At 58.5% G+C, this 113,724-nt stretch carries 108 protein-coding genes, 1 tRNA gene and 4 pseudogenes (2 of these 113 running past the window's edge); 43 read left to right on the forward strand and 70 right to left on the reverse strand.

The features are described from left to right. Window positions 1-807: the 3' portion of a glycerophosphodiester phosphodiesterase gene (locus tag AC1MDT_RS15645; RefSeq protein ID WP_480418005.1), read on the forward strand. Its footprint begins 321 nt before the window's first position; the window shows 807 of its 1,128 coding nt (coding positions 322-1,128); its start codon lies off the left edge, out of view; it ends in the stop codon at window positions 805-807. A gap of 113 nt (window positions 808-920) precedes the next feature. On the opposite strand, the gene AC1MDT_RS15650 is transcribed toward AC1MDT_RS15645, so the two are convergent. Together AC1MDT_RS15650 and AC1MDT_RS15655 are read right to left on the reverse strand one after the other, a co-directional pair. Next, complete coding sequence (locus AC1MDT_RS15650) at window positions 921-1,355, reverse strand: hypothetical protein (RefSeq protein WP_480418006.1); 435 nt, start codon at window positions 1,353-1,355, stop codon at window positions 921-923. Window positions 1,356-1,467: 112 nt separating this feature from the next. Beyond that, a complete protein-coding gene (locus tag AC1MDT_RS15655) occupies window positions 1,468-3,090 on the reverse strand; it encodes a methyl-accepting chemotaxis protein (protein ID WP_480418007.1) in 1,623 nt (540 codons plus the stop codon). Window positions 3,091-3,478: 388 nt separating this feature from the next. Between AC1MDT_RS15655 and AC1MDT_RS15660 the strand changes: the two genes are divergently transcribed. The 4 genes from AC1MDT_RS15660 (at window position 3,479) to AC1MDT_RS15675 (ending at window position 8,207) form a co-directional block, all read left to right on the forward strand. Beyond that, the gene (locus tag AC1MDT_RS15660) at window positions 3,479-4,501 is read left to right on the forward strand and encodes a transporter (protein ID WP_480418008.1); all 1,023 of its coding nucleotides are present in this window, start codon (window positions 3,479-3,481) and stop codon (window positions 4,499-4,501) included. A gap of 239 nt (window positions 4,502-4,740) precedes the next feature. Continuing rightward, the gene (locus AC1MDT_RS15665) at window positions 4,741-6,357 is read left to right on the forward strand and encodes an inorganic phosphate transporter (RefSeq protein WP_480418009.1); all 1,617 of its coding nucleotides are present in this window, start codon (window positions 4,741-4,743) and stop codon (window positions 6,355-6,357) included. A gap of 264 nt (window positions 6,358-6,621) precedes the next feature. Then, the gene (locus AC1MDT_RS15670) at window positions 6,622-7,488 is read left to right on the forward strand and encodes a 2OG-Fe(II) oxygenase family protein (RefSeq protein WP_480418010.1); all 867 of its coding nucleotides are present in this window, start codon (window positions 6,622-6,624) and stop codon (window positions 7,486-7,488) included. After that, window positions 7,485-8,207: a TylF/MycF/NovP-related O-methyltransferase gene (locus AC1MDT_RS15675; RefSeq protein ID WP_046049529.1), complete on the forward strand. Its 723-nt coding sequence runs from the start codon at window positions 7,485-7,487 to the stop codon at window positions 8,205-8,207. Before AC1MDT_RS15670 ends, AC1MDT_RS15675 begins: the two co-directional genes overlap by 4 nt. A 186-nt stretch (window positions 8,208-8,393) precedes the next feature. Here AC1MDT_RS15675 and AC1MDT_RS15680 read toward each other — a convergent pair whose 3' ends face one another. Further along, a complete protein-coding gene (locus tag AC1MDT_RS15680; RefSeq protein WP_201120133.1) occupies window positions 8,394-8,831 on the reverse strand; it encodes a multidrug/biocide efflux PACE transporter in 438 nt (145 codons plus the stop codon). Window positions 8,832-8,921: 90 nt separating this feature from the next. Here AC1MDT_RS15680 and AC1MDT_RS15685 point away from each other — a divergent pair, with 90 nt between their 5' ends. Further along, window positions 8,922-9,776, forward strand: coding sequence for a LysR family transcriptional regulator (locus AC1MDT_RS15685; protein WP_201120134.1), 855 nt, complete (start codon window positions 8,922-8,924; stop codon window positions 9,774-9,776). 104 nt (window positions 9,777-9,880) lie between these two features. Here the strand turns inward: AC1MDT_RS15685 and AC1MDT_RS15690 are convergent, their stop codons facing one another. From AC1MDT_RS15690 to AC1MDT_RS15705, 4 genes are all read right to left on the reverse strand, one after another. Then, window positions 9,881-11,116, reverse strand: a complete 1,236-nt coding sequence (locus AC1MDT_RS15690; protein ID WP_480418011.1) for an RNA polymerase sigma factor — start codon at window positions 11,114-11,116, stop codon at window positions 9,881-9,883. Continuing rightward, window positions 11,116-11,607: an SRPBCC family protein gene (locus AC1MDT_RS15695; protein WP_201120136.1), complete on the reverse strand. Its 492-nt coding sequence runs from the start codon at window positions 11,605-11,607 to the stop codon at window positions 11,116-11,118. Before AC1MDT_RS15695 ends, AC1MDT_RS15690 begins: the two co-directional genes overlap by 1 nt. 27 nt (window positions 11,608-11,634) lie before the next feature. Next, a complete protein-coding gene (locus AC1MDT_RS15700; protein WP_201120137.1) occupies window positions 11,635-11,979 on the reverse strand; it encodes a YciI family protein in 345 nt (114 codons plus the stop codon). An 80-nt stretch (window positions 11,980-12,059) separates the two neighbouring features. Then, window positions 12,060-12,494: a YybH family protein gene (locus tag AC1MDT_RS15705; RefSeq protein WP_480418012.1), complete on the reverse strand. Its 435-nt coding sequence runs from the start codon at window positions 12,492-12,494 to the stop codon at window positions 12,060-12,062. A gap of 139 nt (window positions 12,495-12,633) precedes the next feature. Between AC1MDT_RS15705 and AC1MDT_RS15710 the strand changes: the two genes are divergently transcribed. After that, window positions 12,634-13,119 carry a GNAT family N-acetyltransferase gene (locus AC1MDT_RS15710; RefSeq protein ID WP_480418013.1) on the forward strand — a complete coding sequence of 162 codons (486 nt, stop codon included), beginning with the start codon at window positions 12,634-12,636 and terminating at the stop codon, window positions 13,117-13,119. A 138-nt stretch (window positions 13,120-13,257) separates the two neighbouring features. On the opposite strand, the gene AC1MDT_RS15715 is transcribed toward AC1MDT_RS15710, so the two are convergent. The 3 genes from AC1MDT_RS15715 to AC1MDT_RS15725 form a co-directional block, all read right to left on the reverse strand. Next, the gene (locus AC1MDT_RS15715) at window positions 13,258-13,746 is read right to left on the reverse strand and encodes a GNAT family N-acetyltransferase (protein ID WP_201120140.1); all 489 of its coding nucleotides are present in this window, start codon (window positions 13,744-13,746) and stop codon (window positions 13,258-13,260) included. Window positions 13,747-13,787: 41 nt separating this feature from the next. Next, window positions 13,788-14,276 (reverse strand): GyrI-like domain-containing protein, encoded by a 489-nt coding sequence (locus tag AC1MDT_RS15720; RefSeq protein WP_201120141.1) that lies wholly within the window; start codon window positions 14,274-14,276, stop codon window positions 13,788-13,790. A 66-nt stretch (window positions 14,277-14,342) separates the two neighbouring features. Continuing rightward, a complete protein-coding gene (locus AC1MDT_RS15725; RefSeq protein ID WP_201120142.1) occupies window positions 14,343-15,005 on the reverse strand; it encodes a LysE family translocator in 663 nt (220 codons plus the stop codon). A 139-nt stretch (window positions 15,006-15,144) separates the two neighbouring features. Here AC1MDT_RS15725 and alaC point away from each other — a divergent pair, with 139 nt between their 5' ends. Next, entirely contained in the window at window positions 15,145-16,362 is a 1,218-nt protein-coding gene (gene alaC / locus AC1MDT_RS15730) for an alanine transaminase (protein ID WP_201120143.1), read from the forward strand. Window positions 16,363-16,654: 292 nt separating this feature from the next. Here alaC and AC1MDT_RS15735 read toward each other — a convergent pair whose 3' ends face one another. Then, complete coding sequence (locus AC1MDT_RS15735) at window positions 16,655-18,007, reverse strand: GntP family permease (RefSeq protein WP_480418014.1); 1,353 nt, start codon at window positions 18,005-18,007, stop codon at window positions 16,655-16,657. An 82-nt stretch (window positions 18,008-18,089) separates the two neighbouring features. Further along, window positions 18,090-18,623: a gluconokinase gene (locus tag AC1MDT_RS15740; RefSeq protein WP_480418015.1), complete on the reverse strand. Its 534-nt coding sequence runs from the start codon at window positions 18,621-18,623 to the stop codon at window positions 18,090-18,092. A gap of 215 nt (window positions 18,624-18,838) precedes the next feature. Between AC1MDT_RS15740 and gntR the strand changes: the two genes are divergently transcribed. Further along, complete coding sequence (gene gntR, locus AC1MDT_RS15745; protein ID WP_480418016.1) at window positions 18,839-19,870, forward strand: HTH-type transcriptional regulator GntR; 1,032 nt, start codon at window positions 18,839-18,841, stop codon at window positions 19,868-19,870. Window positions 19,871-20,094: 224 nt separating this feature from the next. Here gntR and AC1MDT_RS15750 read toward each other — a convergent pair. Continuing rightward, window positions 20,095-20,342 (reverse strand): annotated as a pseudogene (locus AC1MDT_RS15750) (DUF6124 family protein). 133 nt (window positions 20,343-20,475) lie between these two features. Between AC1MDT_RS15750 and AC1MDT_RS15755 the strand changes: the two are divergent. From AC1MDT_RS15755 to AC1MDT_RS15770, 4 genes and pseudogenes are all read left to right on the forward strand, one after another. Further along, window positions 20,476-20,574, forward strand: a pseudogene (locus AC1MDT_RS15755) (PACE efflux transporter); the annotation flags it as partial. A gap of 49 nt (window positions 20,575-20,623) precedes the next feature. Beyond that, window positions 20,624-21,256 carry a glutathione S-transferase family protein gene (locus AC1MDT_RS15760; protein ID WP_480418017.1) on the forward strand — a complete coding sequence of 211 codons (633 nt, stop codon included), beginning with the start codon at window positions 20,624-20,626 and terminating at the stop codon, window positions 21,254-21,256. A 142-nt stretch (window positions 21,257-21,398) separates the two neighbouring features. Next, window positions 21,399-22,823 carry an MFS transporter gene (locus AC1MDT_RS15765; protein ID WP_480418018.1) on the forward strand — a complete coding sequence of 475 codons (1,425 nt, stop codon included), beginning with the start codon at window positions 21,399-21,401 and terminating at the stop codon, window positions 22,821-22,823. A 153-nt stretch (window positions 22,824-22,976) separates the two neighbouring features. After that, window positions 22,977-23,528, forward strand: a complete 552-nt coding sequence (locus AC1MDT_RS15770; RefSeq protein ID WP_480418019.1) for a hypothetical protein — start codon at window positions 22,977-22,979, stop codon at window positions 23,526-23,528. Between the two features lie 176 nt (window positions 23,529-23,704). Here the strand turns inward: AC1MDT_RS15770 and AC1MDT_RS15775 are convergent, their stop codons facing one another. From AC1MDT_RS15775 to AC1MDT_RS15790, 4 genes are all read right to left on the reverse strand, one after another. Next, on the reverse strand, window positions 23,705-24,718 hold the full coding sequence (locus AC1MDT_RS15775; protein WP_480418020.1) for an ABC transporter substrate-binding protein: 1,014 nt from the start codon (window positions 24,716-24,718) through the stop codon (window positions 23,705-23,707). After that, window positions 24,715-25,257 carry a sigma-70 family RNA polymerase sigma factor gene (locus AC1MDT_RS15780; RefSeq protein WP_480418021.1) on the reverse strand — a complete coding sequence of 181 codons (543 nt, stop codon included), beginning with the start codon at window positions 25,255-25,257 and terminating at the stop codon, window positions 24,715-24,717. The genes AC1MDT_RS15775 and AC1MDT_RS15780 overlap by 4 nt, the downstream gene beginning before the upstream one ends. Before the next feature lie 226 nt (window positions 25,258-25,483). Further along, complete coding sequence (locus AC1MDT_RS15785; RefSeq protein ID WP_480418022.1) at window positions 25,484-26,275, reverse strand: phosphate/phosphite/phosphonate ABC transporter substrate-binding protein; 792 nt, start codon at window positions 26,273-26,275, stop codon at window positions 25,484-25,486. Between the two features lie 139 nt (window positions 26,276-26,414). Continuing rightward, window positions 26,415-27,356, reverse strand: coding sequence for a fatty acid desaturase (locus tag AC1MDT_RS15790; RefSeq protein ID WP_480418023.1), 942 nt, complete (start codon window positions 27,354-27,356; stop codon window positions 26,415-26,417). Window positions 27,357-27,776: 420 nt separating this feature from the next. Between AC1MDT_RS15790 and AC1MDT_RS15795 the strand changes: the two genes are divergently transcribed. After that, window positions 27,777-28,199 carry a GNAT family N-acetyltransferase gene (locus tag AC1MDT_RS15795; protein WP_480418024.1) on the forward strand — a complete coding sequence of 141 codons (423 nt, stop codon included), beginning with the start codon at window positions 27,777-27,779 and terminating at the stop codon, window positions 28,197-28,199. A gap of 135 nt (window positions 28,200-28,334) precedes the next feature. Here AC1MDT_RS15795 and def read toward each other — a convergent pair whose 3' ends face one another. From def to AC1MDT_RS15810, 3 genes are all read right to left on the reverse strand, one after another. Further along, on the reverse strand, window positions 28,335-28,874 hold the full coding sequence (def, locus tag AC1MDT_RS15800) for a peptide deformylase (protein ID WP_480418025.1): 540 nt from the start codon (window positions 28,872-28,874) through the stop codon (window positions 28,335-28,337). 2 nt (window positions 28,875-28,876) lie between these two features. Beyond that, window positions 28,877-29,827: a YihY/virulence factor BrkB family protein gene (locus tag AC1MDT_RS15805; RefSeq protein ID WP_480418026.1), complete on the reverse strand. Its 951-nt coding sequence runs from the start codon at window positions 29,825-29,827 to the stop codon at window positions 28,877-28,879. Between the two features lie 169 nt (window positions 29,828-29,996). Continuing rightward, the gene (locus AC1MDT_RS15810; protein WP_201120159.1) at window positions 29,997-30,188 is read right to left on the reverse strand and encodes a CsbD family protein; all 192 of its coding nucleotides are present in this window, start codon (window positions 30,186-30,188) and stop codon (window positions 29,997-29,999) included. A 200-nt stretch (window positions 30,189-30,388) separates the two neighbouring features. On the opposite strand from AC1MDT_RS15810, the gene AC1MDT_RS15815 reads away from it, so the two are divergent. After that, window positions 30,389-30,766 (forward strand): hypothetical protein, encoded by a 378-nt coding sequence (locus AC1MDT_RS15815; protein ID WP_033056806.1) that lies wholly within the window; start codon window positions 30,389-30,391, stop codon window positions 30,764-30,766. A 169-nt stretch (window positions 30,767-30,935) separates the two neighbouring features. Here AC1MDT_RS15815 and fadD1 read toward each other — a convergent pair whose 3' ends face one another. Together fadD1 and fadD2 are read right to left on the reverse strand one after the other, a co-directional pair. Further along, window positions 30,936-32,636, reverse strand: coding sequence for a long-chain-fatty-acid--CoA ligase FadD1 (gene fadD1 / locus AC1MDT_RS15820; protein ID WP_480418027.1), 1,701 nt, complete (start codon window positions 32,634-32,636; stop codon window positions 30,936-30,938). A 383-nt stretch (window positions 32,637-33,019) separates the two neighbouring features. Continuing rightward, on the reverse strand, window positions 33,020-34,708 hold the full coding sequence (gene fadD2 / locus AC1MDT_RS15825) for a long-chain-fatty-acid--CoA ligase FadD2 (RefSeq protein WP_480418028.1): 1,689 nt from the start codon (window positions 34,706-34,708) through the stop codon (window positions 33,020-33,022). Window positions 34,709-34,967: 259 nt separating this feature from the next. Here fadD2 and AC1MDT_RS15830 point away from each other — a divergent pair, with 259 nt between their 5' ends. Together AC1MDT_RS15830 and AC1MDT_RS15835 are read left to right on the forward strand one after the other, a co-directional pair. Beyond that, complete coding sequence (locus AC1MDT_RS15830) at window positions 34,968-35,912, forward strand: alpha/beta hydrolase (RefSeq protein ID WP_480418029.1); 945 nt, start codon at window positions 34,968-34,970, stop codon at window positions 35,910-35,912. A 42-nt stretch (window positions 35,913-35,954) separates the two neighbouring features. Then, the gene (locus AC1MDT_RS15835) at window positions 35,955-36,425 is read left to right on the forward strand and encodes a MaoC family dehydratase (protein ID WP_480418030.1); all 471 of its coding nucleotides are present in this window, start codon (window positions 35,955-35,957) and stop codon (window positions 36,423-36,425) included. Window positions 36,426-36,566: 141 nt separating this feature from the next. Here AC1MDT_RS15835 and AC1MDT_RS15840 read toward each other — a convergent pair whose 3' ends face one another. Continuing rightward, on the reverse strand, window positions 36,567-37,034 hold the full coding sequence (locus tag AC1MDT_RS15840; protein ID WP_480418031.1) for a ferritin-like domain-containing protein: 468 nt from the start codon (window positions 37,032-37,034) through the stop codon (window positions 36,567-36,569). Window positions 37,035-37,238: 204 nt separating this feature from the next. Between AC1MDT_RS15840 and AC1MDT_RS15845 the strand changes: the two genes are divergently transcribed. After that, window positions 37,239-37,475: a DUF3820 family protein gene (locus AC1MDT_RS15845; RefSeq protein ID WP_003213031.1), complete on the forward strand. Its 237-nt coding sequence runs from the start codon at window positions 37,239-37,241 to the stop codon at window positions 37,473-37,475. An 18-nt stretch (window positions 37,476-37,493) separates the two neighbouring features. Next, a complete protein-coding gene (locus AC1MDT_RS15850) occupies window positions 37,494-38,675 on the forward strand; it encodes an aminotransferase class V-fold PLP-dependent enzyme (protein ID WP_480418032.1) in 1,182 nt (393 codons plus the stop codon). Between the two features lie 2 nt (window positions 38,676-38,677). Here AC1MDT_RS15850 and AC1MDT_RS15855 read toward each other — a convergent pair whose 3' ends face one another. The 4 genes from AC1MDT_RS15855 to zwf form a co-directional block, all read right to left on the reverse strand. After that, window positions 38,678-39,403, reverse strand: a complete 726-nt coding sequence (locus AC1MDT_RS15855) for an intradiol ring-cleavage dioxygenase (RefSeq protein ID WP_480418033.1) — start codon at window positions 39,401-39,403, stop codon at window positions 38,678-38,680. Window positions 39,404-39,673: 270 nt separating this feature from the next. After that, window positions 39,674-40,339 (reverse strand): bifunctional 4-hydroxy-2-oxoglutarate aldolase/2-dehydro-3-deoxy-phosphogluconate aldolase, encoded by a 666-nt coding sequence (locus AC1MDT_RS15860; RefSeq protein ID WP_480418034.1) that lies wholly within the window; start codon window positions 40,337-40,339, stop codon window positions 39,674-39,676. 17 nt (window positions 40,340-40,356) lie between these two features. After that, complete coding sequence (gene pgl / locus AC1MDT_RS15865) at window positions 40,357-41,070, reverse strand: 6-phosphogluconolactonase (protein ID WP_480418035.1); 714 nt, start codon at window positions 41,068-41,070, stop codon at window positions 40,357-40,359. After that, window positions 41,057-42,526 carry a glucose-6-phosphate dehydrogenase gene (gene zwf, locus AC1MDT_RS15870; protein ID WP_480418036.1) on the reverse strand — a complete coding sequence of 490 codons (1,470 nt, stop codon included), beginning with the start codon at window positions 42,524-42,526 and terminating at the stop codon, window positions 41,057-41,059. Before zwf ends, pgl begins: the two co-directional genes overlap by 14 nt. A gap of 226 nt (window positions 42,527-42,752) precedes the next feature. Between zwf and AC1MDT_RS15875 the strand changes: the two genes are divergently transcribed. Continuing rightward, complete coding sequence (locus AC1MDT_RS15875; protein ID WP_173667542.1) at window positions 42,753-43,613, forward strand: MurR/RpiR family transcriptional regulator; 861 nt, start codon at window positions 42,753-42,755, stop codon at window positions 43,611-43,613. A gap of 158 nt (window positions 43,614-43,771) precedes the next feature. Here AC1MDT_RS15875 and AC1MDT_RS15880 read toward each other — a convergent pair whose 3' ends face one another. From AC1MDT_RS15880 to edd, 11 genes are all read right to left on the reverse strand, one after another. Continuing rightward, window positions 43,772-44,626 (reverse strand): D-hexose-6-phosphate mutarotase, encoded by an 855-nt coding sequence (locus AC1MDT_RS15880; RefSeq protein WP_414907929.1) that lies wholly within the window; start codon window positions 44,624-44,626, stop codon window positions 43,772-43,774. Between the two features lie 116 nt (window positions 44,627-44,742). Next, the gene (locus AC1MDT_RS15885) at window positions 44,743-46,089 is read right to left on the reverse strand and encodes a carbohydrate porin (protein WP_480418037.1); all 1,347 of its coding nucleotides are present in this window, start codon (window positions 46,087-46,089) and stop codon (window positions 44,743-44,745) included. 161 nt (window positions 46,090-46,250) lie between these two features. Continuing rightward, a complete protein-coding gene (locus AC1MDT_RS15890; RefSeq protein WP_480418038.1) occupies window positions 46,251-47,411 on the reverse strand; it encodes an ABC transporter ATP-binding protein in 1,161 nt (386 codons plus the stop codon). Between the two features lie 4 nt (window positions 47,412-47,415). After that, complete coding sequence (locus AC1MDT_RS15895) at window positions 47,416-48,261, reverse strand: carbohydrate ABC transporter permease (protein WP_414907932.1); 846 nt, start codon at window positions 48,259-48,261, stop codon at window positions 47,416-47,418. Beyond that, on the reverse strand, window positions 48,254-49,162 hold the full coding sequence (locus AC1MDT_RS15900; protein ID WP_007902369.1) for a carbohydrate ABC transporter permease: 909 nt from the start codon (window positions 49,160-49,162) through the stop codon (window positions 48,254-48,256). The genes AC1MDT_RS15895 and AC1MDT_RS15900 overlap by 8 nt, the downstream gene beginning before the upstream one ends. Before the next feature lie 133 nt (window positions 49,163-49,295). Next, a complete protein-coding gene (locus AC1MDT_RS15905) occupies window positions 49,296-50,603 on the reverse strand; it encodes an ABC transporter substrate-binding protein (protein ID WP_480418039.1) in 1,308 nt (435 codons plus the stop codon). Between the two features lie 117 nt (window positions 50,604-50,720). After that, a complete protein-coding gene (locus AC1MDT_RS15910) occupies window positions 50,721-51,980 on the reverse strand; it encodes a D-mannose isomerase (protein ID WP_480418040.1) in 1,260 nt (419 codons plus the stop codon). Window positions 51,981-52,207: 227 nt separating this feature from the next. Further along, complete coding sequence (locus AC1MDT_RS15915) at window positions 52,208-53,677, reverse strand: ATP-binding protein (RefSeq protein WP_480418041.1); 1,470 nt, start codon at window positions 53,675-53,677, stop codon at window positions 52,208-52,210. Then, window positions 53,667-54,398: a response regulator gene (locus AC1MDT_RS15920; protein ID WP_480418042.1), complete on the reverse strand. Its 732-nt coding sequence runs from the start codon at window positions 54,396-54,398 to the stop codon at window positions 53,667-53,669. Before AC1MDT_RS15920 ends, AC1MDT_RS15915 begins: the two co-directional genes overlap by 11 nt. 194 nt (window positions 54,399-54,592) lie before the next feature. Further along, window positions 54,593-55,552: a glucokinase gene (locus tag AC1MDT_RS15925; protein ID WP_480418043.1), complete on the reverse strand. Its 960-nt coding sequence runs from the start codon at window positions 55,550-55,552 to the stop codon at window positions 54,593-54,595. Continuing rightward, window positions 55,549-57,375, reverse strand: a complete 1,827-nt coding sequence (gene edd / locus AC1MDT_RS15930; protein ID WP_480418044.1) for a phosphogluconate dehydratase — start codon at window positions 57,373-57,375, stop codon at window positions 55,549-55,551. Before edd ends, AC1MDT_RS15925 begins: the two co-directional genes overlap by 4 nt. A gap of 220 nt (window positions 57,376-57,595) precedes the next feature. Here edd and gap point away from each other — a divergent pair, with 220 nt between their 5' ends. Next, window positions 57,596-58,597: a type I glyceraldehyde-3-phosphate dehydrogenase gene (gene gap, locus AC1MDT_RS15935; protein ID WP_480418045.1), complete on the forward strand. Its 1,002-nt coding sequence runs from the start codon at window positions 57,596-57,598 to the stop codon at window positions 58,595-58,597. A 149-nt stretch (window positions 58,598-58,746) separates the two neighbouring features. Next, window positions 58,747-59,211 (forward strand): methylglyoxal synthase, encoded by a 465-nt coding sequence (locus AC1MDT_RS15940; protein ID WP_480418046.1) that lies wholly within the window; start codon window positions 58,747-58,749, stop codon window positions 59,209-59,211. A gap of 14 nt (window positions 59,212-59,225) precedes the next feature. Here the strand turns inward: AC1MDT_RS15940 and AC1MDT_RS15945 are convergent, their stop codons facing one another. From AC1MDT_RS15945 to AC1MDT_RS15970, 6 genes are all read right to left on the reverse strand, one after another. Beyond that, on the reverse strand, window positions 59,226-60,074 hold the full coding sequence (locus tag AC1MDT_RS15945) for a DUF4123 domain-containing protein (protein ID WP_480418047.1): 849 nt from the start codon (window positions 60,072-60,074) through the stop codon (window positions 59,226-59,228). Next, the gene (tssI, locus tag AC1MDT_RS15950; protein ID WP_480418048.1) at window positions 60,071-62,128 is read right to left on the reverse strand and encodes a type VI secretion system tip protein TssI/VgrG; all 2,058 of its coding nucleotides are present in this window, start codon (window positions 62,126-62,128) and stop codon (window positions 60,071-60,073) included. Before tssI ends, AC1MDT_RS15945 begins: the two co-directional genes overlap by 4 nt. 33 nt (window positions 62,129-62,161) lie before the next feature. Continuing rightward, on the reverse strand, window positions 62,162-64,321 hold the full coding sequence (locus AC1MDT_RS15955; protein ID WP_480418049.1) for a lipase family protein: 2,160 nt from the start codon (window positions 64,319-64,321) through the stop codon (window positions 62,162-62,164). Window positions 64,322-64,333: 12 nt separating this feature from the next. Next, window positions 64,334-65,185, reverse strand: coding sequence for a hypothetical protein (locus AC1MDT_RS15960; protein ID WP_480418050.1), 852 nt, complete (start codon window positions 65,183-65,185; stop codon window positions 64,334-64,336). A gap of 167 nt (window positions 65,186-65,352) precedes the next feature. Continuing rightward, window positions 65,353-65,514, reverse strand: a complete 162-nt coding sequence (locus tag AC1MDT_RS15965; protein ID WP_480418051.1) for a hypothetical protein — start codon at window positions 65,512-65,514, stop codon at window positions 65,353-65,355. A gap of 13 nt (window positions 65,515-65,527) precedes the next feature. Further along, window positions 65,528-66,376, reverse strand: a complete 849-nt coding sequence (locus AC1MDT_RS15970; RefSeq protein WP_480418052.1) for a hypothetical protein — start codon at window positions 66,374-66,376, stop codon at window positions 65,528-65,530. Between the two features lie 191 nt (window positions 66,377-66,567). Between AC1MDT_RS15970 and AC1MDT_RS15975 the strand changes: the two are divergent. The 4 genes and pseudogenes from AC1MDT_RS15975 to AC1MDT_RS15990 all read left to right on the forward strand — a co-directional run. Further along, window positions 66,568-66,648, forward strand: a pseudogene (locus AC1MDT_RS15975) (DUF454 domain-containing protein); the annotation flags it as partial. 504 nt (window positions 66,649-67,152) lie between these two features. Next, window positions 67,153-68,160: pseudogene (locus AC1MDT_RS15980) on the forward strand (methyl-accepting chemotaxis protein); the annotation flags it as partial. 102 nt (window positions 68,161-68,262) lie between these two features. Then, window positions 68,263-69,018 carry a methyl-accepting chemotaxis protein gene (locus AC1MDT_RS15985; protein WP_480422802.1) on the forward strand — a complete coding sequence of 252 codons (756 nt, stop codon included), beginning with the start codon at window positions 68,263-68,265 and terminating at the stop codon, window positions 69,016-69,018. 166 nt (window positions 69,019-69,184) lie between these two features. Then, on the forward strand, window positions 69,185-70,516 hold the full coding sequence (locus AC1MDT_RS15990) for a CoA transferase (protein WP_480418053.1): 1,332 nt from the start codon (window positions 69,185-69,187) through the stop codon (window positions 70,514-70,516). A 104-nt stretch (window positions 70,517-70,620) separates the two neighbouring features. Here AC1MDT_RS15990 and AC1MDT_RS15995 read toward each other — a convergent pair whose 3' ends face one another. After that, window positions 70,621-71,484, reverse strand: a complete 864-nt coding sequence (locus tag AC1MDT_RS15995) for a DNA-3-methyladenine glycosylase family protein (RefSeq protein ID WP_480418054.1) — start codon at window positions 71,482-71,484, stop codon at window positions 70,621-70,623. Window positions 71,485-72,100: 616 nt separating this feature from the next. On the opposite strand from AC1MDT_RS15995, the gene arcD reads away from it, so the two are divergent. From arcD to AC1MDT_RS16055, 12 genes are all read left to right on the forward strand, one after another. Next, complete coding sequence (gene arcD / locus AC1MDT_RS16000; RefSeq protein ID WP_480418055.1) at window positions 72,101-73,528, forward strand: arginine-ornithine antiporter; 1,428 nt, start codon at window positions 72,101-72,103, stop codon at window positions 73,526-73,528. Window positions 73,529-73,563: 35 nt separating this feature from the next. Further along, complete coding sequence (arcA, locus tag AC1MDT_RS16005; RefSeq protein WP_480418056.1) at window positions 73,564-74,820, forward strand: arginine deiminase; 1,257 nt, start codon at window positions 73,564-73,566, stop codon at window positions 74,818-74,820. 81 nt (window positions 74,821-74,901) lie between these two features. Next, a complete protein-coding gene (locus tag AC1MDT_RS16010) occupies window positions 74,902-75,912 on the forward strand; it encodes an ornithine carbamoyltransferase (RefSeq protein WP_414907944.1) in 1,011 nt (336 codons plus the stop codon). 186 nt (window positions 75,913-76,098) lie between these two features. Further along, window positions 76,099-77,028: a carbamate kinase gene (arcC, locus tag AC1MDT_RS16015; RefSeq protein ID WP_480418057.1), complete on the forward strand. Its 930-nt coding sequence runs from the start codon at window positions 76,099-76,101 to the stop codon at window positions 77,026-77,028. A gap of 12 nt (window positions 77,029-77,040) precedes the next feature. Next, entirely contained in the window at window positions 77,041-77,403 is a 363-nt protein-coding gene (locus AC1MDT_RS16020) for a DUF5064 family protein (RefSeq protein ID WP_480418058.1), read from the forward strand. 211 nt (window positions 77,404-77,614) lie between these two features. Further along, complete coding sequence (locus AC1MDT_RS16025; protein WP_480418059.1) at window positions 77,615-79,123, forward strand: sigma-54-dependent transcriptional regulator; 1,509 nt, start codon at window positions 77,615-77,617, stop codon at window positions 79,121-79,123. A gap of 403 nt (window positions 79,124-79,526) precedes the next feature. Then, entirely contained in the window at window positions 79,527-79,910 is a 384-nt protein-coding gene (gene gcvH, locus AC1MDT_RS16030; protein WP_480418060.1) for a glycine cleavage system protein GcvH, read from the forward strand. Window positions 79,911-79,921: 11 nt separating this feature from the next. Beyond that, the gene (gcvP, locus tag AC1MDT_RS16035) at window positions 79,922-82,789 is read left to right on the forward strand and encodes an aminomethyl-transferring glycine dehydrogenase (protein ID WP_480418061.1); all 2,868 of its coding nucleotides are present in this window, start codon (window positions 79,922-79,924) and stop codon (window positions 82,787-82,789) included. Window positions 82,790-82,980: 191 nt separating this feature from the next. Next, window positions 82,981-84,357, forward strand: a complete 1,377-nt coding sequence (locus AC1MDT_RS16040) for an L-serine ammonia-lyase (protein WP_480418062.1) — start codon at window positions 82,981-82,983, stop codon at window positions 84,355-84,357. Between the two features lie 39 nt (window positions 84,358-84,396). After that, a complete protein-coding gene (gene gcvT / locus AC1MDT_RS16045; RefSeq protein WP_480418063.1) occupies window positions 84,397-85,521 on the forward strand; it encodes a glycine cleavage system aminomethyltransferase GcvT in 1,125 nt (374 codons plus the stop codon). A gap of 389 nt (window positions 85,522-85,910) precedes the next feature. Beyond that, entirely contained in the window at window positions 85,911-86,123 is a 213-nt protein-coding gene (locus AC1MDT_RS16050) for a cold-shock protein (protein ID WP_007977299.1), read from the forward strand. A gap of 94 nt (window positions 86,124-86,217) precedes the next feature. After that, window positions 86,218-86,706, forward strand: a complete 489-nt coding sequence (locus tag AC1MDT_RS16055) for an RDD family protein (protein ID WP_480418064.1) — start codon at window positions 86,218-86,220, stop codon at window positions 86,704-86,706. A gap of 134 nt (window positions 86,707-86,840) precedes the next feature. Here the strand turns inward: AC1MDT_RS16055 and nadA are convergent, their stop codons facing one another. From nadA to AC1MDT_RS16145, 18 genes are all read right to left on the reverse strand, one after another. After that, window positions 86,841-87,899 carry a quinolinate synthase NadA gene (nadA, locus tag AC1MDT_RS16060; protein ID WP_480418065.1) on the reverse strand — a complete coding sequence of 353 codons (1,059 nt, stop codon included), beginning with the start codon at window positions 87,897-87,899 and terminating at the stop codon, window positions 86,841-86,843. Window positions 87,900-88,172: 273 nt separating this feature from the next. Next, window positions 88,173-88,248: transfer RNA gene (locus AC1MDT_RS16065), tRNA-Lys, on the reverse strand. A gap of 63 nt (window positions 88,249-88,311) precedes the next feature. Beyond that, the gene (gene queC, locus AC1MDT_RS16070) at window positions 88,312-89,004 is read right to left on the reverse strand and encodes a 7-cyano-7-deazaguanine synthase QueC (RefSeq protein WP_480418066.1); all 693 of its coding nucleotides are present in this window, start codon (window positions 89,002-89,004) and stop codon (window positions 88,312-88,314) included. Window position 89,005: 1 nt separating this feature from the next. Next, window positions 89,006-89,653: a 7-carboxy-7-deazaguanine synthase QueE gene (queE, locus tag AC1MDT_RS16075; RefSeq protein ID WP_201120239.1), complete on the reverse strand. Its 648-nt coding sequence runs from the start codon at window positions 89,651-89,653 to the stop codon at window positions 89,006-89,008. Between the two features lie 166 nt (window positions 89,654-89,819). Continuing rightward, window positions 89,820-90,686 (reverse strand): tol-pal system protein YbgF, encoded by an 867-nt coding sequence (gene ybgF, locus AC1MDT_RS16080; protein ID WP_480418067.1) that lies wholly within the window; start codon window positions 90,684-90,686, stop codon window positions 89,820-89,822. A 6-nt stretch (window positions 90,687-90,692) separates the two neighbouring features. Beyond that, entirely contained in the window at window positions 90,693-91,190 is a 498-nt protein-coding gene (gene pal, locus AC1MDT_RS16085) for a peptidoglycan-associated lipoprotein Pal (RefSeq protein WP_090187413.1), read from the reverse strand. 52 nt (window positions 91,191-91,242) lie between these two features. Beyond that, window positions 91,243-92,544 (reverse strand): Tol-Pal system beta propeller repeat protein TolB, encoded by a 1,302-nt coding sequence (gene tolB / locus AC1MDT_RS16090; RefSeq protein WP_480418068.1) that lies wholly within the window; start codon window positions 92,542-92,544, stop codon window positions 91,243-91,245. Continuing rightward, window positions 92,541-93,620, reverse strand: a complete 1,080-nt coding sequence (tolA, locus tag AC1MDT_RS16095; protein WP_480418069.1) for a cell envelope integrity protein TolA — start codon at window positions 93,618-93,620, stop codon at window positions 92,541-92,543. The genes tolB and tolA overlap by 4 nt, the downstream gene beginning before the upstream one ends. Continuing rightward, window positions 93,620-94,072 carry a protein TolR gene (gene tolR / locus AC1MDT_RS16100; RefSeq protein WP_414907972.1) on the reverse strand — a complete coding sequence of 151 codons (453 nt, stop codon included), beginning with the start codon at window positions 94,070-94,072 and terminating at the stop codon, window positions 93,620-93,622. The genes tolA and tolR overlap by 1 nt, the downstream gene beginning before the upstream one ends. Before the next feature lie 23 nt (window positions 94,073-94,095). Beyond that, window positions 94,096-94,791, reverse strand: a complete 696-nt coding sequence (tolQ, locus tag AC1MDT_RS16105) for a protein TolQ (RefSeq protein WP_480418070.1) — start codon at window positions 94,789-94,791, stop codon at window positions 94,096-94,098. Continuing rightward, the gene (gene ybgC / locus AC1MDT_RS16110; protein WP_131059803.1) at window positions 94,781-95,248 is read right to left on the reverse strand and encodes a tol-pal system-associated acyl-CoA thioesterase; all 468 of its coding nucleotides are present in this window, start codon (window positions 95,246-95,248) and stop codon (window positions 94,781-94,783) included. Before ybgC ends, tolQ begins: the two co-directional genes overlap by 11 nt. A gap of 127 nt (window positions 95,249-95,375) precedes the next feature. After that, window positions 95,376-96,437, reverse strand: a complete 1,062-nt coding sequence (gene ruvB, locus AC1MDT_RS16115) for a Holliday junction branch migration DNA helicase RuvB (protein ID WP_414907958.1) — start codon at window positions 96,435-96,437, stop codon at window positions 95,376-95,378. After that, complete coding sequence (ruvA, locus tag AC1MDT_RS16120; protein WP_007897033.1) at window positions 96,438-97,055, reverse strand: Holliday junction branch migration protein RuvA; 618 nt, start codon at window positions 97,053-97,055, stop codon at window positions 96,438-96,440. It lies immediately after the preceding gene. 116 nt (window positions 97,056-97,171) lie between these two features. Next, window positions 97,172-97,696, reverse strand: a complete 525-nt coding sequence (ruvC, locus tag AC1MDT_RS16125) for a crossover junction endodeoxyribonuclease RuvC (protein ID WP_017340471.1) — start codon at window positions 97,694-97,696, stop codon at window positions 97,172-97,174. A gap of 127 nt (window positions 97,697-97,823) precedes the next feature. Further along, window positions 97,824-98,570, reverse strand: a complete 747-nt coding sequence (locus AC1MDT_RS16130; RefSeq protein WP_480418071.1) for a YebC/PmpR family DNA-binding transcriptional regulator — start codon at window positions 98,568-98,570, stop codon at window positions 97,824-97,826. Between the two features lie 119 nt (window positions 98,571-98,689). Further along, on the reverse strand, window positions 98,690-100,465 hold the full coding sequence (aspS, locus tag AC1MDT_RS16135) for an aspartate--tRNA ligase (protein ID WP_480418072.1): 1,776 nt from the start codon (window positions 100,463-100,465) through the stop codon (window positions 98,690-98,692). A 119-nt stretch (window positions 100,466-100,584) separates the two neighbouring features. Next, a complete protein-coding gene (locus AC1MDT_RS16140) occupies window positions 100,585-100,806 on the reverse strand; it encodes an FmdB family zinc ribbon protein (RefSeq protein WP_010457489.1) in 222 nt (73 codons plus the stop codon). A 136-nt stretch (window positions 100,807-100,942) separates the two neighbouring features. Continuing rightward, window positions 100,943-101,281, reverse strand: a complete 339-nt coding sequence (locus AC1MDT_RS16145) for a ribbon-helix-helix domain-containing protein (RefSeq protein ID WP_480418073.1) — start codon at window positions 101,279-101,281, stop codon at window positions 100,943-100,945. A 434-nt stretch (window positions 101,282-101,715) separates the two neighbouring features. On the opposite strand from AC1MDT_RS16145, the gene AC1MDT_RS16150 reads away from it, so the two are divergent. Then, window positions 101,716-102,318, forward strand: coding sequence for a cold shock domain-containing protein membrane protein (locus tag AC1MDT_RS16150; protein ID WP_414907962.1), 603 nt, complete (start codon window positions 101,716-101,718; stop codon window positions 102,316-102,318). 62 nt (window positions 102,319-102,380) lie between these two features. Here the strand turns inward: AC1MDT_RS16150 and AC1MDT_RS16155 are convergent, their stop codons facing one another. Beyond that, complete coding sequence (locus AC1MDT_RS16155) at window positions 102,381-102,587, reverse strand: SlyX family protein (protein WP_480418074.1); 207 nt, start codon at window positions 102,585-102,587, stop codon at window positions 102,381-102,383. Between the two features lie 3 nt (window positions 102,588-102,590). After that, window positions 102,591-103,016 (reverse strand): HIT domain-containing protein, encoded by a 426-nt coding sequence (locus AC1MDT_RS16160; protein ID WP_480422804.1) that lies wholly within the window; start codon window positions 103,014-103,016, stop codon window positions 102,591-102,593. Window positions 103,017-103,932: 916 nt separating this feature from the next. Here AC1MDT_RS16160 and AC1MDT_RS16165 point away from each other — a divergent pair. Continuing rightward, on the forward strand, window positions 103,933-105,261 hold the full coding sequence (locus AC1MDT_RS16165; protein ID WP_480418075.1) for an OprD family porin: 1,329 nt from the start codon (window positions 103,933-103,935) through the stop codon (window positions 105,259-105,261). A 63-nt stretch (window positions 105,262-105,324) separates the two neighbouring features. Here AC1MDT_RS16165 and AC1MDT_RS16170 read toward each other — a convergent pair whose 3' ends face one another. Both AC1MDT_RS16170 and AC1MDT_RS16175 read right to left on the reverse strand, forming a co-directional pair. Next, window positions 105,325-106,167, reverse strand: coding sequence for a mechanosensitive ion channel family protein (locus tag AC1MDT_RS16170; RefSeq protein WP_480418076.1), 843 nt, complete (start codon window positions 106,165-106,167; stop codon window positions 105,325-105,327). A 285-nt stretch (window positions 106,168-106,452) separates the two neighbouring features. Further along, window positions 106,453-106,938, reverse strand: a complete 486-nt coding sequence (locus AC1MDT_RS16175) for a YajQ family cyclic di-GMP-binding protein (protein ID WP_060539637.1) — start codon at window positions 106,936-106,938, stop codon at window positions 106,453-106,455. Between the two features lie 141 nt (window positions 106,939-107,079). Here AC1MDT_RS16175 and AC1MDT_RS16180 point away from each other — a divergent pair, with 141 nt between their 5' ends. The 3 genes from AC1MDT_RS16180 to AC1MDT_RS16190 are packed head-to-tail and all read left to right on the forward strand — an operon-like array spanning window position 107,080 to window position 110,663. After that, window positions 107,080-107,997: a putative 2-dehydropantoate 2-reductase gene (locus AC1MDT_RS16180; RefSeq protein ID WP_480418077.1), complete on the forward strand. Its 918-nt coding sequence runs from the start codon at window positions 107,080-107,082 to the stop codon at window positions 107,995-107,997. A gap of 45 nt (window positions 107,998-108,042) precedes the next feature. Further along, window positions 108,043-110,079 (forward strand): sensor histidine kinase, encoded by a 2,037-nt coding sequence (locus AC1MDT_RS16185; RefSeq protein ID WP_480418078.1) that lies wholly within the window; start codon window positions 108,043-108,045, stop codon window positions 110,077-110,079. A 2-nt stretch (window positions 110,080-110,081) separates the two neighbouring features. Then, window positions 110,082-110,663 (forward strand): cob(I)yrinic acid a,c-diamide adenosyltransferase, encoded by a 582-nt coding sequence (locus AC1MDT_RS16190; protein ID WP_480418079.1) that lies wholly within the window; start codon window positions 110,082-110,084, stop codon window positions 110,661-110,663. Between the two features lie 103 nt (window positions 110,664-110,766). On the opposite strand, the gene AC1MDT_RS16195 is transcribed toward AC1MDT_RS16190, so the two are convergent. From AC1MDT_RS16195 to argJ, 3 genes are all read right to left on the reverse strand, one after another. Beyond that, window positions 110,767-111,717, reverse strand: coding sequence for a Nudix family hydrolase (locus AC1MDT_RS16195; protein WP_480418080.1), 951 nt, complete (start codon window positions 111,715-111,717; stop codon window positions 110,767-110,769). Then, the gene (locus AC1MDT_RS16200; protein ID WP_480418081.1) at window positions 111,714-112,346 is read right to left on the reverse strand and encodes a glutathione S-transferase family protein; all 633 of its coding nucleotides are present in this window, start codon (window positions 112,344-112,346) and stop codon (window positions 111,714-111,716) included. Before AC1MDT_RS16200 ends, AC1MDT_RS16195 begins: the two co-directional genes overlap by 4 nt. 175 nt (window positions 112,347-112,521) lie before the next feature. Further along, window positions 112,522-113,724 carry the 3' portion of a bifunctional glutamate N-acetyltransferase/amino-acid acetyltransferase ArgJ gene (gene argJ / locus AC1MDT_RS16205; protein WP_480418082.1) on the reverse strand. It continues 15 nt past the right edge of the window, so the window shows 1,203 of its 1,218 coding nt (coding positions 16-1,218); the start codon falls outside the window, past its right edge; the stop codon is at window positions 112,522-112,524.

Raw genomic sequence — 113,724 nt, forward strand, 5'->3', positions numbered from 1 at the left:
AGCCCCGCCAACGAATTCACCCTTGCCGAACTCAAAACCCTGGATGCCGGCAGCTGGTTCAATACCGCTCACCCGGATCGCGCACGTCCTTCCTACGCCGGTCTGAAAATTCTGACGCTGGATGAAATCATCGACATCGCTCAAGGCAATCCATTGCACAAGCCGGGCTTGTACATCGAGACCAAGGAGCCAAAGCAATTCCCCGGCATCGAGCGTGACCTCAAGGACAAATTGCAGGATCGAGGCTGGCTGAGCCCGGCCGGTTCGAAACTGGCGAAAAGCGAACTGGCTGTCGGCCAGGGCAAAGGCAAAGTAGTGTTGCAAACGTTCGACAAGAGCAGCCTCGAACTGCTGGAAAAGGAAATGCCTCGCGTGCCGAAAGTCCTGCTGTTGTGGGTCGGTGAAGGCAGCATCGAGCCTAAATCCAAGGTGACGTTTGCCGAGTCAGGTGACAAGGACAAAGCCACCTACTACGCCAGACAAGAACCGAAAGACATCGCCGAATTCCAGCGCTGGGTCGACTACGCCAAGGCCCAGGGCGCAATCGGCACCGGCCCTTCTGCCGCGCTGACCCAGGGTGGAGATCAGAGCTACTCAGACCTGGTAAAACCGTGGATGAACCAGTACACCCACGACCAGGGCTTGCTGGTGCACGTCTACACCCTCGACGATGCGGTGGATTACCAGAAAGCCATGGACGCTGGGGTCGATGGCATCTTCACCAACCGCGCCAGCGAACTGTTGAAATTCTACAAGCGCCCGGCTGCCGCCAGTGTTGCGCAGTTGCTGCAGAACAACGGGTATTGAACGCCACCACCGGCGAAGTCCTGAAAAGCAAACAAGACGACTGATGCCTGCACAACAAAGCCGCACAATGTTCAAATCGTGCGGCTTTGTTGCGTCCTGCGCAGTCCGTTTGATCAGGCCGACGTACTGACCAGCGAACCCGAGGTGCTGGAATCGGAAACCTGCAACGCCTGCAACAACGTTGCGGTGGCCGTCTGCAACTCCCCGGACGTGGTCGACACCTGCGACTGGGCCGCCGCCACATCGGCGGCTTTCGCATCGGCGCTTTCCTGTTTAGTCAGGGCCGCTTGCAGTTGCTGCTGTTGTTCCTGCAGTTGCTTTTGCAGCTCGGCGATCTGCTTGCGCAGCGCCGTCACCGAATCGGATTCACCGCTGCTCGAGCTGCTGTCGCCCGATGCCGGAGCGCCACCGGCAGACACTTTGGTGCTATCGCTGGAGGTGCCAGCCGTGGCCGATACGGAGGTGTTCTCGGCGCTGTCGCTGGCAGCGGCTTTGCTCGAAGCGGTCGAGAGGGGTTGGGCGATTGAAACCGACGTGATACTGACCATGCCTGTTTTCCATTGAGGTGATGGGAATACGCTCATCATCGACGTTACGTGCACTGACTTGAGATCGACTGTGTACCGACCCGGTAAGCAAACCGGTACACAGTAAGTCGCGTTACGCGCTCAGGCGCGCCGTCACTTCATTCAATTGCCCCGACAACCCATGCAGGTTGTGGCTCGCCGCTTCGGTGCGTTGCACGTTGTCCAGGTTGGTACTGGCGATGCTGGTGATTTCGGTGAGGTTGCGCGAGATGTCTTCCGCTACCGAAGTCTGCTCTTCAGCGGCGGTAGCGATCTGGCGGTTCATGTCGCGAATCGCTTCCACGGCATGGGTAATCCGTTCCAGCATGGCGCCAGCCTCGGTCACTTGCTGGACGCTTTCCTCACTGCGCGACTGACCGCTTTCAATCGCCTGGGCCGCATCCACCGCTCCGGTTTGCACGGTTTGAATGATTTGGTTGATCTCGATGATCGACGCCGCCGTGCGTTGGGCCAGGCTACGGACTTCATCGGCCACCACCGCGAAACCGCGCCCGGCTTCACCGGCACGCGCCGCTTCGATGGCCGCGTTGAGCGCCAGCAAATTGGTCTGCTCGGCAATGCCGCGAATCACTTCCAGTACCTTGCCGATGCGCCCGCTGTCAGTTTCCAGTCGACGGATAACCGTGGCGGTATTGGCGATCTCGCCGCGCATTTGAGTGATGGTGTGAATGGTGCCCTGCATGACTTTTTCGCCCTGCTGGGCGGACTGGTCGGCATCGTCGGCCGCACGGGCTGCGTCGGCGGCGTGACGCGCGACTTCCTGAGCGGTGGCGGACATTTCGTTCATCGCCGTGGCCACCTGATCGGTGCGGTTGAACTGTTCGTTGGTGCCACAGGCCATGAGGCTGGCGATCGAATTCAGCTCGCCGCTGGCGCTGTCCAGATCCTTGGCGCTGCGCTGCAAACGGCTGAAGGTTTCGGCAAGAAAATCGCGCAGGGTGTTGGCCGCTATCGCCAGCTTGCCCAACTCGTCCTGACGGCTGCTGGCCACGCGCTCGGCAAACTTGCCCTGGCTCAGTTGCGCCACGTACTCGATCAGTTTGCGAATCGGCTCCACCAGATTGCGGTTGACCAGCCACAGGCTCAACAGGCCGATCAACAGACCCGAAGCCAGCATCACGATAATTCCCAGCAACACCGTGCGATCGGCGCTGGCGCTGATCAGCGTCGACTGCTCTGCACCCTGCTTGCGTAACTCGCTGACCAGCTCGCTCATTTGATCGCTGGTCGCGCGGTCTACGCCTTTGACGGCGGTGTCGCCAGCCGTGGGGTCGGCGCCGGCTGCCACATAGGCATCGCGGCCCTTCAGGTAAGCCGCACCCAACTGTCGGTGTTCGTCGCGCAGGCGTTCTATGCGGGTTTTGAGCTGCGGCTCGATGCCTTTCTGCGTGGCCAGTTCGCCGAGGATGCGCTGCACGTCGCGCTGACGGTCTTCGAACTGTTTCCAGTATTTGTCCAGATCAGCCGGTTGCTTGCCGCGCAGCAGGACGTTTTTCCATTCCTGAACCTGCACTTTGAATTGCAGGTTGGCTTCGTCGACCAGTTGCGAGGTGTGCAGTGGGCCTTCGATCAGATTCGCGTAGCTCTGTACGCCGCTGGACAGGAAATGAAAGCAGGCCAGGGCAATCAGCAACATGGCCAACAGACTTCCACTTAACAAGGCGAGGATTTGTGCTCTCAGGGATTTTTGCAGCATCGAGTGATACTCATGACAGGGATGAGGCACGCCACAACGCGGCGTGAAAAGTGTCCGGACATCCCTGTCTGCGACCTTGGGTCGAGGCCAAAGCCGTGCAAGTTAACGTCTGCGTAATCGGCATCCCAGAGCGATTCTTGAATACATTCCGACCACCGGCGTGGCCACTATTAAGCCTTCATTCAACAGTCACAAAACTGTCAAAATACCTTGCGATGATGCGGCTGTAGCAGCTGGCGAAGCCTGCGTTCGGCTGCGTAGCAGTCGTAAATCCGGTTCACGCGGTTTGCCTGATGTACCGCGTGTTCTGATTTTACGACTGCTTCGCAGCCGAACGCAGGCTTCGCCAGCTGCTACATAGAGCGATTGCGCCCCCATGCGAGCACTAATGAACCACAGCATCGATCAAAGCCATCGCGACCCGGACCTGTTCGGCCTGCTTTACGGTTTCAGTTTTCGTCCAGGCGAACGCGCACGGGAGATTGATTCGGCCAAGGCGTTGCACTGCCTGCAACAACCGGACGACAGCGACGAGTTTCTCTGGCTGCACCTGAACCTGGCGCATGCCGCGTGCGAGCGCTGGATGAAAAGTAATCTGGATTTGCCGGACGAATTTTTCGAAGCCTTGCACGAAGGCTCGCGTTCGACCCGCATCGAGCATGTGGATTCGGCGCTGCTGGCGGTGGTCAACGACGTGGTGTTCAACCTCAGCAGCATGATTTCGTCCGATGTCTCAACGCTGTGGGTCTGCGCCCGCAGTCGGCTGATCATCAGCGCACGCCTGCAACCGCTGCATTCGGTGGACAAGCTGCGTTCGTCGGTGAAGGGTGGTGAATGCTTTCGCTCACCACTGGAATTGCTCGTGCATTTGCTGCGCGACCAGGGCGAAGTGCTGACCCAGATCGTGCGCAAGACCAGCCAGAGTGTCGATCAGATCGAAGACGAGTTGCTGTCCTCGCGACTGTCGACCAACCGTGCGGAACTGGGCGCCAATCGCCGGGTGTTGGTGCGTTTGCAACGGCTGCTGGCGCTGGAGCCAGGCTCGTTGCTGCGCCTGTTGAATCGCCCGCCACAGTGGCTGCAAAAAGACGACGTGAAGGAACTGCGCAAGTCCACCGAGGAGTTTGCGCTGATCATCAACGACCTCACCGCACTGGGTGAGCGGATCAAGCTGTTGCAGGAAGAAATTGCTGCCAACCTCAACGAACAGAGCAACCGCACGCTGTTCACCCTGACCGTGGTCACGGTGCTGGCATTGCCGATCAACATCATCGCCGGTTTCTTTGGCATGAACGTGGGGGGTGTACCGCTTTCAGGGGACCCCGAAGGGTTCTGGATTCTGGTGGCGCTGGTCGTGACGTTTACCGCGATTGCCGGGCGCTGGGCGTTTCGCAAGCGTCAGGATTATTGAGCGAACACACTCCTCTGTAGGAGCGAGCTTGCTCGCGAAAAACCCAAGGGCGTCACTGGGTATCTGGTTTTATGCCTTATCGTTCACGACTTTCGCGAGCAAGCTCGCTCCTACAGAGATGGCGTTGGATTCAGATCAACGGCCCGGCAAAAAACCCTAAACCCTGATCTGACGCAGCCTCTCTGTAACATTCAGCAACGATCATGACCGGCACTCCTCCCCGCTCAGGATTGTCCGTTATGGCTACTCCTACCTTTACCGCCGATCCACAGGCTCCCGCCAGCGGCACCCAACCGCAACTCGACAAAAAACCCGGCCTGCTCACCATCGTGGTGTTTTTTGCGGTGCTGGGTTGCGGGCTGTTGTTCACGGCCTACAGCTTGATGCACGACATGAACGAACTCGGCGCCGTGGTGACCACGTGGACGCCGTTTCTGCTGTTGGGCGTGGCGCTACTGATTGCGTTGGGCTTTGAGTTCGTCAACGGTTTCCATGACACCGCCAACGCGGTGGCCACGGTGATTTACACCAATTCACTGCCGCCGCATTTCGCGGTGGTCTGGTCGGGGTTCTTCAACTTCCTCGGCGTGCTGCTGTCCAGCGGCGCGGTGGCGTTCGGCATCATCGCCCTGTTGCCGGTGGAGCTGATTCTGCAAGTCGGTTCTTCCGCCGGTTTCGCGATGATCTTCGCCCTGCTGATCGCGGCGATCCTGTGGAACCTCGGCACCTGGTGGCTGGGCTTGCCGGCATCGTCGTCGCACACGCTGATTGGTTCGATCATCGGTGTCGGCGTGGCCAACGCCTTGATGCATGGCCGCGACGGCACCAGCGGCGTGGACTGGGCGCAAGCCATCAAGATCGGTTATGCGCTACTGCTGTCGCCGCTGATCGGTTTTGTCTTTGCGGCGCTGTTGCTGCTGGCCCTGCGTGCTTTCGTCAAGAATCGCTCGCTGTACAAGGCACCCAAGGGCGACGCCCCGCCACCGTGGTGGATTCGCGGCCTGTTGATCCTGACCTGCACGGGCGTGTCTTTCGCCCACGGCTCCAACGACGGTCAGAAAGGCATGGGCCTGATCATGCTGATTCTGGTGGGCACCCTGCCCATGGCGTATGCGCTGAACCGCACGATGCCGGCGGATCAAGCCCTGCAGTTCGCGGCGGTGGCCGAAGTCACTCAGCAAGCCCTGGTCAAAAGTGCACCGCTGCCGGCACCGGCCGACCCGCGCCCGGTGCTGTCCGATTACGTGCGCAGCAAGGAAGTGACGCCGCAACTGATCCCTGCCCTCGCCGCGCTGGCCGGCAACATCGGTAACGAAGTGAAAGGCTATGGCTCACTGTCGAAAGTCCCGGCCGAGGCCATGGGTAACGTGCGCAATGACATGTACCTGACCAGCGAAACCATTCGCCTGATGGACAAGAACAAAGTCGGCAACTTCGATGCGGACACCACCGGCAAACTGCAACTGTTCAAACAGCAAATCGACAACGCCACGCGGTTCATTCCCCTGTGGGTAAAAATCGCCGTGGCCATCGCCCTGGGGCTCGGCACCATGGTCGGCTGGAAGCGCATCGTGGTGACGGTCGGCGAAAAAATCGGCAAGACCCACCTGACCTATGCCCAGGGTGCGTCGGCGGAAACCGTGGCCATGCTGACCATCGGCGCCGCTGACATGTTCGGTCTGCCGGTGTCGACCACCCATGTACTGTCTTCGGGGGTGGCCGGGACCATGGTCGCCAACGGTGGCGGGTTACAGATGAAGACCATCCGTAATTTACTGATGGCCTGGGTGCTGACCTTGCCGGCAGCAATTTTGTTGTCGGGCAGTTTGTATTGGTTGTTCACCCAAATATTCTAGCCAGCCTCAACATGTAACCCCTGTAGGAGCGAGCTTGCTCGCGAAGGACTTGAGGGCAACGCGTTTGGTCAGGAAGAACGCGTTATCGTTAACGTCCTTCGCGAGCAAGCTCGCTCCTACAGGGATTTTTTTGGCCTGGAGAAAGCATTTCGTCGCAAATTCAGGGGATTACGTTTTTATTGATCCATCACCCGCCGGATCGCACTTCAGTTTGTTAACGTGTTGCCGATTCTTAAGAGACTCGATGCATTCAGGAGAGGAATCGTGAATCTGTACATCAATCAGCTTCAGCACAAAGCTGACTTCAAAGAAGCCATCTACGCCGGCGACATTTTCCTGAACACTCAGCTACGCGCCGCCAAAGAGCTGTGTGCGTTCGCCCAGGAAAGCATCACCGCCGCTTTCGACGGCGAGACCCGTCACCAGGCGCTGCACACGCTGATGCCGGTGGAAGAATTCGTGGTGCTGGTGACTCGCCTGAAGGGCCAGTTCACCAACAGCCAACGCGCCAAGGACCTGATCCTGTCGTTCATCGACGAGATCGGTGCCGACCCTCGCGAGTACATTTTCGACGTGCCGCGCATTCGCGTGGTGCCGAACTACGAGTACCTGCACGCCGGCGTCAGCTACGCCTACAAACCTCATCGCGACACCTGGTACGGCAGCGTCGATTGCCAGATCAACACCTGGATGCCGGTGCACACCATCAGCCCCGACCAGACCATGATGATCAACGGCGGCTACTTCGACGTACCGGTGAAGAACACCTCCAGCGAATGGAGCCTCAACGACTGGATCAGCAACCAGCGGCATAAAGCCAAGGACAACCTCAAAGAGGAAGTCCGCGTGCACCCGGTGCCGCTGGAAGAGATCAATACCTCATCCGAAGTGCGCATTGCCGGCAATACCGGTGAGATGCTGATTTTCTCCGGTTCGCACCTGCACGGCACGGTGGCCAACCACACCCATCAAACCCGCTTCAGTGTGGACTTCCGCCTGATGCACCTCGACGACCTCAAGCACAAACGCGGCGCCATCAACGTCGACAGCGCGTGCCCGGATGTCGGCGCAGGCTTCAAAGACTATTTCCACGCCCACGACTTTTCTAATTTCCAAGGAATCGAAGCATGACCAAGCGTCGCATTACGCCTGCAGAGGCCCAGTACAACGAAACCCGTGCCAATGTCCTGAAACGGGTCGATGCCGAGTATGTAGCCGACGCACCATTTGTCTTCGCCAACCGCATCGGCGTGACCGCTGCGCTGTCGCGCATGGAGCTGTTCAAGAAAGTCGCCGAAGTACCGGGCGCGATCATCGAGTGCGGCGTGTACAAGGGCAACTCGCTGATGCTCTACATGCACTTGTCGATGATTCTTGAACCGTATGCGATCAACCGTTCGATCGTTGGCTTCGACACCTTCGAAGGTTTCCAGAGCATCGACAAGAACGAAGACCCGGCCGACGTCAACGAGACCATGTTCTCCGACACCGACCAGTCGTTGATCCAGGACATGATCGACGCCAACGACCTGCTGCGCCCGGTCAACCGCATCCCGCGTTGCGAGCTGGTCAAAGGCGACATCGTCAAAACCGTGCCTGAGTGGGTGAAGACCCGTCCGGACCTGGTCGTGGCCATGCTGATCCTCGACACCGACCTGTACGAATCGACCAAGGTCGCGCTGGAAACGTTCCTGCCGTACATGCCAAAAGGCGCGATCGTGGTATTGGACGAAGTCGCCTACCGCAACTTCCCGGGCGAAACCAAAGCCCTGCGCGAAGTGCTCGACCTGAACAAGATCGAGCTGAAGCGCTTGCCGTTCGACTCCTGTGTAGGTTATTTCCACGTTTAACGCATAACCCCTGTGGGAGCGAGCCTGCTCGCGAAGGCGACCGATCAGTCAACATCAATGTTGAATGTGAAATCCTCTTCGCGAGCAAGCCCGCTCCCACAAGATCAAAAGATCGCAGCCTTCGGCAGCTCCTACAGAGGATCGCATTCCAATGTAGGAGCTGCCGCAGGCTGCGATCTTTTTGCTTTACCCTTCGCAAGACTCGCGCATCACAAGCCGCTCACGTACCACGTCATAGACCCAGTGGTAAACGTAGGTATATGGCAGGAAAAACAGCAGCACGCCGATGTCCAGCAGGAACGCTTGCCACAGGCTGATGTTCAGCCACCAGGCAATCAACGGCACACCGACCGCGACCAGGCCGCCCTCAAACAGCAACGCATGGACGACTCGAAGCCAGGCGTTGTGCACGATGTTGAAACGCTCAAGCACGCGGTCGAACAGGCCGTTGAAGACCACGTTCCAGGCCAGCGCCAGGGCCGCGATCACGACGGTGACAACGCCCATCTCGAGCATCGGCTTGTCCATGATCCAGGCGAGCAGCGGCGTACAGATCAGGATGGCCAGCAATTCGAACCCCATGGCCTGGAAAATACGTTCGGTGATGGTTTTGTTGGCGTTCATGAGCAGAACTCCCTGAGTGACTGTGGTTGCCATGATCCGTCCTCACACCGATACTTCCTAACCAATAACCATCGATCAAGGCGATAGTTCATGGCCTCTCAGGAAGTGTTGCAAGCTTTTGTGCAAGCGGCGACTCAAGGCTCGTTCTCCGCAGCGGCACGTAAGCTTGGCCGCAGTCAGTCGACCATCAGCGCAGCGGTCGCCAGCCTGGAGATTGACCTGAACCTGACGCTGTTCGACCGCAGCAGCCGAAAACCCACACTCACCCCGGCCGGGCATGTGATGTTGCAACGGGCCGAAGAGATTCTGGCCGCTACCAGTCGTCTGGAGATGAGCGCCAGCCAACTGTCCCAAGGGGTTGAGGCGAAGCTGACGGTGGCGATTTCCGACACCTATCAGTCCGACCGGTTCGAAGCGGCACTGAGTACCTTCGAACAGCGTTATCCGGATCTGGAACTCGAATGTTTGATCGCGGAATGCGATGACCTGGTGGCGCTGGTGCAACGGGGTCGGGCGCACGTTGCTTTCGCAGAAATGCAGGACAGTTATCCGCCGGACCTGGTCAGTTCGACCGTCGAGGAACGCACGGAAATCGCCTTGTTTGTGTCCCGCGCGCATCCGCTGGCGGCGCTGAGCGGTATCGATCAGGAGGTGCTGCAACACCATCGGGAGCTGCGTCTGGCGACCATCGTCAACCCGTATGAAAACCGCGCGAAGGGGCGCGTCTGGTCGGCGCCGAGTTACTTGATGCTGCTGGAAATGGCCCAGGGCGGGTTTGGCTGGGCGCCGTTGCCGCGCTGGCTGGTGGGACGGTTTGATAGCGGGACGCTGGTGGAACTGGAGGTGCGCGGCTGGCCCAAATCGGTGTTTGTCGATGCGCTGTGGTCGCGCCTGCACCCGCCGGGGCCGGCGGGGAGTTGGTTGTTGAGCAAGATGCTGGAATAGCGGTGTGGCCTTCGCGAGCAAGCCCGCTCCCACATTGGATCTTCATGGCGTCACAGATCCAATGTGGGAGCGGGCTTGCTCGCGAAGGGGCCGGCGAATTCACCTCACTCCAACGCCCTGATCCGCGCCTCGATAAACCGCCGCTGGGGCACCTGCCGGGTCAATTCCAGCGCCCGTTCATACGCTGCCCTCGCCTCCTCGACCCGCCCCAATTGCCGGCAAAACTCCGCCCGCGCCGAATGCGCCAAGTGGTAATCCAGCAACTCCCCGCGCGCCAGAATGCCTTCAACCAGCGTCAACGCCGCTAACGGTCCATCCCGTTTGGAGATCGCCGCCGCGCGGTTCAACTCGATCACGGGCGAAGGCACGGCGGTCAACAACACGTCATACAGGCCCACAATCTGCGGCCAGTCCGTCTCCCCCGCCGAAGGCGCTTCCGCATGCACCGCCGCAATGGCCGCCTGCAGGCAATAAGGCCCGAAACGCCTCGTCGTCAGCGCCTGTTCGACCAGCGCGCAGCCTTCGGTCATCATCCCGGCATCCCACAGCGAACGGTCCTGCTCATCCAGCACAATCAGTTCCCCGCTGGACGAGGTCCGCGCCGGGCGCCGCGACTCGTGCAGCAGCATCAGCGCCAGTAGCCCCATCACCTCCGATTCAGGCAACAATTCCATCAACAATCGGCCGAGCCGAATCGCCTCGCGGGTCAGGTCTTCGCGGGTCAATTGCGCGCCGACGGACGCCGAGTAACCTTCGTTGAACACCAGATAGATCACCCGCAGCACACTGTCGAGGCGTTCTGGTAATTCAGCCAGGGTTGGCACTTGATAAGGGATTTTCGCGTCACGAATCTTGGCTTTGGCCCGCACGATACGCTGAGCGATGGTGGTCGGCGCCGAGAGAAACGCCCGGGCGATTTCTTCTGTGGTCAGGTCGCAGACTTCTCGCAACGTCAATGGCACTTGGGCGTCCGCCGCGAGTGCCGGGTGGCAACAGGTGAAGATCAGTCGCAGGCGATCGTCTTCCACGTCTTCGTCACTCCAGTCAGCCTGCTCGAGCGCCTCCAGTTGAGCGATCAACATCGGCCGGGACGCGGCGAAGCGTGCGCGCCGACGCAACACATCAATGGCCTTGAAGCGTCCGGTGGACACCAGCCAGGCGCGCGGGTTGTCCGGCATGCCGTCACGCTGCCAGCGCTCGATCGCGACGAAAAATGCCTCGTGCAAGGCCTCTTCGGCGAGGTCGAAATCCCCCAGCAAACGGATCAGGGTCGCCAGAACCCGCCGCGAGTCTTCGCGGTAAACCTGCTCGACCCGCGCCCGTACCGACTCGCCAGGCATCAGTCCGGCATGCCTTCGGTCACCAGCGTCACCAGCCGATCGAGGCTCTGCCCCCAGCCCTCGTGAAAGCCCATGGCCTCATGAGCCTTGCGATCCTCTTCGGACCAGTGCATGGCGCGGGCGGTGTAGAGGGTTTTGCCGTTCCGGTCCTCGAGCGTCACTTCGGCGCTCATGAACGGTTTACCCGACGGAATCCAGCCCGGGATGAAGGCATCGGTGAACACCAGCCGCTCAGGCGCGACGATCTCGAGGAACACGCCCATGGTCGGGTATTCAGCGCCGTCCGGGGCGCGCATCAGGGTTCGAAACTGGCCACCGACCCAAAGATCCATTTCGCACTCGGGGGTGGTCATCCCGTGAGGCCCCCACCACTGCACCAGCAAGGCCGGCTCGGTCCAGGCACGGAAGACTTTGCTGCGGGGTGCGTCGATCAGACGGCTGATGGACAACCCGAATTCGCCAGGCGGTTGTTTAGACGACTGTGGGCTCATGGGTCTCTCCTGTGTTGTGATTTTAATTCAGGGATTCAACTGACGAACGGGACGCACCTCGACACAGCCAACCCGGGCCGCCGGAATATTGCCGGCGACCTGGAGGGCTTCGTTGAGGTCTTTGGCATCGATCAGGTAGAAGCCGGCCAACTGCTCCTTGGTTTCGGCGAACGGTCCGTCGGTGATCGACATTTTGCCGTTGCGCATGCGCACGGTGGTCGCGGTTTGCACCGATTCCAGCGCCTCGGCCGCAACCATCCGGCCGCTGCCCTGGATTGACTCGGCATAGGCCATGCACTCGGCGTCCTTGGGACTTTCAGGCGAGGCGTGCAATTCGCGCTCGTTGCTGTAGACCAGGCATAAATATTTCATAGGGCTCTCCCTAATCGAACTGATCAACTATGGCTGCAGATAGGTGCTTTCGCGACATTCCCGACGAATCAACCCGACAGTCAGGGTTTCAGGTCGAACAAGGCCGTGCCGCTCACCATGTCGAACGGAGCCGACCAGTGTTCGTGGACGATGCGCCATTGCCCGGCAACGTTCCGATAGCAGGCCGTCACACGCATCCAGCAGGCCTGGGTTTCACCTTTGTCGTTGGTGCCGCCGCAATGGGCCAGCCAGTGAGCGAAGGCGATGTCCTGCGACGGCACGATGCTCATTTCGTGGAACTCGAAAATATGCGGGCCCGGGCACATCGTCATGCATTCTTCCCAGTGCGCGCGATAGGCCGTCTTGCCCTTGAATTGCAGAGCCTTGACGGCGTCGAAGGAGACGATGTCGGACGCGTACAGCGCCATGACTTTTTCCACATCCTTGGCGATGACAGCTTGGCGATAGGTTTCAATCAGGGTCTGGATTTCGGTTTGAGCGGTGAGCGCATTCATGACGATTCTCCGAGAGGTTTATCGTGAAGACACCCTTAGTCGTCTGGCGAAAAGCCAAATCGACAGCCGAAATAAAAAAACCATGAACACAAACTCGTTAGAATCCGTGGCTCATCTCTGTTGGAAAAAGGACACTCCAGTGACAGCCCGACTCGTGCCTTACGAAAGCCTGAACGCGCTCCAGCGCCAGCAGGTCGAGGCCATTGAAGTTCACAAAGAACAAATCAAATTCTCCGGCGACATCCACGGGGCGTTGCACACCTTGCTGTCCAAGCCGGGCCCCGGCGTCAAAGGATTTGCCCTGCTGGCCGAAGAAGTCCCCGTCGCCTTCCTGCTGCTCAAACGCCCACCGGTATTACCGGCCTGGGCCGATGAACACAGCGCCACCTTGCATGCGCTGCAAGTCGATCACCGGGCCCAGGGCAAAGGGTATGGCAAGGCCTGCCTGCAAGCCTTGCCCGAGGTGGCGCGTCAGGCGTTTCCGGAAATAAAAGCGCTGGAGTTGTCGGTGGATGCGGACAATGCAGCCGCCATCGCGCTCTACGTAAAATTCGGCTGGGCAGACAGCGGCGAGGCCTACAAGGGCCGGATAGGCTATGAACGGCGGATGGGGCTGGTTTTCTGAAGATCAACTGAAACAACCATAAACCCCTGTAGGAGCGAGCTTGCTCGCGATGGACTTGAGAACAACGCGTTTATTCAGGAAGAACGCGTTATCGTTAACGTCCATCGCGAGCAAGCTCGCTCCTACAGGGGGTTGTGTTTACAGGTTCAAAATCATCTCATGCCACGCCATGCCGCCATGGTCAGACGCTGAAGGCTTGATGTAGGCAAACCCAAAACCGGCATAGAGCGGAATATGCCGTTCCTTGCACATCAGGTTGATGCTGGTTTTGTTCAACGCGCGCATCCGCTCGATGAATTCGCCCATCAAGCGTTTCGCCAAACCCTGCCCCTGATAGTCCGGATGCACCACCACCGACATGATCACCACATGCGGGCCCTTCGGGTCGTGGCCAATCAGCTCCTTGAACGCCTCGTCCGACATTTCCACCTGAAACGCCGCACCCGAGTTGATGAAACCGGCTACCACGCCGTCGACTTCGGCGACGATAAAGCCCTCGGGCCAGGTGGCAATGCGCGTGGCGATTTTCTCGCGGGTGGCGGCTTCGTCGCCTTCGTAGGCGACGGTTTCGATGGCGTAGCAACGGTCCAGATCAGCAGGCGTGACGTGACGGATGACGGTGTTCATGGCAGCTCGGAATCAGCGATAAAAAGGCTGGCGATCATAAATTATTGCGCCTTGATCGGCAGCCAGATTTCCAGCACACCGGTGTTGAGCTTCGGGTTGAAGTCCTCGCTGTAGCGTTCGAACTCCGGTGCGTCTGCCGCTTGGCGTCCGGACTGCGGCAGCCAGGTTTTCCAGATGTATTGAAAGGTTTGGGGCAAGGTGTCCAGCGCGCCCTGGTGTTCGAACACCGCGTACTGCTGAGGCTGAACCTCGACCCAGCGGTATTTGTCGGGCAGGTCGTCGAGCTTGCTGATTTCGACGCCGGCGATGTATTCGAAGCCGCCCTTGCCATCCGGATTGCAGCAGATGCCGTAGGTGACTTCGCTTTTTTGACCGGGAATTTTGCCAATCTCGGGAATGAATTTATCCCAGAGCTTGGGGATACCTTCCGTTGTAGCCGTGGTAAATCGTCCGCCAAACCCTGCAATGAGCAGGAAGTGCCCGTGTTCGAAGCGTGGCCCAGTCGGTTCGACGCCTGTTTGCTCATCCATGACTGACTCCTGGATCAAAAAAGTGGGTTCGGCTGGGAGTATAGAAGCCAAACCCGATTCGCCCAGTTACAGTGCGTGCAATTGCTCGACGGCGCCCGCACCGACAAACTCGTTGTAACCCGATAGGATCACGTAGACCGCGAAATAGCAGAAGATCGCCGCCGATGTCATGTACGAGTAACGCAACAGTTTATCGCCCAACAACTTGCCGCCGTGGCTCGCCGCCAAGCACAACCCCACACACCAAAGCAGTCCGGCGCAGAAGAACCCGCTCAAGAACAACGCCGAGCTGAGCGCCCCTGCCCCGCCTGAACGCGCGATCAGTGTGCCGCCCACCGCCGCGAACCAGAGAATGGCGCTCGGTGAAGACATGGCCAGGAAGATCCCGCGAAAAAATTCCTTGCGGTGCGAGTTCTGCCCCACTTCCTCGGCCTGCGCCAGCACCGCTTCGTGGTGAATCGCGGAATAGATCATCTTCGCCGCGAAATACACCAGCAGCGCCGAACCACCGATCCACAGCACCCAGCGGACGGTTTCGTACTGCAGCAAAACGGTCATGCCGGCCAGCGCCAGCACCGCGTAAATCAGGTCGCCGACACACGTCCCCAAACCCAGCGCAAAGCCTTGAAAATAGCCGCGCTGCATCGCCAGCGTTATCATCGCGATATTGGCCACGCCGATGTCCAGGCACAGCGAAAGGCTCAGCAAGAAGCCACTGGTGAATTCCATCAACCCGTTTCCTTCGGACAAATTTGTTTACATAGTCACTGGACAGTGTGCCATACCAGCCCTTATCTTCCGCAACAGGCCACCGCAGTGGCCAGCGTCGCTCGGACGGTTCCGGGCGCTCACGTTACCCGAGGCAACAATGGCTAACCCAGGTTCGCCGCGCCGCTTTGCGCGCATAGATCGACTCCCCCCTTACGTTTTCAACATCACTGCCGAGCTGAAGATGGCCGCCCGTCGTCGTGGCGAAGACATCATCGACTTCAGCATGGGCAACCCCGACGGCCCGACACCGCCACACATCGTTGAAAAACTGGTCACCGTTGCACAACGCGAAGACACCCACGGCTACTCGACGTCCAAGGGTATTCCGCGTCTGCGTCGGGCGATTTCCAACTGGTACAAGGATCGCTACGAGGTCGACATCGACCCGGAAACCGAAGCCATTGTCACCATCGGCTCCAAGGAGGGCCTGGCGCATTTGATGCTGGCCACCCTCGATCAGGGCGACACGGTCCTGGTGCCGAACCCAAGCTACCCGATTCACATCTACGGTGCCGTAATTGCAGGCGCCCAGGTGCGTTCGGTGCCGCTGATTCCGGGCGTGGACTTCTTCGCCGAGCTGGAAAGCGCCATTCGCGGTTCGATCCCGAAACCGAAAATGATGATCCTCGGTTTCCCCTCCAATCCCACCGCGCAGTGCGTGGAGCTGGACTTCTTCGAGCGCGTGATCGCCCTCGCCAAGCAGTACGACGTGTTGGTAGTGCACGATCTGGCCTACGCCGACATCGTCTATGACGGCTGGAAAGCCCCGTCGATCATGCAAGTACCCGGCGCCAAGGACATCGCGGTGGAGTTTTTCACTCTATCCAAGAGCTACAACATGGCGGGCTGGCGCATCGGCTTCATGGTCGGCAACGCCGAACTGGTCAATGCCCTGGCGCGGATCAAGAGCTACCACGACTACGGCACGTTCACCCCGCTGCAGGTCGCGGCCATTGCGGCGCTGGAAGGCGATCAACAGTGCGTCAAAGACATCGCCGAACAGTATCGCCAGCGTCGCAACGTGCTGGTCAAAGGCCTGCATGAACTGGGCTGGATGGTCGAAAACCCGAAAGCGTCGATGTACGTCTGGGCCAAGATTCCCGAGGCGTATGCGCATCTGGGCTCGCTGGAGTTCGCCAAGAAACTGCTGGCAGAGGCCAAGGTCTGCGTCTCGCCGGGCGTGGGTTTCGGGGAATATGGGGATGATCACGTGCGCTTCGCGCTGATCGAAAACCAGGACCGGATTCGTCAGGCCGTGCGCGGGATACGCGCGATGTTCCGGGCGGATGGGCTGGTCAGCAAAACCAACGCCTGACATCTAACACCTAACACCTAACACCTAACACCTAACACCTAACACCTAACACCTAACACCTAACACCTAACACCTAACACCTAACACCTAACACCTAACACTGTAGGAGCTGTCGAGTGAAACGAGGCTGCGATCTTTTGATCTTGATCTTGATCTGAAAAAACAAGATCAAAAGATCGCAGCCTCGTTTCACTCGACAGCTCCTACAGGGACAGGGACAGGGGCAGGGATTTCGATTCTTCACCCACAAAAAAACCGCATCGCTGCGGTTTTTTTGTGTTTGGCGTTTGTGTCAGACGAACATCGACAACAGCATGATAAAGCCCAGCGCCACGATGGACAGGATGGTTTCCATCGCCGTCCAGGTCTTGAAGGTTTCCGCAACGGTCATGTTGAAGTACTGCTTCACCAGCCAGAAACCCGCGTCGTTGACGTGAGACAGGATCAACGAACCGGCACCGGTCGCCAGTACCAGCAGCTCACGGTTCACACCCGGAATCATTCCCACTACCGGCACCACAATGCCCGCGCCCGTAATGGTCGCCACGGTCGCCGAACCGGTGGCCACGCGAATCACTGCTGCCACCAGCCAGGCCAGCAGGATCGGCGAGATCTGTGCGTTCACCGCCATATGCCCGATCACATCACCCACACCGCTGGTCACCAGCATCTGCTTGAAACCACCACCGGCACCGATGATCAGAATGATCGCGGCGGTCGGCGCAAGGCTCGCATCGAGCAATTTCAGAATGCGTTTGGAGTCGATGCCCTGACGGTGGCCGAAGGTGTACAGCGACAGCAGCAAGGCCAGCAACAGCGCCGAGATCGGGTGACCGACCAGGTCCATGAAGGTGCGCAAGAAATTGCCATCCGGCAACGCCACGTCAGCAAAGGTCTTGAGCAACATCAGGAACACCGGCAGCAACACGGTGACCAAGGTGATGCCGAAGCTCGGCAGCTCTGCCGCCTCAGGCTCGCGAGCCAGTTGATCCACCAGTTCCTGATTAGGATGGCCAGGGATGTATTTGGAAATGAATGTGCCGTAGATCGGGCCGGCGATGATGGCGGTTGGCAGCGCAACGATCAGGCCGTAGAGAATGGTTTTACCGATGTCGGCGCCGAACACGCCAATGGCCAGCAACGGCCCCGGGTGCGGCGGCACCAGACCGTGCACGGCGGACAGACCGGCCAGTAATGGGATGCCGATTTTGATGATCGACACGCCGGTACGACGGGCGACGATGAACACCAGCGGAATCAGCAGCACGAAACCGATTTCGAAGAACAGCGGAATGCCGACCAGGAAGGCGGCAAACATCATGGCCCACTGCACCTTGTCCTTGCCGAATGCACGAATCAGGGTCTGGGCAATTTGATCCGCCCCGCCGGACTCGGCCATCATTTTGCCGAGCATCGTCCCCAGCGCCAGGATGATCCCGACGAAACCAAGCACGCCACCGAAACCGTCCTGGAACGCTTTGATGATGGTGCCGATCGGCATGCCGGACGTCAGCCCGAGAAACGCGGCGGCAATAATCAGAGCAATGAATGGATGCAGCTTGAATTGGGTGATCAGGACGATAAGCCCGATCACCGTGACCACTGCATCGAGCAGCAGGAACGTCTCGTGGGACATGCCAAACATTAGGGGTGTCTCCTGGTTGTTGTTGTTATTAAAGCGGGTAATTCGCGCGCCAACAGGACAGCGCTATCTCTGCGAGCAAAACTCATACGGCGCGCTTCAAGCCATGTTCCAGCCACCAGTGGTGCGCCTGAACGGCCAATTCGTCGACGCTGTGGTTCGACGCATCGAGGGCCAGGGTCAGGGGCTCGCCCACAGGGGATTCGAGGGTCGCGAACTGGCTGGCGATCAAGGTCGATGGCATGAAGTGGCCAGGACGATGGGACACTCGGTCGGCGGCGACTTCAGGGGTCAGCTCAAGGAAAACGAAGCCCAGGCCCGGCAAGGCGCTGCGCAGCACTTCGCGGTAACTGTGTTTGAGGGCCGAGCAGGTCAGTACCGGACGCTGGCCTTGGGCATCGATACGGCGCAGTTCATCGCACAGGCTGAGGAGCCAGCCGGCACGGTCGTCGTCGTTCAGGGGGATACCCGCGCTCATTTTTTCGATATTGGCGGCAGGGTGGAAAGTGTCGCCTTCAATGGCCGTTGCGCCGCTGAGTTGGCACAAGGCCTCGCTGACGCACGTCTTGCCGCAACCGGCAACGCCCATGATGACCAGGGCGGTGATGGGATGATTCATGTAACACCTCAGCGCGCAGACAGCGCTACCTTTGCCAGTTATGACACTAGACCAAAAGTAGAAGTTGCCGACGCCTTCTTGTCATTTTTGTGGGTTGCAGCATGTTCGTTCCCAACGCCAAAAAGCGAGGTTCAGGCAAACCCCGCTCACGCATTTGCAGCTGCATCGAGACAGCGCTACCTTAGTGCCTCGAATTTTGTTTGGCAAGCCGTCCGATGATCTCCCCTAAAAACGATAAAAATACGCGCACCACTGGCCGCCCTACCCTCAACGAAGTAGCACGCCTGGCCGGTGTCAGCCCGATCACCGCCTCCCGCGCCTTGCGCGGCGTCAGCACCGTGGCCACCGAACTGGTGGAAAAAGTCCAGAAAGCCGCCCTCGAACTCAACTATGTGGTCAACCCCGCCGCCCGTGCGCTAGCCTCGGCGCAGAGCCATTCGGTGGTGGTGCTGGTGCCTTCGCTATCCAACCTGTTGTTCATCGACACGCTGGAAGCCATTCACCAGGTGTTGCGCCCCAAGGGTTTCGAAGTGCTGATCGGCAACTTCCACTACTCGCGCGATGAAGAAGAAAACCTGCTGCGCAACTACATGGCCTATCAGCCCCGTGGCTTGCTACTGACCGGGTTTGATCGCACCGAAAGTTCGCGACGGATGATCGAGGCAAGCAACATTCCTTGCGTGTACATGATGGAACTGGACAGTGCGGCAGGCCTCAATTGTGTGGGTTTCTCACAGCTCGCGGCCGGTGAAACAGCGGCGGAGCATTTACTGTCGCGCGGTCGCAAGCGTCTGGCCTATATCGGCGCGCAACTGGATCAACGCACGTTGCTGCGGGGCGAAGGTTTTCGCAAAGCCCTGCAAAAGGCCGGTTTGTATGACCCGGATCTGGAAGTGCTGACACCGCGCGCTTCCTCCGTCGGTTTGGGCGGCGAATTATTTCTGCAGCTGATCGCCAGTCATCCGGATGTCGATGCGATCTTCTTCGGTAACGACGACCTGGCGCAGGGCGCGCTGCTTGAGGCGATGCGCTGCGGGATCAAGATCCCGGAACAAGTGGCGATCCTTGGCTTCAACGACCTGCCGGCCTCCGCCCACATGGTCCCGCGCCTGAGCAGCATCAGCACCCCACGCGAGGCAATTGGCCGCCGTGCGGCCGAGCAAATGCTGACCTTGATGGCGGGCAACACCGTGGCGAAACCGGTGCAGGACATGGGGTTTGAGTTGAAGGTGCGCGAGAGCACCTGATGTGGCGAGAGGGGGGGGCGAAACACGCTCTTTGTAGCAGCTGGCGAAGCCTGCGTCCGGCTGTGTGTCGGAGCGAGCTTGCTCGCGATGGTCGTTCAGCCACAGAAAATGTGTCGGATGTTCCAACTTCGCGAGCAAGCTCGCTCCTACACACAGTCGAACGCAGGCTTCGCCAGCTGCTACAGGTCACGTTACGGTTTGCACTCTCACCACAGACTCAGCGTTTAGTCCTGCGGATCCAGGTTATCCAGCACCCGGTTTACCGCCAGCTCGGCCAGCATGATGATTTGTGAAATCGCCAGTGCCGTATTGCGATGAGGACCTTCCAGAAAGGTTGCAAGTCATTGGTCATGACACTCGCCGAGGCTAACGATTCGCAGGCGTGCGCCAGCAGCGTTTCGTTATTGATATCAGGTGAGATGAAGAACATTGGGCTGGGTGTGCGCGGGGGGTTGGGCGTGGGTTTGAACATGGTGATGCTCCTAGAGTGATGGAGCTGCCACAGTTCGCTGCTAGACGAAAACAAGGTGGCAGCGGTGCGCGGGAAACCTGCTGAAACTGCTTTCCTTCAGACCCTTCCTACACAGCAGTACGACTCCAAACGCCACGTCGTGGGTTTTCAACTAATCTTGATGGTGTTCCTCATCCCGCAGATGAACACCAGCCTGGTGCAAGCCTTCCTGCTGGACTTGGCACCCCTCCTGAAATCACTGTTAGAGTCCTGAAGCGTCGAATCGCTGAAGGAGTAGCCAAATGGAACACGCACTAAAAATTCTGGGTAAAGCTTCGTCCATCAACGTCCGAAAAGTCCTGTGGACTTGCGAGGAATTGGGCGCTTCCTATGAGCGCGAGGATTGGGGCAGCGGTTTCACCTCGACTCACATTCCGGAGTTTCTGAGGCTCAACCCCAACGCGCAGGTACCGGTGATCATCGACGAAGCCGGTGTGCTGTGGGAATCCAACACCATCTGCCGCTACCTGGCCGGCAAACACCAAAACACCGAATTGTTGCCGCACGAACCGGCGGCGCGTGCGCGGGTGGAACAGTGGATGGATTGGCAAGCCACCGAACTCAACCCTTCCTGGAGCTATGCATTTACGGCGCTGGTGCGCAAAGACCCGGAATTCCAGGATGCGCATCGCATTGCGGTCGGCATCCGCGGCTGGAACCAGAAAATGGCCATCCTCGAGCATCAACTCGCAGCCACCAAAGCCTATGTCACCGGGCCACACTTCACGCTGGCCGACATTGTCATCGGGCTCTCCGTCAACCGTTGGCTGATGACTCCCATGGAACGACCCGACTACTCGGCCATCGATGAATATTTCCAACGGTTGGCCCAACGCCCGGGTTTCCTGAAACACGGCTGTAACGGCCTGCCTTGAGCGGCACCGCGCTACAAAACAACAAAATTTGAACGCTCATTGCAATAACCTGGCGAATCTCGAGGCAAACGCGCCGAGATTCGCACGCATTGATTTCCGATAGCAGGCTAAGCTTCCTCTTCAACAAGAATTGGATCCGCTCATGCCTGCCCTGTCCCCCATCACCGCTCAAACCGATGGCATCGACCCTGTTCGTGCCGCGCAGATCTCCGCCCGCATTGACCGACTTCCCGCTGTTTCAACTATTTGGCGGTTGGTGGCACTGCTGTCGATCGGTGGTTTTTTCGAGCTCTATGACCTGTTCCAGACCGCCTACATCAGCCCGGGCCTGATCCGCGACGGCATCTTCGCCACCGGTAGCCAAGGCGTGTTCGGCTTCTCCGACCAGGCTGCCTTCGCCTCGGCAACGTTTCTTGGGTTGTTCCTCGGCGCGAGTGTCTTGAGCCCGCTGGCTGATCGTTTCGGCCGGCGCGCGATCTTCACGTTTGCGCTGGTGTGGTACACGATCGCGACCGTGGCGATGGGCGTTCAGAGTTCAGCGCTGGGCATCATCTGCATGCGTTTTCTGGTGGGCATCGGGTTGGGCATCGAACTGGTGACCATCGACGCCTACCTCTCGGAACTGGTGCCCAAACGCATGCGCAGTTCGGCGTTTGCCTTTGCGTTTTTTGTGCAGTTTTTGTCCGTGCCGGCGGTGGCGCTGATGTCGTGGTGGCTGGTGCCGCAAGCGCCGTTCGGGGTGTCCGGTTGGCGCTGGGTGGTGTTGGCTAGCGCGGTGTTTGCGTTGTTCATTTGGTGGTTGCGCAAGCGATTGCCGGAGTCACCGCGCTGGCTGGCCCAGCATGGACGGTTTGAGGAGGCCAGCAAGATTCTCGATGGCATTGAAGCCCGCTGCGTGAAGGATCAGGGCAAGCCGCTGGATCAACCGGAACTGGCAGCGGTGGATATTCAGGGCACGGGCCGTTTCGCCGATATCTGGCAGCCGCCCTATCGTCGTCGGGCCTTGATGCTGATTGTGTTTCACGTGTTCCAGGCCATCGGTTTCTTTGGTTTCGGCAACTGGCTGCCGGCGCTGCTCTCTGGCCAGGGCGTGAGCGTGACTCATAGCCTGATGTACGCGTTCATCATCACCCTCGCCTACCCGCTCGGGCCGCTGCTGTTCGTGAAGTTCGCCAACCGCTTCGAGAACAAATGGCAAATTGTCGGCTCGGCATTGGGCGCCATGACTTTCGGCACACTGTTCGCGTTACAGACCAGCGCGTTCGGCCTGATCTTCTGCGGGGTGATGATCACCTTCTGCAATGCCTGGCTGAGCTTCAGCTATCACTCCTACCAAAGTGAATTGTTCCCCACCAACATCCGTGCACGGGCGGTGGGGTTCTGCTATTCCTTCAGCCGATTATCGACGGTGTTCAGCAGTTTGCTGATCGGGATTTTTCTCGAACACTTTGGTACGCCGGGAGTGTTGGCGTTTATTGTCAGCAGCATGCTGATCGTGATGTTGACCATCGGTGGGTTCGGTCCACGCACCCGCAACCTGGCGCTGGAAAATATTGCGCACCGTTGACGACAGTGCGGTCGACCACTGCCGCCAAGCGGCAAGCGTTGACCGCCTGCATCGTCACTCCCCGTTTGCGCCCTTTGAAAACATTGGGCGATAGCGACGGCACGGTAATTGCTCTTGCAGTGCGGACAGCAATTACCTACAGGTCTATTCATCATGTTGGTCAATGCAAAACAAACACCCGTCGTTCAGCCACCGCAAACTACAGCCACGGACCCAACCACGGCTGCGGCTGCGGCCAATGCGTTTTACAGCAGCTTGATCCAGAGCGCGCAAAACAATGCGGTTGTGCAAACGGTGCAGGACAGCGCCAACGTCCAGGCCTCCGACCTGACGTCCGCCACCCAGCAAGCCACCGCGGCCAACACCATCAGCGACAACGTCAATGAGGCATTCGCAAAAACCCGCGTGGCGCTGCAAGCGGCAGGGACCTCTAATGTGCCAACGTCCGGCGATAGCACGGCCATGACCGACTTCAAGGACTACATGAGCCAATCGCCCGAGCAGAGCTTGCACGACAGCATTCTCAACGAATTGGGGCTGACGGAAGCCGATGTGAAAGCGATGCCGGCGGCACAACAGCAGGCCATCGGCAAAGAGATGGCCCAGCGCATGGAAGACAAGTTGAAGCTGGCGAACACCGGGAACGCTGACAGCAGCAGCGGCAGCAGCGGCCAGGTTGTGGACAAGTTCCTCGCCTCGCTTTAACCACGCCCTGTAGGAGCGAGCTCGCTCGCGATGAACGTTAACGATAACGCGTTCTTCCTGAATAAACGCGTTGCTGTCACGTCCTTCGCGAGCGAGCTCGCTCCTACAGTGAATGCGTCCAGCATGAATCAGTTCTAAACATTCAAGCGAGGACGGTAGAACAGGCGCTGAAGAACTTACAAACTCGTTGTCACTTTGCTGGCCACCTCACCCGGCACCCAGCCCTTCCATACCTGCGGCTGATCACGCAAAAACGCTTCGGCCACCTGACGCGGCGGCTGGCGCTTTTCGCTCATTTGCGCAAGGGTCTGGTTCAGCAGATCGATCGGCAAATCAACTTTTTCGAAGAACGCCACCAGGTCCGGATACCGGGTTTTGAACGGCGCCGAAACACCGATGGCCAGGCTGGCCGGCATCGAGCGGGTGCCTTTGGGATGGGGGTTGCTGGCGTCGGCCAGGGTTTTCCAGGCGTCGGCGTCGAAAGCCGGCTCTTCGAGCTTGACCAGTTTGAAGCGACCTAACAGCGGGGTCGGCGACCAGTAGTAAAACAGCACCGGTTTGCCACGACGGATCGATGAAGCGACTTCTGCATCCAGCGCCGCGCCGGAGCCCGTGCGGAAGTTGACGTAGCTGGCGGTCAGGTCATAAGCCTTGAGTTTCTGGCTGTTGACGATCTCCGAGGTCCAGCCGGTCGGGCTGTTGAGGAAGCGTCCGCGGCTCGGGTCTTCCGGGTCGCGGAACACGTCCTTGTAGCGCGCCAGGTCGGCGACGGATTTGAGGTCCGGGGCCAAGGGTTTGATGCCACGTTCCGGGTCGCCCTTGATCACGTATTCCGGCACCCACCAGCCTTCGGTTGCCCCTTTGACGGTATCGCCCAAGCCAAACACCTTGCCTTCCGAGGCGGCTTTGACCCAGGCCGGGCTGCGACCGGCCCACTCTTCTCCGATCACTTGAATGTCGTTCTTGGCCAGCGCCGCTTCGAGGCTGACGGTGCTGCCTGGCAGCGTATCGGTCGGGTAGCCGTAACCTTTCTCGACGATCAATCGCAGAATCTCAGTGATGAGGCTACCGCTTTCCCAAGTGATGTCGCCGAAGTGGATGGGGGCGGTTTTTTCCGCTGCTGGGACGTGGGCAGCCACAAGGCTCAGGGCCAGCAGCGAACTGCCGAGCAGGGTTTTGATCGATCTCATGCAGACCTCCGGGTCAGGCGATTCAAGGATTCATTGGCACTGTGCTGGGCGCACAACGTCTGGGAACGGGTCATGTAGACGCTCACCGAGCGTTGGGAAATGCCCAGTTCGGCGGCAATCTGCGGGTAGGTCAGGCCATCGATTCGCGACAGCAGGAAAGTAGCCCTGACTTTTCCAGGCAAGCGTTCAAGCGTGCGGTGGAGGCCATGCAGGGCCTGGCTCACTTGCGCCAGTTCCTCGGGCGACTTCGCTTGCTGCGTGTCGACGTGTTGCAACTGATCGAGGTGTCGGCGCTCCAGATCGCGGCGGCGCCAGAGCTGATAAATCAACCGCTGGGCGATGGTGGTGAGCAAGGCGCGCGGATCGCGGATAGGCGTCAGTCCCGGCGATTCGAGCAGTTGCATGAAGGCTTCGGCGGCGATGTCTTCAACGCTGCTACTGGCCCCCAGATAGCGGTGCAACCGAGCGCACAGCCAGGGGTAATGGGCGCGGAACAATCCACCCACGTCGTTGCGATGGGATAGGTCGGTGCCGGACATAGAGGCTCCAAGGGTGAGGGGTCGCTGAATGTCCGGTCGTCCGGTGATGCGATCCTAGCAAGGAGCCTTATTCTTTAATAATACTTAAAACGAATTTTTATATTCCACTAAGCTATTTAAGTTGCGCCTGATCGATTGCTTTCGCGAGCAGGCTCGCTCCCACAGGGTTCACAGATGTCCTGTGGGAGCGAGCCTGCTCGCGAAGAAGATCTGTCGAGAAAAAACCTCACCGCAACCGCCCGTACCCCAATGCCTCAGCTTCCTGCTGATAGTCGAGAACGATTTGATAGTCACTCTCGCTGGCCGGCAAAACCTCGTGCAAACCGAGGATTTCAGCGACATCGGGCAATTCCCGCAAAGTCTCGTTCATCACTTGCCGTAGCGCCCCAACGTGTTCATCTGTAACCGTCGCGGCGGTGATGTAGGGCAAGGTCGGACTGAACGCGCTTCGAGCAACGATGCGCAGGCCCGCCACCTCTTCTTTGGCGTGCTGTGCCAGGTAAGCGAAGGTCACGCTGTCGATGGCCGCCAGGTCCGCAAGCGCTTCGCGTAACCAGCGCAGGCTTTCGCGGTGGCTGCCGCTGATACCGACGCTGGAAAAGAACTGTCCGTGGTGATGCAGCGGCGCCAGACGATGACGCAGCAGGTTCATGCCGCTGTTGGAATCTTCGCCATTGATCACACAGCGACTGTCGCGAAACGCCGCCAAGGCCCGTCGTGGATCATCGGCGCGGCTCAGCAGCAGGCTGCAATGACTGCCGCCGTTGCTGTCAGGGAGCTCGTAGCGCGGACGGCCGACAACCCGGACCTGGCCGCGCAACGTTGTCATCAGCGGATAGCCGCAGGTTTGGGTCAGCAGCAAGTGCGGGGACAGCCACAGGTCCATCAATGAGAGGTCTTCGGCGTTACGACGGGGCGCACCCAGTCGCTGCAGAATCCGCGCCAGCCAACGCTCGTTCGCCTGACGGATGGGTTCTGGCGCGACATACATCAGTAATTCAGCAAAGTGTTGTGTCATCAAAAAATACCCCAAACAACGAAACTCCCTTTGTAGGAGCGAGCTTGCTCGCGATGGTGTGTCAGTCGACACCAATGTATCTGGTACACCATCGCGAGCAAGCTCGCTCCCACAGGGGTTAGGCGTTGATCATAAAAATTCAGTGAAACGGATGTTGTGGACTGTCGATGGCCTTCACACCATGCTGACGCCACAACTGGCCATATCCCTGCACCAGGAACCCGCCACTGCGCGCCAGCCATTGCTCGCGACGGGCGCGGTAGGCCCGGGGCAGGTCGTACCAGGGCAACCCCGGCAAATCATGATGCACCAGATGAAAATTGAGGTTCAGGAACAACCAGCGCCACGGCCAGGCCGCTTCGTTGATGACCGTCCGTTGCTCGGGCTGCACATGGGGACGGTGTTCATAGTAAGAGCGAATCATGGCAATCGAGAGTGCCGGCACACTGATCAGCAACAGGTAATGCCAGACCGGCAGCACGCTGTAGCGCGCGATGAACAGCAGCATCACCAGCGTCAGCGCGCCGTGGCTCAGCCACATCAGCCAGGCTTGGCGCGACCCCGCTTTCAGTCGGTTAAGCTCTTCCCGAGCCAACCCCAGCAGCGCCAGTGGCGCACCAAGAATGAAGCGACCGAGCACAGTTTTGTTCAGCCAGTACAGGCCTTGTTCGAACAGTGAACTGCCCTGCCATTGCGCGGCGCTCAGGTAACGGCTTTCCGGATCGATACCGGGGAGAGTCAGGTTTTCATCGCGGTGATGCAGCAAATGGCTGTCGCGATACAGGGTATAGGGATACCACACAGCGAACGGCGCGTAGCCGAGGATTTTGTTCAGTGTTTGCCAGCGAGTCGGATGGCCATGCAGCAATTCGTGCTGCACCGACAACCAAAGCGCTACCACTGGAATCAACAGCAAAGTGCTCCACCACTGGCCCAACCGGTCGCTGGCCAGCACGAGGCTGAACCAGCTGACGTATACGCCAATCAACAGCAACCAGGTCGGCCACTCGGTGCGGGCGGTCAGGCGTTGGCGCAGGATTTCGATTTCTTCTTGGTGGGCATTATCGAAGTAATGGGGCATGGCGTTGCTCAGATCGGGGACCAATCCCCTTCTGTGCAATGGCGCAGGGAAATCTTGCAGATTATTTGATGACGTCAACGTCCCCCGTAGGAGCGAGCTTGCTCGCGAAGAACTTGAAAGCAACGCGTTTATTCAGGAAGAACGCGTTATCGTTGACGTCCTTCGCGAGCAAGCTCGCTCCTACAGAGGCCGGTGTGGTTTATCTCTTAGTGACCGAACACATCCACCTTCTTGGCTTTCTTGTCCGCGCGCTTTTCATCGGCGGTTTTCGCCGGTTTTTTCTTCGCTGCTTTCTTTGAATCCATGCCTTTGGCCATGATACTTACTCCACTCATACGGGATGTGAGATCAGGTATACACCTATCCCCGCGCGCGTGTTCTTTTATAATCGCCCACTTTGCACACCGACAGCCCACCACCATGCCCAACACCCAGTACACCTTGCTCGACGAGCCTTTGTGGCCCTTGATGAACAAGTTTTATCGCGCCCACCAGTCATCGATGAAAGCGGTCCGTGACGCGCAATTGTGGGTCGCGCGACGCGATGAAATCATTGGTGCGCTGTGTTTGCGACCGGTCTCAGGCGGCCACTGGCTGACCGGTTTGTTCGTCGACCCGGCCTGTCGTGAACAAGGGATCGCGGCGGCGTTGGTTGCGCAAGCGGTGAAAGGTCTCGAACACCCGGTCTGGCTGTTCTGTCATCCGGACTTGCGTGGCTTTTACGAACGCCGCGGGTTTTCCTTCGATCCGCAAATGCCTTACGCCATGGTCGAACGGCTGACCCGTTATGCACGCAGCAAACCGATGATCGCCATGGGCCTGGAACCGGCCCTGGCCCATTGAAATACGGATATCACCTTTGGGAGCGAGCCGGCTCCGGGCGGCGTTCCGACGAAGGCGGAGTGTCAGTCACTGAAAATAGTGAATGTAGAGGCCCCTTCGCGAGCAGGCTCGCTCCCACATTGGATTTGTGTGGTTTCAATCGTCTGCGTTGGGATCCAGATCCGGAAACATGACGTCGGTAAACCCGAATTTGCTGAAGTCGATAATCCGCGACGGATACAACCGTCCGATCAGGTGATCGCATTCATGCTGCACCACACGCGCATGAAACCCCGAGGCGACGCGCACGATCGGCAAGCCTTTCGGATCAAAACCTTCGTAGCGAATCTGCTGATAACGCTCCACCGCGCCCCGCAGGCCGGGCACCGACAAACACCCTTCAAACCCCTCTTCCAGCACTGGACTCAACGGTGTGATCAACGGGTTGATCAGTATCGTCTGCGGCACCGCTTCAGCGTCCGGATAGCGCTCGCTGTGCTCGAAACCGAAGATCACCAGTTGCAGATCGACGCCGATCTGCGGCGCGGCCAGGCCCACCCCACCGACGCTTTCCATGGTCTGGAACATGTCATCGATCAGCTGCCACAACTCAGGGCTGTCGAACATCTCGGCAGGAACTGGCGGAGCAATACGCAGCAGGCGCTCATCGCCCATTTTCAAAATTTCACGGATCATGGTCAGGCTTCGTCAGTGTTCGGTTTGAGCGAATGATCCCGGCCCAACCCCGAAACATGGTTTTTGTCTTCGTGATGGTGCTTGCCGGGGACTTTTTCGCCAGGGTCCTTGCCTTCGGTCGACATGTGCTCGATCACCGCATTCATCTCCGCACCGAGCAACAGCACCGCCGCGGAAATATAGAAGTACAGCAACAGCACGATGATCGCACCGATACTGCCATACATGGCGTTGTAGTTGGCGAAGGTCTTGACGTAAAACGCGAAGCCCAGGGACGCAATGATCCATACCACCACGGCCAGCACAGAGCCGGGGGTGATGAAGCGAAACTCTTGTTTGACGTCAGGCATGACGTAATAAATCAGTGCCACCGCGACCATCATCAGGATCACGATCACCGGCCAGCGCGCAATGGTCCAGACCGTGACAATGAAATCCTCCAGACCGACCTGAGAGGCGATCCAGCCCATTACTTGCGGCCCGAGCACCATCAGCGCCGCGGCGATGAGCAACATGCCGGCGATGCCCACGGTATAGAAAACCGACAGCGGAAAACGCTTCCATAACGGACGGCCTTCGACCACGTCATACGCCGCGTTCATCGCGTTCATCATCAGCCGCACACCGGCGGAAGCCGTGTACAGCGCGATGACAATACCGACCGACAGCAAGCCACCCTTGGATTGCTGGAGCTGGTCGATCACCGGGTTTACCTGTTCCAGTGCCTGTGGCGGCAGGACCAGTTCCGATTGCAGGCGCAACCAGGAGAAGAAGTCCGGCAGGTGCAGGAAACCAACCAGGGCGATGAGGAACAGAATGAAAGGAAACAGCGAGAACAGCATCTGATAGGCCAGCGCCGAGGCATAGGTCGACATCTCGTCGGCAATGAACTCGGTCACCGTGCGCACCATCACACGGTGGATGGGCAGACCTTTCATGTCCGGGAAAATCATTAGCGTCTCCTTTCGCCGCAAAGGGTTGAAGTCGTAGCGACTCAGGGGCCGTTTTCTACATCAAAGTAGCCTACTTGGCGAATATGAAACAATTTCCTTGTTCAAGTTCAGGCTGACACAAAAACGGCCATCCGCGGATGGCCGTTTCTGATCCGCGTCAAAGGCGGAATCACGCCTTGTCGACACCTTTTTTGATCGCGTCTTTGGCCTTGCCAATGGCCTCTTGTACTTCACCTTTTTTTTCCTGCACTTTACCTTCGGCCTGCAGCCGGGTGTTGTCAGTTGCCTTGCCGACGCCCTGCTTGACGTTGCCGACGGCTTCGTTAGCCATGCCTTTTACTTTATCGCCAGTGCTGCTCATGGTGTTTCTCCTGTGAACAATTCAACGGGGAAAGTAGTTACACAACGATTGACCGGAGGCGTTTGCAGGGAGTTTCATTTATTTTTGGCCGCACATTTCATCGATCGAAGCAGGTTAGGCTTTATGTTTGCAGGCTAACCCCCGAGAATGCGCAACGTATTCAGGCCTTGGCGCTGAAGATCCAATCCCGTAGGAATGTTATGAAACTCGATAAAAAGCAGGCCATTGCCCGCAGAAACCAGGAACTCGGCGGTGCTGTGCTTGGCGTCAACAACTGCCATTTCACCGAATTGAACCGCAACCGTAACATCTGGTGGTTCGATATTCCGGTGGCTCGCCTGGCCATTGGTCAGTACGAATGGGTTCACCTGCTGATGCACACGCCGGATACCGACGAACTGCTGCACCTGAAAGTGCCGACGGTGTTCCTGCGCGAGAAGCTCGAAGGCCTGGTGGTGCGCAATGAAGGCAAGCGCAAAGCCGCCTTGAGCCTGGAGTTGAGCGCGGATAAAGATTCGTACTTGCAGGACATGCGTCCGGCGGGCACCAACGTCAATTTCGCGCAGTTCCGGTTGTAAGCCAAAAGCCAAAGCTTCGCGAGCAGGCTCGCTCCCACAAGTGACCGCATTTTCCCTGAAGAAACGCGGTCAAAAATGTGGGAGCGAGCCTGCTCGCGATAGCGGCCTGGCGGACAATGAAAATCTCTCAGATCAAAAAAAGCCCCGCATCTGCGGGGCTTTTTGTGGGTTACGCGCCGACCTTCTTGGCGGCGATTTTCTTCAACTCTTCGTCACGCAATTCACGACGCAGGATCTTGCCGACGTTAGTGGTCGGCAACGCATCGCGGAACTCCACGGCGCGTGGAACCTTGTAGCCGGTGACGTTGGCACGCATGTGCTCCATCACCTGTTCCTTGGTCAATGTCACGCCCGGTTTGGCGACGATGAAGATCTTGATCGCCTCGCCCGACTTCTCGTCCGGTATGCCGATAGCGGCGCATTGCAGCACGCCCGGCAGGGTCGCCAGTACATCTTCCAGTTCGTTCGGGTACACGTTGAAACCGGAGACCAGAATCATGTCTTTCTTGCGATCGACGATGCGCATGTAGCCGTCCGGCTGGATCAGCGCGATGTCACCGGTCTTCAACCAGCCTTCGCTGTCGAGGATTTCATCGGTGGCTTCCTGGCGCTGCCAGTAGCCCTTCATCACTTGCGGACCTTTCACACACAGCTCGCCAATTTCGCCCATCGGCTGTTCAACACCGGCATCGTCGATGACTTTGCACTGGGTCGATGGCACCGGGATACCGATAGTACCGATTTGAATATTCTGGATCGGGTTCACGGTAGCCACCGGGCTGGTTTCGGTCATGCCGTAACCTTCGCAAATCGCGCAACCGGTGACCGCTTTCCAGCGCTCCGCCGCCGCCAGTTGCAGGGCCATGCCGCCGGACAGGGTGATTTTCAGCGCCGAGAAATCCAGCTTGCGGAAACCTTCGTTGTTGCACAGGGCCACGAACAAGGTATTGAGACCGACGAAACCGCTGAACTTCCACTTCGACAGTTCCTTGACCATGGCCGGCAGGTCGCGCGGGTTGCTGATCAGGATGTTGTGGTTGCCGATCAGCATCATCGCCATGCAATGAAAGGTGAAGGCATAGATGTGGTAAAGCGGCAGCGGTGTGATCAGGATCTCGCAACCTTCATTGAGGTTGGAACCCATCAGTGCCTTGCACTGCAACATGTTCGCCACGAGGTTGCGGTGGGTCAGCATCGCGCCTTTGGCCACGCCGGTGGTGCCACCGGTGTATTGCAGCACCGCGACATCGCTGCTGGTCGGGTTGGCTTCAGCGACGGGCTGGCCGTGACCTTTGCTCAACACCTCGTTGAACTTGATGGCTTTAGGCAAGTGATACGCGGGGACCATCTTCTTCACGTACTTGATGACGCTATTAACCAGCAGTCGCTTGAGCGGCGACAGCAGGTCGGCCACTTCGGTGACAATGACGTGCTTGACCCCGGTTTTCGGCACGACAATCTCGGCCAGGTGCGCCATGTTGGCCAGGCAGACCAGGGCTTTGGCACCGGAGTCGTTGAATTGGTGTTCCATTTCCCGCGCGGTGTACAGCGGGTTGGTGTTGACCACGATCAGACCGGCGCGGATGGCACCGAAAACGGCGACCGGGTACTGCAAGACGTTAGGCAATTGCACGGCGATTCGATCGCCCGGCTGCAAGTCGGTATGCTGTTGCAAGTAAGCGGCAAAAGCGCCGGACAATTCGTACAGCTCACCGTAGGTAAGCGTCTTGCCCAGGTTGCTGAATGCCGGCTTGTCGGCGAAGCGTTGGCATGACTGCTTCAACACTGCCTGAATATTCGGATACTCGTCCGGATTGATGTCGGCAGCAATCCCGGCAGGGTACTTATCCTTCCAAAAGTCTTCGATCATGGAAGCCCACTCCTCAGCAACGCGAATTCAATACCGCATTTGATGCGATTATTATTGGTGTTTGATTATTGGTGAGTCTGGCTTTTATATAAGGCCGAGAAGTCACAAGCGGGCCGAGAGTAGCAGCTTTGCCTAGGGTCGACTAGAGCCAAAATCGGCCTCAATGGTCACATTTTCGACCAACAAATACTTAATAGTCAGTTTTAGAGCAAAAATTCTATAAACCCTTGGAAGCCTCTGAAATCGGGGCTTCCATCCTCTGAAAAGCATCGCGGGCAAGCCCGCTCCCACAGGTTCCGCGTCGTTCACTACTTTGAGAACAACACTGGACCTGTGGGAGCGTGGCTTGCCCGCGATCCGCGCGAAGCGCGGCCATTCAACGATCAAGCGATATCACGCAACTCCCGACGCAGAATCTTGCCCACCGGCGTCATTGGCAACGACTCACGCAACACGATGTGCTTGGGCACTTTGTACGCCGTGAAGTTTTCCTTGCAGTAGGCCTTCAGCTCTTCAAGGCTGACACCCGATTCGCGGGCCACCACGAACAACTTCACCGCTTCCCCCGAGCGCTCGTCCGGCACGCCGATCACCGCGCAGTTGGCGACTTTCGGGTGAGCCATCACTACGTCTTCGATCTCGTTCGGGTACACGTTGAAACCCGAGACGATGATCATGTCCTTCTTGCGGTCGACGATGCGTACAAAACCGTCCGGGTCGATCACTGCAATGTCGCCGGACTTGAACCAGCCCTCGGCATCCAGCACTTCGGCGGTCGCCTCGGGTTTCTGCCAGTAGCCTTTCATCACCTGCGGGCCCTTGATGCACAGTTCGCCGCGCTCGCCCAACGGTTGCTCGACGCCCTCATCGTTGATGACTTTGAGTGTAGTGCCCGGCACCGGCAAGCCAACCGTGCCGATCCGCGATTGATCGCCATAAGGGTTGGTGCAGGCCACCGGTGAGGTTTCGGTCAGGCCGTAACCTTCGGTGATGCGGCAACCCGTGAGTTCTTCCCAACGCTCGGCAGTGGCCTTGACCAGTGCGGTGCCGCCAGAATTGGTGAGTTTGAGACTGGAGAAGTCCAGGGTCTTGAAATCCGGATGGTCCATCAGCGCGACGAACAGCGTGTTGAGCCCCAGCAACGCCGAGAACCGCCAGTTTTTCAGTTCCTTGATGAAGCCCCCAATGTCCCGCGGATTGGTGATCAGCACATTGTGGTTGCCGGTCACCATCATGCACATGCAGTTCGCCGTGAAGGCATAGATGTGGTACAGCGGCAGCGGCGCGATCATCACCTCCTGCCCTTCGCGCAGCAGCGGCTGCCCGTCGCGGCCGAACTGGCCGAGACAAGCCCGAGCCTGCTGCATGTTCGCCACCAGATTGCCGTGGGTCAGCATCGCGCCCTTGGCCAGGCCGGTGGTGCCCCCGGTGTATTGCAACACGGCGATGTCGTCGAGGCTGATTTTCAGCGGCTTGATGCCCAGACCCCGGCCCAAACGCAGCGCGCTCTTGAAAGAGATGGCCTGCGGCAAGGAATACGCCGGAACCATTTTCTTGACCTTGCTCACCATGGTATTGACCAGCCAGCCCTTGGCGCTGGGCATCAGATCGCCCATTTTCGCTTCGATCAGGTACTGGATGTCGGTGTCGGCCAGCACTTCCTGGACCTTCTGGCCGAACATATTCAGGTAAACCAATGCCCGGGCGCCGGAATCCTTGAACTGATGACGCATCTCCCGCGCGGTGTACAGCGGGTTGGTGTTGACCACGATCAATCCGGCGCGCAAGGCACCGAACACGGCAATCGGATAATGCAGGACATTGGGCATCTGCACCGCAATGCGATCCCCCGGCACCAGGTCGGTGTGGGCTTGCAGGTAACCGGCAAATGCCGCGCTGTAGCGTTCCAGCTCGGCGTAGGTCAGGGTGACGCCCATGTTGCTGAAGGCCGGACGGTCAGCAAATTTCTTGCAGGAACGCTCGAACACTTCAATGACCGACTTATAGGCCTCTTGGTCAATGTCCAGGGGCACGCCGGCCGGGCGTTTGTCATTCCAGAAATCAGGTTGCATTGTTCTTGTCCTCGTTACCTGAACCTATCCGGGGGCCGCTTTTCTGTCGCTTCTCTCTCATTCCTCAAAAGCAGAAAGCGAATAGCGGGGCTTCACGGACACTAACAGCTATGACGAATCAGGCAAATATGCCAATAGGCGTCATTGATCGTGTGAATCTTCCTGCCGTGGCGTGGCCTGATCAGACGGCACGCGTGGGATGCGCTATACAATGCAACGACGCCCATGCCACCTGTAGCCCTATGCAAAAGGAATCGCCATGATCCACGACACCTTCTGGCTGACCGCGAGTGACCGCAGCCGCCTGTTCGTCAACCAGTGGCTACCTGCTGGCCCGCTCAAGGCCGTCATCCTGCTGGCCCATGGCATGGCCGAACACAGTGGTCGCTACGCTCGTCTGGCCGAAAAACTCTGCGAACAGGACTATGGCGTTTACGCACTGGACCTGCGTGGACATGGCAAAACTGCCGAAAAAGGGACGCTGGGTCATTTCGCCGACGATGACGGTTGGTGCAAGGTCGTCGGTGACCTGGCGAGCCTGAATCAGCACATCGGCCAACAGCATCCCGGCGTGCCGATCGTCCTGCTCGGCCACAGCATGGGCAGCTACATCGCTCAGGCCTATCTGCTGCATCACAGCGCCAGCCTGCACGGTGCCATTCTCAGCGGTTCGAACTTTCAACCCATTGCGCTTTATCGCGCGGCGCGGCAAATCGCCCGTCTCGAAAAGCTGCGCCAGGGCCCCAAAGGTCGTAGCGCCTTGATCGAATGGTTGTCGTTCGGCTCGTTCAACAAGTCATTCAAACCCGTGCGGACCCAATTCGACTGGCTCAGTCGTGATCCGGAAGAGGTCGATCTGTACGCCAATGACCCACTTTGCGGCTTTCGCTGCACCAATCAGCTATGGATCGATTTGCTTGGCGGGTTGCAGCAAATCAGCAAAGCGTCCAATCTCGCCCAGATCGATCCGGGCCTGCCGCTATTGGTAATAGGTGGCGAATGTGATCCAGTGAGTGAAGGCAAACGTCTGAAAGATCTGGCCCACGCGCTGCGCGAGGCTGGTAGCCGCCATCTGCAACTGACCATTTACCCGCAGGCACGGCATGAACTGTTCAACGAGAGTAATCGCGATCAAGTGATCGCTGACGTGTTGAACTGGATCGCCCAGGCGCTGAGTACCCGCCGGCCACACAAAACCGAATAGTTTTTTTGTGATTTTTTTTATTCGTGACAGGAATTGAGACACATGACCCAGGTTACCAACACCCCTTACGAAGCCCTTGAAGTTGGCCAGACCGCCAGCTACAGCAAGACGGTCGAAGAGCGTGATATTCAGTTGTTCGCCGCGATGTCCGGGGACCACAATCCGGTGCACCTGGATGCTGAATTCGCCGCCAGCACCATGTTCAAGGAGCGCATCGCACACGGCATGTTTAGCGGCGCTCTGATCAGTGCGGCCGTTGCCTGCGAGCTGCCTGGGCCGGGGACTATTTATATCGGTCAGCAGATGAGCTTTCAAAAGCCGGTGAAAATTGGTGACACGCTGACCGTGCGTCTGGAGATTCTCGAGAAGCTGCCAAAGTTTCGCGTGCGTATTGCCACTCGGGTATTTAACCAGCGAGATGAATTGGTGGTAGATGGCGAGGCAGAGATTCTGGCACCGCGCAAGCAGCAGACCGTGACGCTGCCGACGCTACCGGCAATCAGCATCGGCTGATGATGTAGGAGCGAGCTCGCTCGCGAAAGACGTTAACGGTAACGCGTTCGTCCTGAATGAACGCGTTGCGTTCAAGATCTTCGCGAGCGAGCTCGCTCCTACAGGTAGACGCCGAATCTTGTAGATACCCCGGGCGAACGCTTACGAACGTGCGCGAGCCTCGTTCCGTAGCGCTTTTACCTGATCGTGATTACGTTGCACGCCGTGATACTGACGCTCGACCAGGTCACGAATGCCCACCAGGTTGTGTTTGTTGATTTTTTCGATGGCGTCCTTGTACGCCTTCAACGCGTGGTCTTCACCGCGCTCGGCTTCGTTCAACACTGCCTCTTCGCCTTTGCCGGTGAACATCGCTTTCACGTCGACCCAACGACGGTGCAAATCACCGCTGACGCTGGTGGAGGTTTCGGGATCGCCGCCCATAGAACGTACCGCGCTCTGCAGTTCCGCCGCAGCGGTTGCGCAATCGGACGAGCGTTGCATGAACAAGGTTTTGAGTTCAGGGTGTTTGATGTCTTCAGCGCAAGTCTTGAACCCTTCCTGACCGTCCTTACTGGTTTCAATCAGGTCATTGAGTACAGAAATCGCTTCTTTATTCATGTCGGTCATTTTTCAATTCCTTGCGGGTTGATGAAAGATGCAATAAACGTTGCAGCCTGCGTGCCAGCTTAGAATTGATTAATTAAACGTTATTATTCAATAACTTGGTTTTTATACCCGGACCTGTACCCGCGTTTTTTGCATGATCTGTCATTTGGCCTGCATGCAGAATGCCTGTATTTTCCTGACTGTTTGAATCACGACGACTCATTGATGAACCCTGAAAAGCTCGAACTGCTGATTACCCGTGAAATGCCCTTCGGCAAATACAAAGGCCGAATCATTGCCGACCTGCCCGGCCCCTACCTGAACTGGTTCGCCCGGGAAGGTTTCCCCCATGGCGAACTCGGAGGCTTGTTGGCCCTGATGCAGGAAATCGATCATAACGGCTTGTCGGAATTGCTCGAACCACTGCGCGCCAAACATGGCAAACCCGCACCCCGCCATTGATCCTGGACCGAGTCACTCATGCCCGATAACACCCGCCGCGCCCGTGATGAAGCCTTCTGGCAGATGTTTGCCGACCGTTACACCGTCGAACCCGGCCCGGTAAATCTGGAAAACGGCTACTTCGGGCGCCTGTCGCGCACAGTGGTCGAGGAATATCAGCGCAACATCGAACTGATCAACCGTAGCAATTCGGTTTACGTGCGCCAGCGTTTCGAACAGCGCGATAGCCTGTACATTCGTGCGCAGCTCGCCGAGCTGGTTGGCACCCCCGCCGAATCGGTCGCCCTCACTCGCAACGCTACAGAGGGTTTGCAATCGCTGATCCGCAACTACAACCGCCTGAAGCCGGGCGATCAGGTGCTGATAGGTGATCTGGAGTACGACACGGTAAAAGGCGCAATGCGCTGGCTGGCGCGCAACCGCGGTGTCGAGGTGATCGAGATCGAACACGCGCACCCCGCCAGCTTCGACAGCTTGCTAAGCACTTACCGCCAAGCCTTCGAGCGTTATCCGCGACTGAAACTGATGGCCCTGACCCACGTCACCCACCGCACGGGGCTGGTCATGCCGGTCAAGGCGATCGCCGCAGCCGCCAAGGAACATGGGATCGACGTGATCCTCGACGGCGCTCATGCGCTCGGCCAGATCGAGTTCAATCTCGATGAAATGGGCATCGAATTCGCCGGCTACAACCTGCACAAATGGATCGGTGCGCCGCTGACCCTGGGTTTCATCTACATCGCCCCCGAGCGCCTGGGCGACATCGACCCGGACATGGGCGAGATGCACTTTCCACTCGATGACATTCGCGCCCGCACCCCGTACAGCACACCGAATATTCCGGCGCTGATGACCCTGCCGCTGGTGTTCGAAGAGCATCACGCGATGGGCGGTTCCGCCGCCAAAGGCGCACGGCTCAATTACCTGCGTAACTTGTGGGTGAGAGCGGTGCGGGAGCTGCCGGGGATCGAAGTGATGACCCCGGATGACCCGCACCTTTATTGCTGCATCACGTCGATGCGCTTCACCCGGCATGCCGATCAGCAAACGATGGTTGAGCGGCTGCTCAATGACTACAACCTGTTTACCGTCATGCGCAGCGGTGCGGCGTGTGGGCCGTGCATTCGCATTACCCCAGGGCTTACCACGACGGCAGCGCACATGACGTTACTGACCCAGGCACTGAACGAGCTGCGTTGACGTCACACGGTGTACTTGTCGAAGTCTTCGGGTTTGATCTGTGTCGACACTGCAAACGTGTCGATACCGATGGTGAGGTGCCCGAAAAAACCGTCTTCATGTGAGTCTCGACTGATGGCGTGAACGTTCAACGTCGAGGCTTCGCCCGCCATGGTCTTATAAAAAAAATCCTGTGCATTGGTCAGCGACGGGACGGCTCGACCACTGTATTCCCTGGCGTTGAGTACCGACCGCGAGGCCACCTCGGGAAAGTAAAGCTGGCCGACCCAGGCGACGTGTCGCGCATCCATGCAATGGTTACCGGCCTTCACGCGCACGGCGACGTGGATGTGCAAGGCGCGGCCCGCGTAGAACCCCGGATACGTGGTGGTAAACCGCACGATGCCCTTTTTATCCGTGCATTGCCCTCCACGCAAATAGGTGTCGTCGTCCGTTCGCGGGATCGCACCAATGTCGCCGACGTCGACTTCCTTGTCCGGGTTCACCAGGCTCCAGCCCGAATAGGCCCCGCGTGCGTTGCAATGCCAGATATCGACCACGGCGTCTGTCACCGGTTGCCCGGTCATGGCATCGACGATCGTCAGCCGTAGCACCAAGGGAATACCCTCGGTGCCTTCACTGATGTTTCGTCTGATTAGTTTCGGATTTCGGAAATAAGGGCCGGCGATCTGCTCGGGTGACAGCTGGTATACCGGTTGTACGGATGTAAGTGAGGTGTTGTCGTCCATGATGTTCGCTCTTCCATAAGATGAACTCAGGTTAGCGCCGGACGAGCGGTGAGATGCGGTAACTATGTATCGCACGATGTCTCATGCAGGAGCGAGCTTGCTCGCGAAAAACTTCGGGAGATCGCGATCATTCAGACAGCACGCGTTATCGTTATCGTCCATCGCGAGCAGGCTCGCTCCCACCGTTTTTTTGCGGGCAAAAAAAACGGTGCACCGACCAAGCGCACCGTAAAGCCGTAGTACACACAACGAAGTGTTTGGTGAATCCGATCAGTCCAGCAGCGCCAATGCCTCAGCGGTGCATTCCTGAATGCGCGCCCAGTCGCCGTTCTTGATCCACTCAGGATCAAGCATCCAGCTACCGCCCACGCACATGACGTTTTTCAATGCCATGTAGCTCTTGATGTTGGCCGGGCCGACGCCGCCGGTCGGGCAGAATTTCACTTCGCCGAACGGGCCGCCCAGGGCCTTGATGGCTGCGACGCCACCGCTGACTTCCGCCGGGAACAACTTGAAGCGGCGATAGCCCAGACCGTAGCCTTCCATGATGCCCGAAGCATTGCTGATGCCCGGCAACAGCGGAATCGGGCTCTCGACACCGGCTTCCAGCAGGTCACGGGTGATACCCGGCGTGACGATGAATTGCGAACCGGCTGCTTGCGCAGCGGCGAGCATGGTGCGATCCAGCACCGTGCCGGCACCGGTCACCAGTTCCGGACGCTGCTCGCGCAGAATCTGGATGGCCTTGAGGCCGAACTGCGAACGCAGCGTCACCTCCAGGGCCGTCAGGCCACCGGCAGCGAGGGCGTCGGCCAACGGCAGAATGTCCTGTTCGCGAGCGATGGTGATCACCGGCAGAATCCGCGCTTTAGCGCAGAGACTGTCGATCAGGGCAACTTTGTCCGCCATGGAAACGGTCGGGGATGTGTTTTTCATAGCGGCTGATCCTTGGCTCATGGGCACCAGTAAATCTCTAACGTAGGTTGCAGAAACGCGCGAATCGGCATGGCGGCGACATCGTCACCGGCCAATGCGGCACTCAGGGTGATCAGCTTGGACTGACCGGAAATCGATAAAACGGTGTGCTTGGCCGAGGCCAGCAGCGCGCGACTCATGGTCAGGCGCTGACGCGGCACGGTCGGTGCCAGCATCGGCCAGCAGCGACGCGTGCCGTCGACTTTCAAGGCATCGACCAGGTTCGGGCTATTCGGGAACAGCGAAGCGGTATGACCATCGTCGCCCATGCCGAGTATCAGCACGTCGATCGGCGGCAACTCGGCAAGCAAACGGTCGGCCTGCTCGGCTGCCAGCTCAAGGTTCGCGGTGGCGCTGTACAGACTCAGGAACTGAGCCTTTTCCGCCGGGCCTTGCAACAGGTAGCGCTTGAGTAGACCGGCATTGCTGTCGGCATGCTCTACCGGCACCCAGCGCTCGTCGGCCAGGGTGACGACAACCTTGGACCAGTCCAGTTTCTGCCTGGCCAGGTTCTGGAAAAACGCCACCGGGCTGCGTCCACCGGACACCACCAGCGTCGCGGAGCCGCGAGCGTCGATGGCGTCACTCAGTTGCTTGGCCACCGTCAACGCCAAACCATCGGCCAGCAACACGGGGCTTTTGAACTCATGGGCGCTGACGCCCTGAGGCAGTTTCAATTCAGATATCGCCATACCACGACCTCCCATCCCGCGTGATCAGAGCAATGGAGCTCATCGGCCCCCAGGACCCGGCCGCGTACGGCTTGGGCGCATCACCGGATTTTTTCCACCCGGCGATCAACTGGTCACACCACTTCCACGCGGCTTCGATTTCATCTTTACGGACAAACAGGTTCTGATTGCCGCGCATCACTTCCAGCAACAACCGCTCGTACGCATCGGGAATCCGTGCGCTGCGCCAGGTGTCGGAAAAATTCAGCTGCAATGGACCGCTGCGCAGCTGCATGCCCTTGTCCAGGCCTTGCTCTTTAGTCATCACACGCAAGGAAATGCCTTCGTCCGGTTGCAGGCGGATAATCAGCTTATTGCTGATCTGCAAGCGCTGCTCGGGAGCGAAGATGTAGTGCGACGGTTCCTTGAAGTGGATGACGATCTGCGACAGCTTCTGCGGCATGCGCTTGCCGGTCCGCAGGTAAAACGGCACACCGGCCCAGCGCCAGTTGCGGATATCGGCCCGCAGGGCGACGAAGGTTTCGGTGTCGCTCTGGGTATTGGAATTCGGTTCTTCCAGGTAACCGGGAACCGGTTTGCCTTCGCTGTAACCGGCAATGTACTGGCCACGCACCACTTGAGTGGTCAGGCCTTCCGGGCTGATCGGCGCCAGTGCCTTGAGCACTTTGACTTTCTCGTCACGGATGCTGTCCGCGGACAGGTCGGCCGGCGGGTCCATGGCGATCAGGCAGAGCAGTTGCAGCAGGTGATTCTGGATCATGTCCCGCAGCTGACCGGCCTTGTCGAAGTAGCCCCAGCGGCCTTCGATCCCGACCTTCTCGGCCACGGTGATTTCCACGTGGGAAATGTAATTCTGGTTCCACTGGGTTTCGAACAGGCTGTTGGCAAAACGCAGGGCGATCAGGTTTTGAACGGTCTCTTTGCCCAGGTAGTGGTCGATACGGTAAGTGCGGTTCTCCGGGAAGAACTGCGCCACGGCGTCGTTGACCTTGCGCGAGGATTCCAGATCAGAGCCGATGGGTTTTTCCAGCACTACACGGGTGTTTTCAGCCAGGCCGACCTTTGCCAGATTCTCGCAAATCGCGCCATAAACGGCGGCCGGCGTTGCGAAGTAGGCGATCACACGCTGAGCGCTGCCGGCCATTTCAGCCAGGGCGACATAATCGTCAGTCTTGAGGAAGTCGACGTGCAGGTAACTCAAGCGAGCCAGGAAACGTTCGACCACGGCGTCGTCCAGCTCTTTGGCCCCGACGTAACGGCGCAGCTCGGAGGCGATAAACGCCAGATGCTCTTGCTCGCTGCCGGATTCACGGGCCAGCGCGATAATCCGCGTGTCCGCATGCAGCAGGCCTGCGCCATCGAGTTGATAAAGGGCAGGAAACAGCTTGCGCAAGGCCAGATCGCCGAGGGCGCCGAACAAGGCAAAGGTGCACGGTTCAACCGTAATCGAAGGCATGATGTTTGTTCTTTTATCAAGTTAAGCTACAAATACCTTTTTTTAAGGCATCACTCAAGGGAAAATGTAGTAATAACCACAACATTTTCGCAAAATACAGATTCCGAGTGGTGGTCGGTTGGAGCCATCAGTAGGATAGGCCACCGTTATGGGCCGCATCAAAGGCCCTTTTTGCATAGCAGAGCGCTTGTTTGCGCATCTGACTTAAGGAACATCTATGGACCGCGTGCGAAATTTACTGGAACAGATCCAGAATCGCCTTGAAGACCTGAACAAGGCCGAACGCAAAGTCGCCGAAGTGATCCTGCTTAACCCTGAGCAGGCCACCCGGTTCAGCATCGCCGCCCTCGCCCAGGCCTCAAAGGTCAGCGAGCCGACGGTCAACCGTTTCTGCCGTTCGTTTGGCGTCAGTGGTTATCCTGAACTCAAGCTTCAGCTGGCCCAAAGCCTGGCCAGTGGTGCGGCGTATGTCAGCCGTGCGGTCGAGGCGGACGACAATCCCGAAGCGTATACCAAGAAGATTTTCGGCAGCGCCATCGCGTCGCTGGACAGTGCCTTGCAGGCACTGGACCCGAACCTGATCAGCCGCGCCGTCGACCTGTTGATCCAGGCCCGACAGATCCACTTTTTCGGCCTCGGCGCCTCGGCTCCGGTGGCGCTGGACGCACAGCACAAGTTCTTCCGCTTCAACCTGGCCGTCACGGCCCATGCCGACGTGCTGATGCAGCGCATGATCGCGTCGGTGGCCCACACCGGCGAATTGTTCGTGATCATTTCCTACACCGGCCGCACCCGCGAGCTGGTGGAAGTCGCACGCATCGCTCGGGAAAACGGTGCTTCGGTACTGGGCTTGACGGCCGAGGGCTCACCACTGGCCAAGGCCAGCACCTTGAGCCTGAACATTCCACTGCCGGAAGACACCGACATCTATATGCCGATGACGTCGCGGATCATTCAGCTGACCGTGCTGGACGTGCTCGCCACCGGCATGACCTTACGCCGGGGCGTGGATTTCCAGCCGCATTTGCGCAAGATCAAGGAAAGCTTGAATGCCAGTCGGTATCCGATTGGGGATGAGTTCAACTGATTCCGCCCGATTGCTTCGTTGCCTGATAGGCCGCCTTCGCGAGCAAGCTCGCTCCCACATTGGATCTTCAGCGAACACAACATCTGTGTACGACGGTGAACCAAAGTGGGAGCGAGCTTGCTCGCGATGAGGCCAGCAGCAATACCGCAAGCCTTGAACTAAACCCCAACCCGCGCCTGCAAACTCAAATGCGCCCTCTGCCCCGGCGCCAGGCTCAGGCTATCAGTCCCGCCGCTCGCCGCCTCAACACAGACAAACCCGGAAATCTCGTTCCAACTCACGCCCAATAACGGTCGTGAGCCAGGGTGCCACACCACCGTGTCCGCATCGTCACCGGTATCGATACACAACGCTCGTTGCCAGGCATGGTCCTTGAGCTGCAATTCGCCCTCATGCTGGAACACTCGCTGGCAACCACCATCGACGCGCAACTCACCTTCCTGATGACAAACCTGCCGGCTCAACTGATCGTAACCCTGCGCGCCCTCGAGGCCAGACAGCGCTACCTCGCCGACATCACCAATACGCCAATAAGCGTGCAACGCCTGGCTCAATTGGCACGGCAGGCTGTCCTGATGCTCGGTGCTCAGGCGCAAGTCCATCCGCTCGCCCAGGTGCGCATGCAGGTCTACTTGCCAGTCGCACAACTGAAGCTGCCAATGCAGGCGCACTCCCTCGTCGTCACTACTGCTATCGAGCAACTTCCAGTCGATCAGCCGTGCCCAGCCATGGGACGGCCAGGCGTTTTCGCTCGGGTGACGGCCATACCACGGCCAGCACACCGGCACACCGCCACGAATGGCGCCGACCTGCGGCCACTTCGCCGCGCACCAGAGCCAGGGTTTCTGCCCCTTGGGCTGGAAGTGCAGCAACTGCGCGCCCTGACGGCTGAACACCGCCTGACACAGCGGATGATCAATCACCAGCACGTCGCGCATCTGATAGCGCTCCCACGCAAACACCGGACGTTCGCGCAAGGATTTGAAGAAGCGTTGTAGCGGATGCTCAAGCATGTGCCGCAGTCCTGAAAATCATCTGTCACCCGGGGTGCGCCCTCCCCCAAAAAAAAGCGGATAGCCTTGGCCATCCGCAAATATGCGCACATAGAGAGGAGCTTATCGCAACAGCGTTAGAACACCGACTGAATTTTCAGGCCAGCCACCAGCGCGTTGTCGACTTCATCAACACCGCCCGGGTGAGTGACGTATTGCAGGTTAGGCCGCACAGTCAGCCAGTTGGTCACGTGGAAACCGTAGTTGATCTCGTAGTTGTACTCGGTGGTTTGCAGCGGCGAGAACAGCGGATTGTCGTAGTCGGTGACACCATTGGCGGCGTTGACCAACTCGGCGTTTTGCTCCACGTTATCGTTGACATGGATACGGGCGAAACCGATGCCGACATCATCTTTTGGACGTGCATCGAACGGGCCCTTGTACACAAACATGAGCGACTGGTAGTTGTCGACGATGTTGGTGGCCTTGTCGTGGAAGGTGGCGTTGGCCGCGATGTTCAGACCGCGAGAAGCGTCACCGTTGTGGCTTGTAAGTTGTTGCTGTGCCACGAACCAGGAGCCGTGCTTGCTGTCGTGGACGCGATACGGTTTACCGGTGGTTGCCGCATCATTGCCGTTGTCGTCTTCAATAACGTCATTGGCGTCGGCAGTGCTCTTGTAGTAACCCACGCGGTATTCGCCCGGCAGGTTGTTGACCTTCGGCGACCAGACCAGCTCGACCGGCAACACGGTGCCTGCGGTACCACTGCCGCTGAGTTTGAAGCCGTTACCGTGCTCCAGCTGCGTCGGGTTCTGGTTGTACGCGCCGATCTGTGCATACAACTCAGGCGTGATGTTGTACTTCACGCGGATCGCCGCTTGGCTGACCGGCCAGTTGTACCAGATATTGGTGGCCCAGTTACCCACCTGGGAACCGCAGAACGCCAGGTTCTGGAATTCGCACGGGAAGGTGTTGAAGTCTTCACCTTCACCGAAGTAACCGGCTTTGATGTCCAGTTTATTGTCGAGAAACTGGTGCTGGACCCACAATTGGGTCAGGCGGACCATATGGCCACGGCCGTAGACTTCCTGCGAGGAGCTCAAGGTGCCGACACGCGGATCGCCGACACGGTCATTGGAGATGTTCTCACCGTTACGGTTGGTGAGCTGGATCTTGGCCTGGGTGTTGTCCCAGCCCCACAGCTTTTGCAGGTCCAGCGCCACGCCCAGACCAAACTGGTCGGCGTAACGCGCGGTCTTGTCGTGGTTGTAGCCACCGTGGAGATTGCCGCCCACTTCACCGACGTAATCCGCCTTGATGTCGATCCCTTGCTCGATCAGTTTGGTCCGCTCGCCACCCCAGTCACCCGTCATCCACTTGGAATCGGCACTGAACGCATCAGCCGCGTGTACGTTACCGGCCATCGTCATCACCGCAATAGCTGACAACTGGCAGATAAGCTGAGCGTTGTTTTTCTTCTTCATCCCTACATCCTCGTTTTATTGTTATTAACTGTTATCTAACGCGGCTACATCCCCTGTAGGAGCGAGCTTGCTCCGGGCGGTGTTCCGACGATGGTGTGTCAGCTACATTGATGTCGACTGATACACCATCGCGAGCAGGCTCGCTCCTACACTTTTGATCTTCAGCGGCCTTTGAATTGGGTCACGTTGGCAGCTCGTGTTTCGGTTTGCGGCAGACCGGCCACCCCCAGGCGCTCACCGGTCTTGGCATCAAACAGCAGCACTTTCGATGGATCGAATTGCAGGGTCAGGGTCTCGCCAACATTAGGCGCGACGTCCGGAGCCAGGCGGCAGCAGACTTTGGTGTCGTTGAGATTGACGAACACCAGGGTGTCGGGACCGGTCGGCTCGGTGACCTGGACTTCGGCACGAATGACCGGCAAGCCATTCGGCTCTCCGCTTGCCAGCACGATCTGCTCCGGGCGCATGCCGAGGATCACTTCGCGGTCTTCGAGGCCGGCGTCCTGCATGCCCAACGGCAATTCGCAACGCGCCTGACCGCTGTCGAGCAACGCCACCAGGCGACCGTCCTTGCGTTGCAAACGCAGGGGGATGAAGTTCATCGGCGGCGAACCGATGAAGCTCGCCACGAACAGGTTGGCCGGATCGTTGTAGATCTGCTTCGGCGTGCCGAACTGCTGGATGATTCCGTCCTTCATCACCGCCACCTTGTCGCCCAGGGTCATGGCTTCGATCTGGTCGTGAGTCACGTAGACCGTGGTGGTTTTCAGGCGCTGGTGCATCAGTTTCATTTCGGTGCGCATCTCGACCCGCAGCTTGGCGTCGAGGTTGGACAGCGGTTCGTCGAACAGGTAAATCTTCGGCCGCCGCGCCAGGGCACGGCCCATCGCCACACGCTGTTGCTGACCACCGGAGAGTTGGCCGGGCTTGCGATTGAGCAGGTGTTCGATCTGCAACAGCTTGGCGACACGTGCGACTTCTTCGTCGATTTCGGCAGCCGGCATTTTGCGAATCTTCAGACCGAACGCGATGTTGTCGCGCACGCTCATGGTCGGGTACAGCGCGTAGGACTGGAACACCATGGCGATGTCGCGATCTTTCGGGCTCATGCCACTGATGTCGGCATCGTCCACCAGAATCGCGCCGCCGCTGATGTTTTCCAGGCCGGCGATGCAGTTCATCAAGGTGGATTTGCCGCAACCGGACGGGCCGACCAGGATCAGGAACTCACCGTCATCGATCTTCAGTTCGATGTTTTTCAGAGTGTCCGGCAAACCGGCACCGTAGGTCTTGTTGACGTTGCGTAATTCGAGAGTTGCCATATTTCTACCCCTTGACCGCGCCGGACGTCAGCCCACGCAGGAAATACTTGCCAGCGAAAATGTAGACCAGCAGTGTCGGCAGCCCGGCGATCATCGCGGCGGCCATATCAACGTTGTATTCCTTGGCCCCGGTGCTGGTGTTGACCAGGTTGTTCAGGGCCACGGTAATTGGTTGGGCATCGCCACTGGCGAAGACCACGCCAAACAGGAAGTCATTCCAGATTTGAGTGAACTGCCAGATCAGGCAGACCATCACGATCGGGATCGACATCGGCAGCAGGATCTTCCAGAAAATCGTGAAGAAGCCCGCGCCATCAAGGCGTGCAGCCTTGACCAGCGCATCCGGAATACTCACGTAGTAATTGCGGAAGAACAGCGTGGTGAACGCCAGGCCGTAGACGATGTGCACCAGCACCAGACCGGTGGTGGTGTTGGCCAGGCCGAGTTTGCCAATAGTGAATGAGGCCGGCAGCAGTACAGTCTGGAACGGCAGGAAGCAGCCGAACAGCAACAGACCGAAGAACAATTGCGAACCGCGAAAGCGCCACATCGACAACACGTAGCCGTTCATCGCCCCAATAAACGTAGAAATCAAAACCGCTGGCACGGTGATTTTCACCGAGTTCCAGAAGTAGCCGCCGACGACGTCCCAGGCTTTGATCCAGCCGATGCCGTCAATCACTTGCGGCCAGCTCAGCAGGTTGCCGGTGCGGATATCTTCCGGGGATTTGAAACTGGTCAACAGCATCACCACCAACGGAATCAGATAGATCGCAGCAGCCAGCAACAACGTGGCGTAGATCGCGATACGGCTGAAGCTCAAGGCCGGTTTGCCAAATTGATTACTCATGGCGTTTGCCTCGCAATTCGGAATACAGGTACGGCACCAGAATCGCCAGGATCGCGCCGAGCATCATCATGGCGCTGGCCGAACCAATGCCCATCTGGCCACGGCTGAAGGTGAAGGAATACATGAACATTGCCGGCAGGTCGGACGAGTAACCAGGACCGCCCGCGGTCATTGCCGCCACCAGGTCGAAGCTCTTGATCGCGATGTGCGCGAGGATCATGAAGGCGCTGAAAAACACCGGGCGCAGGCTCGGCAGGACGATTTTCAAATAGATGGTCGGCAGGCTCGCACCGTCGACTTGCGCGGCACGGATGATCGATTGATCGACACCACGAAGGCCGGCCAGGAACATCGCCATCACAAACCCGGAGGCTTGCCACACGGCCGCGATCACCAGGCAGTAAACGACCCGATCCTGATCCACCAGCCAATCGAGACGAAAGCCTTCCCAACCCCAGTCGCGCAGCATTTTGTCCAGGCCCAGGCCTGGGTTGAGCAGCCATTTCCATGCGGTACCGGTGACGATCATCGAGAGCGCCATCGGGTACAGGTAAACGGTGCGGATGAAACCTTCCTTGCGAATCCGTTGATCCAGCAGCACGGCGAGGAACACACCCAATACAAGGCTGATGCCGATGAACATGCCGCCGAACACCGCGAGGTTTTTGCTCGCGACCCACCAGCGATCGTTGTCCATCAGACGGATGTATTGCTGCAGGCCGACCCACTTGTAGCTCGGCATGAAGCTGGAATTGGTAAAGGACAGTACGAATGTCCAGATGATGTAACCGTAGAAGCCAACCAATACGATCAGCATGCTCGGCGCGAGTACCAACTTGGGTAACCAGCGTTGCAGCGCATCGAACGGTGAGGCTTTGCTGAAAACCGCCACAGAGCTCATCGGGATAATCCAGTTTTAGATATAAGAATTGGAGTGCGATCCACTGTAGGAGCGAGCTTGCTCGCGATGGTGTGTCAGCTAGACAGGTGTTAACTGACACTCCATCGCGAGCAAGCTCGCTCCTACACAGGGTTTACTGGGCGGCCTTGATTGCCGATGCCAGTTGGGCGCTGGCCTTGGCCGGGTCAGCATCCTTGTCGTTCATGAAGTTGGTCACGACGTCAAAGATTGCGCCCTGCACGGCCAGGGACGTGGCCATGTTGTGCGCCATGCTCGGTTGCAGCCCGCCGGTCTTTTCATCCGCCAGGAAGTCCTTGGCCGACGCTTGAGCACAGGAATCGAAGCCCAGACCGCTCATGTCATTGAGCATGTCGGTACGCACCGGGATCGACCCTTTGTTGATGCTGAAGATCTTCTGGAAGTCTTTACCCAGAGCAACCTTGGCCAGATCCTGCTGGGCGGCGATGTCACCTTTGCGATCAGCCTTGAGCTTGAACACCGCCAGGGAATCAATGTTGTAGGTGAAGGCTTTTTCGGTGCCCGGGAACGGCACGCATAGGTAGTCTTTACCGGCTACTTTTTTCGCGGCGGTCCATTCACTCTTGGCCCAGTCGCCCATCATCTGCATGCCGGCCTTGCCGTTGATGACCTCGGAGGCAGCGATGTTCCAGTCACGACCGGCGCGGTTCGGGTCCATGTAGCCCGTGAGTTTTTTCAGCTCGGTGAACGACTTGGTCATCTCAGGCCCGGAAAGGGTTTTCTGATCCAGGTCTACCAGGGCCTTCTTGTAACCGTCGGCCCCCATGACCGAGAGCACCACGTCTTCGAACACGGTGCTGTCCTGCCAAGGCTGGCCACCATGGGCGAGCGCGATGAAACCGGCAGCCTTGAGCTTGTCGCCGGCGGCATAGAATTCTTCGAGGGTGGTCGGGGCTTTGTCGATCCCGGCTTTCTTGAAGACTTGCGGGTTGATCCACAGCCAGTTGACGCGGTGAATGTTCACCGGCACAGCGACATAGTCATCTTCGTACTTGACGGTGTCGGACACTTTTTTCGAGAGCAGGCCATCCCAGTTTTCCGACTTCGCGACGTCTTTCAGTGTGTCGGTGCTGAGCAGGCCAGTGCTGCCCCACTCCTGGATGTCCGGGCCTTTGATCTGGGCAACGCCCGGCGGGTTTCCGGCGACTGCCCGACTTTTGAGCACGGTCATGGCCGTGGAACCGCCACCACCGGCGACTGCGCCGTCCTTCCAGGTAAAGCCGTCTTTTTCGACTTGGGCCTTGAGGACATCGACCGCTGCTTTTTCACCACCCGACGTCCACCAGTGAACGACTTCCACCGAACCTTTGGAATCGGCAGCAAACGCACTCAGAGGGAATGCAGACAGTGGGAGCAGAGAGGCGAGAGAAATGACAGTAGCGAGGCGAGAAATCGCATTCATCTGGTAGTACCTTTCTTGTTGTTATGCATGCAAGTCTGGTGCTTGCGCTGCATAGGATTTTAAACAGGAGTTTTCCCTTCGCAGGTAACGAAGGGACGTGTGAATGTCACCGCATGGTTACACAGCAGCACCCTGGGATAACTGCGCCAGAGCCGTGGCCATGCTCGGCGCCAGCGGCAGACGCGGGATCAAGACGGCTTGCCAGGCGTGATACAAGTCGGGTTTCCCGGCCCAGATATCGGCACTCGGGCGGTTTTGCGGGTCAAGTTCATGGTGCCAACTGCCCTCGCAACGGTCGATGAAATGACTGTCACAGAATTCCCAAAAAAGCCGATACCAGCTTTCGTACTGCGCATCGCCGGTGCGCTTGAGCAGCGCGCTGGCCGCGGCACTGGCTTCGCAATGAGTCCAGTGCAAGCGATGGCGCATCACCGCGCGATTGTCCCAATCGAGGGTATAGACAATCCCCGGCGCACCGTCGACGTTCCAGCCGTGCCGACAGTTGTGATCGAAGAGTTTTTGCGCATCGGTGGCGAGCCAGCCTGGCGTGAGCATTGCGGCCTGAGCCCGCGCGGCTTCGAGGTGCAGCAACAGGCGCGCCCATTCAAAACCATGGCCCGGCGTAGTGCCATAGGGGCGGAAACCGTCGGCCGGGTTGTCGTGGTTGTAGTCATGTAACGGCTGCCAGTCGCGATCGAAATGCTCGACCACCAAATAGTCATTGGCAGCGGCGTGACTATGGATAACGCGCTCGACGATGCGCTGTGCGCGACTCAACCACCGGGTGTCTTCGGTGACATCGGCCAATGCGAGGAAGGCTTCGGTGGCGTGCATGTTGCTGTTGGCGCCGCGATAGCTTTCCTCACCACTGAAGTCGCGGTTGAAGGACTCGCGCATCGCACCCTCCTCCTCGCTCCAGAAATGCGTGTCGATGATGTTGATCGCATCATCGAGCAAGTCTTGCGCGCCGGGGCGCTGGGCAACGACCGCGGAACTGGCGGCCAGCGCGACAAAGGCGTGCAGGTAAGCGGCTTTGCCGGTGTTGCCGTCGCGATAATGTGCGGTGGCGAACCAGCCACCGTGCTCGGCATCGCGCAACGGACCCAGCAGGGCTTTGATGCCGTGATCCACTAACTCGGCAAACCCCGGCAGGCCCTGGATGTGAGCCATGGCGAAGCTGTGGGTCATGCGTGCGGTGTTCATGGTTTCGGCGAGGGCATTGGCCGGGAGACGGCCCTTTTCATCAAGATTGCCGAAACCTTCGGCGACTTTTGCGGCCTTGGCAAACGCCAACAGGCGCAGGCCTTCAGCGGCGAGCCATTGCTGATGGGCAGGTGCATTCAGCCAACTGCTGAAGGCGGGTCGGAAGGTGTCCATGGGGTGCCTTTTTTGTTGTTATTACTGTGGGCAGTCTAAACAACGGGCGGTGGCGGGCTTGTAACGAAGGGGGCGAGTTATGTCACTAGCTTGTGACATTTGGCTGGAGGAATGTGTTGAAGGGGCTGACGCCTTCGCGAGCAGGCTCGCTCCCACAGTGGATTTGTATAAGACGCATGCCCCCTGTGGGAGCGAGCTTGCTCGCGATGAACGATGACGCGGTATTCCTAATCAACACTGCGCGGCAACTGCAACGTCACCCGCAATCCGCCTTCACGCAGGTTTTGCAGGCTGACTTCACCACCATGGCTATGCGCGATATTGCGCGCAATCCCCAGCCCCAATCCATACCCCTGCTGCTGCCCGGCCAACCGGAAATGCGGCTCGAACACCTGCTCCATCCGCTGCTCCGGAACCCCCGGTCCTTCATCGTCGACATGCAGGATGAACGCGCTGTCATCGTCATCAATGTGCAGGTGTGCGTTCTGCCCATATTTCAGGGCGTTGTCGATCAGGTTGCCAATACAGCGCTTGAGCGCCAGCGGCTTGCCCGAATACGGCGCCAGCGCCCGCCCTTGCTGAGTCACGCGACCATTGCCGTTGGGCGCCAGGTACGGCTCCACCAGACAATCGAGCACATGGTTGAGGTCCACCGGTTCGATATTTTCGTGAATATCGGTGTCCTTCACGCATTGCAGAGCACCTTTGACCAGCAGTTCCAGCTCATCCAGATCACGACCGAATTTGGCTTGCAGCTTTTCGTCTTCGAGCAGTTCGACTCGCAGCCGTAACCGGGTAATCGGCGTGCGCAGGTCATGGGAAATCGCGCTGAACAACTGACTGCGTTCAGTGAGGTAGCGGCTGATGCGTTCGCGCATGGCGTTGAAGGCGCGCCCCACTTCGACCACTTCACTGCCACCGCCCTCCGCCACGGGCTCGACTTCCGCGCCAAGGGACATGTCTCGCGCCGCCCGCGCCAGGCGCTTGAGCGGCCGGCTCTGCCAGTGCACCAGCAGGCCGATGAACAACAGCAAAAAACCGCTGGTGAGCACGATGAACCAGACTTGCTGCGCCGGCAAACCCTGCTCTTCAAGACTGGTGTAGGGCTCGGGCAACAGCGAGGCGATGTACAGCCACTCGCCCGGTGCCATCTGGATTTGCGTGACCAGCACCGGCGGGTTCACCGGCTCCAGGGTCAGTGCATAGTGCGCCCAGGAACGCGGCAATTCGTCGAGCTTCAGGCCTCCGTTGAAGATCCGCAGGTCCTCGGGGCTGACGAAGGTCACCGAAATATCGGTGTCCTGCCCCAGCGACTGGCGCAGCACTTCGTCCACTGCTTTGAGCACCGCTGCCTTGCGCGGGGTGATCGGCAGTACTTCCATGCCCAAGGGCTTGTCGTTGAGGGTCACCACGAAACGCGTGCCGCCCATGCTGCGCAGCTGGTCGAGCACCAGCGGCCGGAACGCCACCGGCAGCGAGCGGAAGTAACTGACGCTGGCCGTCATCGAATGGGCGAGGCTGCGGGCGCTGGTGACCAGGCCTTCCAGCTGCGTGGCGCGCAGTTGCGACACCCAGATCACGCTCGATAGCGCCTGGGCGAACAGCACCGCCAGTAGCGTCAACAACAGCATTCGCCCGAGCAGCGAACGTGGCACCGGCACCCGTGCGGCGAGTTTGCGCAGAAACTCAGTGGCCATTGCTGGCAACCACATTGGCGGCCAGTTGGTAGCCGCTGCCGCGCACGGTACGGATCAGCCGTGGCGGTTTTTCAGTGTCGCGCAAACGCTGACGCAAGCGGCTGACCGCCATGTCGACGATGCGATCCAGCGGCATCAAGTCGCGACCCCGGGTGGCATTGCCGATGGTGTCGCGGTCGAGGATTTGCTGGGGGTGGTCGAGGAACAGTTTCAGCAAGGCGAAATCGGCGCCCGAGAGAATCACTTCTTCGCCGTCGATGTGGAACAGCCGATGGCTGACCATGTCCAGCCGCCAGTCATCGAAGGCCAGCACTTCACTGCCGGAGCGATCCTGACCGAACTGCGCGCGGCGCAACAAGGCTTTGATGCGCGCCTGCAATTCACGGGGGCTGAAGGGTTTGCCGAGGTAGTCGTCGGCGCCCAGTTCAAGGCCGATAACGCGATCAGCCTCGTCGGAGCTGGCGGTGAGCATGATGATCGGCACCTGAGCCTGACGCGGGTGCTGGCGGATCCAGCGACACAGACTGAAACCGTCTTCGTCCGGCAGCATCACGTCGAGAATCACCAGATCGCTCGGCGCGTCGTTCATCGCCTGGCGAAAGCCTGCGCCGTCGGGTGTGGTGCGGACCTGGAAACCGGCGCGGGTCAGGTAGGTGTCCAGCAACTCGCGTATCTCTTGATCGTCATCGACCAACAAAATCGACTTGTTGACTGAGCTCACAGGGGCGGCATCCTTGTTGTTTGAATGGGTCGGATTATGCCTTAAGCAAAGAATCTACAAACACTGCAAAAACAACTGTGGGAGCGAGCCTGCTCCGGGCGGCGTTCCGACGAAAGCGGTTTTACATTCAACACATTCGTTGACGGACACACCGCTTTCGCGAGCAGGCTCGCTCCCACATTTTTGATTGTATTTCAGGCTGGAATGGATTGGTCGAGCGCCACACCCGCGCCCATCAGGCCGGAATACGGAGCCGTCACCAGCCACACCGGGATGCCTTTGAAGTAATCGCTCATGCAACCCTTGTCGGCAAAGCACCGGGCAAAACCGCTGCCGACAAAGAAATCGGCAAACCGCGGAATCACCCCGCCGACGATGTACACGCCACCGCGCCCGCCGATGGTCAACACGTTATTGCCGGCCACGCGACCGAGCCAGCAGCAGAATTGCTCCAGCACTTCCAGGGCAATCGGATCACCTGCCAGCCCCGCCGCCGTGATCGATTCCGGCGTATCGAGAACCGGCTCATGCCCATCCACCGCACAAATCGCCCGATAGACCCGCGGCAAGCCGCTACCGCTCAATGCTGTTTCAGCACTGACATGGCCGATCTCGTTGAAAATGTGTTGCCACAGTTGAGTTTCCCTCGGACTGCTCAGCGGTAAATCGACGTGACCGCCCTCACCCGGCAATGCGGCGAAACGGCCTTCGCCCAAGTCGAGCAGCGCGCCAACGCCCAGGCCCGTGCCCGGACCGATCACCACCGCTGGCCGCAACGGTTCCGGCGTGCCTTCGCAGACCACCCGAAACTCGCCCGGTTGCAAACGGGTCATGCCCAACGCCATCGCCGAGAAGTCGTTGACCAGCAGCAATTGATCCACCTGCAGGGTCTGGCAGAACGCCTTGCGACTCAGCCGCCAGTGATTGTTGGTGAACTTGAATTCATCACCGCTCACCGGGCCGGCCACCGACAGGCACACCGAGCCGACAGAACCCAGCGCCAGACCGAGCCCGCTCAGGTAGAGCGCAATGGCCTCCTCGGGGTTGGCGTGGTCGGCTGTCGCCAGCACCTGGACCGATTCCAGTTGATGGTTTTTCCACAACGCGAAACGTGCGTTGGTCCCACCGATGTCACCGACCAAAGCCAGTTTCAATTAAGCGTCTCCAGGGCAGAAGTAAAGGCGCTGGCGCCTTGCTCTGCGGAGCTGAAGGCCATGCGCATGAAACCAAACAGTTCGCGACCGCTGCCAATGTTATTGCCCAACAGGCCCTTGGCCGGCGTGCGCGCTGCGAATTCTTCGGCGTCCACCTTAAGCTCCAGGGTGCCTTTGACGCCATCGACGCGGATGATATCGCCCTCTTGCACCCGCGCCAAAGCGCCGCCCACATACGCTTCGGGGCTGACGTGAATCGCCGCCGGGATTTTCCCCGACGCACCGGACATGCGGCCGTCCGTCACCAGCGCGACTTTGAAGCCGCGATCCTGCAGCACGCCGAGGAACGGCGTCATCTTGTGCAGTTCCGGCATACCGTTGGAGCGCGGGCCCTGGAAGCGCATTACCGCGACGAAATCTTTTTCCAGCAAACCGGCCTTGAACGCATCGGCCAGGTCCTGCTGATCCTGGAACACCATGGCCGGTGCTTCGACGATCTGGTTTTCCAACGCGACGGCCGACACTTTCATCACTCCCCGACCGAGGTTGCCTTCCATGACTCGCAAGCCGCCCTCTGGCGAGAACGCGCGAGCGACCGGACGCAGAATGGTTTCGTCGAGGCTTTCGGTCGGGCCTTCGCGCCAGACCAGTTCGCCGTTATCGAGGAACGGTTCCAGGGTGTAGCGGCTCAGGCCGTGGCCCAGAACCGTGTTGACGTTTTCATGCAGCAGACCGGCTTCCAGCAGTTCGCGGATCAGGAACGACATGCCGCCCGCGGCCTGGAAGTGGTTGATGTCGGCTTTACCGTTCGGGTAGACGTGGCTCAGGGTCGGCACCACCTCGGAGAGGTCGGCCATGTCTTGCCAGGTCAGTTGAATGCCTGCGGCCATGGCGATGGCCGGCATGTGCAAGGTGTGGTTGGTCGAGCCGCCCGTGGCGTGCAGGGCCACGATGGAGTTGACCAGCGAACGCTCGTCGACGATTTCGCCGATCGGCATGAAATCGCCGTTCTGCTTGGTCAAGCGCGTGACTTGATGTGCCGCTTCGCGAGTCAGGGCCTCGCGCAACGGGGTATTGGGGTTCACGAAAGAAGCGCCGGGCAAGTGCAAACCCATGACTTCCATCAGCAACTGGTTGGTGTTGGCAGTGCCATAAAAGGTGCACGTACCAGGGCTGTGGTAGGAGTTCATTTCCGATTCCAGCAACTCTTCGCGGCTGGCCTTGCCTTCGGCGTAGCGCTGACGGACGTCGGCTTTCTGCTTGTTGGAAATGCCCGACACCATCGGCCCGCCCGGCACGAAGATCGTCGGCAAATGACCGAAACGCAACGCCCCCATCATCAGGCCCGGCACAATCTTGTCGCAGATGCCGAGCATCAGCGCGCCATCGAACATGTTATGGGACAGCGCCACGGCGGTGGACATCGCAATCACTTCGCGGCTCGGCAGGCTCAATTCCATGCCGGGTTCGCCCTGGGTCACGCCGTCACACATGGCCGGGGTGCCGCCGGCGAACTGGCCGACGGAGCCTATTTCACGCAGGGCTTTTTTGATCTGTTCAGGAAAGACTTCGTACGGCTGATGCGCGGAGAGCATGTCGTTATAGGACGAAACAATCGCAATGTTCGCGGAGTTCATCATCCGCAAGCTGTTCTTGTCGTCGCTGCCGCAACCGGCCACACCGTGGGCGAAGTTGGCGCATTGCAGCTTGCCGCGCATGGGACCGTCGCTGGCTGCCCCGCGAATCAGTGCAAGGTAAGCCTCACGCGTGGCGCGGCTGCGGGCGATAAGCCGTTCGGTGACCTCAAGGACGCGGGGATGCATGTGTAGAACTCCAGGCTAACGGATGTGGCGACCTGATTGTCTATGCTGAGCAAGAGCCGTTGTCGATGGAGTGACAGACGGTTTTCTTGTTCGGTCGGACCAGTTGATTCAGGTCACTCGTTGTAGATTGAACAAAATATTGCCATTAAAAAGGCTTGTTTTCTATTTTTTTGCGAATAATCTTGTAATTCCAACAACAAAACGACGGCGGCCCAGTTAAATGACTCTTCGAATCGCAATTAATGGTTTTGGCCGAATTGGCCGCAACGTCCTTCGCGCACTGTATACCCAAGGCTATCGTCAGGATTTGCAGATCGTTGCAATCAATGACCTGGGTGATAGCGCGATCAATGCTCATCTGCTCAAGTACGACACTGTTCACGGCACGTTCGATGCCGATGTCCAGCACGATCTGGAAAGCCTGACCGTCAACGGTGATCGCATTGCCGTCAGCGCCATCCGCAATCCGGCCGACTTGCCTTGGGCGGCGGAGCAAATCGACGTCGTGTTCGAATGCACCGGCCTATTCACCGACCGGTCCAAAGCTGCCGCGCATATTACGGCCGGCGCACGCAAAGTGATCATCTCGGCTCCGGCGAAAGGCGCCGACGCCACCGTGGTTTATGGGGTTAACCACGACATTCTGCGCCAGTCGCACCAGATTATTTCCAACGCGTCGTGCACCACCAACTGCCTGGCCCCGGTCGCCCAGGTGCTGCACCGTGAGTTGGGGATCGAAAACGGTCTGATGACCACCATTCACGCCTACACCAACGATCAGCATCTGACCGACGTCTATCATGTCGACCCGTATCGTGCACGTTCGGCCACCCAGAACATGATCCCGAGCAAGACCGGCGCCGCTGAAGCGGTCGGCCTGGTGCTGCCGGAACTGGCGGGCAAACTGACGGGCATGTCGGTGCGTGTCCCGGTGATCAACGTGTCGCTGGTGGACCTGACCGTGCAACTCAAGCGCGAAGCATCGGCCGACGAAGTGAACGCGCTGCTTAAAGAAGCCAGCCAGCACTCGAAAATTCTTGGCTACAACACCCTGCCGCTGGTTTCCAGCGACTTCAACCACAACCCGCTGTCGTCGATCTTCGACGCCAACCACACCAAGTCCAGCGGCAAACTGCTCAAGGTATTGGCCTGGTACGACAACGAATGGGGCTTCTCCAACCGCATGCTCGATAACTGCCTGGCGCTGTGCAACGCCGAATAAGCAGCACGCCCCCCCTTCTCGTAGGAGCGAGCCTGCTCGCGATGATCGTTAACGATGACAAGGGTCGCCTGAATGAACGCGGGGCCCTTACATCCTTCGCGAGCAAGCTCGCTCCTACAAAGTGCGTGTCATTTCTGGAGCAGCAACCAATGATCGGTATCAGCTTTACGCAAAAGACCCTGGCTGCGCGCAAGCGTATCGCCTTGGTCGCCCATGACCACTGCAAGGTGTTTTTGCTGGACTGGGCGGAGCGGCAGAAAGACAAGCTCGCGAAGCATGAACTGGTCGCCACCGGCACCACAGGGCTGTTGTTGCAACAACGGCTCGACCTGCCTGTGGAGAGCATGATCAGTGGCCCCTTGGGCGGCGACCAACAGCTCGGCGCGCGAATCGCCGAGCAACGGGTCGACCTGCTGGTGTTCTTCTGGGACCCGTTCGAACCGCAGCCACACGACCCGGACATCAAGGCATTGCTGCGAGTCGCGGCGGTGTGGAACATCCCGGTGGCGTGCAATGAATGCAGCGCCGACTATCTGCTCAGCAGTCCGTTGATGGATCAGGCTCATCAGCACCGGATCCCGGATTACGCGACCTATCTGTTGGGACGGGGTTAGTACAGGCCTGCGGTCTACGGCGTGGTTTTGATCTCGGGCAACAGTTCGCTGCGCAGGCGCTCAAAATGAGCCTGCGCATGCTCTTCAGGCCTCGGATCCCAGTTTTTGATACCAGGCGTGTGCATCTCCCGCAGTCGCTCGACAACCAAAAAATGCAGCTGCTCCGGCGTCTGCCATCCCCACCGCTGTGCCAGGTCGAGTTGCTCTATCAGCCAGGCTCTCGGCGACAGGTCTTCCGGCAATCGGGCTAGGTCCTCACTGTGCTCAGCCAACAGGTACTGACCAACATTAGCCAACAGGATCGCCCGTTCCTGGCTGACCGGCGCCGGGATATCCAGCCATTGCGGACTGTCAGGGACCGGGTATTCGCCAGGTGCCGAATTCTCGGCTGTCGTCCAGTGCTCGCCCTGCCAGTAGCAGACACTGACGGCCGGGCCGAGGTATTGGGGATATTCCGACTCGGGAAGATGAGCCAGAGCCCGCGCCAACACCCGATTGTCGTGGAAACGGTAGAGCGCCTGTTGCGGCCGTTTTCTGATAAACAGGCGTTCGCGCCAATGTTTCACCAATATCCCGATTGAGTGATTTTCGATGCTCGCCAGCCACCCCAAATCCTGAGGCGGCCCTTCGAATAACTCATTGAGCGATGACGGATTCAGACTATCGATTAAAAAAATAAACGGGCCGCCCACGGCCAGCGCGGCGACGGCGGTTTCCCTGTAGACACTGCGATAGTGTTCAGGTGTCAGCTGGTGCAACAAGGTCTGATGAATCCGCGGCGCCGCCTTCGAGTCAAGAATCAAATACAGACTACGGCCAAGTTGTGATTGCTGCGCCATCCACTGAACAGGCAGGTTACTCATGCGCAAACTCCTTCGATTGAACAACCGCCCTCTCGACAGGCCTCGCAGATCGGGCAGAAGTCTGCGGATTGCTCGCCAGCCAGCGTCATCAGCGCCCGTTGGACAAAGGCGATGACCGGCGCTCGTTCGATGGGGGTCGTCAACGGCTGTGTTGCACCCGGTATCAGCGGCGCCGCCAGCGTACCCCGCGCGGGGCTGCCCCCAACCTCGATTGCACAACTGCTGTAAATGCCACTCGAACTGATCACAAAATGCTGATCGCCAGCACACAAGGTCATGTTATCGCCGGCGTCGAGCACCAGTTTCACACCCCCCTTGAAATGAATTTCCTGACCCGCCTCTGCGACCAGCACCTCACCCACATAGGTGTGGCTGTTTTGCGCGACATGCAGATGATCATTGGCCATCAGCCGGGTTTTGCGGTCGCCTGTGGTCTTGCGATGTTCTTCGGTCTCGAACACACTGGTGCTGGTGCCCTTGATGGTTTCCCGACGTTCGCGACCGACTTCCAGCCGACTGTCGTTTTCAACTTTCTGCTCAAGGTCCCGCTGCGCTCGAAGGTAGATCAGCTCTTGCCCGAGGCGGTCTTCGATGTGCAACTCATTGAACCCTCCGCTCTGGCGTGAGCTACGACTCCGAAAGACGCTTCGGGTTTTGTTCGCCGGCAACTCATAGGGCACCGGGTTGGTCAGGTGATGCAAACAACCGGAAATCACAGGGCGATCAGGGTCGCCATCGATAAAGGTGACCATGACTTCCATGCCGACCCGGGGAATGTTGACCGCCCCGTAGCCATCGCCAGCCCAATGGGTCAAGACTCTCAACCAGCAACTGCTTTTATCGGTTTGCGGGTCGGTACGGTCCCAGTAAAAACTGACTTTGACCCGGCCGTATTGATCACAGTGGATCTCCTCTCCCGCCGGCCCGGTGACCTTGGCGTTCTGACTGCCGGAAATGGTGGGTTTGATGTGTTTAATCGGCGGTCGATACACGGCATCCCATGGCGTTGCGGTGAAGGTATTGCGATAGCCCTGAAAATCCGCGGCATGCAGCTCACAGGCCATTGTCTCTTCCAGCACTTGGGACTGCTGGCCTTCATGCACTATGCCTGTCAGTAGCCAAAGGTCATTCCATTCGGTTCTGTGATGCCCCTGCAATTCGAGAAAATGACCGCTGTGCAAGTTACCAAGGTCGCTGGCGCCGTCGGCCAACCGGTAATCGCTGCGATGCTGCTCCAACTGACGGGCGGCCAGACGCTTGCCCTCATCTCCGCTTTTAAAACGTCCCGGCGCCCGGTAATCCTCAAGGGGCGGAGCGACCGGGCTTCTGCTCTTCTGTTCGAGGAGTCGGTTCGGTTTTTCGAAATCATAGTCCCGAATCGCCACCTGACTGGGACGAGTGGCCAAACGCACACCGAAGGTGTCAATCACCGGGTGATCAGCCACCTGACCATTTTTTTGTCGAAAGGTTGACGGGGCCAACCGGCGGAAACACGTCTGATCATCGCCAAACACCAATAGGTGCCCTTGCGGACTGTGTTGAAAATGATAGTGAATACCCGACTCTTCACAGAGTCGCTGAATAAACCCCAGATCTGTTTCGTTGAACTGAACACAATACTCGCGTGGCAAATAGACGCTTGGGCCCAGTTGAAAAGTGAATGCATCGCCAAGCATGCCATGCTTGTTCAGGACTTCGGTGATGATCTGCTCGACGCTGCGTTGCTGAAAAATTCGCTGGTCGCTACACAGGCCCAGATACGCCAGTTGGGGGACCAGTCTCAGCTCATAACGCGTCAGTCGATTACCCGACTCGCGCTGTGCTAAGCCGTCAATCAGCCCGTGAAAGCCCTCGCCGAGAGGCCCAAACCCAAGGAAGGCAGGTTTGTGCAGCAACATCTCAAGGTCGAAGTCTGACCGTTCGCTGACCAGTTCCAGATTGACTTCATAGGGCTGGCTGATCGACTCACTGGCTTTGAAGGCCAGCACTTGAAAGTCGTATTGCTGCCCGGTGATGTCGAGATAAAAGCGAGGTCGAGAGTGTGGATCAAACATTGTTTAGTCCTTTAATAATCTGCTTGGCGGTACTCAGATAATCGAATCAATGTCGAACGGCTTGCCCACCAGCAAACGTTCGTTGTCCAGTGGCGAGGGGATCTTCGCGTACTGCACCGAATGCTGATTTTCAGTGTGCTTTGCCCAACGCTCCACGCTACCGGTGAACTCCGGCGACTGCGCCGCGCTGCCGTAGACATCCGCCAGCGTTAGCCGGCGATAGCGCAAGGCTTCCAAGCGCTGGCGGGTTGTCGTCAGCCGATCCCGCTCTCTGAACAAAGCATTTCTAGCGGCACTTTCATCTGCCGTCGCGCCTCGCGGGCCCTCGTCATGACGCATCTGGCGGGCATACTCGTAAAGTTTGTCCTTGAGCACTGCCAGGGCATCGTCGATCACCAGGTACTCACGTCCTGTGACCACGGTTGCACCGGTTTCCTGGGTTTGCTGCCAGCGGCGCAAGGTCGCCCAGGCGAAAGGAATGTAACTGGCAACCATCATGTGGTCTTTGTAGTTGATCAGTTGGGCCAGCATGCCGTCGCGCACCGGCATATCGCTATGCCGGGTCTTCTCCAGCATCGCGGTGCACGCGGAATTTTCGATGGACTCGCAGGTTGGGTCCCACAACACGGCCGACGGCTCCTTCGCATCGAAATGCACGGGCATGAAGTGCTGTTGTTGCCCGTGATGGTGATAGGGATCACCGCCGAGGCGCACCAGACCCGCGCCGAACACCAACAGGCCGTACCCGCTGACGACCGTCATCGTCAGGCCCGGCACCCAGACCTTCCAGTTAGCGTTCATCCAGGGGGCCGGCACGCCGGGAACCGGGTCGTTGTTGTTGACCATGCGGTGATGGACGAGGTCGGTGGCGCCTTCAACGAAAGCCGAGTCGCCAGCGCGTGGGGCGCCGTAGGTGTAGAGGAGGATGTTGTAATCCTCATCCGGGAAACGGCGTAATGCTTCTGCCAACAACAAGGCGATGGCGCCGCCGAGGCTGTGGCCGCAAATGATGATTTTTTGTCCGGCGTGGAATTTATCCAGATAAAGTAGAACGAAGTTTTTCATCGCCTGGAACGCGCTGTAGAACCCCTTATGAACCTGCCCGACGCCCTCCTCGAACGGAACCTGCAGCGCGTGCACATCCCGTACCGCATCTTTCAAGCTCGCCGTGCCCCGTACCGAAATCAGAATGACTTCGTCGTGATGACAGATAAACGCCTGGGTATCGCCGCCATCTTTCTCGTCATCGAAAAAATGCTGGTTGGCCGGGTGTTCCTGGTCCTGGCCTTTGTCCGGGTGGTTTTGTTCATACAGCGTCGGGTTGAACGGCAGGATCTCCAGCCGCTTTGAATAGGGCACGTCTTCGTACAACGGGTAGTAGCGATCGCGTTGGTGTTTATCGATTCGCCAGTTTTCCCGGTAACTGGCCAACGCCTCGCCGAACAGATGGCCAATACTCGGCTCCTCCGGAAAGCGCACTTTATCCCGTGGTTTTTCGCGCGGGTCCTGGGCGAAGTCGGTGTAACTCAAGGTCGCCATCAACGCCAGTTGATAAAGGTTCAGCGCACAAAACGAGTCATCGGTGGACAGCATGGGCCGCAAGGCGCGCATCGGCCGCACTTCCAGCACGTTGTGTTTGTTGGGGCTCAGCGCAATGCCAAATGAATGCTCGGGGCCGAAACCCAGTTCGCTCATGCCCCGAAGCAGTGCGCTTTGCGGTTCGTAGAAGCGCTTGACCACCGGTGGCAAATGCGCGCCTTCAAGGACCAGGTCCCGCACCTCGACCTGGACAAAGACATCGGCGTCTTTGATCGCCGGGTTGTGTTCACGACGAAATCCGTCTTCGTGAAAGAAACGCGTTTGTTCGGCACGGAACTGAAGTTCAGTGATGGGGAGGGGGTAAGACTTGCGGTGCATCAATCGCTCGTAAGGTTTTTCAAGTCCCGAATACAACGAGCTCATGGTGAGTACGACAGGCCCACGGTAATGGTTTTCTACCTTGGCAAAACCCTCGCCGTTCAGCCTTCCGGTGTACTCCTGCCCGACACTGTCCACAACGGTATAAGGCAAGCCGCCATAGGGTTTTCCGTCACCCTGCTCGTCAACCAATCGAAAACTCGTCCAATGCCCCCGCAGTGGACAGACCAATATTTTGCCGCTGAAACAGCTCTCGTCTTGCTCCTTGACTGTCATGTTGATGCTCCCTTATTCAGTGCAGTTGGGGTAAATGGTGCACTCGCGGCCATCTGGCAATTTGAATGACTTGAAATCTGTAGTGTTGCCGCGACAAAAAGCGTCTTGATCTTCAAGGCTTTCACCCAAGCAGCGTTTCCAACCTTGCGGAAAGCGAATCCAGTTATCCCCCATGTAAGGCTCCTCTTCCTTTGCCATCCTGAATACCATCCTCACCGTCCTGCCCGGTAACTGATCGCGCTGCAACACCCCGCCCGCCATACGTTTCACCATCTGTCCGTCCGCGTCGACGGCCCGGCAGTGCAGGATTTTCCGGATATTGCGTTTGGGTCCAAGGGTGCGAAACAACCACTGGCATTGCCCCTGAAACGCCTTAACGCCAGCGCTTGGAAAGACTGGAAGATCCGCCCCAAGTACGTCGCGAAAGGACAGGCTGGCAAAGTCGCCGCCTATGTCGGACCAACGCGTTCCCCACTTCGCATCGAGGTTCAGCTTCAAGCTACTCAACACCAACGGACAACCACCCGCACGGGTGGTCAGGGGCACCTGAAACTCGGCCGTGCGCGCAACGCCCTGGTATTCACTGGTGAAGAACTTGCGATTCGGTGCCACTTTTCCGCTTTCACGGGGCGGCGCCACACAGGTTTCGCCAGTGGCCGGCACATAAAAGGCATCAGCCTTGACCCGAAAATCAGCCGGCACTTCGGCCTGCAATGTGAAACTCTCTGCCGGTGCAAAAACGCAACCGCCAGCGGTAAGCGTCAAAGTGCCGATAGCCAGTGTGCGAGCCAGTTGTCGGCGTATGAGTCGCAACGACAGGCTGCTGTTGAGAACGGATGGTGTCCATCCATGGAGTGCCGTCACTTGATGCTCCTGCCCATTAACTCCGTCGAGAAACGAAGTATTAAGAGGGATAGGGCCGTCATCCAGAGCTAACTGAGCGGCCTGAAAACGTTTCGGATCGGACTTACAATCGTCACTGAAACGTCTGACAGCCCCAGCTTGCACTCGCGGAAAAGTGTGCAGAATGTTCATGTCTGACCATGACTGTCTCGATGGGTGTAAGGCAAACCGCCATCGGTTTTTCCATCACCCTGCTCGTCAACCAATCGAAAACTCGTCCAATGCCCCCATAGCGGGCAACCCAGCATTTTGCTGCTGAAACAACTAAGGTCTTGAACCTTGACCGTCATGTTGTTGCTCCTTTTATTCAGTGCAGTTGGGGTAAACGGTGCATTCGCGACCATCGGGCATTTTGAAAGGCTTGAAATCTGTGGTGTTGCCGCGACAGAAGGCGTATTGGTCTTCAAGGCTTTCACCCAGACAGCGTTTCCAGCCACTCGGGAAACGAACCCAGTTATCGCCTACAGCCGGCCATTCCTCGGCCGCCATCCTGAACACCATCCTCACCGTCCTGCCCGGTAACTGATCGCGCTGCAACACCCCGCCTGCCATGCGTTTCACCATCTGCCCGTCGGTATCGACGGCGCGGCAGTGCAGGATTTTCCGGATATTGCGTTTGGGTCCTAAGGTGCGAAACAACCACTGGCATTGCCCCTGAAACGTCTGAGCACCAGCGCTCGGAAAGGCTGGAAGATCTGTCCCTAGTACGTCGCGAAAGGACAGACTGGCAAAGTCGCCGCCTATGTCGGACCAACGCGTTCCCCACTTCGCATCGAGGTTCAGCTTCAAGCTACTCAACACCAACGGACAACCACCCGCACGGGTGGTCAGTGGCACCTGAAACTCGGCCGTGCGCGCAACGCCCTGGTATTCGCTGGTGAAGAACTTGCGATTCGGTGCCACTTTTCCGCTTTCACGGGGCGGCGCCACACAGGTTTCGCCGGTGGCCGGCACATAAAAGGCATCAGCCTTGACCCGGAAATCAGCCGGCACCTCAGCCTGCAAGGTAAAGCGCTCGGCGGGCGCAAAAACGCAACCGCTAGCGGTAAGCGTCAACGTGCCGATAGTCAGTGTGCGAGCCAATTGTCGGCGTATGAGACGCAACGACAGGCTGTTGTTGAGAACGGATTGTGTCCATCCATGGAGTGCCATCACTTGATGCTCCTGCCAATAGACCCCGTAAAAAACAAAGTATCAACAGGGGTATAGCCGTCATCCAGAACTGTCTGAGGGGCCAGGAAACGTTAGGGACCGCGCCTACGCCAGTCTCTGAAATATCTGACGTCTTCAGCCATGCAATGGCTAAAACGTGCGCAGCTTTCTGCCAAGTGAGCAACTCTCCATCGGCGTCCGCCGCGACCAAGCGTTCGCCGCGCTTGAGTGCCTGGCTGGAAAACCATCGGCTGTTCGGGCCGATCCTCTTTAAGCAATCTGTGGATGTGGTCACGACCACAATCGCTGCCGAAAATCTCCTGAATTTCTGCCCTTTCCAGGGCATTTTCCTGCGCAAACGATCACCTGTTGCCGTTCGTCGGACTCGCATTCACGCAACTTCTGCCCACGCCGATGTGGATTGAATGGCGCTGAAGGGACTCGGCGAAATGGGTCGCCCCCTGACTCACAGCCAACACCTCATTCATTCGCGAGTTCGCCCAATGTTCGACGCTCTGTCTATCCGCCTGAAAATCGTCCTGCTGTCCGGTCTGTGTTTGCTGGGTGTCATTGCGCTGATTGTTTGCATGAACGTCTACCAGACCCACCAGAATAACGATCTGGTCAGCACCTCCAGCAGCAAGATGCTCACTGACAGTGTGCAGGACCTGCTCCAGGCCAAGGCTGCCGAGCAAGCGGTGCGGGTGCAGAAGACCTTCGGCGAAAGCCTGCTGGTGGTGACCGCCCTGGCCGACCAGATCAAGGACCTGCGCACCATGGCTGCCAAGCGCTCGCTTGAGGCCGGGGCCCTGCGCGAAGAGTTGAACCAGAGCCTGAAAACCGCCTTCGAGCGCAACACCCAGTTACTGGGGGTCTGGCTGGCGTTCGAACCCAATGGCCTGGATGGCAAGGACAGCGAATTCGCCAACGACGCGGCCCGTCAGTCCAATGAAGCCGGACGTTTCGCCAGCTACTGGAGCCGTTCCGGAGGTGAGGGGCTGAACACGATCATGGTCGAAGACGACATGACCAAGACCACCCAGAATATCAGTGGCATCCCGTACAACAGCTGGTACACCTGCCCTCGCGACAGCAAGCGCACCTGCCTGCTGGACCCGTATGCCGATACCGTCGCCGGCAAGGAAATGCTGATGACCACGATTGCCGTGCCGCTGCTGGTGGACGGAAAATCCATCGGTGTGGTTGGTGTGGATATTGCCCTCGACGCGTTACAAGCAGCAGCGGTGGACTCCCAACGTGAACTGTTCAACAACGCCGGGCACATGCTGATCGTCTCTGGCAGCGGTGTACTCGCCGGTTACAGTGTTGACGCGAGCAAGGTGGGTAAAAGCATCGGTGACACCCTCGGTGCAGAGGGCAAGGAAGTCCTGCAATTGCTGGGTGCCGGCGCACCGAAGATTCTCGAACAAGGCAATTTTATTCGTGCGGTGTACCCGGTCAGCCCAATCGCCGACTCCAAAGCCTGGGGCGTGGTAATCGACCTGCCGAAACAAGTACTGCTGGCCGATTCGGTGAAGCTGCAAGTCGTCCTCGATGAAGCCCAGCAAAGCGGCACGATCAAAGCCGTGCTGGTAGCGGTCATTGCCGGCCTGCTGGGCCTGTTGCTGATCTGGCTCACCGCCTCGGGCGTGACCCGGCCGATCAACAGCGTCGCCGGGATGCTGAAGGCGATTGCCAGCGGTGACGGTGACCTGACTCAGCGCCTGCATTACAGCAAGAAAGACGAACTGGGCGAACTGGTCAGTTGGTTCAACCGCTTCCTCGACAAGCTGCAACCGACCATCGCGCAGATCAAACAAAGCATCACCGACGCCCGCGGCACGGCTGACCAGTCTTCGGAAATCGCCCGCCAGACCAGCGAAGGCATGCTGGTGCAGTTCCGTGAAATCGACCTGGTCGCTACCGCGTCCAATGAAATGAGCGCCACCGCCCACGACGTCGCCAACAGCGCCTCGAACGCGGCCAATGCCGCCAAAGGTGCCGACCAGTCGGCCCGCGACGGCATGTCGATCATCGAGCGCAGTACCCGCGACATCAATCAACTGGCCGAGGAAGTCAGCAAAGCGGTGACCGAAGTTGAAGCGTTGGCGGTCAACAGCGAGCAGATCGGTTCGGTACTGGAAGTGATCCGCAGCATCGCCGAGCAGACCAACCTGCTGGCGCTCAACGCCGCGATTGAAGCGGCCCGCGCCGGTGAGAGCGGTCGCGGTTTTGCGGTGGTGGCCGACGAAGTGCGCAACCTGGCCAAACGGACCCAGGACTCAGTGGAAGAAATCCGCCTCGTGATCGAACGCATCCAGACCGGCACGCGCGGCGTGGTCGCCACCATGCATTCAAGCCAGACACAGGCTCACAGCAACGCCGGACAGATTCAACAAGCGGTCCAGGCCCTTGGCAAAATCAGCGACGCGGTCACCGTGATCAGTGACATGAACCTGCAAATCGCCAGCGCCGCCGAACAACAAAGTGCCGTGGCTGAAGAGGTCAACCGCAACGTGTCGGCGATCCGTAGTGTTACCGAAACCCTGACCGGACAAGCCACCGAGTCGGCAAAAATCAGCAGCCAGCTGAATTTCCTGACGACCCACCAGATGAAATTGATGGATCAGTTCCGGGTGTAACATGCCCCTTGTACTTGTAGGAGCGAGCTTGCTCGCGAAGGTGTGTCAGGTAACCTGGTGCCGACTGACACACCTTCGCGAGCAGGCTCGCTCCTACAAGGGGGGATTTCGTCCGGGCGACATGGTTTTTGAACTATGATCGGGCTCTCATTCCGGAGGGCCTTCGATGACTGATTTACTCACGTCCATTCAAGCCGCACTCGGCTTGCCCCAACACCCCATTGCTTTCACGTCGACTGGTGCCCTGCCTTCGGCGTTTGCCGTTACCGACCTGGCATGTACCAGTATTGGCGCCGCCGGTCAGGCTGTCAGTGAATGGCTGCAGCAACAGACCGGTCGCCTGCCCGCCCTTGAAGTCGACCGTCGACTCGCGTCCTTCTGGTTCGCAACGTCGATCCGCCCCGTCGGCTGGAGCATTCCACCGCTATGGGATCCGGTCGCGGGTGATTACGCGACCAAGGATGGCTGGATCCGCCTGCACACCAACGCGCCACATCATCGTGCGGCGGCCGAAAGCGTGCTCGGCACCTGTACCGACCGCGCAACGATGGCCAGCAAGGTCGCGCAATGGGCAAAAAGTGATCTGGAACAGGCGGTGGTGAATGCCGGTGGCTGCGCCGCCGAAATGCGCAGCTGGGCGCAATGGCAGGCGCATCCTCAGGGCCAGGCCGTGAACGCCGAACCGCTGATTCAGTTCAGCACCGGCAACGGTCAAAACATGAAATCGTGGCAAGGTTCCGTGGCGCAACCGCTGGCCGGGATCAAGGTGCTGGACCTCACCCGCGTACTCGCCGGCCCCATAGCCAGTCGTTTTCTCGCTGGCCTCGGCGCCGACGTACTGCGTATCGACCCGCCGACCTGGAACGAGCCGGGCGTGGTGCCGGAAGTCACTTTGGGCAAACGCTGTGCTCGCCTGGACCTGCACGACAAGACCGATCGAGCCGTATTCGAAAGCCTGCTCAAAAACGCCGACGTCCTGCTTCATGGTTACCGTGCCGATGCGTTGGAGCGCTTGGGTTACGGTGTCGCCGAGCGTCAGAAATGGGCGCCGGACCTGATTGATGTATGCCTCAACGCCTACGGCTGGAGCGGTCCCTGGCAGAATCGTCGAGGGTTCGACAGTCTGGTGCAGATGAGCAGCGGGATTGCCGAAGCGGGCATGCAGTGGAAGAACGCCGACAAGCCGACGCCGCTGCCGGTGCAGGCGCTTGATCATGCAACCGGGTATTTGATGGCGGCGGCGGCAATCAGGTTACTGGGACGAGGTGGGTCGGCAAGGTTGTCGTTGGCGCGAACGGCGAAGTTGCTGATTGAACAGGGACCAGGGACTCATGAGCCGTTGCGGGCCGAGGATGAGCATGATCGAGGGCTGTTGGTTGAGCAGACGCCTTGGGGGGCGGCGCATCGACTGCAGGTGCCATTGAAAATCACCGGAACGCCGTTGCAGTGGGCAATTCCGGCCGGGGAATTGGGTTCCCATCGCGCGCAGTGGTGCTGACTGTACGGGCCCCATCGCGAGCAAGCTCGCTCCCACAGTGGATCTGCGTCGATCACAAAACCTGTGGGAGCGAGCTTGCTCGCGATGGGGCCCGGACTGTCAACTCAATCCGGCCGGCTGAGCGATGTCCAAAGCAACTGCGCCGCATACCCTCGATAAGGTCTCCAGATTTCAGCCCGCACCAACAACTCCCGCGCAGTGACCGGCCCACCTTCCAGCGCCGACAGCGCATTGATCAACCCCACATCCCCACTCGGAAATGCATCCATCTCCCGCAACTGCCGCAATGCAATGTACTGAGCCGTCCAGTCACCAACCCCGTGCAACGCCAACAACCGCGCAACACCACCCGGCCGAGCCGGCTCAAACAACCCTGGATCATCCAGCAACGCCTGCGCTACGCCAGACAACGTCCGACCACGGCTTTTCGGCATCCCCAACGTCGCCAGATCGGCTTGCGCCAAAACGCTTGCCTCAGGAAATACGTACGCCACACCGGGCAAAGAAGACGCTAAACATTGCCCATACTGCGCAACCAGTTTCCCCGCCAGCTTAATCGCCGCGCCCACCGTAATCTGCTGCCCCAGTACCGCACGGATCGCCAACTCCAGCCCATCCCAAGCCCCCGGCACTCGCAGCCCCGGATGTTCGGCAATCAGCCGCGCCATCAACGAATCGACCGATAACCGCCGATGAATCACTGCCAGATCAGCATCCAGATCAAACATCCGGCGCAGTCGCGCAACAATCTCCGGTATTGCCGCGCGATCAGGAAAATCCAGCCTGACTTCCAGCGCATTCACCTGTGCAGGCTTGATCGAAAACGCACCTTGAACACCGTTCAACCCGACGCTGCGCGAGTAAACGCCATCGACTACCGTTTCCATTCCAGCCACGGCCCTTGCCGACAAAAACCCCAGCATCGCCGGCCAGTCATAAGGCGCCTGGTACTCCAGCAACAACCTCACAACGACACCAAGCCGCTGTACAACCCACATACTGCCAGCCCGGCACCGGCGCGAGCGACCATGTTCGGCGACAGGGAGAAAACCCCGTCCCTGATCATCGATCCACCACCAGGGCGATCAACGCGCTCAGGCGAAGCTTCTGCGTCGGTTGCGACATTCCTGCGTCTCCACTTTTGTTCCGATTCAGCCGGGGGTCGACCACGGCAGTGAAACCGTCACAGTGTTGATTTTAACTAAACAGATACAGCGTAATAACGTTTATTAGATAACGCCAAATCACAGCCATTATTTATAACTGATCAATCTATAAACATCATGGCAAAAAGCGATTTGGTGGATCGATCCAAATCAATCGATACGGACCTTAATCAAACGTCGAAAATTTGCAGAAACGTAAAAACGAACTAGCTTAAAAACTCAAAGTGATACGTATTATTTTCAGTTGCTCTGGCCGAAGCCTCTGGAAAGGGCTTTTCCGGCGAAATCGTCATGCCCGTAAAAAGGTTCTCGCGCTTTAATTAACAAAGGAATGTGACATGAACTGATCTAAGTCAGCTGATTGAACTGTTAACGGAACTAATCTGTTATCTCTTTTCTCCTGCATTGGAGTCATGCAATGTCCGAATCCCCCGGAAAACTGAAACTCGGCGCACTGGTTGCGCTGGTTGTTGGCTCAATGATTGGTGGCGGGATCTTCTCTTTGCCCCAGAACATGGCCGCCAGTGCCGATGTCGGCGCGGTACTGATCGGTTGGGCCATTACGGCGGTCGGCATGCTGACCCTGGCCTTCGTTTTCCAGACACTCGCCAACCGCAAGCCTGATCTGGACGGCGGTGTCTACGCCTACGCCAAAGCCGGTTTCGGCGACTACATGGGTTTCTCGTCCGCCTGGGGTTACTGGATCAGTGCCTGGCTGGGCAACGTCGGTTACTTCGTTCTGCTGTTCAGCACCCTCGGTTACTTCTTTCCGGTCTTCGGCCAAGGCAACACCGTTGCCGCGGTAATCGGAGCGTCGGTGCTGCTATGGGCCGTGCACTTTCTCGTGCTACGAGGGATCAAGGAAGCGGCGTTCATCAACCTGGTGACCACCGTTGCCAAGGTCGTACCGCTGCTACTGTTTGTGCTGATCGCGATTTTCGCCTTCAAACTGGACATCTTCACCGCCGACATATGGGGATTGAAAAACCCGGACCTGGGCAGTGTGATGAACCAGGTGCGCAAAATGATGCTGGTCACCGTCTGGGTGTTCATCGGCATTGAAGGCGCGAGTATTTTCTCGGCCCGCGCGCAAACACGCAGCGACGTCGGTAAAGCCACCGTGATCGGTTTCATCACCGTGCTGCTGTTTCTGGTGCTGGTGAACGTGCTGTCGCTGGGCATCATGACCCAGCCGGAACTGGCCAAACTGCAGAACCCGTCGATGGCCGCGGTACTGGAACATGTGGTCGGTCCGTGGGGCGCGGTGCTGATCAGCGTCGGTCTGATCATCTCCTTGCTGGGTGCCTTGCTGTCCTGGGTGCTGCTGTGTGCGGAAATCATGTTCGCCGCCGCCAAGGACCACACCATGCCGGCGTTTTTGCGCAAGGAAAACGCCAACCAGGTTCCGGTCAACGCCTTGTGGCTGACCAACGCCATGGTCCAGCTGTTTCTGATTATCACCCTGTTCTCGGCCAGCACTTACCTGTCGCTGATCTACCTCGCCACCTCGATGATTCTGGTGCCTTACCTGTGGTCGGCGGCTTACGCGCTGCTGCTGGCGGTGCGCGGCGAGACCTACGAAAACGATGCCCGAGAACGCTCGAAGGACCTGCTCATTGGCGCCATCTCGGTGATCTATGCAGTCTGGCTGGTCTACGCGGGGGGCACCAAATACCTGCTGCTCTCCGCGCTGCTTTATGCGCCCGGCGTGATCCTGTTCGCCAAGGCCAAGCTCGAAGTCAACAAACCGGTTTTCACCAACGTCGAGAAGCTGGTTTTCGCCGCAGTAATCGTGGGCGCCCTGGTGGCGGCCTATGGGCTCTATGACGGCTTCCTGACCCTGTAATACCTGACTTATTTGTCATCTGGAGGATCACTGTAATGACCACGGAAAAAGTTAAGTTCGGCGTCCATTCCGAAGCCGGCAAACTGCGCAAAGTCATGGTTTGCTCCCCCGGTCTGGCCCATCAGCGGCTGACCCCGAATAACTGCGACGAACTGCTGTTCGACGATGTGTTGTGGGTTGCCCAAGCCAAGCGCGACCATTTCGATTTCGTCACCAAAATGCGCGAACGCAATATCGATGTCGTGGAAATGCACAACTTGCTGACCGACATCGTCGCCATCCCCGAAGCCCTGGACTGGATTCTGGAGCGCAAGATCACCGCCAACTCGGTCGGCCTCGGCCTGATCAACGAAGTGGGTTCGTGGCTGCGCAGCCTGGAGCCGCGCAAGATTGCGGAATTCTTGATCGGCGGCGTCTCCGCTGATGACCTGCCGGACAGTTTCGGCGGCAAGACCATTCAAATGTTCCGCGATTTCCTCGGCCACTCCAGCTTCATTTTGCCGCCGCTGCCCAACACTCAGTTCACTCGCGATACCACGTGCTGGATCTACGGTGGCGTGACGCTGAACCCGATGTACTGGCCGGCGCGTCGTCAGGAAACCCTGCTGACCACGGCGATCTACAAGTTCCACCCGCAGTTCACCAACGCCGACTTCCAGATCTGGTACGGCGACCCGGATAAGGAACACGGCAGCTCCACCCTTGAAGGCGGCGACGTCATGCCGATCGGCAACGGTGTGGTGTTGATCGGGATGGGCGAACGCTCGTCCCGTCAGGCCATCGGCCAACTGGCGGTGAACCTGTTCAAAAATAAAGCCGTGGAGCGTGTGATCGTCGCCGGCCTGCCGAAATCCCGCGCAGCGATGCACCTGGACACCGTGTTCAGTTTCTGCGACCGCGACCTGGTGACGATCTTCCCGGAAGTGGTGAACCAGATCGTCGCCTTCACCCTGCGCCCTGACGAAAGCAAACCGGGCGGCATCGACATTCGCCGCGAAGAAACCAACTTCCTCGACACCGTGGCCAAGGCCCTTAACCTCAAAGCGTTACGCGTGGTGGAAACCGGCGGCAACAGTTTCGCCGCCGAACGCGAGCAGTGGGACGACGGCAACAACGTGGTGGCCGTGGAGCCCGGCGTGGTGATCGGTTATGACCGCAACACCTACACCAACACTCTGCTGCGCAAGGCCGGTGTGGAAGTCATCACCATCAGCGCCGGCGAACTCGGTCGCGGCCGTGGCGGTGGCCACTGCATGACCTGCCCGATCATTCGCGACCCTATCGACTATTAATTTGCCCACCTCGGCTCGCGCTGCCTTCTACACCAAGGCATGCGCGGCCAAGGGGATAACCGACACCTAAGGAGATCCAAAATGGCTTTCAATATGCGCAACCGCAGCCTGCTCTCGCTGATGCACCACACCACTCGCGAGCTGCACTATCTGCTGGACCTTTCTCGGGACCTCAAACGCGCCAAGTACACCGGCACCGAACGCCCACACCTGCAAGGCAAAAACATCGCACTGATCTTCGAAAAAACCTCGACCCGCACCCGTTGCGCCTTCGAAGTCGCCGCCCATGACCAGGGCGCTCACGTCACCTACATCGACCCGGTGTCGTCGCAGATCGGCCACAAGGAAAGCATGAAAGATACCGCCCGTGTGTTGGGGCGGATGTTCGATGCCATCGAGTACCGTGGCTTCGAACAGGAAATCGTCGAAGAGCTGGCCAAGTTCGCCGGCGTGCCGGTGTTCAACGGCCTGACCGCTGAATTCCACCCGACGCAAATGATCGCTGACACCCTGACCATGCGCGAACACAGCGACAAGCCGCTGCATGACATCAGCTACGCCTACCTCGGCGACGCCCGCTACAACATGGGCAACTCGCTGCTGATGATCGGCGCCAAACTCGGCATGGACGTGCGCATTGCTGCACCGAAAGCCCTGTGGCCACACGCTGACTTCATCGCCCAGTGCAAAGCCTTCGCCGAAGAAAGCGGCGCACGCATCACCATCACCGAAGACCCGAAAGCGGCGGTCAAAGGCGTCGACTTCATCCATACCGATATCTGGGTGTCCATGGGCGAACCGGTGGAAGCCTGGGACGAGCGCATCGAGCAACTGCTGCCATACCAGGTCAACGCCGAAATGATGAAGGCCGCCGGCAACCCGCGTGTGAAATTCATGCACTGCCTGCCGGCGTTCCACAACAGCGAAACCAAGGTCGGCAAGGACATCGCCGCGCGGTACCCGCACCTGGCCAATGGCGTCGAGGTGACCGAAGAGGTCTTCGAATCGCCGGCCAACATCGCCTTCGAGCAAGCGGAAAACCGCATGCACACCATCAAGGCGATCCTGGTGTCGGCGTTGGCGGATATCTAAGGACCGACGCGGCTCCTCCTGCGGGAACACGGACCCTGTGGGAGCGAGCTTGCTCGCGATGACGGTGTGACAGGCAACATTGATGTCGACTGTTACTCCGCCATCGCGAGCAAGCTCGCTCCCACAAAATCCCGCCCCACAGGTGACCGAGTCGCCCGTAATTTCTCTGTTTAGAAGGACTCCATTATGCGTATCGTCGTTGCTCTGGGCGGTAACGCCCTGCTCCGCCGTGGTGAACCCATGACCGCGGACAATCAACGCGCCAACATCCGGATCGCCACCGAACAGATCGCCAAGGTCTATTCCGGCAACCAGCTGGTCATTGCCCACGGCAATGGTCCGCAAGTGGGCCTGCTGTCACTGCAAGCCGCGGCCTACACCTCGGTGTCGCCTTATCCGCTGGACGTGCTCGGTGCCGAAACCGAAGGCATGATCGGCTACATCATCGAACAGGAACTGGGCAACCTTCTGGACTTCGAAGTGCCGTTTGCGACCCTACTGACCCAAGTCGAAGTCGACGCCAACGACCCGGCCTTCCAGAACCCGAGCAAACCCATCGGTCCGGTCTACGCCAAAGCCGAAGCGGAAAAACTCGCCGCCGAGAAAGGCTGGGCGATTGCCCCGGACGGCGACAAATATCGTCGTGTAGTGGCCAGCCCGAAACCGAAACGCATATTCGAAATCCGCCCGATCAAGTGGCTGCTGGAAAAAGGCAGCATCGTGATTTGCGCCGGCGGCGGTGGTATCCCGACGATGTACGGTGCCGATGGCAAGCTGCAAGGCGTGGAAGCGGTGATCGACAAAGACTTGTGTTCGGCACTGCTGGCCGAACAGCTGGACAGCGATTTATTGGTGATTGCTACCGACGTCAATGGCGCCTTCATCGACTTCGGCAAACCGACCCAAAAAGCCATTGCCCAGGCGCACCCGGACGAGATGGAGAAACTCGGCTTCGCTGCAGGCTCCATGGGGCCGAAGGTCCAGGCGGCCTGCGAGTTTGCACGCCATACTGGAAAAACTGCAGTGATCGGCTCACTCTCGGACATTGAAGCAATCGTCCACGGCAAGGCCGGTACGCGCATCAGCACGGCGAAACCTGGCATAACTTACTTGTAAGGAGAGACGTCTATGGCAATGTTTGAGCCAGGCCACTTGCACATCGAGCGTCACGCGCTGGACAAGAACGATGTCAGCTACAACGTGCACCTCGACTATGAAGTCAGCAAGAATCCCAAAGGGGAGAAAGGAATCCAGTTCACCATGCATGGCAGTATCCAGGGAAAGGACATGACAGAGACCTTCTTCTTGCCCAAGGAGGAGGCCTACAACTTTGCCAACAACGTGACGAAAATCGCCGAGAAGTACGGCATCCCAAAGACGCACAGCCAGATTGGCTCGGTCCACAAGCACTACGACCTGATGTTCGAAGACATCCGGAAGCAGTTGGATATGAAATCCGGCGACCCGGTAAACCCCGAACACTTCGAATAACCCCACCGCCCCTGTAGGAGCGAGCTCGCTCGCGAAGGACGTTAACGATAACGCAGTCTTCCTGAATAAACGCGTTGTTCTCAAGTCCTTCGCGAGCAAGCTCGCTCCTACAGGAGATCGTCTCAGCCGTGAAGTCCTTCGCAGGATTTCACCATTCGCCCGCCCCAAGGCATACTTGCCGCCCTCCGAACGCCAGAACCAAAACCGTCCCATGCGTATCCACGTCAGCTTCATCGACCGCGTTGGCATCACCCAGGAAGTCCTGGCCTTGCTCGGTGGACGCAATCTCAATCTGGATGCGGTGGAAATGGTTCCGCCCAACGTCTACATTGATGCCCCGACCCTGAGTCCGCAGGTCCTTGAAGAGTTGCGCGATGCCCTGTTCAGTGTGCGTGGCGTGCAAGCGGTGACGGTGGTCGACATCCTTCCCGGCCAGCGTCGGCACTTGCAGCTCGATGCCTTGCTCGCGGCCATGACCGACCCGGTACTGGCGCTGGACAGTGACGGCAAGGTGTTGCTGGCCAACCCGGCACTGATCGCCTTGTACGGCCGTGAACCGGCCGGCGAAAGCATCGCTGAATTGTTTGCCGATCCGGCGTTGCTCGACGCCTTGCTTGAACACGGCTTCCGCCTGCCGCTGCGCGAGATTACGGTCAACGGCCAGACCTTGCTGTTGGACGCCACGCCCATCACCGATGCCGGCGCCCTGCTGACCCTGTATCAACCCAACCGCATCGGTGAACGCCTTTCCGCGCTGCACCACGATCACGCCGAAGGTTTCGATGCACTGCTGGGGGAGTCTCCGGTGATTCGCACGCTCAAGGCCCGCGCCCAGCGAGTGGCGGCCCTCGATGCGCCCCTGTTGATCCAGGGCGAAACCGGCACCGGCAAAGAGTTGGTGGCCCGTGCCTGCCATGCCATCAGCGCTCGCCACAGTTCGCCGTTTCTGGCGTTGAATTGTGCGGCATTGCCGGAAAACCTCGCCGAAAGCGAACTGTTCGGCTACGCCCCTGGCGCTTTCACCGGTGCGCAACGGGGCGGTAAACCGGGGCTGATGGAACTGGCCAACCAGGGCACGGTATTTCTCGACGAGATCGGCGAAATGTCGCCGTACTTGCAGGCGAAGTTGTTGCGCTTTCTCAACGACGGCAGCTTCCGCCGGGTCGGTGGCGATCGTGAGGTCAAGGTCAACGTGCGGATCCTCAGCGCGACGCACCGCGACCTGGAGAAAATGGTCAGCGAAGGCAGCTTCCGCGAAGACCTGTTCTATCGGCTCAATGTCCTGAACGTCGAAGTCCCGCCCTTGCGCGAGCGCGGCCAGGACATTCTGCTGCTGGCGCGCTATTTCATGCAGCAGGCCTGTGCACAGATTCAGCGCCCGGTCTGCCGGTTGGCGCCCGGGACTTATCCGGCGCTGCTGGGCAACCGCTGGCCGGGCAACGTGCGGCAATTGCAGAACGTGATCTTCCGCGCCGCGGCCATTTGCGAGAGCACGCTGGTGGACATTGGTGACCTCGACATCGCCGGCACCTCAGTGGCGCGCCAAAGCGACAGCGACGTCGACAGCCTTGAACAAGCCATGGAAGAGTTCGAGAAAACCTTGCTGGAAAAACTCTACGTCAGCTACCCGTCGACCCGCCAACTGGCCAGCCGCCTGCAAACGTCCCACACCGCAATTGCGCATCGATTGCGCAAGTACGGCATTCCTAACAAGCCTTGACGACCTCATCGTGAGCAAGCTCGCTCCCACATTAAATTTGCGTCGATCATAAACCTGTGGGAGCGAGCTTGCTCGCGATGAGGCCAGTGGGTTCACCCTGAAATTGTCAAAAGCGACCTCCACCTGTACTGAAAGCGCTACAGCGGAACGATATCGCTACACCCTCGCCTAACCACCGCTGTGCAAGGCTTTGATCCACCTACGCTTTTTTCTTTGCCTTGTGCTGTAGCGATTTCGCTACAACCCTCAATCATGCGCCCCTCTAAAAACACCATAACTTATTGATTTATAACAAGATATAAACATTGGCCGTCTTTTTGCTTAGTAACCGTTCATAAAGTACGGCATTGCCGAGCATTCAATCGCGTCCACCAGACGAGTCTGGCCCCCCTTAGGAGTTTCCATGAGCGAGTTGCGTTTTACTGAAGATCACGAATGGCTGCGCACCGAAGCTGACGGCACCGTCACAGTCGGTATTACCGCTTTCGCACAGAACGCCTTGGGCGACGTGGTTTTCGTTCAACTGCCTGAGCTGCAGTCCTACGACCAAGGCGCTGAAGCCGCCACCGTGGAATCGGTAAAAGCCGCCAGCGGTGTGTACATGCCGCTGAACGGCGAAGTGCTGGAAGTGAACCCGGCACTCGACAGCAGCCCTGAGCTGGTCAACGAAGATCCGCTGGGCGAAGGCTGGTTCTTCCGCTTCCAGCCTGCCGACGCTTCGGCCGTCGCCAAACTGCTGGATCAAGATGCCTACGACCGCCTGATCAAAGCCAACGCTGAAGCCTGAGGAGCGCCAACATGACTCAAGTTAATCCTGCCGTTGTAAACCTGAGTACCGCCAACGAATTCATCGCCCGCCACATCGGCCCGCGTTCCGGCGACGAGCAAGCCATGCTCAACAGCCTCGGTTTTGACTCGCTGGAAGCGCTGAGCGCCAGCGTCATTCCGGACAGCATCAAAGGCACCAGCGTCCTCGGCCTCGAAGACGGCCTGAGCGAAGCCGATGCCTTGGCTTTGATCAAATCCATCGCCAGCAAAAACCAGCTGTTCAAGACTTACATCGGCCAGGGTTACTACGGCACCCACACGCCGTCGCCGATCCTGCGTAACCTGCTGGAAAACCCGGCCTGGTACACCGCGTACACCCCGTACCAGCCAGAAATTTCCCAGGGCCGTCTCGAAGCGCTGCTGAATTTCCAGACCCTGATCAGCGACCTCACCGGCCTGCCGATCGCCAACGCCTCGCTGCTGGACGAAGCCACCGCCGCCGCCGAAGCCATGACGTTCTGCAAACGCCTGAGCAAGAACAAGGGCAGCCACGCCTTCTTCGCCTCCGTGCATTGCCACCCGCAAACCCTCGACGTACTGCGCACTCGTGCCGAGCCGTTGGGCATCGACGTGGTGGTCGGTGACGAACGTGAACTGAGCGACGTGACACCGTTCTTCGGCGCCCTGCTGCAATACCCGGCGAGCAACGGTGATGTGTTCGACTACCGCGAACTGACCGAACGCTTCCACGCCGCCAACGCGCTGGTCGCGGTCGCCGCCGACCTGCTGGCCCTGACCGTACTGACCCCGCCGGGCGAGTTCGGCGCCGACGTAGCCATCGGCAGCGCCCAACGCTTCGGCGTGCCGCTGGGCTTTGGTGGTCCACATGCGGCTTACTTCTCCACCAAAGATACGTTCAAGCGCGACATGCCGGGCCGTCTGGTCGGTGTCTCCGTCGACCGCTTTGGCAAGCCGGCCCTGCGCCTGGCGATGCAGACCCGCGAGCAACATATCCGCCGCGAGAAAGCCACCAGCAACATCTGCACCGCACAGGTGCTGTTGGCCAACATCGCCAGCATGTACGCCGTGTACCACGGCCCGAAAGGCCTGGCACAAATCGCCAACCGTGTGCATCACCTGACCGCCATTCTGGCCCAAGGCCTTGGCGCACTGGGCCTGGGCGTCGAGCAAGCCAACTTCTTCGACACCCTGACGATCAAGACCGGCGCGCAAACCGCCGCCCTGCACGACAAGGCGCATGCGCAGAAGATCAACCTGCGTGTGGTCGACGGCGAACGTCTGGGCCTGTCCCTCGACGAAACCACCAGCCAGGCCGACGTTGAAACCCTGTGGAGCCTGCTGGCCGACGGCAAAGCCCTGCCAGACTTCGCCGCCCTCGCCGCTTCGGTGACCAGCACCCTACCCGCCGCGCTGGTGCGCCGATCGCCGATCCTCAGCCACCCGGTGTTCAACCGTTATCACTCGGAAACCGAGCTGATGCGCTACCTGCGCAAGCTCGCCGACAAAGACCTGGCCCTGGACCGCACCATGATCCCGCTGGGTTCGTGCACCATGAAACTCAACGCCGCCAGCGAAATGATCCCGGTGACCTGGGCTGAATTCGGTGCCCTGCACCCGTTCGCCCCGGCCGGGCAAAGCGCCGGTTATCAGCAGCTGACCGATGAACTGGAAGCGATGCTCTGCGCCGCCACCGGTTACGACTCGATCTCCCTGCAACCGAACGCCGGTTCCCAAGGCGAATACGCCGGTCTCCTGGCCATTCGCGCTTATCACCAGAGCCGTGGCGAAGACCGTCGCGACATCTGCCTGATCCCGTCGTCGGCCCACGGCACCAACCCTGCAACCGCCAACATGGCCGGTATGCGTGTGGTGGTAACCGCGTGCGACGCACGTGGCAACGTCGACATCGAAGACCTGCGCGCCAAGGCTATCGAGCACCGCGAGCATCTTGCGGCCTTGATGATTACTTACCCGTCGACCCATGGCGTGTTCGAAGAAGGCATCCGCGAAATCTGCGGGATCATTCATGACCACGGCGGCCAGGTGTACATCGACGGCGCCAACATGAACGCGATGGTCGGCCTCTGCGCACCGGGCAAGTTCGGCGGCGACGTGTCGCACCTGAACCTGCACAAAACCTTCTGCATTCCGCATGGCGGTGGCGGCCCGGGCGTCGGCCCGATTGGCGTGAAATCGCACCTGACCCCGTTCCTGCCGGGTCACGCGCGAATGGCACGCAAGGAAGGCGCCGTCTGCGCGGCACCGTTCGGCAGCGCGAGCATTCTGCCCATCACCTGGATGTACATTCGGATGATGGGTGGCGCCGGCCTCAAGCGTGCGTCGCAACTGGCGATCCTCAATGCCAACTACATTTCCCGCCGCCTCGAAGAGCATTACCCAGTGCTCTACACCGGCAGTAACGGTCTGGTGGCGCACGAATGCATCCTCGACCTGCGTCCGTTGAAAGACAGCAGCGGCATCAGCGTTGATGACGTCGCCAAGCGCCTGATCGATTTCGGTTTCCACGCCCCGACCATGTCGTTCCCGGTCGCCGGCACACTGATGATCGAGCCGACCGAAAGCGAATCCAAGGAAGAACTGGATCGCTTCTGCGACGCCATGATCCGCATCCGCGAAGAAATCCGCGCAGTGGAAAACGGCACCCTGGACAAGGACGACAACCCGTTGAAAAACGCTCCGCACACTGCAGCGGAAATCGTCGGCGAGTGGACGCATCCGTACAGCCGTGAACAAGCGGTGTACCCGGTAGCATCGCTGATCGAAGGCAAGTACTGGCCGCCGGTCGGCCGGGTCGACAACGTGTTTGGTGATCGCAACCTGGTTTGCGCCTGCCCGTCGATCGAAAGCTACGCTTGATCTATAGGGGGGCGGGTTCGCCTGCCCCTCTTGGTCACTACAAAACCTTGTAGGAGCGAGCTTGCTCGCGATGGTGTGTCAGTAGACATCAATGCAGCTGACACTCCATCGCGAGCAAGCTCGCTCCTACAGGGATTTGTGCCAAGTCTCAGATTCCGCCAATTCCTATAACAAGAAACCGGAGAACAACCATGTCGTTAAGCGTGTTCGACCTGTTCAAGATTGGCATCGGCCCCTCCAGCTCCCACACCGTCGGCCCGATGCGCGCAGCAGCGCGTTTCGCCGAAGGTTTGCGTCGTGAAGGGCTGTTGACGGCAACCACCCGCGTCAGAATCGAGCTTTACGGCTCACTCGGCGCCACCGGCAAGGGCCACGGCAGCGATAAAGCTGTGATGTTGGGCCTGGAAGGTGAACACCCGGACACCGTGAACACCGAAACCGTCGCCGCTCGTCTGCAAGACATTCGTGGCAGCGGTCGTTTGAACCTGCTCGGCGAACACAGCATTGCGTTCAACGAGAAAGAACATTTGGCGATGATTCGCAAACCGTTGGCCTATCACCCCAACGGTATGATTTTTCGCGCCTTCGACGCCGCTGGCCTGCAGATCCGCAGTCGCGAGTATTACTCCGTCGGCGGGGGTTTTGTGGTCGATGAAGACGCTGCTGGCGCCGACCGCATCGTCGAAGACGCCACGCCGCTGACCTTCCCCTTCAAAAGCGCAAAGGACCTGCTCGGTCACTGCACCACCTATGGCTTGTCCATCAGCCAGGTGATGCTGACCAACGAAAGTGCCTGGCGCCCGGAAGCGGAAACCCGTGCCGGCTTGCTGAAAATCTGGCAAGTGATGCAGGACTGCGTCGACGCGGGCTGCCGTAACGAAGGCATCCTGCCCGGCGGCCTGAAGGTCAAGCGTCGGGCCGCGTCGCTGCATCGGCAACTGTGCAAGAACCCGGAATCATCATTGCGCGATCCGTTGTCGGTGCTGGACTGGGTCAACCTTTACGCCTTGGCGGTCAACGAAGAAAACGCCAACGGCGGGCGCGTCGTGACGGCGCCCACTAACGGTGCAGCGGGGATCGTGCCAGCCGTGTTGCATTACTACATGCGCTTTATTCCCGGTGCCAACGAAGACGGCGTCGTGCGTTTTCTGCTAACGGCGGCGGCGATTGGCATTTTGTACAAGGAAAACGCTTCGATCTCCGGCGCCGAAGTCGGCTGTCAGGGTGAAGTCGGCGTGGCGTGTTCCATGGCGGCTGGCGCCTTGTGCGAAGTCCTTGGCGGCAGCGTGCAACAAGTGGAAAACGCCGCTGAAATCGGCATGGAGCACAACCTCGGCCTGACCTGCGACCCGATTGGCGGCCTGGTGCAAGTACCTTGCATCGAGCGCAATGCCATGGGCTCGGTCAAAGCAATCAATGCGGTGCGCATGGCGTTGCGTGGAGATGGTCAGCACTTCGTCTCCCTCGACAAAGTCATTCGCACCATGCGCCAGACCGGCGCCGACATGAAAAGCAAATACAAGGAAACCGCCCGTGGCGGTTTGGCGGTCAACATTATCGAGTGCTGATGCGCGCTCACTTGCATCAGACTTTTTCAGGAGCTGAATATGTCCACCGAACAACTGTTGAAAACTCCATTGCACGCACTGCACATCGAACTCGGCGCCCGCATGGTGCCGTTCGCGGGCTACGACATGCCCGTGCAATACCCACTGGGCGTAATGAAAGAACACCAGCACACCCGTGATCAAGCCGGCCTGTTCGATGTTTCGCACATGGGTCAGATCCGCCTGACTGGCGCCAACGCCGCCGCGGCCCTGGAAACCCTGGTGCCGGTGGACATCATCGACTTGCCGGTAGGCATGCAACGCTACGCCATGTTCACTAACGAGACCGGTGGCATCCTCGACGACCTGATGGTCGCCAATCTGGGCAATGACGAACTGTTCCTGGTGGTCAATGCGGCCTGCAAGGATCAGGACCTGGCGCATCTGCGCAAGCACATCGGCAACCAGTGCACGATCGAGCCACTGTTCGAAGAACGCGCACTGCTGGCGCTGCAAGGCCCGGCCGCCGTCACCGTGCTTGCACGCCTGGCGCCTGAAGTGTCGAAGATGACCTTCATGCAATTCGCCCGCGTGAAATTGCTGGGCGTCGACTGTTTTGTCAGCCGTTCAGGCTACACCGGTGAAGACGGCTTCGAGATCTCGGTCCCGGCCGCCAACGCCGAAGCCCTGGCTCGCGCCCTGCTGGCCGAACCGGAAGTAGCGGCCATCGGCCTTGGCGCACGCGACTCCCTGCGCCTGGAAGCGGGCCTGTGCCTCTACGGCCACGACATGAACACCGACACCACGCCAATCGAAGCCAGTCTGCTGTGGGCGATGTCCAAACCTCGTCGCGCTGATGGTGCACGGGCGGGCGGCTTCCCTGGTGCTGAAACAGTCTTCGCCCAACAACAAGCGGGGGTCAGCCGCAAGCGCGTTGGTCTGCTGCCTCAGGAACGCACTCCAGTGCGCGAAGGCGCAGAGATCGTCAACGAAGCCGGTGACATCATCGGCGCTGTTTGCAGCGGCGGTTTCGGCCCGACGCTGGGCGGTCCGTTGGCCATGGGTTACCTCGACAGCGCTTACATCGCGATCGACACACCGGTATGGGCGATTGTTCGTGGGAAAAAGGTGCCATTGCTTGTAAGCAAAATGCCATTTGTTCCGCAACGCTACTATCGCGGTTGATTGACTGTTTCTATAAGTAACGCGATTGCGTTAACAGTGCACTATTGTGTAACGCAATCGCCATAAAACAGTGCATGGTTTCGATTATGAACTTTCCTTATAACGATCGAAAACAATTGAACACGCCGATCGAATAAGCCCACTAGTGCACACGCTACTGGCGCCAAGCCAAGCAAAACCGGGCCCTTCACGGGGCTTGTTTTTTCTCCCGTAGTTGGCGTAGAGTTTGTTCACTGTGTTTGCATGGGTCGCTTGGAATCGTGACCTGGGCAGTAGCCTACAAGTTAGCTACATCCCGCTCGGCGTCTTCTTACTCTCCTGCAACCAGCCCCAGTACTCTTTCATGAGAAGGAGACTGTCATTAATTTTAGCGTCAAAGGAAATAAGAAATGTCCCAACGTCAGAGCGGTACCGTCAAGTGGTTTAACGACGAGAAAGGTTTTGGTTTTATCACTCCAGAAAGCGGACCGGATCTGTTTGTGCATTTCCGCGCTATTCAGGGCAACGGCTTCAAGAGCCTGAAAGAAGGCCAAAAAGTGACTTTCATTGCTGTGCAAGGCCAGAAAGGCATGCAGGCTGATGAAGTACAAGCAGAAGCCTAATCTTCTGTAACGAAAAAGCCCCTGATGCTGACATCAGGGGCTTTTTTGTGCGCGTAAATCCGTAAAATGGCTTCTTTTGCGCCGAGAGCCTGCCATGTCGAAACACCTGCTTACTCCCCAGGGCCATTTCCCTGCCGCTGGTTTGGGCCGTCGTCTGGCAGCGATGTTCTATGATTTTCTGTTATGCACCGCCCTGCTGATCGTCACCAGCGGCCTTTACAAAATGATCCAGATGGCAATCATCGGTGAAGACAAAATGCGCGCACTGACCGAGGCCGGCGCACTGGACGGCGATCCGTTGCTGTCGACGGTGCTGCTGTTTGTCCTGTTCGGTTTCTTTGCCAAGTTCTGGACATGGTCTGGCCAGACGCTAGGCATGCAGGTGTGGTGCATCCGCGTGCAAAATGACGATGGCTCATCCATCAGCCTGTGGCAGGCGTTGTTGCGGTTTGTGGTGTCGATTGCGTCGTTGCTATGCGTTGGGCTGGGGTTCATCTGGCCGCTGTTCGACAAACAGAAACGCAGCTGGCACGACATGTACTCCAACACGCAGTTGGTGCAGGTCCCGAAGAGGACCAAGTAATTCAACCATACGGAAATCACTGTGGGAGCGAGCTTGCTCGCGATAGCGGCGCATCAGTCAACATGGATATGACTGACAGACCGCTATCGCGAGCAAGCTCGCTCCCACAGTTTTTGTGACTGGATTGACTGCTTTTAAGCGTTACCGGCCAGCTTCATCCGCGCAGCCTGCGTGAAATCCAGCATCCGCTTCAACGGCCGAATCGCCTGAGGAATCAACGCCGGATCAACAAAGATCTCGTTCGTCCCCTCCTTCAAGCTCCTCAGCGTGCGCTCAAGGGTGTTCATCGCCATCCATGGGCAATGTGCGCAACTACGGCAGGACGCGCCGTTACCCGCCGTTGGCGCTTCGATGAAGACCTTGTCCGGGCACAGCTGCTGCATCTTGTAGAAGATTCCGCGGTCTGTAGCCACGATGAACGTCTTGTTCGGCAGGCTTTGAGCCGCTGCGATCAATTGACTGGTGGAACCGACGGCATCCGCCAACTCGATCACCGACGTCGGCGACTCCGGGTGCACCAGAATCGCGGCGTCCGGGTACAGCACCTTCATGTCTTCGAGCTGCTTGGATTTGAACTCTTCGTGAACGATGCAGGCACCGTCCCACAGCAGCATATCGGCACCGGTCTTGCGCTGGATATAGGTGCCCAAATGCTTGTCCGGCCCCCAGATGATGGTTTCGCCGTTATCCATCAGGCTTTCGACGATCTCCAGCGCGCAGCTCGATGTCACCACCCAGTCCGCCCGGGCTTTGACTGCCGCCGAGGTGTTGGCATACACCACCACCGTGCGCTCCGGGTGCTGATCGCAGAACGCCGAAAACTCGTCCACGGGGCAACCCAGATCCAGGGAGCACGTCGCTTCCAGCGTGGACATCAGTACGCGTTTTTCAGGGTTGAGGATTTTGGCGGTTTCGCCCATGAACTTCACACCGGCGACCAGTACCGTCTTGGCCGGATGGGCATTGCCGAAACGGGCCATCTCGAGTGAATCGGAGACGCAACCACCGGTTTCTTCAGCCAGGGCCTGAATGACCGGATCGCAATAGAAGTGAGCAACCAGTACCGCGTCCTGAGCCTTGAGCTCGGCAGCGATGGCGGCACGGTAATAAGCCTCCTCCTCAACTGTCAGCGGCTTTGGCTGCTTGGCGTCGAGGTGGGCTTGAACCAGAAGGCGTTCGGAAATCTGCGTCATGTTCGCAAGACCTGCAGGCGCTTTCGCGCGAAAGTCGAGTATACACCCGGCTCCGGAACCTTCAGGGTTCCGCCGGGAAAGTGAGTATTCATCAGGCACGGACAGCGTTGAAGATGCGCAAGGCTACAGAATATCCGGTGGATGCAAAAGATGATTCTGACCTGCGTCCTACGATGCAGCCCCGCGCGGAGCCAACCTTAAATCGCGGGCAAAAAAAAATCCGGAAATCCTCACTTGCGTGGGCCTTCCAGACTTTTAAAACTGCTATAAAAATGGTGGGTCGTGTGGGATTCGAACCTACGACCAATTGGTTAAAAGCCAACTGCTCTACCAACTGAGCTAACGACCCGCTGTGTGGTGGCGCGTATAATACTGATTTTTAAGGACTATTCAACACCTAATTTGAAATAAATCAAAAATAAGGGGTTGGATCGCTGATTCCGGCGGCGGCGAAGCCTTCTGCACGCAGACGGCAGCTGTCGCATTTGCCGCACGCGCGGCCGTTATCGTCGGCCTGGTAGCACGAAACGGTCAGCCCGTAATCGACGCCCAGCTTCACGCCTGCCTGGACGATCTGTGCCTTGCTCAGGTTCTGCAGTGGAGCCTGGATGCGGAAACCGTTCCCTTCTACGCCGGCCTTGGTCGCCAGATTGGCCATGCGTTCGAACGATTCGATGAACTCTGGACGGCAATCCGGATAACCGGAGTAATCGACGGCGTTCACGCCGATAAAGATGTCACGTGCACCGAGCACTTCAGCCCAGCCCAACGCCAAGGAGAGAAACACCGTGTTGCGCGCCGGCACGTAAGTCACCGGAATACCTTCCCCCGGCACTTGCGGCACGTCGATGCTGCTGTCGGTCAGCGCCGAACCGCCAATGCCGTTCAGGTTCAGACCGATCACCTTGTGCTCAACCACACCCAGGTCGCGGGCGACACGTTCGGCGGCATGCAATTCTGCATGAGACCGCTGACCGTAGTCGAAACTCATGGTGTAGCAGCTATAGCCTTGCGCGCGAGCCATGGCCACGACTGTCGCCGAGTCCAGGCCGCCTGACAGCAAGATGACCGCACGTTTTTCAGCAGTGTTCAGTTGTTCCGTCATTTCAGCGCCCCGGCTCGTCATTCCAAAGATATTTATGCAGCTGCAATTGCAGACGTACTGGCAGGTTGTCCGCCACCACCCAGTCCGCCAGGTCCCGAGCATTCAGGTCATGGTGACTTGGTGAGAACAGAACTTCGCCGGCACGCCGGTCCAGACCGTACTGAATCAGTTTGGACACAGCCCAGTCGTAGTCTTCCCGCGAACAGATGACAAACTTCACCTGATCGTTAGGTGTGAGCAGTTCGATGTTCTCGTAGCGGTTGCGGTGCGCTTCTTTCGAACCTGGAGTTTTCAGGTCGACGACGCGACTGACCCGAGAATCTACTGCCGATATATCAAGAGCACCACTGGTTTCCAGTGACACTTCGTAACCGGCATCACACAACTGCTTGAGCAATGGAATGGCGTTGGGTTGAGCCAGCGGCTCACCACCGGTAACACAGACGTAACGCGGGCGGAAACCGGCCACTTGCTCGAGGATGTCATCGAGCGTGCGAATGGTGCCCCCGGTGAACGCGTAGGCGCTGTCACAGTATTGGCATCGCAATGGACAACCGGTCAGGCGCACAAAAACGGTGGGCAGCCCGGCAGTTCGCGTTTCACCCTGCAACGAGTAAAAAACTTCGGTGATTCTCAATGTGTCTTGCATAGTCGCCACGGGCATAACAGCTAAACAGGCTGTCCGCCTCCGTCAGGCACTTCAAGGAACCCCGCCATCGCGCAGATCCCAAAAAGCGTATTTCATAAAAAGGGCGTGAATTCTAACGAAAAAACCCGCAACAAGTGCGGGTTTCTTCAAAACGCATCAAACAGGCTTACATGCGCTGCAGATCGCGTTGCGCCAACTGAGCGGCGGAAGTCCCCGGATACTGGGACACCACCTGCTGCAAAATGCCTTTTACCTTGTCGGTATGACCAAGGCGGCGCTCTACATCAGCCAGCTTGTACAGCGAGTCAGGCACTTTAGGATGTTTCGGGTACAGCTGCGAGACCTTGGCAAAAGCTTGACCTGCACCTTGCAGATCGCCTTTGGCCAGATTGACCTCGCCCAACCAGTACTGGGCATTGCCCGCATATTGGCTGTTCGGGTATTTACGCAGGAATGCGGTAAAAGCCTGGCTGGCCTTATCGAAATCCTTGGCTTTGATCAGGTCGAAGGCTGCGTCGTAATAGAGCTTTTCCTTCGCCGGATCCGCCGGTTCGCTACCCGCGGCAGGTGCTTGAGGGGCGGGTGCTTGAGCGGCTGCCGCTCCTGCACCTGCACCTGCGCCCGCTGCCGCCGCTGCACCGGGGGCATTCAAATTACCACCGGTGGAAGAATTTTCAGGAGTCGCGGCTGGTGCAACGCCGGTTCCTATGCGCCGATCAAGATCCTGATACCGCTCCAGGTTTTCTTGCTTCATGCGCGCGACATCATTTTGCAGAACTTCGATCACACCCTGTTGGCGTGAAATCTGTTCCTGCATTGATTGCAGCTGGTTGAACAGCTCGCCCTGTGCCGAGACAGGGGCCGAAACCCCTCCCCCGGCATAGGCGCCGTTCGTACCGTAACCCGCAGGCGGATAACTGCTCCCGCTATTGTTATAGCCGGAATTATTATCGACCACAGGAACCGCAGCCCACACCGCAAGCGGCGCGAGGCTGAGAGCCAGAACAGTTACAGCACGACGGCACGTTCGCATGACGAATTACTTACGCAGTTCGACGCGACGGTTTTGAGCCCAGGACTGCTCGTCGTTGCCGGTAGCAACTGGACGCTCTTCGCCGTAGGAAACCAGTTCCAGCTGAGCTGGGGAAACACCTTGCAGTACCAGGTAACGCTGAACGGCTTTCGCACGACGCTCGCCCAGTGCCATGTTGTACTCACGAGTACCACGTTCGTCGGTGTTGCCTTCCAGAACAACGCGAGCGCCGTTTGCTTTCAGGTCTTTGGCGTGAACGTCCAGAGCGCGCATGGCTTCTGGCTTCAGGTCCGAGCTGTCATATTCGAAGTAGAAGGTGGTGATTGCGCGCAGAGCAGCTTCTTCGCTCAGGGAACCGTCAACGGCACCAGTGTTTGCGCCGTAACCAGCGTTTGGATCTACAGCGCCTTGACCGGCGTTGTCGCCGCCTTTGGACGAGCAACCTACAGCTACAGCCATGGCCAGAGCCAGCGCAGCAAATTTACCAAACTTCAGCATTTCCATCGTGAAACTCCTAATGAACCCCAGTGTGTTAAGTACAACGTGTAGCGCCGCGTCAGTTCAGGTAAGGGGACCAGGAAGGTTCTCGAACTTCGCCTTGAGCGGTAGGAAGCGGGAGCCTTACGCGTCCATTGATGGACACGAGCATCAAGACTCCCCGGCCCTGCTGGCGGGTGGCGTAGATTACCATGGTGCCGTTGGGCGCGACAGTAGGCGACTCGTCCAGAGTGCTATCAGTGAGGATTTTTACGCTTCCGCGCTGCAAATCCTGAGCCGCAACCTTGAAATTAGTGAAACCATCCTGGCGGTGGATCATCACCAGGGTCTTTTCATCAGCTGAAAGCTTAGGGTTGGCGTTGTAGTTACCAATGAAGGTCACACGTTCCGCACCGCCACCACCGGCGCTGGTCTTGTAGATCTGTGGCTTGCCGCCACGGTCGGAAGTGAAGTAGATGGTCGAACCATCCTTACCCCAGAACGGTTCGGTGTTGATGCCGGGACCGTTGGTAACGCGCGAGATCTGACGCGAGCCCAGGTTCATCACGTAGATGTCCGGGTTACCGTCCTTGGACAGTACGAATGCCAGGCGATTGCCATCCGGCGACCAGGCTGGCGCACCATTGAGGCCTTCGAAGTTGGTGATCTGCTCACGGCGACCGGTATCGATGTTCTGCATGAAGATACGCGGGCGCTTCTGCTCGAACGAGACATAAGCGATGCGCTTGCCATCCGGTGCGAAACGCGGCGACAGGATCGGCTCACGCGATTGCAGCAGAGTGACAGCACGGGCACCGTCATAGTCCGAGCGCTGCAACGTGTAACGAGTGTTGTTCTCGGAGAAACGCTCGGCCGTCACGTACAGCAGACGCGTCGAGAACGCACCTTTGATACCGGTGAGTTTTTCGAACGACTGGTCAGCGATGTAATGCGCCATGTCGCGCAGCTGCTCGACACTGCCCGACACGCTGCCGGTCAGCACTTGCTGCTCGGTGGCGACGTTGAACAATGCGTACTGAACCTGCAGGCGACCGCCCGCCGGAACAATGCTGCCGACCATGATGTATTGGGCGCCAACAGCCTTCCAGTCACGGAAAATGATTTCGCTGGCCTGGCTCGGCTGACTGATCATGTTCTGCTTTGGAATCGGCGAGTAGTAACCCGAGTTACGCAGGTCATTACCGATAATTTCGGCCATGTCATCCGGCAATACGGTGCCGCCCTGGAAACCGAACGGCACTACCGCGATCGGGGTTGCCCGATCACTGCCGCTGGTGACCAGAATGTTTTTTTCATCCGCTGCCGCTATGCCTGCCAGGCAGCAAATAACGACAAGCATTCCTCGAAGAAGGTTTCTCACAAGGCTAGATCCTCAGGTGTGAATGTCATCTTGAATGAACGATACGGAGCGAAATCGCTCGGCTTCATTCCCTGCATTTCTGTCAAACGTCCAATATTCTTGACCGCCGCTACAGCCGAAGCGTCAAACGGACCATCGCCACTGGACTTGGCCACGCTGACCGAAGTCACTGTACCATCCGGCAACATGCCGATTTGCAGCACGACCGTCATGCCTTTGCGTGCCGAAGGAGGGCGAGCCCAACCTTCCGCTGCGCGCGCTCGAATCAAATCATCGAAACTGCCGGCGACTTCGTCACCCTGCTCATCGGCCAAGGCCTGCTGACGCTGCGGCGTGTCGGAAAGCAAATCTGCCAGGGCCTGAGCCTTTTTGTCTTCGGCGGATTTACGTGCCGCATCCTGCGATTTCTTCTTCGCAGCATCGGCAGCAGCTTTCTTCTTCGCGTCTTCGGCGACTTTCTTCTTCGCCTCTTCAGCTTCAGCTTTCTTCTTGGCGTCTTCCGCGGCTTTCTTCTTCGCGTCTTCGACGATCTTTTTCTTCGCTTCTTCAGCGGCCTCTTTCTTGGCCTCTTCTTCCGCTGCCTTCTTGGCTTCTTCTTCAGATTTCTTCTTGGCTATATCAGCCAATTGTTTCTCTTCTGCCTTCTTGGCTTCGGCGGTCTTCTTCGCTTCATCGGCTTTCTTGGCTTCATCAGCCTTTTTAGCCTCATCCGCTTTCTTCGACTCGTCGGCCTTCTTGGCTTCCTCGGCCTTTTGAGCCGCTTCTTCTTTCTTTTGTTCCGCAGCCTTCACCGCTTCCTGCTCGACCTTCTTCTGCTCCATCTGTTCGACTTCAGTCTGGCGTGCAGCAGACTTCTGCGCCTCACCCGCAATCTTCTGATTGGTCTGGGTGGTTGCCCGACTCTTCGATTTCAGCTGGTACAAGGTCGCCTGGACAATCGGTTTGGCTGGCGGCAGCTCAGGTGTAAAGGCGAAACTGACGAACAGCATGCCGAACACCAGCACGTGCAGGACAATCGCCAGGACACTGGGCCAGAAGTAGCTTTCCGAGGCGGACGGCTCTCGCTGTTGCTGCATCAGGGCGCCTCGGTAATCAAGCCAACATTACCGACCCCGGCTTTCTGCAACCCGCCCATGGCGCCCATGACGGAGCCGTAATCGACGGACTTGTCGCCGCGAATGAAGACCTGGGTGTGCTTGCCGCCTTCGTTGCCGGCGCGAATGATTTTGGTCACCGCATCGGTCATCTGCGGCAAGGTCATGGCCTTGTCCTGCTGCTTTTCGGTGTCGACTTCGCTGCCAAGGTTCCAGTAATAGGTCTTGTCAGACTTGATCGAAATGGTCAGGACCTGGGTGTTGTTGTCCTGCGGCAAGGCTTCACTGGAAACCTTGGGCAGATCAACCTTCACGCCCTGATTGAGCATCGGAGCGGTCACCATGAAGATGACCAGCAGTACCAGCATCACGTCGATGTAAGGCACCACGTTCATCTCGGCAACCGGCTTGCGCTTTTTGCGAGCTCGAGCGATTAAAGCCATTGGAAATTACCTGCTTATTCTTCGCTGGTGTGCACTTTGCGGTGCAGGATCGCCTGGAATTCATCGGCGAAGGTGTAGTAACGGCTGATCAGCGTTTCGCTGCGAGCAGCAAAGCGGTTGTAAGCAATAACGGCCGGAATGGCGGCGAACAGACCAATGGCGGTTGCAACCAGTGCTTCGGAGATACCTGGAGCCACAGTGGCCAGGGTCGCTTGCTGGGCAGTTGCCAGACCACGGAAGGAGTTCATGATGCCCCAGACCGTACCGAACAGGCCGATGTACGGACTGACGGAACCGACGGTGGCGAGGAACGGCAGGCTCTGCTCGAGCTTTTCTTCTTCGCGGGAAATGGCGACGCGCATGGCACGGGCCACGCCTTCCATGACCGCTTCAGGATCGACGCCAGGCTGCTGGCGCAGGCGGGAGAATTCCTTGAAACCGGCACGGAAGATCTGCTCGACGCCCGAATCCGGATCAGGGTTGCTGCCAGCCTGACGGTAGAGTTTGGACAGGTCGATACCCGACCAGAAGCGCTCCTCAAAGCTCTCCAGGGCACGTCGACCGGCGCGCAGCAAGTTGCTGCGCTGAAAGATCATGATCCATGAGGTCACCGATGCGGCTACCAGAATCAGCATTACCAACTGCACCACGACGCTGGCATTGCTGACCAGGCTCCACATGGAGGAATGGTCGACGACGTTAGCTTCCACGCTTTATCTCCTGCTTTGAGTGTGTACCCGCGCCGCTCACGTCGGCAAAGGCCGCACGTAGAGCTTCGGGAATGGCCCGGGGTTTCAAACTGTTAGTGCGCACACAGGCCACCAAAAACTGCCCTTCGCAGAGCAGCACATTATCCGTAGCCCGCCTGACCTGCTGTTTAAAGCGCAGGCTGACACGGTTCAATTCGATTACTTCAGCGCTTACCAGAAGCTCGTCATCCAGTCGCGCCGGCGCGTGGTAACGCGCTTCGCTGGAATGCACGACGAACAACAGGTCCTCCCCTGCAAGCGCCGATTGGGCAAAGCCCAGCTCCCGGAGCCGCTCGGTTCGAGCCCGTTCCATAAACTTGAGGTAATTAACGTAATACACGATGCCGCCCGCATCGGTGTCCTCGTAATAAACGCGACAACGAAGTGCGAACGGCTCAAGCCCGTTTTGCGCGCGCATACTCTAGTGCTTACTCCTCAGGTTGCCAATCCGGCCAGGCAACTGTTTTTCATTGTTCTGCGGCTTTCTCGCAAAAGTACGGTCCTAGGACAGCACAATGCCCGAAAATTCAGCAGGCAAAGGTTAATTAATCGTCCACAGCATCGAGGAACTCGTCTACCACGGGCATCTCGCCCAATCGTGAAGGAATATTTAAACCGAAGTGCAGGTACGCATGCCGTGTGACCACCCGCCCCCGTGGCGTGCGCATGATGTAGCCCTGCTGGATCAGATAGGGTTCCAGCACGTCTTCAATGGTATGGCGCTCTTCACTGATGGCGGCCGCCAGACTGTCCACCCCGACCGGCCCACCGTCGAACTTCTCGATCATGGTCAACAGCAGACGTCGGTCCTGATGATCGAAGCCACGTTCGTCGACATCCAGCAGATTCAACGCCAGGTCGGCGATCGGTTTGGTGATGTGGCCCTTGGCGCGAACTTCGGCGAAATCGCGAACCCGGCGCAGCAATCGGTTGGCTATCCGCGGGGTGCCTCGGGCACGACGGGCGATTTCGAAGGCGCCTTCCGGGTCCAGCGGCAAGCCGAGGATCGTCGCCGAACGGCTGACAATGGTCGCCAGATCAGCGGTGTTATAGAACTCCAGACGCTGGACGATGCCGAAACGGTCGCGCAACGGATTGGTCAGCATCCCGGCCCGCGTCGTGGCCCCCACCAGGGTGAATGGGGGTAAATCGAGCTTGATCGAGCGCGCTGCCGGTCCTTCGCCAATCATGATGTCGAGCTGGAAGTCTTCCATGGCCGGGTACAGCACTTCTTCGACGATCGGCGACAGCCGATGGATTTCGTCGATGAACAACACGTCGTGGGGCTCAAGATTGGTCAACAACGCGGCCAGGTCACCCGGGCGCTCCAGAACGGGACCGGAGGTGCTTTTGATCGACACGCCCATTTCCTGGGCGATGATGTTGGCCAGGGTGGTTTTACCCAAACCCGGAGGACCGAAAATCAACGTGTGATCCAGGGATTCGTTACGCCCGCGGGCGGCCTGGATAAACAACTCCATTTGCTCACGAACGGTCGGTTGGCCAATGTATTCGGCCAGGCTGACGGGACGAATCGCCCGGTCCTGGACTTCCTCGCGGTCGCGAGGGCCCGGCGTGGCGGCAATCAGACGATCAGCTTCAATCACTTAGATCATTCCCTTCAGGGCGCGACGAATCATGTCTTCACTGCTCAAACCTTTCTCCTTGATCGCGGAAATCGCCTTGCTGGCTTCCTGCGGCTTATAGCCCAGGGAAATCAGCGCGCTGACTGCGTCATTTTCGGCGGTGGCGACGGGAGCCGGCGCATCCGGCCCACCCGGCTGGTTTGGCACCAGGGCGAACATCGCCGGTACGGTTTCCCAAGCCTTGAAGCGATCCTTGAGCTCCACCAACAAACGCTCGGCGGTTTTCTTGCCCACTCCAGGCACTTTGGTCAGGGCCGAGGTGTCCTGGGACTGCACGCAGCGGACCAGTTCGTCGACTTCCAGGCTCGACATCAGGGCCAAGGCCAATTTCGGCCCTACGCCATTGAGACGGATCAATTCGCGAAAAAAGTCTCGCTCGCGCTTGCCGAAAAAACCATAGAGTAACTGCGCGTCTTCGCGCACGACCAAATGGGTGTGCAACGTCAGCGGCTCACCGACCGACGGCAAGCGATACAGCGTGGTCATGGGTACTTCCAGCTCATACCCCAGGCCATTTACATCCAGAATCAGGTGCGGCGGCTGTTTCTCAGCCAGTGTGCCGCGCAAGCGTCCAATCACGTTTCAGATCCTTGAGCGTTGGCCAGCTCAATGGCTAGCGACTGACAGAGCGAGGGCTTTGCGCCGACAACACAGGCGCAAAGCCCTCATTCCATAAAAAATGATTGCTGATGCTATCAGAGACGCAGGCGCCCGCCACGACTGCGTGCCGTGCCCAGGCCATGCGGTAACAGGCTGGAGCGCGTATGAGCATGGCAAATGGCGATGGCCAAGGCGTCCGAAGCATCGATTTGCGGCTTGCTGATCAATTTCAGCATGTGCATGACCATCATCTGCACCTGCTCTTTATTAGCCGCGCCGGTACCCGTCACCGCTTGCTTGACCTGTGTGGCGGTGTATTCAGCAATTTCCAGGTTTTCCTCGGCGCCAGCGACGATGGCTGCGCCACGAGCCTGGCCAAGCTTGAGCGCGGAGTCGGCGTTGCGCGCCATAAAGACTTTTTCGATGCCCATGGTCACCGGGCCGTACGTCTGGATGACTTCCCGCACACCCCGATAGACGATTTGCAGACGCTCGTGCAACTCGCCGGACCCTGTGCGAATGCAGCCCGACGCCACGTAAACGCAACCACGCCCGGTATCGCGTACCACGCCATAACCGGTAATGCGCGAACCGGGATCGATACCAAGAATTAAAGTCATAACGCCTGCGAACAATAATGTAGGAGCGAGCTTGCTCGCGATGATCGTTAACGATAACTCGGACAACCTGAATTAACGCGCCGCTCTCAGGTTAATCGCGAGCAAGCTCGCTCCTACAGAAAGCACGTCAACCGAGCTGTGCGGCCACTGACTCTGGAATGTCCGCGTTGGAGTAGACGTTCTGCACATCATCCAGGTCTTCGAGCATGTCGATCAGTTTGAGCACCTTCTCGGCGCCCTCCAGATCCAGTTCGGCGCTGGTGGTCGGCAACATTACGATTTCCGCGTCATCACCTTTGAAACCGGCTGTCTCGAGGGCGTTACGCACGGAATAGAAACCGGCAAACGAGGTGAACACGTCGATGGAACCGTCTTCGTGGGTGAGCACATCATCAGCGTCCGCTTCCATGGCCGCTTCCATCAGCGCGTCCTCATCAACGCCCGGCGCAAAGGAAATCTGCCCTTTGCGTTCGAACAGATAGGCCACAGAACCGTCAGTACCCAGGTTGCCGCCACATTTGCTGAACGCGTGGCGAACAGCGGCCGCGGTGCGGTTACGGTTGTCGGTCATGCACTCGACCATCACCGCCACGCCGCCAGGGCCGTAACCTTCGTAACTCAGCTCGACCATATCGTCGGTGTCGGCAGCGCCGGCACCACGGGCGACCGCACGATCGATGATATCGCGGCTCATGTTCGCACCAAGGGCCTTGTCCAGCGCCAGACGCAAACGCGGGTTGGAACCCGGGTCACCGCCACCCTGACGGGCAGCAACGGTCAGTTCACGAATCCACTTGGTGAAAATCTTGCCTTTCTTGGCATCCTGACGTTCTTTGCGGTGCTTGATGTTCGCCCACTTGGAATGACCCGCCATAACTCGCTCCGAATTATCTTTGAAACATTGCCCGCCTCGCACGATACGACGGCCAGCAACAAAAAATCTCGACCTAAAGAAAAGGCGCATCCCAAAAGGATGCGCCTTTGCGGTCAGCCTTACTCAGCCTTTGGTGTTTCACGCAGGCGAATGTGCAATTCGCGCAGCGCCTTGGCATCTACCACACCCGGAGCCTGAGTCATGACGCAAGCCGCGCTCTGGGTTTTCGGGAAGGCAATCACTTCACGGATCGACTGGGCGCCGGTCATCAGCATCACCAGACGGTCCAGGCCGAAAGCCAAACCGCCGTGCGGCGGCGCGCCGTATTTCAGGGCGTCGAGCAGGAAGCCGAATTTCTCTTCCTGTTCCGCTTCGCTGATACCCAGCAGACGGAATACCGACTGTTGCATTTCCTTGCGGTGGATACGGATCGAACCGCCACCCAGCTCGGTACCGTTCAGCACCATGTCGTAAGCACGGGACAGCGCGGTCGCCGGGTTGGCTTCCAGTTCTTCCGGTGTGCACTTCGGCGCGGTGAACGGGTGGTGCAAAGCGGTGAAGCTGCCGTCGTCGTTCTCTTCGAACATCGGGAAGTCGACCACCCACATCGGCGCCCACGCACAGGTCAGCAGGTTCAGATCGTTACCGACCTTGATCCGCAGCGCGCCCAGGGCTTCGCTGACGATCTTGGCTTTGTCGGCACCGAAGAACACGATGTCGCCGTCTACCGCACCAACGCGATCCAGGATCGTGTTCAACGCGGCTTCAGGGATGTTCTTGACGATAGGCGACTGCAGGCCTTCGACGCCTTTGGCGCGCTCGTTGACCTTGATGTACGCCAGGCCCTTGGCACCGTAGATGCCGACGAACTTGGTATAGTCGTCGATCTTGCTGCGCGGCATGCTTGCCCCGCCAGGTACGCGCAGTGCGGCAACGCGGCTTTTCGGATCGTTGGCCGGGCCACTGAAGACTTTGAAATCGACTTCTTTAAGCTGATCGGCAACGTCAACCAGTTCCAGCGGGTTACGCAGGTCCGGCTTGTCGGAACCGTAACGACGCATGGCCTCGTCCCAGGTCATGTGCGGGAATTCGCCGAATTCCAGATCCAGCACTTCCTTGAACAGGTTGCGGATCATGCCTTCGGTGAGGCCCATGATGTCTTTTTCATCGAGGAAGCTGGTTTCGATGTCGATCTGGGTGAATTCAGGCTGACGGTCGGCACGCAGGTCTTCGTCGCGAAAGCACTTGGCGATCTGGTAGTAACGGTCGAAGCCGGCCACCATCAGCAGCTGTTTGAACAGCTGTGGCGATTGTGGCAAGGCAAAAAACGAACCGGCGTGAGTACGGCTCGGCACCAGGTAATCGCGAGCACCTTCCGGCGTGGCGCGGGTCAGGATCGGCGTCTCGACGTCGAGGAAGCCGTTCTCGTCCAGGTAACGACGGATGCTGGTGGTCATGCGCGAACGCAGACGCAGCTTCTCCAGCATTTCCGGGCGGCGCAGGTCGATGAAGCGATAACGCAGGCGGGTTTCTTCGCCGACGTCGGAGAACTCGTTCAGCGGGAACGGTGGAGTTTCCGCTTCGTTCAGTACTTCCAGCTCGTAGCCCAGGACTTCAATCATGCCCGACGCCATGTTGGCGTTGCCGGCACCGGCCGGACGCAGGCGAACCTTGCCGGTCACTTTAACCACGTATTCGCTGCGCACGCGGTCGGCGGCAGCGAAGGTTTCAGCGCGGTCCGGGTCGAACACCACCTGGGCCAGACCGTCACGATCACGGATATCGAGGAAAATCACCCCACCGTGGTCACGGCGACGGTGAACCCATCCGCAAAGGGTAATTTCCTGGCCTTCCAGGCTTTCGTTCAGTTGGCCGCAATAATGGCTGCGCATCATGGTAGTGGTTTCACTTCTCGTAATTCGAAATTCGGTTGGAGTTCCTGCAGCAGCCCCGCCCTTGATAAAGGCGCTGGATGATGCAAGAGCACGCGTTGTCGTTCAACAGGCTCCAGACCCTAGTCAGCTTTGTCGCCGCCGGCCAGGTTCTTCTTGGAACCGGTTTTGAAATCGGTTTCGTACCAGCCGGTGCCGCTGAGGCGGAAACCTGGCATGGACAGCATTTTTTTAAGCTCTGGCGCCTGGCAAGCAGGGCAGTCGACCAGCGGTGCTGCGCTGATCTTTTGAATGGCTTCCAACTGATGACCACAGGAAGCACATTGATAGTCGTACATCGGCATGGGGGTTGTCTCGGCGATCAGATTGCTACCGCACACGCTGGGTTTTGCGGCAAAGAGCGGGATTATATCCATTAAATGCAGCCTGTGCAGCCGTAAGACTGCACAGACCGACACTCTGCCCATTCCATCGCCATCACTAGCCTGTGACGACACAACTCCCTTCCTTCAAGCTGTGCACAACACAGACCACTCGCACCAGCCCGCTGAAGTTCTTCACACCGCCGTGGCGCAAATGCACTTCGCGGTCCACGTGGGACAACAGCGCACTGACGGAGCAACAATTGATTTTGGCCATTTGGCCCAAAATATCCCAATAGACCTGCTCAAGCCGCAAACAGGTAGCAAAGCCGTTCAATCGTACTGATCGGGACAAAGGCTGGGCCAGCCCCATATCGAATTCGCTAACAAATGGATCAATCCTTATATCCTTGAGCGGACTGGCCCTCTCCTCGCTTCGCCTGTCTTCGTAATCCATATCCTTGACACTCCTTTGCCATCCTTGCCTTTTATAAGAACAAAGCCATGTCTTATAAAAGCGCAGGCGCAACGGTATATCCAGATGACTTTATGACCATCAACGTAGGATAAGCCAACAACTGTTGGGAGATTGCGGAGAGCGTCCTACTCCGGAATATACCCTACGCAAACTGATGCAAAATCACTCAATGGCGGGCCACTCAACGCGTAGGAAAGACAGCGCCAAATCGCCCTCGGCGTACCGCCGGACTCCCTGATTTGAGTAGCCGCAAGCTTTACTGTTAAATAGGCAGTGTGTCGCTAGCGCCTATTTTTTCCAGGCGCTGCGCATAGGCTGATACCGGGTACGTGCCCAACGCCTCTTATTGTTCTGAAGCGAACCGTGCCTCATCAGCTCTTCCTTGTGATCCGTCTTAACGTGAGTTAATCAAAATGTTGAAAATCGTCCACCTGCTAATGGGCGCAGCAGCGTTGCTGCTGTCCTTCATCCCTAGCCTGCGATCCGAAGCTGCTCCTTACCTGCAACAACCCGATGCGCTGTACCTGGCCTTTTTCGGCCTGCTCAACCTCACCCTCGCTCCGGTCATTCCGTACTGGAACAAAGGTCCGCGTCATCAACTGCAAAACCTGGTCAGTGCACTGCTCGTGCTGGCTGTCGTCCTGCAAACCCTGACGCTGATCGCGCCGATGCCTGTCATTGCCGGTCAACCTGCCGTTCTGTTCAGCCTGGTGGCTGCCCTGATCGCCGTTTTTCTACACCTGGCCATCAGCTTCTACAAATCTTCACCCGCTGCCGCTTCGCCAAGCTATGACATGAGCAATCGCGATACCGGTACCGTCAAGTGGTTCAATACCTCCAAAGGCTTCGGCTTTATTTCCCGTGATTCCGGCGATGATATTTTCGTGCATTTCCGCGCTATTCGCGGCGAAGGCCACCGCGTCCTGGTCGAAGGCCAGCGCGTGGAATTCTCCGTAATGAATCGCGACAAGGGCCTGCAAGCCGAAGACGTGATCGCCGCATTGCCGCGACGCTGATTCAAGGCTGAAAAAAAACCGCGAACAGCCAGGCTGTTCGCGGTTTTTTAATGCCTGCATGTTCAGTAATGCGGCGGTGGCGCTTCTTCTTCAAACGTCTCGAACTGACCGGCCATTTCTTCCTGGCGCTTGAGCAGCGCCGCCATTTGCAGTTGCAGCCGCTCAACAGCACGCTGCTGCACCGCCAGCACATCACTCAATGCCTGGATAGTGTCATCCTGAAACGCCAACTGGCTCTCCAGATCGGTAACGCGTTCTTCCAGGCTCATGATTCAACCCTCCAGAAACGTAAAATTATCGGTCAATACCAGGCGCAGCCGTTCGCGAATCGACGCGATCTGCTCTGCACTGTAAGGCTTTGCCGGGTGCTTGCCCCAAACCGGGGCTGGCCAGGCGGCGTCCTCGCGTTTACGCACAATCACATGCATATGTAATTGACTGACAACGTTACCCAACGTCGCAACATTCAACTTGTCGGCGTCGAACGAGTCTTTGAGCATTTGCGCCAGTGCGTTCGTTTCCTGCCACAGCAACTGCTGATCTGCGACACCCAACTGAAATATCTCACTGATATCGTCGCGACGTGGCACCAGGATGAACCAGGGGTAGTTCGAATCATTGGACAAGAGCAGGCGGCAGAGCGGGAAGTCCCCGATCGGTAACGTGTCTTGTTGAAGCCGTGGATCTAAAACGAACACTGTGCGCACTCCCGCCGGGTCATCATTTTTCAGCTTAGCGCCCATCCCGAGAGACGGCGCACCAAGCGACTGGACGGCAGCATACCTGCGAACGTCGCCTGCTTCACGACGAACCATTATCAGGGTCCGCCCGATCCCCCTGGATCTGCCGGATGCATGCCCCAACATGAGACGCTTGCCGCTGGAACGCACCATTACAGAACCAGCAATCACAGAGAAAACGCCGAAGTGACCGGAAAGTGATGATGCGTCTCTACTCAACAACGGGCTCTAACTGTATGATTTCAGTACAGCGATAAAAATTTTTTGCACCAAAATCGTACACTGCGTCTACGCTGATTCCGTCGGGTATCCGCCATTTACTCACTTGTGGGGTGAACCGGTAACGTTTTTGAGGGTCACGCAGTGATCCAGTATGGTGCAACACAATGTAAATCATGGCGTCAAGTCTAAGTGACAGGCGCTTGCCCCCCCGGTTTTATGGGGTTTTTACAGTGATAGGCAGGTGTTCAGAAAAAAAAACAGCAAATAGCTGTTTTGTGCACGCTTGTTGCATCCACACTCACACTGCCTTTGAGGCATCCGCTGGAAGTGGAAGCCTCAAGGGAAATAAAAATAGTGGCAGGGTTGCCCGATGGAGATTCAAACGTTTCACCAGGGACTCTTTTTACCGATGTTCAGGCCCTGGAAAACAACATTATAGTTGTCAGTCCGCTTGCGTCGGGGCTGTAAATTTGCGACATCTACCAAGCAGTTTGCGACGGGGTCGTAAAGAAGCTGAAAGGTCAGATACGCAAGTATCGCCAACATGGTCGGCGTGATATAAGTTTGCGCCGACACAAAAAGAAAGAGCCGCCCAGATAATAAATCAGGTGGGACGGCAGAAACTCTTATAAAACCAAAGGAGCAAATCACGATGCGCGTGATGAAGTGGAGCATGATCGCACTGGCAGTTGCAGCAGCAGCCAGTACTCAGTTGGCAGTAGCCGCACCTTTCGTAAGCGACCAGGCAGAAGCCAAAGGTTTTGTTGATGACAGCAAGCTCGACTTGCTGGTTCGCAACTACTACTACAACCGTAACAAGAAAGACGGCGCAGTCGACGACAAAGACTGGACCCAGGGCATCCAGGGCATGTACAGCTCGGGCTACACCCAAGGTCTGATCGGTGTTGGCGTTGAAGCTTGGGGTCAACTGGCCATTAAGCTGGACGGTACCGACAGATATTCTGGTGGCGGTAACATGACCGTCGGCAAAGATGGCGAAGTCAACAACAGCCAGGGCAAAGCCGGCGCTGCCGCCAAGTTTCGCATCTCCAAGACCGAGCTGAAAATCGGCGACTTGCAGCCAAGCACTTCTCCGGTGTTCGCTGTTGGCGGCTCCCGCATCCTTCACCAAACTGCCACTGGCGTTCAACTGCAGAGCAGCGAAGTAAAAGACCTTGACCTCGAAGGCGGCCACTTCACTTCGTCGACCAGCCAGGACAGCAACGCCCGTGACGGCAGCCTGTGGGCTACCTACGCCGGCAAGCAAGCCAACTCCATCGACTATGCCGGTGGCAAGTACGGCATCACCGACAACCTGAGCTTCTCGCTCTACGGTGCCAAGCTCGAAGACATCTGGAACCAGTACTACGCCAACGCGAACTACACCCTCCCACTGGGTGGCGATCAGTCGCTGAACTTCGACGGCAACTACTACAACACCAAGGACACCGGTCAAGCTAAAGCAGGCACAATCGACAACAACGCCTACTCCCTGGCCGCTGCTTTCGCGTTCCTGAAAGCGCACACCATCACCCTGGCCTTCCAGAAAGTGAATGGCGATACTCCGTTCGACTATATCGGCGTGGGTAAAAACGACCGCGGTGGCGACTCGATCTTCCTCGCCAACTCCATCCAGTACTCCGACTTTAACGGTCCTGGTGAGAAATCCGCACAAATCCGTTACGACATCAAGATGGCCGAGTACGGCGTTCCTGGTCTGAGCTTCATGACCCGCTACGTGAAAGGTTGGAACATCGACGGTGCCAACGCCCCAGTAAACGGCGCTTACGCCGGCCTGTATGGCGAAGATGGCAGACACCACGAAACCAACGTTGAAGCCAAGTATGTTGTTCAGACTGGCCCGGCGAAGGATCTGTCCTTCCGCATTCGTCAAGCTTGGCACAGTGGCAACTCTGACGACGGAGACATCGACGTCAGCGAGTTCCGTTTCATCGTCGACTACCCGCTGTCGGTTTTGTAATTGCCGAACGTTAGTTTGCGGTAATAAAAAAAGGCCCATCTTCGGATGGGCCTTTTTTGTTACTTACTGCACCGCAGATTCCTGAACCATCCGTATGACCCGCTGCGGAAAGGGGATATCAATACCGGCCGTTTTCAAACGGGCACGGGACTGTTCGTTGAACATGAACATCACGTCCCAGTAATCCGCCGTCTTCACCCACACCCGAAGGGAAACAGTGATCGAACTATCACCCAGTGTCGAAATCACGGCCTGAGGTGCCGGTTCAGCCAAAACACGCTCATCTTTGGCCAGTTCCAACAATACATGACGGGCCTTCTGCAAGTCCGCTTCGTAATCAACGCCTACATCAAACACGACTTTGCGGGTCGGTTGACGGTTGGTGTTGGTGATAATGCCGTTCGACAGATTGCCGTTAGGCACGATGATGGTTTTGTTATCGCCGGTACGCAGTACCGTATGGAAGATCTGGATGCTGTCGACAGTACCGGCAACACCCTGGGCTTCGATCCAGTCACCAATACGGAACGGACGGAACAACAGGATCAACACGCCGCCGGCGAAGTTTGCGAGGCTACCCTGCAAGGCCAGACCGATGGCCAGACCCGCCGCACCGATCGCCGCCACGAATGACGTGGTTTCAATACCGATCATCGACGCGACGCTGACAATCAACAGCACCTTGAGAATGATGTTCGCCAGGCTGCTGATGAATCCCTGCAGCGCCAGGTCGGCGTTACGCAGCGCCAACAGGCCGCCGAGCTTTTGCGCCACCTTGTTGATCAGCCACCAGCCGACGGCCAGGGTGATGACCGCCAGAAGCACGCGACTGCCGTACTCCATGATCATCGGGATCCAGGTTTGAGAGACCTTCACCAGATTGTCTACTTCAGCATTCAAGTCCATCTACGTTCTCCTGTTTTCCGGCTACCCGGCACGCGAAAAAATAAGCGGCAGAAAAGACTGCCCCTGTAATGCCTGTCAACTGCGCCTCTGTAGGAGCGAGCTTGCTCCGGGCGGCGTTCCGACGATGGACTCAAGAGCGGCGCGTTTATTCAGAAAACACGCGTTATCGTTCACGTCCATCGTCGGAACGCCGCCCGGAGCAAGCTCGCTCCTACAGGGGGCAATCTTCCTGCCATTGCTTGGGCCTCGGACGCCGATAGCGCCGAGAGATTCCCGCATCGAAAGTCAGTCGCGGAAGTTGTTGAACTGCAACGGCATCCCGAATTCCTTGGCCCGCAGCGCCGCAATGGCTTCCTGCAAGTCGTCACGCTTCTTGCCGGTAATGCGCACCTGCTCACCCTGAATGGCCGCCTGAACCTTGAGTTTGGCGTCTTTGACATGAGCGACGATTTTCTTCGCCATCTCTTTGTCGATGCCTTCTTTGAGGACCGCTTCCTGTTTCATCAGCTTGCCCGAGGCAAAAGCGTCCTTGACCTCAAGGCACTGCACGTCGATTTTGCGCTTGACCAGGGCCAGTTTGAGGATCTCAATCATTGCTTCGAGCTGAAAATCGGCTTCAGCGGTCAGGTTGACGGTCAGGTCCTTCTCCTTGAACTCAAAGCTGCCTTTACCTTTCAGGTCATAACGACGATCGAGCTCCTTGACGGCGTTCTCGACCGCGTTGGTGACTTCGTGTTTGTCCAGTTCGGATACCACGTCGAACGACGGCATGTAATCTCTCCAATAAAAGGGCGCGCTCAATCACGATAGAGCACGCCTGGCTTGCGGTTAAAATCCGCGCTGATTATAACGGGTCTTTCCCATCATTCACTGCGAGCCTCCCATGCACGCGTCAAACAGAGCAAAAAGCTGATGTCCACCACCTGGCATGTTCTGGGCGCCGGCAGCCTCGGCACTTTATGGGCGACACGACTGGCACGGGCCGGCGTGCCGGTCAGGCTGATCGTGCGGGACGCGGCGCGCTTGCAGGCGTATGAGGCGGCGGGTGGATTGACGCTGGTAGAGCACGGGAAAGCCACCACCTACGATATCTCCGGTGAGACACCCGACAGCAACGATCCGATCAACCGTCTGCTGGTGGCCTGCAAAGCTTACGACGCCGAAAAAGCGGTGGCCCGACTGGCGCCGCGGCTGGCCCCTGGCGCGGAGCTGATTCTGTTACAAAACGGTCTCGGCAGTCAGGACGCCGTGGCGGCCCAGGTGCCACAGGCGCGCTGCATTTATGCGTCGAGCACCGAAGGCGCGTTCCGCGAGGGTGACTGGCGTGTGGTATTCGCCGGCCACGGTTACACCTGGCTAGGGGATGCCGGTCACCCCGTTGCGCCCATCTGGCTGGATGACCTGAACGCCGCCGGTATTCCCCACGAGTGGAGCACCGAGATTCTGACCAGGCTGTGGCGAAAACTGGCGCTCAACTGCGCAATCAATCCGCTGACGGTGCTGCACGACTGTCGCAACGGCGGCTTGCAGCAACACCATTGCGAAGTGGCCACCCTCTGCGTTGAACTGACGGAATTGCTCGAACGTTGCGGTCAGCCCGCCGCCGCAGAGGACCTTCAACAGGAAGTCGAACGGGTGATCCACGCGACGGCCGCCAACTATTCCTCGATGTACCAGGACGTCAGCCATCGGCGCCGAACCGAAATCAGCTATCTGCTGGGCCATGCCTGCAAAGTCGCGGCGAGGCACCAGCTGAACTTGCCACACCTCAATCAGCTTGAGTCAAGGTTGATCACCCATCTGCGCAGCCTTGGATTGCCCAGCGACTGAGCAGCGGCTACGCTGGCCACTTGTTCCTATTCAGCGATGAACCTGATGCCACTGCGCCAGCGCCTTGAAAACCTTCCGGTCGGCCAAAAACTGCTGGCCGCCCTGCTGGTGCTGTTGACCACCGTTCTGCTGGTCGCCAACCTGACTTTTATCAGCGCCGCGTATTACATCTCCCAGGAAAGCATGGCACCTCAGGCCTTGCAGACCATCGGCCGCCTGATTTCCAACCCGAGCCTGGTGTCAGAGGCATTGCAGTCACCGCAAAGTGCCGAACGCTTGCTCAACGAGCTCAACAGCTATTCCCCGCTGCGTGCGGCGGCCCTTTATGACGGCAAGGGCGAACGCCTGGCGCAATTGCAGCATGGCAACAAGCTGAACCTGCCGGAGCGCTACCGGCATATCGAATCCTGGCAGGCCACCGAGTTCCGCAGCAACCAAGTCATCACCCTGCCCCGCCCCGGCACTGCGCCTGGCCACCTGCTACTGGTCGCCAGCAGCGAACTGCCGATGGCGTTCTACACCGGCACGCTGACCGCGAGCCTGGGGATTTTGATCTTCAGCGTGCTGTTGTGGCTGGTTATCGCCCGGCAAATAAAACGCCTGATCACCCAGCCGATTCATCAGCTCGAAGAATTGTCCCGGCAAGTGACCCGGGAAGAGAACTACGCCCTGCGTGCCTCCCGCGGCAACCACGACGAAATCGGCAGCCTGGCCGAGGCATTCAACACCATGCTCTCGCGCATCGAGGCGCGGGAACAGCAACTCAAACGGGCCCGGGATGACTCTCAGGCCGCGTATGATCAGGCCCAGGGATTGGCAGAAGAAACCCGCCACACCAACCGCAAACTGGAACTCGAAGTCCAGGTGCGCAGCAAGATCGAGAAGAAACTCACCGGTTTCCAGAATTACCTCAACAGCATTATCGACTCCATGCCTTCGGCGTTGATCGCCCTCGACGAGCAACTCTACGTGACGCAATGGAATCAGGAGGCCAGCGCCCTTTCCGGCACGCGCCTCGACGAAGCCCTGAACCAGCCGATTTTCCTCGCCTTCGAACCGCTCAAGCCATTTCTGCCGCAGCTCAAGCAAACCGTCGAGCAGCACACCGTGGCCAAGATCGAGCGCGTAACGTGGTTCAAGGACGAAGAACCCAAGCACTACGCCCTGACCTTCTACCCGTTAATGGGAGGTGCCGGGCGTGGCGTGGTGATCCGGATCGACGACATCACGCAGCGCCTGTCGCTGGAAGAAATGATGGTGCAGTCGGAAAAAATGCTCTCGGTCGGTGGTCTCGCCGCCGGGATGGCCCACGAGATCAACAACCCGCTGGGCGCAATCCTGCACAACGTTCAGAACATCCGCCGACGCCTTTCCCCCGATTTGCCGAAAAACCTGGAACAGGCCGAGCAGGCCGGCATCGAACTGTCGACGGTCAACCAATACCTGCAAGCGCGCGAAGTGCCGCAGTTGCTGGATGGCATTCAACAGGCTGGCGCCCGGGCGGCAAAGATTGTGACCCATATGCTCAGCTTCAGCCGTCGCAGCACCCGGCAAATGGCCCCCTGCGACTTGCCGGCGCTGATCGATCAGGCCGTGGAAATCGCCAGCAACGACTTCGATCTGGCCATCGGTTTCGATTTCAAGGGGCAGGCGATCATTCGTCAGTTCGATCCGGCGTTGGGCCCGGTTCCAGGCACTGCCAACGAACTGGAGCAGGTGTTGCTCAATCTGCTGAAAAATGCCGCGCAAGCCATTCACCAGCGCGAGGACGACCGCGAGCCGGGGCGGATCATCCTGCGCACCAAGCTGAACCCGCCATGGGCGGAAATCCAGGTCGAGGACAATGGCGTCGGCATGAGCGAGAGCGTACGCAAACGCACCTTCGAGCCGTTCTTCACCACCAAGGAAATCGGCCAGGGTACCGGGCTGGGCCTGTCGGTTTCGTATTTCATTATCACCAATAACCACAAGGGTCAGATGGAAGTGCAATCGACCCTCGGCCAAGGCACGTGTTTCACCTTGCGCTTGCCCTTGGCGAGCACCCCGCTCGCCTCCCAAGAACTCAATCAGCTATCGAGGTAACCATGGGCTTTCGCTTGTCGAAGATTTACACCCGCACCGGCGACAAAGGGGAAACAGGGCTGGGCGACGGTCGCCGCGTGCCCAAGGACCATCCACGCATCGAAGCCATAGGCGAAGTCGATACATTGAACAGTCAGGTCGGCGTGCTGTTGGCTGGACTGGAAGCGCAAAGTGCCAGGTTTACGGGACTGAACGAAGTGATCGAGGTGTTGGCACCCTGCCAGCATCGGTTATTCGATCTGGGTGGCGAATTGGCAATGCCGGTGTATCAAGCGCTGAACGCGGCAGAAATCGAGCGTCTGGAAGCGGCGATTGATGTGTGGAATGAAGAGCTGGGCCCACTGGAGAATTTTATCCTGCCGGGCGGTTCGGCGCTGATTGCCCAAGCCCACGTGTGCAGGAGCCTGGCGCGCAGTGCGGAGCGACGGTGCCAGCATTTGAATGCAATTGAACCGCTGACCGGGGTTGGCCTGGCCTACATCAACCGGTTGTCGGATTTGTTGTTTGTGGCGGCGCGGCTCATTGCCAAGCGCCAGGGGATTGCCGAGATTTTGTGGCAGCCGGCAGCTAAACCCCGAGATTAGTTGTGCCTCCGAAGTCTCCTTCGCGAGCAGGCTCGCTCCCACATTGGATTTGCGTACACCGCAATCCCTGTGGGAGCGAGCCTGCTCGCGAAGAGGCCAGTGGCTACACCAAAGAATCAGGCCAAAACGCCCGAATCCCCGCCACACCCTGGGCGCCTGCTTCCCAGGCTTGCCGCAGATCCGCCGGGCCAACGCCACCGAGCAAGAACACCGGTTTGCTGAACCCCTCGATCAAGGTCGAAGCCTGCGCCCAACCCAACGGCTGAGCATCCGGATGAGTCTGGGTCGGCTGCACCGGCGACAACGTCACGAAGTCCACGCCCATCTGCTCGGCCAGCACCAGTTCTTCAGCGTTGTGGCAGGACGCCGCCAACCAGCGCGATGCCGGTAGCGGTCGACCCGCTGCCGCGTACTTGCGCAATTGTGCCGCCGTGATGTGCCAACCTGCAGACGGGAAATCGCCCAGCCATTCGAACGGGCCCTTGATCATCAACTGCGCCTTGCCGGCACACAGCCCCGCCGCATCCACCGCCAAATCGCGGTATTTCGGGTCATAGCCGTTGGGTGCGCGAAGCTGGATCAGCTTGATTCCGCCCGCGATGGCTTTCTGAATACCGCGCAGCAGGGCCGGGGTTTCCAGGTCTTGCGGGGTGATCAGGTACTGCGAAGAGAGGCGCGCGGCCGCAACGATTGGCTGGTTGGCGGCCGGAAACTCATAATTCAACAGATCACGCGGCGCCACCCACTCCAGTGGTTGGCCTTCGGCGCCGTGAGGCTCCCCGGAAAAGTCCGAGACTTCCCAGACATCGAGCAACACTTGCTTGTCCGGATAATCGTGCCGGACCTTGATCAGCGGGCGTGCCGCGTTGACCACAATGCCCAGCTCTTCATGGAGTTCGCGAGCCAGCGCGGTTTCGACGGATTCATCGGCTTCGACCTTGCCACCGGGAAACTCCCACAGACCGCCCTGGTGCTGGGTATCGGCACGGCGAGCAATGAGAATCTTGCCACTGATATCACGAATGACGGCGGCGGCTACGTGTACTCGTTTCACTGTCCGACCTCCTCCAGCCCCGCTTGCTGCCAGGCCTTGAAGGCTGGCCATTGATAGATTGTGTTGACGTAAGCCTCGTCCGCCGCCGGCAACTTCACCTGATAGGTACGCAAGCGCACGGCAATCGGTGCGAAAAACGCATCGACCAGGGTCGCGCCGCCAAACAGGAATGGACCGGGTTCGGTCGCGGCGGCGCGGCACTCGGCCCACAACGCCAGCATGCGCTCAATGTCTGCCTGCACGTCAGCCGGCGTCGACGACAGTGGTGCATCGCGACTCAGGTCGAACGGCATGCTGCCGCGCATGGCGAAAAATCCCGCGTGCATCTGCGCGCATGCCGAACGTGCCTGGGCACGGGCAGCAATGTCTTTGGGCCAGAGGCCGGCGTCGGGGAATTGTTCGGCCAGGTATTCGGCAATCGCCAGGGAGTCGGCAATGGTGCCGTGTTCGGTTTTCAACAGCGGGACTTTGCCGGTTGGCGAATGCTTGAGCAGACGTTCACGGGTGTCCGGTTGATACAGCTTGATCAATTCTTCGGTGTAAGGAGCGCCGACCAGATCCAGGGCCAGCGCACCGCGCAGGGACCAGGAGGAAAACAGTTTGTCGCCGATGATCAGGTGGAGGCTCATGTTCGGGACCTTTTGATGAAGGGAACAAGCCAGTCTAGTTAGCGACTGACAGACCGCCATCGCGAGCAAGCTCGCTCCCACATTGTTTTCTGCCATACACAAAATCTGTGTTCACAGGAGATCTACTGTGGGAGCGAGCTTGCTCGCGATGGGAGCAACTCGGTTCTGACTTTATTTACGTACGGTACTCGGCGTTGATCTTCACGTATTCGTGGGACAAGTCGGTGGTCCAGATGGTTTCGCTGCAATCGCCGCGACCCAGTTCGATACGGATGGTGATTTCTTCCTGCTGCATCACCGCCGCGCCCTGGGCTTCGGTGTAAGTCGCGGCACGCGCACCACGGCTGGCAATGCATACATCGCCGAGGAATACGTCGATCTTGCTCACGTCCAGGTTCGGCACACCGGCACGGCCGACGGCGGCCAGGATACGGCCCCAGTTCGGATCGGAGGCGAACAGTGCGGTCTTGATCAGCGGCGAGTGAGCCACGGTGTAACCGACGTCCAGGCATTCCTGGTGATTGCCGCCGCCGTTGACTTCAACGGTGACGAACTTGGTCGCGCCTTCACCGTCGCGAACGATGGCCTGGGCCACGTCCATGCAGACTTCGAACACCGCTTGCTTCAGCTGAGCGAACAGCGGACCGCTTGCTTCGGTGATTTCCGGCAGTGCCGCCTGCCCCGTGGCGATCAGCATGCAGCAGTCGTTGGTCGACGTGTCACCATCGATGGTGATCCGGTTGAACGACTTGTTGGCACCGTCCAGCAGCAGGTTTTGCAAGACGTCACGGGAGACTTTGGCGTCGGTGGCGATGTAGCCGAGCATGGTTGCCATGTTCGGACGAATCATGCCCGCACCTTTGCTGATCCCGGTCACGGTAATGGTCACACCGTCATGCTGGAACTGGCGGCTGGCGCCCTTCGGCAGGGTGTCGGTGGTCATGATGCCGGTGGCGGCTGCTTCCCAGTTGTTGACCGACAGGTCGTCGAGGGCGGCTTGCAGCGCGCCTTCAATTTTCTCGACCGGCAGCGGTTCGCCGATCACACCGGTGGAGTACGGCAGCACCAGGCTGGCATCGACGCCGGTCAGCTCAGCCAGTTTGGCGCAGGTGCGCTCGGCGGCGGCGAGGCCAGGCTCACCGGTACCGGCGTTGGCATTGCCGGTGTTGGTCAGCAGGTAACGCACCGGACCTTGCACGCGCTGCTTGGCCAGGATCACCGGCGCTGCGCAAAAGGCGTTCAGGGTGAACACGCCTGCCACGGTAGAACCTTCGGCACAGCGCATGACCACAACATCCTTGCGCCCCGGGCGCTTGATGCCGGCCGAGGCGATACCGAGTTCAAAACCGGCAACCGGGTGCAACGTTGGCAAAGGACC

The sequence above is a fragment of the Pseudomonas sp. ASL7 genome (assembly GCF_056680375.1).

What these genes read in the sequence shown, in the direction of transcription:
- AC1MDT_RS15650 (WP_480418006.1), bottom strand. Translation starts at nt 1,355, where the DNA reads ATGGTCAGTATCACGTCGGTTTCAATCGCCCAACCCCTCTCGACCGCT.
- AC1MDT_RS15655 (WP_480418007.1), bottom strand. Translation starts at nt 3,090, where the DNA reads ATGCTGCAAAAATCCCTGAGAGCACAAATCCTCGCCTTGTTAAGTGGA.
- AC1MDT_RS15660 (WP_480418008.1), top strand. Translation starts at nt 3,479, where the DNA reads ATGAACCACAGCATCGATCAAAGCCATCGCGACCCGGACCTGTTCGGC.
- AC1MDT_RS15665 (WP_480418009.1), top strand. Translation starts at nt 4,741, where the DNA reads ATGGCTACTCCTACCTTTACCGCCGATCCACAGGCTCCCGCCAGCGGC.
- AC1MDT_RS15675 (WP_046049529.1), top strand. Translation starts at nt 7,485, where the DNA reads ATGACCAAGCGTCGCATTACGCCTGCAGAGGCCCAGTACAACGAAACC.
- AC1MDT_RS15680 (WP_201120133.1), bottom strand. Translation starts at nt 8,831, where the DNA reads ATGAACGCCAACAAAACCATCACCGAACGTATTTTCCAGGCCATGGGG.
- AC1MDT_RS15685 (WP_201120134.1), top strand. Translation starts at nt 8,922, where the DNA reads ATGGCCTCTCAGGAAGTGTTGCAAGCTTTTGTGCAAGCGGCGACTCAA.
- AC1MDT_RS15690 (WP_480418011.1), bottom strand. Translation starts at nt 11,116, where the DNA reads ATGCCTGGCGAGTCGGTACGGGCGCGGGTCGAGCAGGTTTACCGCGAA.
- AC1MDT_RS15695 (WP_201120136.1), bottom strand. Translation starts at nt 11,607, where the DNA reads ATGAGCCCACAGTCGTCTAAACAACCGCCTGGCGAATTCGGGTTGTCC.
- AC1MDT_RS15700 (WP_201120137.1), bottom strand. Translation starts at nt 11,979, where the DNA reads ATGAAATATTTATGCCTGGTCTACAGCAACGAGCGCGAATTGCACGCC.
- AC1MDT_RS15705 (WP_480418012.1), bottom strand. Translation starts at nt 12,494, where the DNA reads ATGAATGCGCTCACCGCTCAAACCGAAATCCAGACCCTGATTGAAACC.
- AC1MDT_RS15715 (WP_201120140.1), bottom strand. Translation starts at nt 13,746, where the DNA reads ATGAACACCGTCATCCGTCACGTCACGCCTGCTGATCTGGACCGTTGC.
- AC1MDT_RS15720 (WP_201120141.1), bottom strand. Translation starts at nt 14,276, where the DNA reads ATGGATGAGCAAACAGGCGTCGAACCGACTGGGCCACGCTTCGAACAC.
- AC1MDT_RS15725 (WP_201120142.1), bottom strand. Translation starts at nt 15,005, where the DNA reads ATGGAATTCACCAGTGGCTTCTTGCTGAGCCTTTCGCTGTGCCTGGAC.
- alaC (WP_201120143.1), top strand. Translation starts at nt 15,145, where the DNA reads ATGGCTAACCCAGGTTCGCCGCGCCGCTTTGCGCGCATAGATCGACTC.
- AC1MDT_RS15735 (WP_480418014.1), bottom strand. Translation starts at nt 18,007, where the DNA reads ATGTTTGGCATGTCCCACGAGACGTTCCTGCTGCTCGATGCAGTGGTC.
- AC1MDT_RS15740 (WP_480418015.1), bottom strand. Translation starts at nt 18,623, where the DNA reads ATGAATCATCCCATCACCGCCCTGGTCATCATGGGCGTTGCCGGTTGC.
- gntR (WP_480418016.1), top strand. Translation starts at nt 18,839, where the DNA reads ATGATCTCCCCTAAAAACGATAAAAATACGCGCACCACTGGCCGCCCT.
- AC1MDT_RS15760 (WP_480418017.1), top strand. Translation starts at nt 20,624, where the DNA reads ATGGAACACGCACTAAAAATTCTGGGTAAAGCTTCGTCCATCAACGTC.
- AC1MDT_RS15765 (WP_480418018.1), top strand. Translation starts at nt 21,399, where the DNA reads ATGCCTGCCCTGTCCCCCATCACCGCTCAAACCGATGGCATCGACCCT.
- AC1MDT_RS15770 (WP_480418019.1), top strand. Translation starts at nt 22,977, where the DNA reads ATGTTGGTCAATGCAAAACAAACACCCGTCGTTCAGCCACCGCAAACT.
- AC1MDT_RS15775 (WP_480418020.1), bottom strand. Translation starts at nt 24,718, where the DNA reads ATGAGATCGATCAAAACCCTGCTCGGCAGTTCGCTGCTGGCCCTGAGC.
- AC1MDT_RS15780 (WP_480418021.1), bottom strand. Translation starts at nt 25,257, where the DNA reads ATGTCCGGCACCGACCTATCCCATCGCAACGACGTGGGTGGATTGTTC.
- AC1MDT_RS15785 (WP_480418022.1), bottom strand. Translation starts at nt 26,275, where the DNA reads ATGACACAACACTTTGCTGAATTACTGATGTATGTCGCGCCAGAACCC.
- AC1MDT_RS15790 (WP_480418023.1), bottom strand. Translation starts at nt 27,356, where the DNA reads ATGCCCCATTACTTCGATAATGCCCACCAAGAAGAAATCGAAATCCTG.
- AC1MDT_RS15795 (WP_480418024.1), top strand. Translation starts at nt 27,777, where the DNA reads ATGCCCAACACCCAGTACACCTTGCTCGACGAGCCTTTGTGGCCCTTG.
- def (WP_480418025.1), bottom strand. Translation starts at nt 28,874, where the DNA reads ATGATCCGTGAAATTTTGAAAATGGGCGATGAGCGCCTGCTGCGTATT.
- AC1MDT_RS15805 (WP_480418026.1), bottom strand. Translation starts at nt 29,827, where the DNA reads ATGATTTTCCCGGACATGAAAGGTCTGCCCATCCACCGTGTGATGGTG.
- AC1MDT_RS15810 (WP_201120159.1), bottom strand. Translation starts at nt 30,188, where the DNA reads ATGAGCAGCACTGGCGATAAAGTAAAAGGCATGGCTAACGAAGCCGTC.
- AC1MDT_RS15815 (WP_033056806.1), top strand. Translation starts at nt 30,389, where the DNA reads ATGAAACTCGATAAAAAGCAGGCCATTGCCCGCAGAAACCAGGAACTC.
- fadD1 (WP_480418027.1), bottom strand. Translation starts at nt 32,636, where the DNA reads ATGATCGAAGACTTTTGGAAGGATAAGTACCCTGCCGGGATTGCTGCC.
- fadD2 (WP_480418028.1), bottom strand. Translation starts at nt 34,708, where the DNA reads ATGCAACCTGATTTCTGGAATGACAAACGCCCGGCCGGCGTGCCCCTG.
- AC1MDT_RS15830 (WP_480418029.1), top strand. Translation starts at nt 34,968, where the DNA reads ATGATCCACGACACCTTCTGGCTGACCGCGAGTGACCGCAGCCGCCTG.
- AC1MDT_RS15835 (WP_480418030.1), top strand. Translation starts at nt 35,955, where the DNA reads ATGACCCAGGTTACCAACACCCCTTACGAAGCCCTTGAAGTTGGCCAG.
- AC1MDT_RS15840 (WP_480418031.1), bottom strand. Translation starts at nt 37,034, where the DNA reads ATGACCGACATGAATAAAGAAGCGATTTCTGTACTCAATGACCTGATT.
- AC1MDT_RS15845 (WP_003213031.1), top strand. Translation starts at nt 37,239, where the DNA reads ATGAACCCTGAAAAGCTCGAACTGCTGATTACCCGTGAAATGCCCTTC.
- AC1MDT_RS15850 (WP_480418032.1), top strand. Translation starts at nt 37,494, where the DNA reads ATGCCCGATAACACCCGCCGCGCCCGTGATGAAGCCTTCTGGCAGATG.
- AC1MDT_RS15855 (WP_480418033.1), bottom strand. Translation starts at nt 39,403, where the DNA reads ATGGACGACAACACCTCACTTACATCCGTACAACCGGTATACCAGCTG.
- AC1MDT_RS15860 (WP_480418034.1), bottom strand. Translation starts at nt 40,339, where the DNA reads ATGAAAAACACATCCCCGACCGTTTCCATGGCGGACAAAGTTGCCCTG.
- pgl (WP_480418035.1), bottom strand. Translation starts at nt 41,070, where the DNA reads ATGGCGATATCTGAATTGAAACTGCCTCAGGGCGTCAGCGCCCATGAG.
- zwf (WP_480418036.1), bottom strand. Translation starts at nt 42,526, where the DNA reads ATGCCTTCGATTACGGTTGAACCGTGCACCTTTGCCTTGTTCGGCGCC.
- AC1MDT_RS15880 (WP_414907929.1), bottom strand. Translation starts at nt 44,626, where the DNA reads ATGCTTGAGCATCCGCTACAACGCTTCTTCAAATCCTTGCGCGAACGT.
- AC1MDT_RS15885 (WP_480418037.1), bottom strand. Translation starts at nt 46,089, where the DNA reads ATGAAGAAGAAAAACAACGCTCAGCTTATCTGCCAGTTGTCAGCTATT.
- AC1MDT_RS15890 (WP_480418038.1), bottom strand. Translation starts at nt 47,411, where the DNA reads ATGGCAACTCTCGAATTACGCAACGTCAACAAGACCTACGGTGCCGGT.
- AC1MDT_RS15895 (WP_414907932.1), bottom strand. Translation starts at nt 48,261, where the DNA reads ATGAGTAATCAATTTGGCAAACCGGCCTTGAGCTTCAGCCGTATCGCG.
- AC1MDT_RS15900 (WP_007902369.1), bottom strand. Translation starts at nt 49,162, where the DNA reads ATGAGCTCTGTGGCGGTTTTCAGCAAAGCCTCACCGTTCGATGCGCTG.
- AC1MDT_RS15905 (WP_480418039.1), bottom strand. Translation starts at nt 50,603, where the DNA reads ATGAATGCGATTTCTCGCCTCGCTACTGTCATTTCTCTCGCCTCTCTG.
- AC1MDT_RS15910 (WP_480418040.1), bottom strand. Translation starts at nt 51,980, where the DNA reads ATGGACACCTTCCGACCCGCCTTCAGCAGTTGGCTGAATGCACCTGCC.
- AC1MDT_RS15915 (WP_480418041.1), bottom strand. Translation starts at nt 53,677, where the DNA reads ATGGCCACTGAGTTTCTGCGCAAACTCGCCGCACGGGTGCCGGTGCCA.
- edd (WP_480418044.1), bottom strand. Translation starts at nt 57,375, where the DNA reads ATGCATCCCCGCGTCCTTGAGGTCACCGAACGGCTTATCGCCCGCAGC.
- gap (WP_480418045.1), top strand. Translation starts at nt 57,596, where the DNA reads ATGACTCTTCGAATCGCAATTAATGGTTTTGGCCGAATTGGCCGCAAC.
- AC1MDT_RS15940 (WP_480418046.1), top strand. Translation starts at nt 58,747, where the DNA reads ATGATCGGTATCAGCTTTACGCAAAAGACCCTGGCTGCGCGCAAGCGT.
- AC1MDT_RS15945 (WP_480418047.1), bottom strand. Translation starts at nt 60,074, where the DNA reads ATGAGTAACCTGCCTGTTCAGTGGATGGCGCAGCAATCACAACTTGGC.
- tssI (WP_480418048.1), bottom strand. Translation starts at nt 62,128, where the DNA reads ATGTTTGATCCACACTCTCGACCTCGCTTTTATCTCGACATCACCGGG.
- AC1MDT_RS15955 (WP_480418049.1), bottom strand. Translation starts at nt 64,321, where the DNA reads ATGACAGTCAAGGAGCAAGACGAGAGCTGTTTCAGCGGCAAAATATTG.
- AC1MDT_RS15965 (WP_480418051.1), bottom strand. Translation starts at nt 65,514, where the DNA reads ATGACGGTCAAGGTTCAAGACCTTAGTTGTTTCAGCAGCAAAATGCTG.
- AC1MDT_RS15970 (WP_480418052.1), bottom strand. Translation starts at nt 66,376, where the DNA reads ATGGCACTCCATGGATGGACACAATCCGTTCTCAACAACAGCCTGTCG.
- AC1MDT_RS15985 (WP_480422802.1), top strand. Translation starts at nt 68,263, where the DNA reads ATGCTGGTGCAGTTCCGTGAAATCGACCTGGTCGCTACCGCGTCCAAT.
- AC1MDT_RS15990 (WP_480418053.1), top strand. Translation starts at nt 69,185, where the DNA reads ATGACTGATTTACTCACGTCCATTCAAGCCGCACTCGGCTTGCCCCAA.
- arcD (WP_480418055.1), top strand. Translation starts at nt 72,101, where the DNA reads ATGTCCGAATCCCCCGGAAAACTGAAACTCGGCGCACTGGTTGCGCTG.
- arcA (WP_480418056.1), top strand. Translation starts at nt 73,564, where the DNA reads ATGACCACGGAAAAAGTTAAGTTCGGCGTCCATTCCGAAGCCGGCAAA.
- AC1MDT_RS16010 (WP_414907944.1), top strand. Translation starts at nt 74,902, where the DNA reads ATGGCTTTCAATATGCGCAACCGCAGCCTGCTCTCGCTGATGCACCAC.
- arcC (WP_480418057.1), top strand. Translation starts at nt 76,099, where the DNA reads ATGCGTATCGTCGTTGCTCTGGGCGGTAACGCCCTGCTCCGCCGTGGT.
- AC1MDT_RS16020 (WP_480418058.1), top strand. Translation starts at nt 77,041, where the DNA reads ATGGCAATGTTTGAGCCAGGCCACTTGCACATCGAGCGTCACGCGCTG.
- AC1MDT_RS16025 (WP_480418059.1), top strand. Translation starts at nt 77,615, where the DNA reads ATGCGTATCCACGTCAGCTTCATCGACCGCGTTGGCATCACCCAGGAA.
- gcvH (WP_480418060.1), top strand. Translation starts at nt 79,527, where the DNA reads ATGAGCGAGTTGCGTTTTACTGAAGATCACGAATGGCTGCGCACCGAA.
- gcvP (WP_480418061.1), top strand. Translation starts at nt 79,922, where the DNA reads ATGACTCAAGTTAATCCTGCCGTTGTAAACCTGAGTACCGCCAACGAA.
- AC1MDT_RS16040 (WP_480418062.1), top strand. Translation starts at nt 82,981, where the DNA reads ATGTCGTTAAGCGTGTTCGACCTGTTCAAGATTGGCATCGGCCCCTCC.
- gcvT (WP_480418063.1), top strand. Translation starts at nt 84,397, where the DNA reads ATGTCCACCGAACAACTGTTGAAAACTCCATTGCACGCACTGCACATC.
- AC1MDT_RS16050 (WP_007977299.1), top strand. Translation starts at nt 85,911, where the DNA reads ATGTCCCAACGTCAGAGCGGTACCGTCAAGTGGTTTAACGACGAGAAA.
- AC1MDT_RS16055 (WP_480418064.1), top strand. Translation starts at nt 86,218, where the DNA reads ATGTCGAAACACCTGCTTACTCCCCAGGGCCATTTCCCTGCCGCTGGT.
- nadA (WP_480418065.1), bottom strand. Translation starts at nt 87,899, where the DNA reads ATGACGCAGATTTCCGAACGCCTTCTGGTTCAAGCCCACCTCGACGCC.
- queC (WP_480418066.1), bottom strand. Translation starts at nt 89,004, where the DNA reads ATGACGGAACAACTGAACACTGCTGAAAAACGTGCGGTCATCTTGCTG.
- queE (WP_201120239.1), bottom strand. Translation starts at nt 89,653, where the DNA reads ATGCAAGACACATTGAGAATCACCGAAGTTTTTTACTCGTTGCAGGGT.
- ybgF (WP_480418067.1), bottom strand. Translation starts at nt 90,686, where the DNA reads ATGCGAACGTGCCGTCGTGCTGTAACTGTTCTGGCTCTCAGCCTCGCG.
- pal (WP_090187413.1), bottom strand. Translation starts at nt 91,190, where the DNA reads ATGGAAATGCTGAAGTTTGGTAAATTTGCTGCGCTGGCTCTGGCCATG.
- tolA (WP_480418069.1), bottom strand. Translation starts at nt 93,620, where the DNA reads ATGCAGCAACAGCGAGAGCCGTCCGCCTCGGAAAGCTACTTCTGGCCC.
- ybgC (WP_131059803.1), bottom strand. Translation starts at nt 95,248, where the DNA reads ATGCGCGCGCAAAACGGGCTTGAGCCGTTCGCACTTCGTTGTCGCGTT.
- ruvC (WP_017340471.1), bottom strand. Translation starts at nt 97,696, where the DNA reads ATGACTTTAATTCTTGGTATCGATCCCGGTTCGCGCATTACCGGTTAT.
- AC1MDT_RS16130 (WP_480418071.1), bottom strand. Translation starts at nt 98,570, where the DNA reads ATGGCGGGTCATTCCAAGTGGGCGAACATCAAGCACCGCAAAGAACGT.
- aspS (WP_480418072.1), bottom strand. Translation starts at nt 100,465, where the DNA reads ATGATGCGCAGCCATTATTGCGGCCAACTGAACGAAAGCCTGGAAGGC.
- AC1MDT_RS16140 (WP_010457489.1), bottom strand. Translation starts at nt 100,806, where the DNA reads ATGCCGATGTACGACTATCAATGTGCTTCCTGTGGTCATCAGTTGGAA.
- AC1MDT_RS16145 (WP_480418073.1), bottom strand. Translation starts at nt 101,281, where the DNA reads ATGGATTACGAAGACAGGCGAAGCGAGGAGAGGGCCAGTCCGCTCAAG.
- AC1MDT_RS16150 (WP_414907962.1), top strand. Translation starts at nt 101,716, where the DNA reads ATGTTGAAAATCGTCCACCTGCTAATGGGCGCAGCAGCGTTGCTGCTG.
- AC1MDT_RS16155 (WP_480418074.1), bottom strand. Translation starts at nt 102,587, where the DNA reads ATGAGCCTGGAAGAACGCGTTACCGATCTGGAGAGCCAGTTGGCGTTT.
- AC1MDT_RS16165 (WP_480418075.1), top strand. Translation starts at nt 103,933, where the DNA reads ATGCGCGTGATGAAGTGGAGCATGATCGCACTGGCAGTTGCAGCAGCA.
- AC1MDT_RS16170 (WP_480418076.1), bottom strand. Translation starts at nt 106,167, where the DNA reads ATGGACTTGAATGCTGAAGTAGACAATCTGGTGAAGGTCTCTCAAACC.
- AC1MDT_RS16175 (WP_060539637.1), bottom strand. Translation starts at nt 106,938, where the DNA reads ATGCCGTCGTTCGACGTGGTATCCGAACTGGACAAACACGAAGTCACC.
- AC1MDT_RS16180 (WP_480418077.1), top strand. Translation starts at nt 107,080, where the DNA reads ATGTCCACCACCTGGCATGTTCTGGGCGCCGGCAGCCTCGGCACTTTA.
- AC1MDT_RS16185 (WP_480418078.1), top strand. Translation starts at nt 108,043, where the DNA reads ATGCCACTGCGCCAGCGCCTTGAAAACCTTCCGGTCGGCCAAAAACTG.
- AC1MDT_RS16190 (WP_480418079.1), top strand. Translation starts at nt 110,082, where the DNA reads ATGGGCTTTCGCTTGTCGAAGATTTACACCCGCACCGGCGACAAAGGG.
- AC1MDT_RS16200 (WP_480418081.1), bottom strand. Translation starts at nt 112,346, where the DNA reads ATGAGCCTCCACCTGATCATCGGCGACAAACTGTTTTCCTCCTGGTCC.